This window comes from Micromonospora sp. NBC_01405 (assembly GCF_045040155.1).
Lineage (GTDB): Bacteria > Actinomycetota > Actinomycetes > Mycobacteriales > Micromonosporaceae > Micromonospora.
The window spans coordinates 1325965-1437996 of record NZ_CP109532.1 but is presented as its reverse complement, the minus strand read 5'-3'; the positions used below and the strand labels follow the sequence as shown (position 1 = coordinate 1437996).

At 74.1% G+C, this 112032-nt stretch carries 108 protein-coding genes, 1 tRNA gene and 1 pseudogene (1 of these 110 only partly in view); 60 read left to right on the top strand and 50 right to left on the bottom strand.

Going from position 1 to position 112032, the window contains the following annotated elements; genetic code table 11:
- Positions 1-44: 44 nt before the first annotated feature.
- A complete protein-coding gene (locus tag OG559_RS05625; protein ID WP_405113141.1) occupies positions 45-2207 on the bottom strand; it encodes a choice-of-anchor J domain-containing protein in 2163 nt (720 codons plus the stop codon).
- Between the two features lie 309 nt (positions 2208-2516).
- Here OG559_RS05625 and OG559_RS05620 point away from each other — a divergent pair, with 309 nt between their 5' ends.
- The gene (locus OG559_RS05620; RefSeq protein WP_405113139.1) at positions 2517-3869 is read left to right on the top strand and encodes an AAA domain-containing protein; all 1353 of its coding nucleotides are present in this window, start codon (positions 2517-2519) and stop codon (positions 3867-3869) included.
- Between the two features lie 9 nt (positions 3870-3878).
- On the opposite strand, the gene OG559_RS05615 is transcribed toward OG559_RS05620, so the two are convergent.
- Both OG559_RS05615 and OG559_RS05610 read right to left on the bottom strand, forming a co-directional pair.
- A complete protein-coding gene (locus OG559_RS05615) occupies positions 3879-4787 on the bottom strand; it encodes an aminoglycoside phosphotransferase family protein (protein WP_405113137.1) in 909 nt (302 codons plus the stop codon).
- Between the two features lie 2 nt (positions 4788-4789).
- The gene (locus OG559_RS05610) at positions 4790-6145 is read right to left on the bottom strand and encodes a helix-turn-helix domain-containing protein (protein WP_405113135.1); all 1356 of its coding nucleotides are present in this window, start codon (positions 6143-6145) and stop codon (positions 4790-4792) included.
- 324 nt (positions 6146-6469) lie between these two features.
- Here OG559_RS05610 and OG559_RS05605 point away from each other — a divergent pair, with 324 nt between their 5' ends.
- The 6 genes from OG559_RS05605 (at position 6470) to OG559_RS05580 (ending at position 11568) form a co-directional block, all read left to right on the top strand.
- On the top strand, positions 6470-6946 hold the full coding sequence (locus OG559_RS05605) for a glycine-rich domain-containing protein (protein ID WP_405113133.1): 477 nt from the start codon (positions 6470-6472) through the stop codon (positions 6944-6946).
- Between the two features lie 65 nt (positions 6947-7011).
- A complete protein-coding gene (locus OG559_RS05600) occupies positions 7012-7926 on the top strand; it encodes a hypothetical protein (protein ID WP_405113131.1) in 915 nt (304 codons plus the stop codon).
- Positions 7927-8292: 366 nt separating this feature from the next.
- On the top strand, positions 8293-8670 hold the full coding sequence (locus OG559_RS05595) for a globin (RefSeq protein WP_405113129.1): 378 nt from the start codon (positions 8293-8295) through the stop codon (positions 8668-8670).
- Positions 8667-9776: an FAD-binding oxidoreductase gene (locus tag OG559_RS05590; RefSeq protein ID WP_405113127.1), complete on the top strand. Its 1110-nt coding sequence runs from the start codon at positions 8667-8669 to the stop codon at positions 9774-9776. Before OG559_RS05595 ends, OG559_RS05590 begins: the two co-directional genes overlap by 4 nt.
- 151 nt (positions 9777-9927) lie before the next feature.
- Positions 9928-10785 carry an SAM-dependent methyltransferase gene (locus tag OG559_RS05585; RefSeq protein WP_405113125.1) on the top strand — a complete coding sequence of 286 codons (858 nt, stop codon included), beginning with the start codon at positions 9928-9930 and terminating at the stop codon, positions 10783-10785.
- A gap of 150 nt (positions 10786-10935) precedes the next feature.
- The gene (locus OG559_RS05580; RefSeq protein WP_405113123.1) at positions 10936-11568 is read left to right on the top strand and encodes a hypothetical protein; all 633 of its coding nucleotides are present in this window, start codon (positions 10936-10938) and stop codon (positions 11566-11568) included.
- 171 nt (positions 11569-11739) lie between these two features.
- Here the strand turns inward: OG559_RS05580 and OG559_RS05575 are convergent, their stop codons facing one another.
- Complete coding sequence (locus OG559_RS05575; RefSeq protein WP_405113121.1) at positions 11740-12642, bottom strand: cellulose binding domain-containing protein; 903 nt, start codon at positions 12640-12642, stop codon at positions 11740-11742.
- 201 nt (positions 12643-12843) lie between these two features.
- Here OG559_RS05575 and OG559_RS05570 point away from each other — a divergent pair, with 201 nt between their 5' ends.
- Genes OG559_RS05570 through OG559_RS05560 form a run of 3 tightly spaced genes read left to right on the top strand, consistent with a single transcriptional unit; the run spans position 12844 to position 14230 of the window.
- Positions 12844-13554 carry a hypothetical protein gene (locus OG559_RS05570; RefSeq protein WP_405113119.1) on the top strand — a complete coding sequence of 237 codons (711 nt, stop codon included), beginning with the start codon at positions 12844-12846 and terminating at the stop codon, positions 13552-13554.
- A 14-nt stretch (positions 13555-13568) separates the two neighbouring features.
- Positions 13569-13829, top strand: coding sequence for a hypothetical protein (locus OG559_RS05565; RefSeq protein WP_161687487.1), 261 nt, complete (start codon positions 13569-13571; stop codon positions 13827-13829).
- Positions 13826-14230: a hypothetical protein gene (locus OG559_RS05560; protein ID WP_405113117.1), complete on the top strand. Its 405-nt coding sequence runs from the start codon at positions 13826-13828 to the stop codon at positions 14228-14230. The genes OG559_RS05565 and OG559_RS05560 overlap by 4 nt, the downstream gene beginning before the upstream one ends.
- Positions 14231-14298: 68 nt before the next feature.
- Here the strand turns inward: OG559_RS05560 and OG559_RS05555 are convergent, their stop codons facing one another.
- Positions 14299-14985 carry an SMI1/KNR4 family protein gene (locus tag OG559_RS05555; protein ID WP_405113115.1) on the bottom strand — a complete coding sequence of 229 codons (687 nt, stop codon included), beginning with the start codon at positions 14983-14985 and terminating at the stop codon, positions 14299-14301.
- Positions 14986-15071: 86 nt separating this feature from the next.
- On the opposite strand from OG559_RS05555, the gene OG559_RS05550 reads away from it, so the two are divergent.
- Positions 15072-15584 (top strand): GNAT family N-acetyltransferase, encoded by a 513-nt coding sequence (locus OG559_RS05550; protein WP_405113113.1) that lies wholly within the window; start codon positions 15072-15074, stop codon positions 15582-15584.
- A 258-nt stretch (positions 15585-15842) separates the two neighbouring features.
- On the opposite strand, the gene OG559_RS05545 is transcribed toward OG559_RS05550, so the two are convergent.
- The 3 genes from OG559_RS05545 to OG559_RS05535 all read right to left on the bottom strand — a co-directional run bounded on the left by OG559_RS05545 (position 15843) and on the right by OG559_RS05535 (position 19127).
- Complete coding sequence (locus OG559_RS05545) at positions 15843-16694, bottom strand: aldo/keto reductase (RefSeq protein WP_405113111.1); 852 nt, start codon at positions 16692-16694, stop codon at positions 15843-15845.
- A 184-nt stretch (positions 16695-16878) separates the two neighbouring features.
- Positions 16879-18099, bottom strand: a complete 1221-nt coding sequence (locus OG559_RS05540) for an endonuclease (protein WP_405113109.1) — start codon at positions 18097-18099, stop codon at positions 16879-16881.
- A 53-nt stretch (positions 18100-18152) separates the two neighbouring features.
- Positions 18153-19127: a LysR family transcriptional regulator gene (locus OG559_RS05535; protein ID WP_405113107.1), complete on the bottom strand. Its 975-nt coding sequence runs from the start codon at positions 19125-19127 to the stop codon at positions 18153-18155.
- Between the two features lie 154 nt (positions 19128-19281).
- Here OG559_RS05535 and OG559_RS05530 point away from each other — a divergent pair, with 154 nt between their 5' ends.
- From OG559_RS05530 to OG559_RS05500, 7 genes are all read left to right on the top strand, one after another.
- Complete coding sequence (locus tag OG559_RS05530) at positions 19282-20241, top strand: serine hydrolase (protein WP_405113105.1); 960 nt, start codon at positions 19282-19284, stop codon at positions 20239-20241.
- A gap of 153 nt (positions 20242-20394) precedes the next feature.
- On the top strand, positions 20395-21375 hold the full coding sequence (locus OG559_RS05525; RefSeq protein ID WP_405113103.1) for an MBL fold metallo-hydrolase: 981 nt from the start codon (positions 20395-20397) through the stop codon (positions 21373-21375).
- Between the two features lie 148 nt (positions 21376-21523).
- On the top strand, positions 21524-23152 hold the full coding sequence (locus OG559_RS05520; protein WP_405113101.1) for an AAA family ATPase: 1629 nt from the start codon (positions 21524-21526) through the stop codon (positions 23150-23152).
- Between the two features lie 46 nt (positions 23153-23198).
- Positions 23199-23654, top strand: a complete 456-nt coding sequence (locus OG559_RS05515; RefSeq protein ID WP_405113099.1) for a hypothetical protein — start codon at positions 23199-23201, stop codon at positions 23652-23654.
- Positions 23651-23863, top strand: a complete 213-nt coding sequence (locus tag OG559_RS05510) for a DUF2997 domain-containing protein (RefSeq protein WP_405113097.1) — start codon at positions 23651-23653, stop codon at positions 23861-23863. Before OG559_RS05515 ends, OG559_RS05510 begins: the two co-directional genes overlap by 4 nt.
- Positions 23847-24899, top strand: coding sequence for a ComEA family DNA-binding protein (locus OG559_RS05505; protein WP_405113095.1), 1053 nt, complete (start codon positions 23847-23849; stop codon positions 24897-24899). Before OG559_RS05510 ends, OG559_RS05505 begins: the two co-directional genes overlap by 17 nt.
- The gene (locus OG559_RS05500; RefSeq protein ID WP_405113093.1) at positions 24877-25572 is read left to right on the top strand and encodes a 4Fe-4S single cluster domain-containing protein; all 696 of its coding nucleotides are present in this window, start codon (positions 24877-24879) and stop codon (positions 25570-25572) included. The genes OG559_RS05505 and OG559_RS05500 overlap by 23 nt, the downstream gene beginning before the upstream one ends.
- A 2-nt stretch (positions 25573-25574) precedes the next feature.
- On the opposite strand, the gene OG559_RS05495 is transcribed toward OG559_RS05500, so the two are convergent.
- From OG559_RS05495 to OG559_RS05485, 3 genes are read right to left on the bottom strand one after another with little or no spacing between them, the layout of a single operon-like run.
- Positions 25575-26273 carry a hypothetical protein gene (locus tag OG559_RS05495; protein ID WP_405113091.1) on the bottom strand — a complete coding sequence of 233 codons (699 nt, stop codon included), beginning with the start codon at positions 26271-26273 and terminating at the stop codon, positions 25575-25577.
- Between the two features lie 2 nt (positions 26274-26275).
- Positions 26276-27070, bottom strand: coding sequence for an ABC transporter permease (locus tag OG559_RS05490; protein WP_405113089.1), 795 nt, complete (start codon positions 27068-27070; stop codon positions 26276-26278).
- Entirely contained in the window at positions 27067-27984 is a 918-nt protein-coding gene (locus tag OG559_RS05485; protein WP_405113087.1) for an ABC transporter ATP-binding protein, read from the bottom strand. The genes OG559_RS05490 and OG559_RS05485 overlap by 4 nt, the downstream gene beginning before the upstream one ends.
- A gap of 130 nt (positions 27985-28114) precedes the next feature.
- Here OG559_RS05485 and OG559_RS05480 point away from each other — a divergent pair, with 130 nt between their 5' ends.
- Positions 28115-29452, top strand: a complete 1338-nt coding sequence (locus OG559_RS05480) for a sensor histidine kinase (protein WP_405113085.1) — start codon at positions 28115-28117, stop codon at positions 29450-29452.
- Positions 29449-30156, top strand: a complete 708-nt coding sequence (locus OG559_RS05475; RefSeq protein ID WP_405113083.1) for a response regulator — start codon at positions 29449-29451, stop codon at positions 30154-30156. The genes OG559_RS05480 and OG559_RS05475 overlap by 4 nt, the downstream gene beginning before the upstream one ends.
- Positions 30157-30612: 456 nt before the next feature.
- Here the strand turns inward: OG559_RS05475 and OG559_RS05470 are convergent, their stop codons facing one another.
- The 6 genes from OG559_RS05470 to OG559_RS05445 form a co-directional block, all read right to left on the bottom strand.
- Complete coding sequence (locus OG559_RS05470) at positions 30613-30891, bottom strand: hypothetical protein (protein ID WP_405113081.1); 279 nt, start codon at positions 30889-30891, stop codon at positions 30613-30615.
- Positions 30888-32099 (bottom strand): hypothetical protein, encoded by a 1212-nt coding sequence (locus OG559_RS05465; protein WP_405113079.1) that lies wholly within the window; start codon positions 32097-32099, stop codon positions 30888-30890. The genes OG559_RS05470 and OG559_RS05465 overlap by 4 nt, the downstream gene beginning before the upstream one ends.
- Before the next feature lie 79 nt (positions 32100-32178).
- Positions 32179-32520: a type VII secretion target gene (locus OG559_RS05460; protein ID WP_405113077.1), complete on the bottom strand. Its 342-nt coding sequence runs from the start codon at positions 32518-32520 to the stop codon at positions 32179-32181.
- A complete protein-coding gene (locus OG559_RS05455) occupies positions 32517-32696 on the bottom strand; it encodes a hypothetical protein (protein WP_405113075.1) in 180 nt (59 codons plus the stop codon). Before OG559_RS05455 ends, OG559_RS05460 begins: the two co-directional genes overlap by 4 nt.
- Complete coding sequence (locus OG559_RS05450) at positions 32693-32932, bottom strand: hypothetical protein (RefSeq protein WP_405113073.1); 240 nt, start codon at positions 32930-32932, stop codon at positions 32693-32695. The genes OG559_RS05455 and OG559_RS05450 overlap by 4 nt, the downstream gene beginning before the upstream one ends.
- Positions 32933-33136: 204 nt before the next feature.
- Positions 33137-33925 (bottom strand): D-Ala-D-Ala carboxypeptidase family metallohydrolase, encoded by a 789-nt coding sequence (locus OG559_RS05445; RefSeq protein ID WP_405113071.1) that lies wholly within the window; start codon positions 33923-33925, stop codon positions 33137-33139.
- Between the two features lie 318 nt (positions 33926-34243).
- Here OG559_RS05445 and OG559_RS05440 point away from each other — a divergent pair, with 318 nt between their 5' ends.
- The gene (locus OG559_RS05440) at positions 34244-34906 is read left to right on the top strand and encodes a DUF6642 family protein (protein WP_405116398.1); all 663 of its coding nucleotides are present in this window, start codon (positions 34244-34246) and stop codon (positions 34904-34906) included.
- Between the two features lie 78 nt (positions 34907-34984).
- Here the strand turns inward: OG559_RS05440 and OG559_RS05435 are convergent, their stop codons facing one another.
- Positions 34985-35626, bottom strand: coding sequence for an NAD(P)-dependent oxidoreductase (locus OG559_RS05435; RefSeq protein WP_405113069.1), 642 nt, complete (start codon positions 35624-35626; stop codon positions 34985-34987).
- A 135-nt stretch (positions 35627-35761) separates the two neighbouring features.
- Positions 35762-36994 carry a serine hydrolase domain-containing protein gene (locus OG559_RS05430; RefSeq protein WP_405113067.1) on the bottom strand — a complete coding sequence of 411 codons (1233 nt, stop codon included), beginning with the start codon at positions 36992-36994 and terminating at the stop codon, positions 35762-35764.
- A 65-nt stretch (positions 36995-37059) separates the two neighbouring features.
- Here OG559_RS05430 and OG559_RS05425 point away from each other — a divergent pair, with 65 nt between their 5' ends.
- Both OG559_RS05425 and OG559_RS05420 read left to right on the top strand, forming a co-directional pair.
- Complete coding sequence (locus OG559_RS05425) at positions 37060-37653, top strand: pentapeptide repeat-containing protein (RefSeq protein ID WP_405113065.1); 594 nt, start codon at positions 37060-37062, stop codon at positions 37651-37653.
- Between the two features lie 158 nt (positions 37654-37811).
- On the top strand, positions 37812-38141 hold the full coding sequence (locus tag OG559_RS05420) for a hypothetical protein (protein WP_405113063.1): 330 nt from the start codon (positions 37812-37814) through the stop codon (positions 38139-38141).
- 102 nt (positions 38142-38243) lie between these two features.
- Here OG559_RS05420 and dacB read toward each other — a convergent pair whose 3' ends face one another.
- On the bottom strand, positions 38244-39827 hold the full coding sequence (gene dacB / locus OG559_RS05415; RefSeq protein WP_405113061.1) for a D-alanyl-D-alanine carboxypeptidase/D-alanyl-D-alanine-endopeptidase: 1584 nt from the start codon (positions 39825-39827) through the stop codon (positions 38244-38246).
- A 394-nt stretch (positions 39828-40221) separates the two neighbouring features.
- Between dacB and OG559_RS05410 the strand changes: the two genes are divergently transcribed.
- Positions 40222-40503: a HesB/IscA family protein gene (locus tag OG559_RS05410; protein ID WP_387016834.1), complete on the top strand. Its 282-nt coding sequence runs from the start codon at positions 40222-40224 to the stop codon at positions 40501-40503.
- Positions 40504-40560: 57 nt separating this feature from the next.
- On the opposite strand, the gene OG559_RS05405 is transcribed toward OG559_RS05410, so the two are convergent.
- Positions 40561-41724 carry a beta family protein gene (locus OG559_RS05405; protein ID WP_405113060.1) on the bottom strand — a complete coding sequence of 388 codons (1164 nt, stop codon included), beginning with the start codon at positions 41722-41724 and terminating at the stop codon, positions 40561-40563.
- A gap of 86 nt (positions 41725-41810) precedes the next feature.
- Here OG559_RS05405 and OG559_RS05400 point away from each other — a divergent pair, with 86 nt between their 5' ends.
- The 4 genes from OG559_RS05400 (at position 41811) to OG559_RS05385 (ending at position 46145) form a co-directional block, all read left to right on the top strand.
- On the top strand, positions 41811-42704 hold the full coding sequence (locus OG559_RS05400; protein ID WP_405113058.1) for a sulfotransferase domain-containing protein: 894 nt from the start codon (positions 41811-41813) through the stop codon (positions 42702-42704).
- Between the two features lie 342 nt (positions 42705-43046).
- Positions 43047-43439 (top strand): cupin domain-containing protein, encoded by a 393-nt coding sequence (locus OG559_RS05395; protein ID WP_350886376.1) that lies wholly within the window; start codon positions 43047-43049, stop codon positions 43437-43439.
- Between the two features lie 75 nt (positions 43440-43514).
- Positions 43515-45299, top strand: coding sequence for a glycoside hydrolase family 15 protein (locus OG559_RS05390; protein ID WP_405113056.1), 1785 nt, complete (start codon positions 43515-43517; stop codon positions 45297-45299).
- 60 nt (positions 45300-45359) lie between these two features.
- Positions 45360-46145, top strand: coding sequence for an aldo/keto reductase (locus tag OG559_RS05385; RefSeq protein ID WP_405113054.1), 786 nt, complete (start codon positions 45360-45362; stop codon positions 46143-46145).
- A gap of 175 nt (positions 46146-46320) precedes the next feature.
- Here the strand turns inward: OG559_RS05385 and OG559_RS05380 are convergent, their stop codons facing one another.
- Positions 46321-47448 carry a GH12 family glycosyl hydrolase domain-containing protein gene (locus tag OG559_RS05380; RefSeq protein ID WP_405113052.1) on the bottom strand — a complete coding sequence of 376 codons (1128 nt, stop codon included), beginning with the start codon at positions 47446-47448 and terminating at the stop codon, positions 46321-46323.
- 303 nt (positions 47449-47751) lie between these two features.
- Between OG559_RS05380 and OG559_RS05375 the strand changes: the two genes are divergently transcribed.
- Together OG559_RS05375 and ctaD are read left to right on the top strand one after the other, a co-directional pair.
- Positions 47752-48858 carry an FAD-dependent monooxygenase gene (locus OG559_RS05375; protein WP_405116396.1) on the top strand — a complete coding sequence of 369 codons (1107 nt, stop codon included), beginning with the start codon at positions 47752-47754 and terminating at the stop codon, positions 48856-48858.
- A gap of 141 nt (positions 48859-48999) precedes the next feature.
- Positions 49000-50757: a cytochrome c oxidase subunit I gene (gene ctaD / locus OG559_RS05370; protein ID WP_405113050.1), complete on the top strand. Its 1758-nt coding sequence runs from the start codon at positions 49000-49002 to the stop codon at positions 50755-50757.
- A gap of 76 nt (positions 50758-50833) precedes the next feature.
- Here the strand turns inward: ctaD and OG559_RS05365 are convergent, their stop codons facing one another.
- The 4 genes from OG559_RS05365 to OG559_RS05350 all read right to left on the bottom strand — a co-directional run bounded on the left by OG559_RS05365 (position 50834) and on the right by OG559_RS05350 (position 56796).
- Entirely contained in the window at positions 50834-52114 is a 1281-nt protein-coding gene (locus tag OG559_RS05365; RefSeq protein WP_405113048.1) for an MFS transporter, read from the bottom strand.
- Between the two features lie 40 nt (positions 52115-52154).
- A complete protein-coding gene (locus tag OG559_RS05360) occupies positions 52155-52736 on the bottom strand; it encodes an isochorismatase family protein (RefSeq protein ID WP_405113046.1) in 582 nt (193 codons plus the stop codon).
- Between the two features lie 81 nt (positions 52737-52817).
- Complete coding sequence (locus tag OG559_RS05355) at positions 52818-54104, bottom strand: nicotinate phosphoribosyltransferase (RefSeq protein ID WP_405113044.1); 1287 nt, start codon at positions 54102-54104, stop codon at positions 52818-52820.
- A gap of 16 nt (positions 54105-54120) precedes the next feature.
- Complete coding sequence (locus OG559_RS05350; protein WP_405113042.1) at positions 54121-56796, bottom strand: LuxR C-terminal-related transcriptional regulator; 2676 nt, start codon at positions 56794-56796, stop codon at positions 54121-54123.
- A gap of 201 nt (positions 56797-56997) precedes the next feature.
- Here OG559_RS05350 and OG559_RS05345 point away from each other — a divergent pair, with 201 nt between their 5' ends.
- The 9 genes from OG559_RS05345 to rdgB all read left to right on the top strand — a co-directional run bounded on the left by OG559_RS05345 (position 56998) and on the right by rdgB (position 64106).
- Positions 56998-58836 carry a hypothetical protein gene (locus tag OG559_RS05345; protein ID WP_405113040.1) on the top strand — a complete coding sequence of 613 codons (1839 nt, stop codon included), beginning with the start codon at positions 56998-57000 and terminating at the stop codon, positions 58834-58836.
- 148 nt (positions 58837-58984) lie between these two features.
- A complete protein-coding gene (gene clpS / locus OG559_RS05340; protein ID WP_350886347.1) occupies positions 58985-59275 on the top strand; it encodes an ATP-dependent Clp protease adapter ClpS in 291 nt (96 codons plus the stop codon).
- A gap of 2 nt (positions 59276-59277) precedes the next feature.
- The gene (locus OG559_RS05335) at positions 59278-59772 is read left to right on the top strand and encodes a DUF2017 domain-containing protein (protein ID WP_396669901.1); all 495 of its coding nucleotides are present in this window, start codon (positions 59278-59280) and stop codon (positions 59770-59772) included.
- Positions 59773-59825: 53 nt separating this feature from the next.
- Positions 59826-60314 carry a Mov34/MPN/PAD-1 family protein gene (locus OG559_RS05330; protein WP_405113038.1) on the top strand — a complete coding sequence of 163 codons (489 nt, stop codon included), beginning with the start codon at positions 59826-59828 and terminating at the stop codon, positions 60312-60314.
- Positions 60315-60387: 73 nt separating this feature from the next.
- Positions 60388-60732: a MoaD/ThiS family protein gene (locus tag OG559_RS05325; RefSeq protein ID WP_387016810.1), complete on the top strand. Its 345-nt coding sequence runs from the start codon at positions 60388-60390 to the stop codon at positions 60730-60732.
- Positions 60733-60744: 12 nt separating this feature from the next.
- On the top strand, positions 60745-61710 hold the full coding sequence (locus tag OG559_RS05320; RefSeq protein WP_387016809.1) for a PLP-dependent cysteine synthase family protein: 966 nt from the start codon (positions 60745-60747) through the stop codon (positions 61708-61710).
- Between the two features lie 231 nt (positions 61711-61941).
- The gene (locus OG559_RS05315; RefSeq protein WP_405113035.1) at positions 61942-62688 is read left to right on the top strand and encodes an MBL fold metallo-hydrolase; all 747 of its coding nucleotides are present in this window, start codon (positions 61942-61944) and stop codon (positions 62686-62688) included.
- A gap of 78 nt (positions 62689-62766) precedes the next feature.
- A complete protein-coding gene (rph, locus tag OG559_RS05310) occupies positions 62767-63492 on the top strand; it encodes a ribonuclease PH (protein ID WP_405113033.1) in 726 nt (241 codons plus the stop codon).
- The gene (gene rdgB / locus OG559_RS05305; RefSeq protein WP_405113031.1) at positions 63489-64106 is read left to right on the top strand and encodes an RdgB/HAM1 family non-canonical purine NTP pyrophosphatase; all 618 of its coding nucleotides are present in this window, start codon (positions 63489-63491) and stop codon (positions 64104-64106) included. The genes rph and rdgB overlap by 4 nt, the downstream gene beginning before the upstream one ends.
- Before the next feature lie 62 nt (positions 64107-64168).
- Here the strand turns inward: rdgB and hutH are convergent, their stop codons facing one another.
- From hutH to OG559_RS05275, 6 genes are all read right to left on the bottom strand, one after another.
- Positions 64169-65707: a histidine ammonia-lyase gene (gene hutH / locus OG559_RS05300; RefSeq protein WP_405113029.1), complete on the bottom strand. Its 1539-nt coding sequence runs from the start codon at positions 65705-65707 to the stop codon at positions 64169-64171.
- The gene (hutI, locus tag OG559_RS05295; RefSeq protein ID WP_405113027.1) at positions 65695-66897 is read right to left on the bottom strand and encodes an imidazolonepropionase; all 1203 of its coding nucleotides are present in this window, start codon (positions 66895-66897) and stop codon (positions 65695-65697) included. Before hutI ends, hutH begins: the two co-directional genes overlap by 13 nt.
- On the bottom strand, positions 66894-68252 hold the full coding sequence (locus tag OG559_RS05290) for a formimidoylglutamate deiminase (RefSeq protein ID WP_405113025.1): 1359 nt from the start codon (positions 68250-68252) through the stop codon (positions 66894-66896). The genes hutI and OG559_RS05290 overlap by 4 nt, the downstream gene beginning before the upstream one ends.
- A 289-nt stretch (positions 68253-68541) precedes the next feature.
- Complete coding sequence (locus OG559_RS05285; RefSeq protein WP_405113023.1) at positions 68542-69807, bottom strand: allantoate amidohydrolase; 1266 nt, start codon at positions 69805-69807, stop codon at positions 68542-68544.
- On the bottom strand, positions 69804-71459 hold the full coding sequence (gene hutU, locus OG559_RS05280; protein WP_405113021.1) for a urocanate hydratase: 1656 nt from the start codon (positions 71457-71459) through the stop codon (positions 69804-69806). Before hutU ends, OG559_RS05285 begins: the two co-directional genes overlap by 4 nt.
- 13 nt (positions 71460-71472) lie before the next feature.
- Positions 71473-72327, bottom strand: a complete 855-nt coding sequence (locus OG559_RS05275) for a MurR/RpiR family transcriptional regulator (RefSeq protein WP_405113019.1) — start codon at positions 72325-72327, stop codon at positions 71473-71475.
- Positions 72328-72431: 104 nt separating this feature from the next.
- On the opposite strand from OG559_RS05275, the gene OG559_RS05270 reads away from it, so the two are divergent.
- From OG559_RS05270 to OG559_RS05245, 6 genes are all read left to right on the top strand, one after another.
- Positions 72432-73691 carry a hypothetical protein gene (locus OG559_RS05270; protein ID WP_405113017.1) on the top strand — a complete coding sequence of 420 codons (1260 nt, stop codon included), beginning with the start codon at positions 72432-72434 and terminating at the stop codon, positions 73689-73691.
- A 157-nt stretch (positions 73692-73848) separates the two neighbouring features.
- Positions 73849-74994, top strand: coding sequence for a glycosyltransferase (locus tag OG559_RS05265; protein WP_405113015.1), 1146 nt, complete (start codon positions 73849-73851; stop codon positions 74992-74994).
- Positions 74981-76096 carry a glycosyltransferase gene (locus OG559_RS05260; protein WP_405113013.1) on the top strand — a complete coding sequence of 372 codons (1116 nt, stop codon included), beginning with the start codon at positions 74981-74983 and terminating at the stop codon, positions 76094-76096. The genes OG559_RS05265 and OG559_RS05260 overlap by 14 nt, the downstream gene beginning before the upstream one ends.
- A 5-nt stretch (positions 76097-76101) precedes the next feature.
- Positions 76102-77253 carry a glycosyltransferase family 4 protein gene (locus tag OG559_RS05255; protein WP_405113011.1) on the top strand — a complete coding sequence of 384 codons (1152 nt, stop codon included), beginning with the start codon at positions 76102-76104 and terminating at the stop codon, positions 77251-77253.
- Positions 77254-77270: 17 nt separating this feature from the next.
- A complete protein-coding gene (locus OG559_RS05250; RefSeq protein WP_405113009.1) occupies positions 77271-78824 on the top strand; it encodes a hypothetical protein in 1554 nt (517 codons plus the stop codon).
- 3 nt (positions 78825-78827) lie between these two features.
- Positions 78828-80063: a hypothetical protein gene (locus OG559_RS05245; RefSeq protein WP_405113007.1), complete on the top strand. Its 1236-nt coding sequence runs from the start codon at positions 78828-78830 to the stop codon at positions 80061-80063.
- Positions 80064-80126: 63 nt separating this feature from the next.
- Here OG559_RS05245 and OG559_RS05240 read toward each other — a convergent pair whose 3' ends face one another.
- From OG559_RS05240 to OG559_RS05230, 3 genes are all read right to left on the bottom strand, one after another.
- The gene (locus tag OG559_RS05240; RefSeq protein WP_405113005.1) at positions 80127-81518 is read right to left on the bottom strand and encodes a glycosyl hydrolase family 28-related protein; all 1392 of its coding nucleotides are present in this window, start codon (positions 81516-81518) and stop codon (positions 80127-80129) included.
- 98 nt (positions 81519-81616) lie between these two features.
- The gene (locus OG559_RS05235; RefSeq protein WP_405116394.1) at positions 81617-82921 is read right to left on the bottom strand and encodes a sugar transferase; all 1305 of its coding nucleotides are present in this window, start codon (positions 82919-82921) and stop codon (positions 81617-81619) included.
- 360 nt (positions 82922-83281) lie between these two features.
- Positions 83282-84361, bottom strand: coding sequence for an LCP family protein (locus OG559_RS05230; RefSeq protein ID WP_405113003.1), 1080 nt, complete (start codon positions 84359-84361; stop codon positions 83282-83284).
- A 141-nt stretch (positions 84362-84502) separates the two neighbouring features.
- Between OG559_RS05230 and OG559_RS05225 the strand changes: the two genes are divergently transcribed.
- Both OG559_RS05225 and OG559_RS05220 read left to right on the top strand, forming a co-directional pair.
- Positions 84503-85336, top strand: coding sequence for a class I SAM-dependent methyltransferase (locus tag OG559_RS05225; RefSeq protein WP_405113001.1), 834 nt, complete (start codon positions 84503-84505; stop codon positions 85334-85336).
- Positions 85333-86148, top strand: coding sequence for an MOSC domain-containing protein (locus OG559_RS05220; protein WP_405112999.1), 816 nt, complete (start codon positions 85333-85335; stop codon positions 86146-86148). Before OG559_RS05225 ends, OG559_RS05220 begins: the two co-directional genes overlap by 4 nt.
- A 45-nt stretch (positions 86149-86193) precedes the next feature.
- On the opposite strand, the gene OG559_RS05215 is transcribed toward OG559_RS05220, so the two are convergent.
- Positions 86194-87297 (bottom strand): winged helix DNA-binding domain-containing protein, encoded by a 1104-nt coding sequence (locus tag OG559_RS05215; RefSeq protein ID WP_405112997.1) that lies wholly within the window; start codon positions 87295-87297, stop codon positions 86194-86196.
- Between the two features lie 63 nt (positions 87298-87360).
- The gene (locus OG559_RS05210; RefSeq protein ID WP_405112995.1) at positions 87361-87786 is read right to left on the bottom strand and encodes a VOC family protein; all 426 of its coding nucleotides are present in this window, start codon (positions 87784-87786) and stop codon (positions 87361-87363) included.
- Between the two features lie 134 nt (positions 87787-87920).
- Between OG559_RS05210 and OG559_RS05205 the strand changes: the two genes are divergently transcribed.
- Positions 87921-88934 (top strand): helix-turn-helix transcriptional regulator, encoded by a 1014-nt coding sequence (locus OG559_RS05205; RefSeq protein WP_405112993.1) that lies wholly within the window; start codon positions 87921-87923, stop codon positions 88932-88934.
- 35 nt (positions 88935-88969) lie between these two features.
- Here OG559_RS05205 and OG559_RS05200 read toward each other — a convergent pair whose 3' ends face one another.
- The 3 genes from OG559_RS05200 to bcp all read right to left on the bottom strand — a co-directional run bounded on the left by OG559_RS05200 (position 88970) and on the right by bcp (position 91115).
- Positions 88970-89521 (bottom strand): GNAT family N-acetyltransferase, encoded by a 552-nt coding sequence (locus OG559_RS05200; RefSeq protein ID WP_405112991.1) that lies wholly within the window; start codon positions 89519-89521, stop codon positions 88970-88972.
- 102 nt (positions 89522-89623) lie between these two features.
- A tRNA-Leu gene (locus OG559_RS05195) sits at positions 89624-89710 on the bottom strand.
- 928 nt (positions 89711-90638) lie between these two features.
- Complete coding sequence (gene bcp / locus OG559_RS05190; RefSeq protein WP_350886294.1) at positions 90639-91115, bottom strand: thioredoxin-dependent thiol peroxidase; 477 nt, start codon at positions 91113-91115, stop codon at positions 90639-90641.
- A gap of 161 nt (positions 91116-91276) precedes the next feature.
- Between bcp and OG559_RS05185 the strand changes: the two genes are divergently transcribed.
- The 4 genes from OG559_RS05185 to OG559_RS05170 are packed head-to-tail and all read left to right on the top strand — an operon-like array spanning position 91277 to position 93976.
- Complete coding sequence (locus tag OG559_RS05185; protein ID WP_405112989.1) at positions 91277-91996, top strand: energy-coupling factor ABC transporter permease; 720 nt, start codon at positions 91277-91279, stop codon at positions 91994-91996.
- Complete coding sequence (locus OG559_RS05180) at positions 91993-92433, top strand: PDGLE domain-containing protein (RefSeq protein ID WP_405112987.1); 441 nt, start codon at positions 91993-91995, stop codon at positions 92431-92433. Before OG559_RS05185 ends, OG559_RS05180 begins: the two co-directional genes overlap by 4 nt.
- A gap of 11 nt (positions 92434-92444) precedes the next feature.
- Positions 92445-93215, top strand: a complete 771-nt coding sequence (gene cbiQ, locus OG559_RS05175; protein ID WP_405112985.1) for a cobalt ECF transporter T component CbiQ — start codon at positions 92445-92447, stop codon at positions 93213-93215.
- Positions 93212-93976 (top strand): energy-coupling factor ABC transporter ATP-binding protein, encoded by a 765-nt coding sequence (locus tag OG559_RS05170; protein ID WP_405112983.1) that lies wholly within the window; start codon positions 93212-93214, stop codon positions 93974-93976. Before cbiQ ends, OG559_RS05170 begins: the two co-directional genes overlap by 4 nt.
- A 41-nt stretch (positions 93977-94017) precedes the next feature.
- Here OG559_RS05170 and OG559_RS05165 read toward each other — a convergent pair whose 3' ends face one another.
- The 4 genes from OG559_RS05165 to OG559_RS05150 are packed head-to-tail and all read right to left on the bottom strand — an operon-like array spanning position 94018 to position 97027.
- A complete protein-coding gene (locus OG559_RS05165; protein ID WP_405112981.1) occupies positions 94018-95154 on the bottom strand; it encodes a hypothetical protein in 1137 nt (378 codons plus the stop codon).
- Positions 95151-95867, bottom strand: a complete 717-nt coding sequence (locus tag OG559_RS05160) for a DsbA family protein (protein WP_405112979.1) — start codon at positions 95865-95867, stop codon at positions 95151-95153. Before OG559_RS05160 ends, OG559_RS05165 begins: the two co-directional genes overlap by 4 nt.
- Complete coding sequence (locus tag OG559_RS05155) at positions 95860-96381, bottom strand: MauE/DoxX family redox-associated membrane protein (RefSeq protein ID WP_405112977.1); 522 nt, start codon at positions 96379-96381, stop codon at positions 95860-95862. Before OG559_RS05155 ends, OG559_RS05160 begins: the two co-directional genes overlap by 8 nt.
- Before the next feature lie 31 nt (positions 96382-96412).
- Complete coding sequence (locus tag OG559_RS05150; protein ID WP_405112975.1) at positions 96413-97027, bottom strand: sigma-70 family RNA polymerase sigma factor; 615 nt, start codon at positions 97025-97027, stop codon at positions 96413-96415.
- A gap of 253 nt (positions 97028-97280) precedes the next feature.
- Between OG559_RS05150 and OG559_RS05145 the strand changes: the two genes are divergently transcribed.
- From OG559_RS05145 to OG559_RS05135, 3 genes are all read left to right on the top strand, one after another.
- Entirely contained in the window at positions 97281-98948 is a 1668-nt protein-coding gene (locus OG559_RS05145) for a copper resistance CopC/CopD family protein (protein WP_405112973.1), read from the top strand.
- A 16-nt stretch (positions 98949-98964) separates the two neighbouring features.
- Complete coding sequence (locus tag OG559_RS05140; RefSeq protein WP_405112971.1) at positions 98965-99693, top strand: YcnI family protein; 729 nt, start codon at positions 98965-98967, stop codon at positions 99691-99693.
- A gap of 154 nt (positions 99694-99847) precedes the next feature.
- Positions 99848-100447, top strand: a complete 600-nt coding sequence (locus OG559_RS05135) for a hypothetical protein (RefSeq protein ID WP_405112969.1) — start codon at positions 99848-99850, stop codon at positions 100445-100447.
- 65 nt (positions 100448-100512) lie between these two features.
- On the opposite strand, the gene tnpA is transcribed toward OG559_RS05135, so the two are convergent.
- Positions 100513-100929 (bottom strand): IS200/IS605 family transposase, encoded by a 417-nt coding sequence (tnpA, locus tag OG559_RS05130; RefSeq protein WP_405112967.1) that lies wholly within the window; start codon positions 100927-100929, stop codon positions 100513-100515.
- A 22-nt stretch (positions 100930-100951) separates the two neighbouring features.
- Between tnpA and OG559_RS05125 the strand changes: the two are divergent.
- Positions 100952-102037: pseudogene (locus OG559_RS05125) on the top strand (RNA-guided endonuclease InsQ/TnpB family protein); the annotation flags it as partial.
- A 159-nt stretch (positions 102038-102196) separates the two neighbouring features.
- On the opposite strand, the gene OG559_RS05120 reads toward OG559_RS05125, so the two are convergent.
- Positions 102197-103486: a glycosyltransferase family 87 protein gene (locus OG559_RS05120; RefSeq protein WP_405112965.1), complete on the bottom strand. Its 1290-nt coding sequence runs from the start codon at positions 103484-103486 to the stop codon at positions 102197-102199.
- A 67-nt stretch (positions 103487-103553) separates the two neighbouring features.
- Between OG559_RS05120 and orn the strand changes: the two genes are divergently transcribed.
- Positions 103554-104150: an oligoribonuclease gene (gene orn / locus OG559_RS05115; RefSeq protein ID WP_405112963.1), complete on the top strand. Its 597-nt coding sequence runs from the start codon at positions 103554-103556 to the stop codon at positions 104148-104150.
- A 25-nt stretch (positions 104151-104175) separates the two neighbouring features.
- On the opposite strand, the gene OG559_RS05110 is transcribed toward orn, so the two are convergent.
- A complete protein-coding gene (locus tag OG559_RS05110; protein ID WP_405112961.1) occupies positions 104176-104373 on the bottom strand; it encodes a DNA repair protein in 198 nt (65 codons plus the stop codon).
- Positions 104374-104766: 393 nt separating this feature from the next.
- Here OG559_RS05110 and OG559_RS05105 point away from each other — a divergent pair, with 393 nt between their 5' ends.
- Positions 104767-105429 (top strand): GNAT family N-acetyltransferase, encoded by a 663-nt coding sequence (locus OG559_RS05105; RefSeq protein ID WP_405112959.1) that lies wholly within the window; start codon positions 104767-104769, stop codon positions 105427-105429.
- Positions 105430-105524: 95 nt separating this feature from the next.
- Positions 105525-107078, top strand: coding sequence for a cation:dicarboxylate symporter family transporter (locus OG559_RS05100; RefSeq protein ID WP_405112957.1), 1554 nt, complete (start codon positions 105525-105527; stop codon positions 107076-107078).
- Between the two features lie 330 nt (positions 107079-107408).
- Here the strand turns inward: OG559_RS05100 and OG559_RS05095 are convergent, their stop codons facing one another.
- On the bottom strand, positions 107409-108860 hold the full coding sequence (locus tag OG559_RS05095; RefSeq protein WP_405112955.1) for a glycoside hydrolase family 3 N-terminal domain-containing protein: 1452 nt from the start codon (positions 108858-108860) through the stop codon (positions 107409-107411).
- A 175-nt stretch (positions 108861-109035) separates the two neighbouring features.
- On the opposite strand from OG559_RS05095, the gene OG559_RS05090 reads away from it, so the two are divergent.
- Complete coding sequence (locus OG559_RS05090; protein ID WP_405112953.1) at positions 109036-110205, top strand: ROK family protein; 1170 nt, start codon at positions 109036-109038, stop codon at positions 110203-110205.
- A 77-nt stretch (positions 110206-110282) separates the two neighbouring features.
- On the opposite strand, the gene OG559_RS05085 is transcribed toward OG559_RS05090, so the two are convergent.
- Both OG559_RS05085 and OG559_RS05080 read right to left on the bottom strand, forming a co-directional pair.
- Positions 110283-111290 (bottom strand): ABC transporter permease subunit, encoded by a 1008-nt coding sequence (locus tag OG559_RS05085; protein ID WP_405112951.1) that lies wholly within the window; start codon positions 111288-111290, stop codon positions 110283-110285.
- A protein-coding gene (locus OG559_RS05080) for an ABC transporter ATP-binding protein (protein ID WP_405112949.1) crosses the window boundary here: on the bottom strand, positions 111287-112032 show its 3' portion. The gene runs 280 nt beyond the window's last position; 746 of the gene's 1026 nt are visible here — the last part of the coding sequence; its start codon lies beyond the right edge, outside the window; the stop codon is at positions 111287-111289. The genes OG559_RS05085 and OG559_RS05080 overlap by 4 nt, the downstream gene beginning before the upstream one ends.

Genomic DNA, 112032 nt, shown 5'->3' with positions numbered 1-112032 from the left:
CCTCCAGAAACGGCGACAGGTGCCCGGGGTTGTGCGGGGTCAGGTCAGGCGGTGCCGCCCGGCTGGACCACTCCGTTGACCTTCAGCGTGTACGGCGCGTACTGGTTGACCTGCTCGGTCGGCTCGTCGTAGGCGACCACGGCGACGACCTTCGGGAACAGGCTGAGCAGGGCCAGCTGCGCCCGGTTCAGCGTCAGGCTCGACTTGCCGTCGAACTCGAACTGCGCGGCGATCGAGTGCTTTTCGTCGATGCCGATGAGCCGCAGGTTCCAGTTGTTGACGGTGATCGGCTTGATCTCCGTCGGCGAGTCGAACGGGGCGAGGCTGGTGCCGTCGCTGACCGCCGTGCCGCCGACGGTGATGTCGTCGACCAGCAGACCGCCCTCGTTGACGCCGCCGTCGCTGACGTAGCGGAAGCCGAGCAGGATCGTCTTGCCGGCGTACGCGGACAGGTCGTACGAGTGCGCCTCGAACCCGTTGGTCGTTCCGTTGAGCGCCGGACCGAACGGCCCGTCGATCGTCTTGTCGCCCGGGATGGCGGTGTAGCTCGCGCCGCCGTCGGTGGAGACGGTGACGTAGCCGTAGTCGAAGCCGAACTCCGCACCGTACTTGGCGGCGAAGCGCAGCGTCGGGTCGGCGGTCGGCACGGCGACCGACGTGACCGCCGCGGCGTCGATGTTGTTGCCGTTTCCGGACCACAGGACCGGGTTGCCGGGGCGGTCCGGGTCGTTCGGCACGACGGTCCACGACAGCGGCAGCGGCGGCAGGGTCTTGGTGCCCGCGAACGACAGCGACCGCAGGTCACGGCCGCGCAGGATCTGCCCGTCGGCCTTCTGCAGCGGTACGAAGTCGGCCCCGTTCGGCGCCGCCCCTGGGGTGGCGTTGGCGGCCGGGTTGGCCAGGTTGACCGTGGAGCGCAGGCTCGGCGTGGTCACCCGGCTCTTCGGTACGCCGAGCATGATCCCGCGCCGCGAGTCCCCGACGATCTTGTCGACCAGCGTCATCGTCTGGTAGTCGTGGATGACCTGGTACATCTTGCTGATGCCCTTGGCCTTCAGCGCCGCGTCCAGGCTGGCCAGCCCCTGCCGTTCACCGTCCTTGTGCAGCCGGGACATGATGTCCGTGCCGTACCGGTCGTACAGGAACTGCATGAACGAGTACGCGTTGCCGTAGTCGGCGAGCACCGCGTTCGGGTTCGGGCTCTCGCCCCACAGGGTGAGCGAGTTCTCCGGGCCGCCGCAGTCCCGCGGGTTGACGTTGTACGGCGTCTGCACCGTGCCGAAGCCCTGGTAGCAGTAGATGTGGCTGTCGGCTCCCCGGTCGAAGACGGTCGTCGTGGTGTCGACGTAGCCGGTCAGCGTCTGGGCGAAGTCGGCCAGGCCCTCGTTGATCCAGTTCCCCTCGAAGGGGTCGGTGTAGTAGTGCGCCAGGTGCTGCCACTCGTGGGCGAAGGTGCCCTCGTAGTTGGAGGGGCGGGCCGGGCGGCTGGTGCACAGGTCGTCGGTGGGCTCGTTCGGCGGGTTCGCCCCGGTGCGGTGGGCCCAGTCGAACGCGTCGATGGTCATCACGTTGCGGTCGAACAGCTCGTTGAACTGGGCCGAGAAGAAGCCGGCGATGTAGGTCGGGTTGGCCGGGAACTCGTAGTAGTTGTCGTCCCGGACGTTGTCGATCAGGGTGACCGTCTTGTTGCCGCCGCCGGTGTAGTCGCCGCCGTTGCCGTTGGCGTCCGGGCCGAGCAGGGCGTTGGTGCCGTCACGGTCCGGCGGCGTGCTGAACGCGGCCGTCTCCTTCGGGTACATGTTGGTGTCGAACTCGTGGACGAAGCTCGCCACCTGCGCGTCGGTGATCTGCGTCGACGAGGGGATCTGGATTCGGCAGTCGCCGGCCGGGAAGGCGATGTCGTTGGCGACCCACACCTCGACGTTGTTGCCCGAGCCCCGCAGCGTGTAGTCCTTGCGGTAGATCTGGCCCTGGAGGTCGTCCATCCCGAGCCACTGCCGCACCGTGCCGACCGGCGGCGTCGTCGCGGCGGACGTGGTCTTCGAACGCTCCTGCGCGCGCGGCTGGTACCGGGCCGGCGTCTCGACCTTGCGGCCGTCCAGCGTGAGGTCCTTGCGGGTCAGCTCCCGGGTGTCGCTGGGCTGAGCCTGCTTCGCCACGGGCTTCGCGGGCGCGGCCGTCGCGGTGGACGCGGGAAGGACGCCCATGAGTGGTAGGACGAGTGTGATGGCTGCTGCACCGGCGATGCGGCTGCGTGCCATGGGCCCCCCTTTGGGGATGATGTGAATCCGGTTGACGGGGTCGCCGTCACAATCCACCGGGATGACATCCATGTTTGTATTGGCATTGATTGCCTTTGGCAATCGTCCTACCGCGTGATCTGTCTTCACCGAGTCGGCTCTCCTGCCCCGTGGACGCCGCGTGCTCCCCGCCGCAGCCGGGTGGCGGCAAGCCGTAGGTACGGCCGTGTCGGTGCCTGCGGGTAGGGTCGCAGCACCTGGTGGGAGGGGAGATCGATGCTCGGGCTGGAGGTGCCGCCCGCCGTCGAGGCGGAGCGCGTCATCACGGCAGTGCTGGCCGACCTGCGCTCCGGCGATCACCGGGGCGTGGTTGTCGACTCGCCGCCCGGGGCCGGTAAGTCGACGCTCGTGGTCCGCGCCGCCGCCGAGCTGGCCGCCGCCGGTGAGCCGCTGATCATCATCGCGCAGACCAACGAGCAGGTCGACGACCTCATCGACCGGCTCGCCCGCAAGGCCCCCGAGCTGCGGATCGGCCGCCTCTCGGCGGCCGACTACAAGCCGACCGAGCGGGTGAAGGGCCACGACACGGTCAAGGTCGCCGCGAAGGTCGCCGACCTCGGCGGGCCGGCCGTCATCATCGGTACGGCCGCCAAGTGGGCCATGATCACCGAAGGCTCCTGGCCGTGGGCGATCGTCGACGAGGCGTACCAGATGCGGTCGGACGCCCTGTTGCGGGTGGCCGGCAGGTTCGAGCGGGCGCTGTTCGTGGGCGATCCTGGGCAGCTCGACCCGTTCTCCACGGTCGAGACCGCGCGGTGGACGGGCCTGACCTGGGATCCGATGCAGTCCGCGGTGGCGGTGCTGCTGCGGCACAACCCGCAGTTGCCGGTGCACCGGCTGCCGGTGTCGTGGCGGCTGCCCGCGTCGGCGGCGCCGGTGGTCGCGGCGGCGTTCTACCCGTTCACCGGGTTCCGCGCCGGCACCGGGCGCGACGACCGGGCGCTGACGCTCACCGAGGCCGGGCCGGGGGACGCGGTCGACGCGGCGGTGGAGCTGGCGGTGTCGTCGGGATGGGCGCTGTACGAGCTGCCGGAGCGGCACACCCTGCGTACCGATGGGGAGGCGGCTGCGGCGTGCGCGGCGCTGGCGCTGCGGGTACTGGCGCGGGGCGCGGTCGCCGTCTCCGAGCACGCGCCGGCCGGCACGCCGGTCACCGCCAACCGGATCGCCGTTGGGGCCGCGCACCGCGACCAGGTCGCGGCCATCCGCGCGCACCTCGGCGAGGCCGGCGCGGGCATCACGGTGGACACCGCCAACCGGCTCCAGGGCCGCGAGTACGACGTGACGATCGTGCTGCACCCGTTGTCGGGGCGGCGGGACGCGACGGCGTTCCACCTGGAGTCGGGGCGGTTGTGCGTACTGACGTCCCGGCACCGGCACGCGTGCGTGGTGGTGGCGCGGGCGGGCATCGCGGAGCTGCTGGACGCCCACCCGTCGACCGAACCGATCCACCTCGACGTGCCGGTGAAGTTCCCGGACGGCTGGGCAGCAAATCAGTCGGTTCTGCTTGCGCTTGAGAAATCAACGCTACGAGGACGGCTGCACAATCTTTCCGGCGCGCACCGGTGACGGCGGTTCTCAACTGATCAGGTCGGCGAACGGCGTCCAGCGTGCCTGGTGGTCGCCTTCCACCACGGACTGGAGCCGGGTGGTGAACTCCCGGACGATGTTGGCGGAACTCGCCAGGAGCGGAACGGCTGCCGCGATCATCTTCAGCTCGCGCGCCTCCCGCAGCAGGGGCCAGTTCGGGTCGGTGGTGACGTCGTATCCATAGGTGTCAGCCAACGATCGGTACGACCCGGTGCCGCCGAACCGGGCTTCGCCGACGGCGACTGCCACCAGGTCTACCTGCCAAGGTCCGACGCATGTCGCGTCGAAGTCACACAGCACGGCCCGGCCTGACGGCTCGCGGAGCAGGTTCCCGACATGGGCGTCCCCGTGGATCAGTTGTCCCTCCGTGTCCCGGCGCAGCGTATCCAGCCGAGGCTCGAGACGGTTGCACCAGTCCACCAGGAAGTCGCGATCGCGATCGCTGAGTCCTTCGGCATCGTCCAGTCTCCGGCGCGCGTCGCCGACCGGATCCCACGCCGGCAGGGGAAAGGGTGGAACGCCAGACGTGTGGAACTCCCGCAGGGCCCGGCCGAGGTCTTCGGCTGTTGGTGCCGGCGAGGTCGGCGGGACGTACTCCCAGACGGAGGCCAGCAGGCGGCCGACCTGAACTGGCTGCTCGACATCCACCGCCAGCCGGATGGCCGGCGCGTCGACGTAAGCAAACCATCGCGCGAGCCGGACAACCTTGCCCACCCGGTCGTAGAGCTGGTGGGTGCGGGCGATCCGGATGACGATCGCGGCGCTGGGCAGCGCGAAGACGGCGTTGTTGGTCAGGCGCAACAGCTGCGCATCCCGGGTGGGCGCTCCCAGATTGGCGGCAACCTGGTGCATGGCCTCTGTCATTGCCTTCTCGGCAAACCGTCCTGCTTCAGCCATGCTCAGCCTGCTGTCGGGTGGATCGTCGCCAGGCTCAGGCTGTGCTCGAACTCAGCGATCGCAGGTAGCTTGCGGTGCCGCGCCAGATCACGTCGCAGGTTGCCAACCCGGTCGATCACCCGCCTTGAACTCATGGCTCGGGCCTGGTTCAGGACGCGCGTGCCGACCGTCAGCGCCTGCTCGGGCTGATCAGCCAGGAACAGCGCACTGCACAGGCCGACCTCGTTGAGCAGCGTGCTGCGAACGTTCGCCGGACCGAAGGCGGCAATGGCGCCTTCCACCCAGCGCACCGCCTCAGGGGCGCGCTTCTCGTCCCGGCGTGCCAGGTCTCGGTAGACGCGGCCGTACTGGGCGAGCAACTCGCCACGGTCGTAGAAGCTCATCCACTCCGGTTCGTGGACACCGCCGATGCGGTCGAACTCGTCACTGGCCTTGCCGAGTGTGGTCACCGCCTCCCCGTGCGCGCCGAGCGCGGCGAGTGAGGCGGCCTCCGCGCCCAGGAGCAGAGCGTTGACCGCAGGTGTGGCCTGCGCTGCGACGTGGGCGCGGGCAAGCTGCAACGTCGCAAGCGCGTCCTGGTTGTGGCGGAGATGCTGTAGCTGCTTGGCCTGGGAATAGCGGATCATCGCAGCCAGAGGAGCATCGTCCGCAGCGAGTGCGGCTCGTTCGGCTGCGACGAAATGACGGTGGGCGTCGCTGTGCTTGCCCGCGTCGAGAGCCGTCCAACCGGCCAACTGCCGAGCTGCCGCCACCGAGGCCACGAGGCTGGAGGTCAACGCCTGCGTGTGTGACCAGTCGAGCATCCCGTACACCGACTCCGCGAAGTGAGCCACCTCTCGATACAGGAGGCAGCCTCCGCTCTCGTAGTCCACTGACCGGTACAGCTCCAGAACCGCGTTGAGGCGAGCGACATCCCTGGCGCCGATGCGACGAGGCTGGGTGGCATCCGTCGTCGCAATCAGCCCGGCCCCCGCAGCCACGGCTGCGATACCGGCCAGCAACGCCCGTCGGCCCTCATTGGGAGGCTCCACGGAAGGTCGATCCTGAGCAGGTGCAGGCGGCAGACCCCTTCCTGCCCTGCCGTTCGTCTCGGGAAGTGCGAACCACAGGTGCGTGCTGGGGACGCGGAGCACCTGTGCCCAGTGGGTGAGTCGGTCCAGGTGAACGATCGGTGAGCCGTTCTCGACTCGGCTGAGCTGCGCCTGGGTGATCCCGAGCCACCCGGCGACCGCGCTCTGTGGCAGCGGATTCCGCCCGTGGTACGGGTGGCAGCGGAACGCCCGGATCACCCGTCCGAGGTGCCGGTCGGCCAGAGCCCGCCGTACCGGCTCGTGTTCCCAGAAGTTGGCCGGCACCATCGGTGGTCGGCTCAGTCGGTCCCGTTCGGCGGACTGGCACGGGGTGCACCGTCCACTGTCGTTGTCACGGGCCAGCCGGCCGCCACACCGGGGGCAGTTCGCGTGTGTCACGGGAAACCTCGCCATTCGCGGGTGGCTCCGTCCGTAGCGCCTCGTCGAGCCTATCCATTCAAATCCGTTCCGTGGAGGACCGGTATACGTACCGCGTATATCGACGACGCTCGCGGTGGCATGTCGCACCGGCACGGCCGCCCTGAACCTGGAACCCGGCTCGCGTGGCCCTCGCGATCGGGCCGTGTACTCCGCTACCCCGGAAGGAGCACCATGCTGCTGACCGTCGACCGGACCCGTACCGGCCGGACCCTCGTACCGGATGAGCTTTTCACCGTGCTGACCGCCCGTATCGCCCGCGACCACCCGGAACTGGCGGCGGACCTACCCGTCAGGATCCTGGACCAGGCGCTCGCCTTCCTCGGCGCCTGCGCCGTCACCGCCGAGCCGATCGGCCCGAGCCGCCTGGTCGACATCGGCTGGCATACCTTCATCCTGCACACCCACGAGTACGCCGCCTTCTGCCAGCGCGTCGCCGGCAGGTTCATCCACCACGAGCCGGAGCCCTCGCCGGACGAAGATCGCCCGTCCGTGCCGGAGCCGATCGGCGCGCCGATCTCCCGGACGGTCGCCGCGATCACCGCCTCCGGCTTCGCCGTTGACCCGCCGCTCTGGCTCGGAGCGTGGCCGGACTGCACGTCGAAGTGCCACCAGTGCCACGCCGGCTGCCACAACAGCCCGACCGGATAGCCCTGCTCGCCGGGGGTCCCGGGCATAGACTGCCCGGGACCGCTCGCCCGCCGGGAGAACACCGCATGCCGCGTCGCCAGCACTGGGAAGACCTCCCCGATGGGGTACGTCGGGAGATCGAGCGGCATACCGGACGGGTCGTCTCGGCATACTCGATTCCCACCGGAGCCTCCTGCGACCTGGCCGCCAAGCTTGACGCGACCGGCGGTCGGGTGTTCTGCAAGGGTGGCCCTGTGGACGGCCCGCTTGCGTGGCTCTACCGCAAGGAGGCGCGGGTCAACCCTTGGCTGCCGGACACCGCGCCCCGCCTGTGCTGGACCGTCGAGCGGGACGGCTGGCTCCTGCTCGGCTTCGAGTACGCCGCCGGACGCCATCCGGAACTGGTACCGGGCTCGCCGGACCTCGGCCCTCTCGCCGAGTCACTAGCCTCTCTGGCGCGCGCGCTGACGCCCTGCCCGCCGGTGCCGGTGCAGCGGTTCGCCGACCGTTGGCGTGGGCTGATCGCCCCCGAACTGGTCGACGGGGACACCCTGCTGCACACCGACATGACGCCGCGAAACTTCCTGATCGGTGACCGGCTGCGGCTCGTCGACTGGTCCGCGCCCTGCCGAGGCGCGGCCTGGGTCGACACCGCCTTCCTGCTGGTACGCCTCATTCGGGCAGGTCACCAGCCCGCCGAGGCGGAGGCGTGGGCGGCCCGCGTTCTGGCGTTTGCGGGCGCTCCGGCGGAGGCGGTCACCGCGTTTGCCGACGGGCTGGTGTGCCTGTGGGACCGCATGTATCGGTCCTCGTCCGCGCCGCATCATGGGCCGCTGCTGGAGGCGGCCCGGCGCTGGTCGGAGTACCGGCAGGACGGGGACGTGGGGAGCAGTCGGACAGCGGTCATTGGCCGCGGCCTGACCGACGCCAACACCGGTCGCGTCCCCGAAGGAAGCAGTGTCAAGGGTGACGAAAGAGCCGTGGTCGTCCCCCTAGCATGATCGTGGCGGAGAAGCCAGACATCCCGGATGCGTGACCTGCTCCGCTCGGCGACCCTGGCGTCGTGCTCGGCGCCGCCGCCTTCGCCGGCCATCGCATCGCCGCCCGGCTTTCCCGCCACCGTTCCTGAGTAGTTCGCCGGCATACGCACTGTTCATGCCGCCGAGTTGATCGCCGTCATGGCGTGACCGGCCGCGCCCGGCAGGCTGCTTCACATGGCCCGGGGCGGGTGCTGGCTCCGGGGATACGTCCTCCCCCGACGCGTCCCTGCCCCCGCCCGCCCCGGCGCCATTCCACCGATCAACCGGGGCACTCCCTCCACCGAATCCGTCGACGAGGGGCCCCTCCTTCCAGCAGGGAGCGTGAGCGTGGCGTACTCGGACGAGGTCGTGCGGGAGGCCGTGTGGCAATGGCTGCGGCTCGTCGCGGCGGACGCGGAGCTGGAGCCGTACCTGGTCGGGGTCGATCTGGGCCGGTTCGCCGACCACCTGGCGGCGACCCTCGGCGCGGCGCTCGACGGGCGTGCGACGGCGGATGCCTGGCCGGGTTTCGGGCTGGGGGAGGAGCAGCACCGGCGGCTGGTCGACTACCTCGCCGGGGTGCTCTGGGCACTCGACGTGTCGCAGGCCGCGATCGCCGCCGCCCGCGCCGCCTTCGCCGGGGAGACACGCCCAACCGGGTCCGCCGGGGAGTCACGCCCAGCCAGGGCCGTCGGGAAGGCACGTCCGTCCGGGGTCGGCCGGTGAGGGGCGTCGACCTCGCCGCCTCCTGGGCGGTCACCGTCGCCGGCATCGACCGGGCCGCCGACCACTTCTGGTGCACACTCGCCGACCGGATGCCCACCCTGCTGCCCGAACGCGACGCGCCGCTGTTCCTGGCGGCCCTCGGCCAGCTCGCGGCCGGCGACGACGACCGGGCCGGGCGGGCCGCGCTGCTGACCGTCCTCGGCCGGGCCTGGCGCGACTGCCATCTCGGCCCGCACCACCAGGCGATGGTCGGCGAGGCCCTGGTCGCCACGGTGGCCCGCAACGCTCACCCACAGTGGACGGCCGCGCTGGCCGGTGCCTGGGAGCAGGCCGCCCGCCGCACGCTGACCGCCGTCCGGCTTGCAGCCGACCGGGTCGGCGACGGCCCGGCCTGGTGGGCGGTCGAGGTGCTCGACCACGACCGGCCCGCCGAGGGCGTCGCCATTCTCACCGTACGTCCCTGGCGGCGGCTGCCGTTCCGCCCCGGCCAGGCCGTCCCGGTCAGCGTGCCCGGACTGCCCGGCCGATGGCGCTGGTACTCACCCGCCAACGCGCCCCGCCCCGACGGCACGATCGAGCTGCACGTCCGCGCGGCCGGCGTCGTCTCCCGCGTCCTCGTCGACCGGGTACGCCCCGGCGAGCCGCTCTGGCTCGGCCCGCCCCGGGGCGCCGGCCTCACGCTCGCCACCGACTCGACCCCCGACCTGCTTCTCGTCGCCGGGGGCACCGGCCTCGCCCCGCTGCGCGCCCTGGTCGAGCAGGTCGCCGCCGAGCAGGTAGCCCCGGGGCAGGCGACCAGGGCCGGCCGGCGGGTGACCCTGGTCGTCGGCGTCCGCGCCTTCGCCGACCTGTACGACCCGATCAGCCTCGACAAGCTCCAGACCGCCCACGACTGGCTGACCGTCGTGCCCGCGTTCTCCCACGATGAGCACGCCGAGCCCGACGAGCGGGGCGACGCCCTGACCGTCGCACTGCGGCACCATCGTCCGGGCCAGGAGGTGTACGCCTGCGGCCCGCCGGCGATGGTGGCCGGCGCGCGGCTGCGGCTGCTCGCCGCCGGGGTGCCTGCCGCCCGCATCCACCTGCCCGACGGCTGCGAGCGCTGACCGCGCCCCGATCCGCCACGGGAAGCCACGAGGGGTCCACACGCGATGATCGACGGGTCAGCGGTCCGGCGATCCGACGCCTACGCTGTGTGGGGGCACCGGCCGTCCGGGAACCTTCGGCTGGCCGGGGCCTCTCCTGGCCGCACGAACGATGAGGATTCCCGTGGGTTCCGCAACCCCTCAGGACGACCACACCGCTCGGCTCTCCGACCGATTCGACACCAGCGTGCCCCACCCCGCCCGGCGCTACAACTACTGGCTCGGCGGCAAGGACAACTTCGCCGTGGACCGGGAGTCCGGCGACCGGATCGCAGCCGCGTACCCGGCGATCCGCACCCTCGCCCGGGAGAACCGGGCCTTCCTCCAGCGGGCGGTGCGGTACCTGGCCGGCGAGGCCGGCGTCCGGCAGTTCCTCGACATCGGCACCGGCATCCCGACGGCCGACAACACCCACGAGGTGGCCCAGGCCGTGGCCCCCGAGGCGCGGGTCCTGTACGCCGACAACGATCCGATGGTGCTGGCCCACGCGCGGGCGCTGCTGACCAGTTCCCCCGCGGGCACGACGGCGTACCTGGACGCCGACCTGCGCGACCCCGAGCGCATCCTGGCCGCCGACGGGCTGCACCGCACGCTGGACCTGTCCCGGCCGGTGGCGCTGCTCCTGGTCGCGGTCGCGCACTTCCTGACCGACGCCGACCGGCCGTACGAGGTGGTCGGCCGGCTGGTCGAGGCGCTGCCGTCGGGCAGCTACCTGGTGCTGAGCCACGTCACCATCGACCTCATGCCCGCCGAGGTCGTCGCGCGGATGCACGTCGAGCTGGCGGCGCGCACGGTCGAACGGGAAGCCGTCCCCCGGTCCCGGGCGGAGTTCGCCCGGTTCTTCGACGGCCTTGACCTGGTCGAGCCGGGCGTCGTCCCGGTGACGCAGTGGCGTGCCGAGGTGCCCGAGTCCGAGCGCCCGCCGCTGGCCGAGGCGTCGATCTACGGCGCGGTCGCCCGCAAGCCCTGACCTCGGCGTGCCCCGCCGTGCGCCCGCCGTGCCGCTGCCATCCGCCGCCCGCGGTTCCGGCGGGCGTGGTCGCGCTGCTTTCGCATGCATCGATCGGTGTGAGATCGTCGGTGTCGATGCGTGGCCATCTCGGCACAGGGGGTGATCGGCGTGGGGATCGCTGGCGGGCCGTCCGAGTGGTCGGTGCGGAAGTTCGGGCCCACCCTCGCGGTGGCCCTGCGCCGGGAGATCCCGGCTGCCCTGCACCGTGCGGTCGAGCTGGCCCGAGGCGCTCGGGAGGCGTCCGAACTGGACACCGACCACGCCTTCGGGCCGGTGCGCTGGAAGCAGCAGTACGAGGTGCTGCACGAGCACCTGCGCGAGCTGCCCGACGTGACGGACGTTCATCCTCCGGGCGCGCAGGTGCGGGTGACCATCTGCCGCGACCAACTCCTGCTGCCGTGGCGGTACGCCAAGCGCGCCGACGTGGACATTCGGGACGCCCGGCCCGGCCGTGACCTCAGCCGGCTGATCCGGGACCTGTTGGTGCTCTTCGGGCCGGAGCCCAGCCACGAGGAGGTGCCCCTGCCGATGATGCCGCGCAGCCCCGAGGAAGCCCGCGACCGTGAGCCCCTGCGGGAGATCGTGGCGCAGTTCGCCGCCCGGCCCGAGGTGGTACTCGTCGGGTTCGCCTGCAACTCCGACGCGGGCCTGCTCCGCGTGTCCTGGGGTGAGGCGGCACTGGTCCGCGACAACGAGCTGGAATGGGGCCACGTCGAGGACCTGCCACTGCCCGCCCGCTGATCGACGGCGGGGCCCGGTGCCGGACTGGTTCTTCCGGCGCCCCCACGCCATGGACCGGCTCGACTTCCAGACGGCGATGGCGAGCCTGGTCGAGACGCCGGAGGTACGGCCGCCGGCCCGCCGAACCGGCTGACCGGTACCGGCGGTTTCCGCCGGGCTGCGGGTGGCGGCTCAGCTGGCGTACTGGTCGCCGAACTCGCGGACGCCGTCGACGTCGAGGGTGATCCGGCTGTTGTCGGTCCGCGCCCCGGTCGCGGCCCGCCAGCTCGGGTCGTCGCGCTCGTCGATGTTGCTCCAGTCGGGCCGGTGGAGGCGGAGCTGGATCGGCCCGGTCGACGCGCCGGGGGCGAGCACCCCGTCGGTGAAGGTCAGCTCCACCCAGCCGGGGGCCGGCGTGCCCGGCAGCGGGTAGCGGGTCGGCGTTGGCACTGGCGTCGGGCCGGGCGAACTGCCCGGGGGCGTGGGCGGGATGAAGAAGAAGAGTTGGTGCCGGATCCGGCCGCAGCCCAGCTCCGCCCAGTCGCACTCGGTCACCAGCGAGGTGTTGCCGCCCTCGAAGAGCAGGTGGTACCGCACCCGCACGGTGGTGAGGTTCAGCGGCTGCGTACCGGTGTTGGTGACCAGCAGGTCGAACTGGGCCTGGTTGTCCGTCGGCGACCAGTCGCGGTTGAGGTAGCTGACCTTCGCCTTCCCGTAGGCGGTGCGCAGGCCGGTGACGGCCGAGGGGACGGAGTAGCCGCCGATCGCGTACGCCTGGATCGCGATCCGGTAATCGGTGCCCGGTGCCAGGTCGGTCAGCGTGATGCCGGACGTGCCCACGTCACCCAGGCCCCGGTACGTGTGGGGGCCCAGCGGCATCATCACCTGGTATCTGATCGGACCCGCGCCCTCCGGCTCATCCACCCAGGTCGAGGGCGTCCACGACAGGGTGAGCCGGTGGGCCTCGTCGACGACCACGACGGGCGCGCCCGGGGTGGTCAGCGCCGGGACGTCGTCCGCCTGGGCGGCGGTGACGGCGAGCAGGCTCAGCAGCGCGGCGACGGCGGCCGCGGCGATGACACGACGGACACGCATGGTGTCGATGCTAGGGATTTGATGAGTCAACATCAATGTGTGTTCGGCTGGATCTCCGGTTCCGTGGGCATACACGGATCCGCGATTTCCGCCGCCAGCGAATCCCGTGATTACTGTCGTCGTCCCGATAGAACGACCGCTCTGGTGATCTACCCAGGTCGATAGAGTCCCCGGGCAAAGGCCGTCACCGAAAGGCGGGCCATGAAAGCCCTTCCTCCTTCTTCCCTTTCCCGTCGGCGTCTCCTCGTCGGCGCGGCCGCCGCCTCGGCGCTCACCGCCGTCGCCGGGACCGCCGCCGAGGCCGCCCCGTCCACCGCGTCCACCGGGCTCGCCGGTGCGCCCGTCGCCCGTGACCGGATCGCCGCCGCCCGCCTCCTGGTGACCGGCGTCGGCCCCGCCACGGCCAACTTCCAGGCCGACCTCCACGACCGGCTCAGCGCCTGGCTGGCCTTCTGGTCGGCCAACTCACCCCCGTCGTGGAGCGCCCCGGTGGAGGTGGCCGGCGAGCCGACCGCCACCGGCGACGCCTTCACCCTGCACACCCTGCGCGTACGGCGGGGCGAGTACCTCGCCGACGGCTTCACCGCCGGCCGGCGGGACGCCGCCCACCTGGCCACCGAGGCCAGCCTGCACCACCACTTCCCCTCCGTCCGGCGGCTGCCCGGCGGCGGGCTGCGGGTGACCGACGGGGCCGCCGCGTTCACCGGCTCACCCGAGCAGGTCGCCTTCGCCGCGGTGGCGTGCCGCGAGCTGTGGGGCTTCGCGGCGGCGGGCACCACCGACTGGCGGGACCACGCCAACCGGGCGCTGGCCCGGGCCGGCCATCGCGCAGACGTTGCCTCCCGCGCCGGGTGGGCGGCCTTCACCAGGGCGAGCCTGCGGCTCGGCCTGGGCACCGAGTCCTACCAGTAGAGAAGAGAAAGCAGATGGCACGCAGCGAGTTCCGGTTCGTCGTCGACGGGGTCGACCTCACCGCCGATCAGCAGAGCCTCATCTCCCGGGAGATCCAGAAGGCCGGCCTCAACGCCCTGAGCGTGGCCGGCAGCAAGCTCACCAACCCGCTCACCGTCGGGCACGGCAACATCAAGCTCCGGCCCGAGTGGTACGGGCTGTGGGTGATCAACGGCCCGTTCGCCGACGAGATCGGCCAGAAGATCAACGACCTAGGGTTCTGGATCCAGAAGTGACCCAGCCCCACCACCGTCCGGACCCGCCGGAGCGGATGTGCCCGAGTACGCCGGCGGCCAACGCCACCGTCTTCCTCGGCATGATCACTCCGGCGGGGCGGGTCGCCTACGTAACGCCGCAGCTCCCGGCCGAGGTGGCACTCGCCACGGCCGCCGGGTCGCCGGAGCCGGTCGAGTCCCGGTACCGGCTCGCCGGCCCCTGCGTCACCTCGTCCTGCGGCTTCTGGACGGGCGACCACTGCGGCCTCGGCGCCCGCGTCGCCGACTCGTACCGCGAGGTCACCGGGCCGACCGAGGAGGAGTTGCCGCGCTGCGCGATCCGGCGCTCCTGCCGGTGGTACGCCGAGCAGGGCGCCGCCGCCTGCGCCGCCTGCTCCCACGTGGTCACCGACGCCCGCTGAGAGGCTGCCTGCTCACCGCCGCGCGCCGGCCCGCCATCGGGCGACCGCCCGCCGACCGCCCGCCGGAGTCAGGGGCGGGCCGTTCCCGCCCCCGCGACGCGCTCGGCGGCCTCGTCCAGCCAGCGGCGGTACCACCCGGCGAAGCCCAGCGGCGTGCCGTCGTCGTCCAGCAGCGGCTCCAACCCGCCCTGCTCGGCGGTGCCGTCGGCCCACATCGTGCCCCGGGCCGGCCCGGTCACCACCAGGACGTCCCGCAGCGCACAGCCCCTGTGGCACAGGTACAGCAGGCCGACGAAGTGCGCCTCGTCGTACATGATCGCGTCGTGCCGCTCCCACCAGGACTCCTCGGCCGCGTCGTATTCCTCGGCCGAGGCGAAGTCGTCCTCCTCGGGCTGCTCGGGCAGGTCGTCCGCCTGGTTGAACGCCTCGGTGTGCGGGAACGGCCGGACCAGGGAATCCGGGGTCGTCATGTCGGCGCCGTCGCCCTCCCACTGCCACCGGCCGTCGACCCGGCTCGGCGGGAACAGCCCGTACGCCGGGCCCGCGCCGCCCCGGCCCGCCTGGAGCAGGAACGACCGGTACTCCGTCGGCAGCTGCACCTGGAACTGGCCCTCCAGCTCGGCCAGCTCCGCCGGGGTCAGCGGCGGCTCCAGCTCCCAGCCGTGCCCGCCCGCCCCGAACACCTCGTCGACCGCCGGGGCGGCGGCCAGGAGGCCGAGCCTCTGTCGTACGTCGGACCAGTCGTGTCCCGTCACGCCCGAGACCGTACCGACACCCGCCGACGCTCCGGGTCGTCGGTGCTGTGAGGTTGACTGTGCGCACCGAGCACGGAGGAGGCCGCATGGGCGGGACGTCGGCGGGGGTGCGGGTCGAGCGGTGGGCCGAGGACGACCTCGACCTGTTGCGCCAGCTCAACATCCACGAGGTCCGGGAGCACACCGGGGGCCCGGAGACCGAGGAGCAGGTCGTCGCCCGGCACGCCCGCTACGTGGCCGGCCCCGGCCCCGGCAGCGGGAACATGTTCACCGTCGTGCTGCCCGAGCGGGTCAAGGTCGGCAGCGTCGGCTACTGGGAACGGGTCTGGCACGACGAGCCGGTGTACGAGATGGGCTGGGCGATCCTGCCCGCGTACCAGGGGCGCGGGCTGGCCACCGCGGCGGTGCGCGAGGCGCTGGCCCTGGCCCGCGCCGAGCGGACCCACCGGCACGCCCACGCGTACCCCTCGGTGGGCAACCCGCCGTCGAACGCCGTCTGCCGCAAGGCCGGCTTCGAACTGCTCGGCGAGACCGACTTCGAGTACCCGCCGGGCCGGTGGATGCGCTGCAACGACTGGCGCATCGCGCTCACCGACTGACCACCGCCGGCCGGAGCCGCCCCCACGCCGCAGCCCGGTGCCGCTACCAGGGCACGACGCCGTACCCGCCGTCGCCGTTGTCGCCGCTCCGGGCTCGCCGACCGAGGCCGCGTTCCACGGCTCGCCGACCGGGTCGGTTCCTGAGCGGCTGTCCCCACCGCGATGAACCCGCCGGGGCGGACACGTAGGGCCCGGCCGGCTGCGGAAGCGGGCCCTCGCCGGCCGTGGAGGCGGTGACGAGGGCCCCGACGCGTCCGCTCAGTCGGGGAGGTAGTCGAAGGTGTCCGGGTTCGGCCCCTGCCGGCCCGCCTCGCCCCTGTCCAGGCCGCTGATCCGGGCCATCGTCGCGTCGTCCAGCTCGAAGTCGAAGATCCGGAAGTTCTCCTCGATCCGGCTCGGGGTGGTCGACTTGGGGAAGACGATGTCGCCGCGCTGCACATGCCAGCGCAGCACGACCTGGGCCACGGTCCGGCCGACCTGCCCGGCGATGTCGAGCAGGGTCGGGTCGTCGAGCACCTTGCCCTGCGCGATCGGGGACCACGCCTCGGTGCGGATGTCGTGCGCGTTGCCGTACGCGCGCACGTCCTCGTTGCCGAAGTACGGGTGCACCTCGATCTGGTTGACCGCCGGCGCCACGTCCGCCTCGGCGGCGAGCCGCTCCAGGTGCGGCACCTGGAAGTTCGACACCCCGATGGAGCGGGCCCGGCCGTCGCGCCGGAACTCCTCCAGGACCTTCCAGGTGGAGAGGAAGTCGCCGTCGTAGCGGGTGGGCAGCGGCCAGTGGATCAGGAACAGGTCGATGTGGTCCATCTTCAGCGCCGCCAGTGTGGAGTCGAACGCGCGGCGGGCGTCGTCCGGGCGGTGGAAGCCGTTGCTCAGCTTGCTGGTGACGAAGACCTCGCCCCGGTCCAGGCCGGAGGCGCGGACCGCCTGGCCCACCTCGGCCTCGTTGCCGTACATCTCGGCGGTGTCGATGTGCCGGTAGCCGATCTCCAGGGCCCGGCCGACCGCCTCGGCGGTGTCCTTCGGCTCGATCTGGAACACCCCGAAGCCGAGCTGCGGGATGGTATTGCCGTCGTTGAGCGTGATGTCGGGAATCGTGTTCGCCATTCGGCCGCCTCTTCCATTCGTCCGGGGCCGGCCGGTGCGGGAGCGCTTTCCCGCCCGCCGACCGGTCCGGCCGTGCCACCCGGTTCTCGTACCCCTTCCGGCCGCTTCCTCACGGTCCGGGGCGGGTGATGTGCGACAACCGGGCGGCTCCGGCGGCCCGACGGGCGGGTGGCGCCGGCGGGGGTCAGCCCCAGATCGCGGCGGCCCACTCCGGGTGGTCGATGAACGGGTTGCGGTTGCCCTGCCAGCGGTCGTAGATGACCTGGTTGCGGCGCTTCTCGAAGGCGTCCGGCGGGTCGAGCTGGTTCCAGGAGAGCAGCACCGACAGCTTGCCCAGGTACGGCGCGCTGCCGTTGGACACGGAGTTGTTCATCTCCAGGTTCGCCCAGCCGTCGCCGCCCTCGTACCGGATCGCCATGTACATGATCATGCGAGCCACGTCGCCCTTGACGGCGTTGCGCGGCTCGAACGAGTCGGAGTCGGTGTAACAGCCGGCGGCCTCCGAGACGGCGCTGCCGCCGTTGTCGAAGTCCTTGTTGCCGCGCGTCGAGTTGACCGAGACGTCCTCGGGGCGCAGGTGGTGCACGTCGGTGCCCGGCCCGGTGGCGGTGCCGAAGTTCCCGTGCGACTTGGCCCAGACGTGCTCACGGTTCCAGTCGTTGACCCCGCCGCCGTTGGTGGTTTTGCTCTGCGACCGGCCGGTGTAGAGCAGCAGCACGTTGTTGGCGTTCGCCGGGTCCTGGTCGGTGTCCTTCAACGCGTCCCACACCTGGTCGTAGCTGAGCTTCGTCTGCGGGCTGATGATGGTGTGCAGCGAGTTGCGCAGCGCGGTGCCCGTCTTGCCGATGGCGGTGGCGTAGTACGTCGAGTCGTACGGGCCGGAGCCGCCCGTCGGGCTGGGTGTCGGGGTGGGCGTGGCGGTGGGGGTGGCGGTCGGCGTCGGGGTGGGCGTCGGGCCGGGGGTGTCGCCGCCGAGGCTCATCGCGGTCGGGTTCTTCAGCCCGCCGTGGCTGAAGTACGCGGTCAGCGCCCCGGTGGTGGTGATCTGCCTGCCCCGCAGCCCCGGGTTGGTCAGCAGCCCGAAGCCGCTGCGGTACGCGGCGGTCACCTGGACGTAGAGCATCCTGCTCGTGCTGGTCTCGGCGGCGGTGTCGGCGATGGCGATCGCCGTGTCCGCCGTGTAGCCGGACGTGATCACCGTGGACGTCGCGGTCGGCTGGCCGATGACGTACCCGGTGACGGTGGCCGCGCGGCCGTCCTGGGCGGCCAGCGCCTGAGCGACGGTCAGCGAGGCCGCCGCGGACGCGGAGGTGCTCGCCACGACGGGTGTCACCAGGGCCACGGCCAGTGCGAACGCCGTGATCAGCCGCCCGGGTAGCGGGCGGGTGACGCTCTTTGTATTCATGGTCAGCGATGTTAGTGGCGGAAGCCTGAACACCGGGAGAGCGCCGGGGAACTTTACGGGGGTGAATCCGCCGATCGGGGTTCGAACAGCACCGGCCAGGGGCGCAGGGCAGGGGTGAGCGGATCGGTCGGCAGCGTCGGCTCCGCGCCGGCCAGCACCCCGGCGGCCAGCTCCCCGAACACCGGCGCGGCGGGGTGGCCGGCGCGCTGCGGCCAGGCCGCCGAGGTGCGCTTCACCAGCGGCGACCCCGCGACCGGCCGCCAGGCGATGCGCGGCTCCCGGCGGACCGTCGCCGCCGGCTCGACGGCCACCGCCCCGCCGGCCAGCACCAACCCGAACAGGAACTCCGGGTTCCGGGCCGGCCGCACCCGCCGGGGCGTGAAGCCGTGCCGCCGGCACACGTCCAGGACGTGGTCGTGCCACTGGGGCGCCGTCGTCCGGGGCGCGGCGATCAGGTCCAGGCCGGCCAGCGCCGCCAGCTCGACCTCCCGGGGCCGCGCCAGCGGCGACGCGCGGGGCAGCACCACCCCCAGCGGTACGGCCACCGCCGGCCCGAACCGCAGCCCGTCGGCGCTGACCGGGTGGTGCAGCAGCCCCACGTCCAGCCGCCGCTGCGCGAGCATCCGGACCTGCTCGGCGCTGGTCAGCTCGTGCAGGTCGACGTCCAGGCCGGGAGCCCGCGCGGCGAGCCGGTCCAGCAGCTCGCGCAGCGTCACCGCCGGGGTCTCCGGCGGCACCCCGGCCCGCAGCACCCCGAGCGTCCCGGCCCGGACCTGGCGCATCAGGTTGCGCACCCGCTGCTCGGCGGCGAGCAGCTCGTCGGCCTCGCCGAGCAGGAGTTGACCGGCGGTGGTCAGCCGCACCTGCCGGCGGGACCGGTCGAACAGCTCGACCGTCAGCTCCCGCTCCAGCCGCTGGATCGACTGGCTCAGCGGCGGCTGCGCCATGCCCAGCGTCTCGGCCGCCCGGCCGAAGTGCAGCTCGCGGGCGACCACCACGAAGTGCCGCAGGTGCCGGAGCAGGTCCACGGCCGCCGACCCTACGCCAGCGACCAGGCAGGGAGGGCGGGGCGGGGAACGGGGCGGCGACACCCGGGACGGCCCGCCCGCGCGACGGCGGTCCGTCCGCGCGCCGCAGGCGGTGGGCCGACGCCCGGGCCTCGCCCGCCGGTACGGTGCCGGGGTGACGGTGGGGGAGCGGATCGCGGACGTCTTCGGCCGGGCCGGGGTGGCCGCCAGCCTGCACGTGGTCGACGTCGACGACGACCCGGAACGGGCCCTCGTCGACGCGGGCCCGGGGCGGGTGGGCGGCAACACGGATCCGGGGCGGGCGGGCGGACCGGCCCGCGAGGTGGCGGTGCGCGCCGACGAGCAGGTGGTCATCGCGTCGGTCTTCAAGATCCTTCTGGTGCTGGAGTTCGCCCGGCAGGCCAGCGTCGAGCAGCTCGACCCGACCGAGCGGGTGCTGGTCCGGGCGGCGGACCGGCTCGGCGGCTGGGGGGTGGCCGGCTGCGCCGACGACGCCGAGGTGTCGCTGCGCGACCTGGCGTACTTCGCCATGTCGGTCAGCGACAACACGGCCGCCGATCTGCTGCTGCGCCGGGTCGGCCGGGACGTGCTGCCGATGCTCGCCGCCGAGCTGGGGCTGCCGCGCACCCGGATCGTCGGCGGGCCCCGCGAGCTGGTGGAGACGATGCTCGCCGACGTGGGGGCCCGCACCGAGGCGGAGTTCGCCCGGATCTTCCCCACCCTCTCCGACGAGCGGGTCCGGGCCATGCGGGTGCTCGACCCCGCGCACACCACGTCGAGCACCGCCCGGGAGATGACCCGGCTGCTCGGCCTGATCTGGCGCGACGAGGCCGGCCCGGCGCCGGCCTGCGCGACGGTCCGGGAGCTGATGGACCGGCAGCTCTTCTGGACCCGGCTCGCCTCCGGCTTTCCGCCCGGCGTGCGGGTCCGCGCCAAGACCGGCACCCTGCCCGGCCTGCACCTGGAGGCCGGGGTCGCCGAGTACCCCGACGGACGCCGGTACGCGATGGCGGTGTTCGCCCGCACCGAACGGCTGGCGACCCGCCGCATCGACGTGGACCTGGCCATGGGCGAGGCGGCGCGGATCGCCGTCGAGGCCCTGCGCGACGGCTGATTTCCCGGCCCGTCGCCGCCGGACAGGGGTGCTGGGCTGGTCCGATACCCGATCGCGTATCGGCCGTGCGTGCCGTCGATCTTGGACGCGGCCGGGGCCGCAGTGGTGAGGTCGAGGGGTCCCACCCGCACGACCTGACGGGGAGAATTCACCATGCCCGAGAACCACCTCGACCGCCGCCGCCTGCTGCGCGACGCCGCCGCCGGAGCCGCCATGGTCACCGTCGGCGGCCTCGCCGCCACCGGACCGGCAGCCCCGGCCCGGGCCGCCGCGCCCGCCCCGGCCCCCGCCCCCCGCCGCACCGGAGCCGTCAGCTTCCGCTGGTGGGGCACCTCGGGCTGGCGGATCGACATCGGCGGCCGGACGGTGCTGGTCGACCCGTACCTGAGCCGGTACGACACCGGGCTGTTCACCGGGAAGTTCAACCAGGAGACGGCGCTCACCGTCGCCGAGGACGTCCTCGACCGGTACGTCGACCGGGCCAGCACGATCCTGGTCACCCACACCCACTGGGACCACTTCAACGACGTGCCCCGGATCGCCCAGCGCACCGGCGCCCGGGTGTTCGGCACGCTCACCGCGTACCACCTCGGGCTGGCGTACGGGCTGCCGGTCGGGCAGCTCAGCCCGGTCAAGGGCGGCGAGGTGCTCCAGTTCGGCGACCACACCGTCGAGGTGGTCGGCTCGCTGCACAGCCGCAACGCGTCGTACTCGATGGCCTTCCCCGGAGTGCGGGTGACCCCGCCGGCCCGGCCTGAGACGATCGCCGACCTGCCGGAGGGCGACACCCTCGCCTACCAGGTGCGGATCGCCGGCGGCCCGGCGGTGTTCTTCATGGGTGCCAGCGACTTCGTGGAGCGCGACCTCGCCGGGCTGGCCCCGGACGTGGCGATGGTCGCCCTCCAGTCCAGCACCGCCACCGCCGACTACGTGGCCCGGCTGATGGCCGCCCTCGACCACCCGAAGATCGTGGTGCCGGTGCACTGGGACAACTTCGAGACGCCGCTGGTCAACCCGCCGACGGTCGCGCCGGCCGACCGCGAACGGCTCGACGCGCTGATCGCGGCGGTGCGCGCCGTGTCCCCCCGTACCCGGGTGCTGGTGCCGGAGTACGGCACGGCGTACCGCTTCTGAGCCCGGTCCTTAGTTGGCCCGGCGGGGGTCGGGGTCCGTGCGGCCCCGGCCCCCGCCGCAGGTCGTGCCGCCGGCGGCACCCGCCGCCCGTCGATCTCTCCGGTGCTAGAGTCTGCGCGGTCCGGCGACGCTTCGGGGAGGATCGGCGATGGCGACGGCCTTCCGCGACGCCCTGTCCCAGTTGCTCAAGGCCCGCGTGCCGGTGCTCCAAATCTGCTCGTACGAGGAGCAACGGGCGCTCGCCGAGATCGCCGCGGTCGCCCACGACGCCGCCCGGGTACGCACTCCGCGCGGGGTGTGGACCTGGTCGGCCACCCGCGGCCTGATCCCGCCCGACGGCAACCGGCGGCAGGGGACGGCCGACCCGGTGGCAGCCCTCGACGCGGCCTGGCGGATCGACGAGCCGGCCCTGGTCGTCCTCGCCGACCTGCACCCCGCGCTCGGCGCCGGTGGCCGCCCGGCCGACCCCGGGGTGGTGCGCCGGCTGCGCGAGCTGGCCGTCGCCTACCGCAGCGGCCCCGTGCCACGCACCCTGGTGCTGTTGTCCCCGGTGCCGGACCTCCCGGTCGAGCTGACCAAGGACGTCACGGTGGTCGACTTCCCGCTGCCCACCGAGCCGGAGATCCGCACGGTGCTGGAGGGGATCATCGCCGCCAACGCGGCGGGCGGGCGCATCCGCATCGACCTGGACGAGCGGGGCCGGGAACGGCTGGCCAAGGCGGCCCTCGGGCTGACCCTGCACGAGGCGGAGAACGCGTTCGCCCGCGCCATGGTGGACGACGGCGTGCTCGACGCCCGCGACCTGCGGCTCGTGCACGAGGAGAAGCGGCAGGCCGTCCGGCGCAGCGGGCTGCTGGAGTTCCTCGACGCCCCGGTGCCGCTCGCCGACGTCGGCGGCCTGGAGAACCTCAAGCGCTGGCTGGCCAAGCGGGACGGCTCCTGGCTCGCCGAGGCCGCCGGGTACGGGCTGCCGGCCCCACGCGGCGTCCTGATCACCGGCGTCCCCGGCTGCGGAAAGTCGCTGACCGCGAAGGCGGTCGCCGCAGCCTGGGGGCTGCCGCTGCTGCGGCTGGACATCGGCAAGGTCTTCGCCGGGCTGGTCGGCTCCAGCGAGCAGAACATGCGCGAGGCGATCCGGGTCGCCGAGGCGACCGCGCCCTGCGTGCTCTGGCTGGACGAGATCGAGAAGGGCTTCGCCGGCGGCGCGGGCGGCGACTCGGGCACCTCCGCCCGGGTCTTCGGCTCGTTCCTGACCTGGATGCAGGAGAAGACCCGTCCGGTCTTCGTCATCGCCACCGCCAACGACTTCGCCGCCCTCCCGCCGGAGCTGCTGCGCAAGGGACGCTTCGACGAGATCTTCTTCGTCGACCTGCCGACCCGGGCCGAACGCGCCTCGATCTGGAGCCTGCACGTCGCCCGCCGGCTGCGGCACCCGGCCGTGGCCGGGGAGCTGACCGTCGACTCGGGACTGCTGGCCGAGCTGTCCGGGCTCAGCGACGGCTACTCCGGCGCGGAGATCGAGCAGGCGGTCGTCGCCGGGCTCGTCGACGCGTACGCGGAGCGCCGGCCGCTGCGCCGCGACGACCTGTTGCGCGCACTCGTCAACATGGTTCCGTTGAGTGTCACCCAGGCCGAGCGGATCACCGCCGTACGGAACTGGGCGGAACACCGGGCGGTCGCCGCGACCGCCGCCGAGGACTGGGACCTCGACCCGCGTCCGTCGGGTGGCCCGGGGCTGCCGGGCGGCGGGCACGGGGGCCGGGCGGTGGAGTTCTGATGCCGGTCCCCGCCCCCATCACCACGACGACGACAGGAGAGCGCCGGTGAGCATCTCGCTGATACTCGTACCCCTGGCGGTGGCCGCCGTGGCCGCCGCGCACGCCGCCACCGCCGACCGCGACGGCGACGGCCGGATGGTCTGCCAGGTGCAGACCCGGATGCGTGACGAGACGCTGCTCGCCGCCGCGCTGCGGGACACCGGCGCGGCGGTGACCGCCGCCACCGACGAGATCACCGCCGACTGGGCCGGGGTACGGGCCGACTTCCGCCGCGGCCCGGACGGCATCTGGACCGCGCACCTCAGCGGCAAGGTCGACGAGGCGCGGGCGGTGGAGATCGTCCGGTCGGTCGACGCCGCGTACGGGCGGCAGGTGCAGGGCGCGGTGCTGGAAAGGCTGCGGGCCCAGGCCCCGGCCGCCGGGCTGCGACTGGAATCGGAGCAGGTCACCGAGGACGCCTCGGTCCGGCTGGTCTTCGCCGTGCAGGAGCGGGACCGGTGACCGGCCAGCCCCGCGTCGTCGTCACCGTCAACCCGGACGGCTCGGTCAGCGCCGAGACCCAGGGCCTGCTCGGCGAGAGCTGCCTCGACTACGTGGCCGTGCTGGAGGACCTGCTCGACGCGCGGACGGTGCGCAGCGCGTACACGGCCGACCGCGACCGGGTGGCCGCCGTCGTCGCCGACGAGCAGCACGATGTCGACCGCGCCTGACGGTTGGCCGCCGGGCTGGCCGCCCGCGTCGGGCCCGCCGGCGTACCCGCCGCCGCCCGGCCCGCCGGCGTACCCGCCGCCGCCCGGCCCGCCCGGGTATCCGCTCCCGCCCGCTGCCGGCCCGAAGGGGTACCCGCCGCCGGCCGGTTCGCCCACCTGGGCCGGCGCGCCGCCGGTGCGCTCGCCCAGGGTCAGCGTCTGGTGGCGGCTGCTGCACAGCTCGTGGGTGCTGTTGCCGATCCTCGGGTTCAGCTGCTTCGGCGGGATCGGCTTCCTCTACGTCGGCATCCGGGCCCGGCGCGCGGCGTGGTGGATCTCCGGCATCGTCTACCTGCTCGCCGGCTGGGGCGGCCTCATCGGGTCTGGCGCCGCCGGGAAGGACAGCGCCGCCAGCGACTGGTGCTTAGGCCTGTGGTTCGCGGCCTGGGTCGTCAGCGTCATGCAGGCCCTCGTGGTCAACGTGTACTGGTTGGAGTGGCGGGCTGGCCACCGGCCCGGGTACGCCCGGCCCGCGCCGGGCTGGCCCGGGTCCGCGTACCCGCCCGGGGTCCTCGCCCCGCCGCCCGGCCCGCCGGTGGGCGTCGGGTTCGGCAGCCCCGTCTCCGGCCCGCCCGTCGTCGGGCAGCCGGGCGGGTACTGGGCCGCCGGCCCGGCCGCGACCAAGGTCCCGGGCGACCCGACCGCCGGCCCGCCGCTGCCCATGGCCGACCCGACCGCCGCGCCGCTGAGCTTCGGCACGCCGGTCTTCGGCCCGCCCACCAGCCCGCCGCCGGACGCCGCGCCGTCCCCGGTGGACGTCAACGCCGCCGGGGCGGAGCAGCTCGCCGCGCTCCCCGGCTTCGACGCCGCCCGCGCCGGGCGGGTGCTCGCCGCCCGGGAGGCCCGCCGGGGGTTCGGCAGCGTCGCCGAGTTCGCCGCCGCCGCCGAGCTGGCCCCGCACGAGTACGCCCGCCTGCGCGACCTGCTGGTCTGCGGGCCGCCCGTCGGCCCGCCCGCCCACCCGGGGACGTCCGGTGGACGCGTACTCGATTTCTGAGACCGGCCCGGTGCGGCGCTCCGCCGCCGGGCCGGAACTGGTGGCGCTGGCCCGGTTCCTCGCGTCGACCCGGGCCGAGGGGCCCGGCGAGCGGACCGCGCTGTGGGTGCAGGGCTGCGCGATCCGCTGCCCGGGCTGCTTCAACCCCCAGCTCTGGACGTTCCGGGGCGGGGAACTCGTCGCGCCGGCCGAACTGGTCGAGCGGGTCCTCGCCGCCGGCACCGAGGGGGTGACCCTGCTCGGCGGAGAGCCGTTCGACCAGGCCGGCGCGCTGGCCGAGGTGGCCGCCGGGGTGCGCCGGGCCGGCCGGTCGGTGATGACCTTCACCGGCTACACCCGCGACGGCCTGCGCCGCGCCGTCGACAGCGGACGCGAGGACGTGGCAGCCCTGCTGGCCGAGACCGACCTGCTGGTCGCCGGGCCGTTCCGGGCCGACCTGGTCGACACCGACCGGCCCTGGGTGGGCTCCACCAACCAGGAGTTCGCGCTGCTCAACGACCGCTTCCCGGGGCTTCTCGACGAGCTGCCCCGCACGCCGGACCGGGTCGAGGTGACCGTCGACGCCACCGGCCGGGTCTCGGTCAACGGCTGGGCCGAGGTCGACGCGCTGGACGAGCTGCTGGCCTCGGTGGGCCGCCCCCAGCGCCGGTCGGCCAACGCCGAGCGCCGGTAGCCTCACCCCGGGGCCGCCCGGCGGGTCAGCCGCCAGTACTGCCGCTTCTCCTCGTCCCGCACCACCACCCCGATCCGGGCCAACTCCCGCCGCAGGTCGTCGGCGTCCCCGCGCCGGCCCCGATCCACCGCCCGCTGCCGCGCCCGCAGCAGGGCGTCCGCCCCCGCCGGCAGCCCCGGCAGCCCGTCCACCCACCGCCGGTACGCGTCCCGGTGCGGGTCCGCGTCCGCCCAGGGCCAGCCGTGCCCCCGGAACGCGGCGGCCAGCCGCCCGGCGCTCACGTCGCCGTGCTCCCGGGCCAGTTCCTCCTCCCCGTCGCCCAGCAGCACCAGGTCCCGCCGGTCGACGAACACCACCCGCACGGCCCGGCGGGAAAACTCCCGGTCCTGCCCGTCGCGGCGCAGCCGGACCCGGTCCGCGGTCACCTCGACCCGCAGCCGCTCCCGGGTGCCGATCCCGGCGACGACGAGCCCGGCCAGCGCGCCGAGCGTCAGCGCCCCGGCCGTGGCCCAGGGCTGGGGCAGCCCGGCCAGCGCCTCGAACCAGCCCGGAACGGGCACCCACGGCAGGCCGGCGACCGGGCCGGCGACGGCGGCGAGTAGCCAGCCGGCACCGGCCCCGACCAGCGGGAAGCCGCCCCACATGACCGCCAGCTCGCCCGTTCCGCCGTCGACCCGCGTCGGCGCGTCCCCGATTGCCACGGTCAGGACACCTCCCGGCGCAGCGTGCGGGCCAGCCCGGCCGCCAGCGGCAGCACCGTCCAGGCCAGCACCGACACGGCCATCCGCCCCCACTGGCCGGCCGTCACCTCCGGGCCGAAGAGCGGCTCCATGGTGACGCTGGTGTCCAGCCAGCGGGCCGGCTCCCGTAGCGCCGCGACCATGCCGGCCAGCACCGCCCAGACCGTCGGCAGCAGCAGGTAGGTGACCACCGCCAGCGGGGTGTTCAGCAGCAGCAGGCCGAATGCCGCACCCATCAGCACCCCCAGCACCTGTAGGACCACCGCGTGCAACAGCCGGGCGGCCTCGAACGACCAGTCGCCCGACCCGCCCGTCGCCTTCGCGACCAGCGTGCCGAGCGCGGCGACGGCCAGGGTGACCAGCACCGACGCCAGCGCGGCCAGCACCACCGCGGCGAGCTTCGCGACGATCACCCGCTCCCGGCGGGGCACCAGCGCGTACGTGGTCAGCGCGGTGCGCTGGGACCACTCCCCGGTGATCGACAGGATGCCCAGCACCGGCAGGAGCAGGCCGGCGGGGAGCAGCTGCGGGACGAAGAACGCGGTGAACGTCTGTTCATCGTCGGCCAGCACCCACAGCTGCACCACGACGATCGCGACGGAGATCAGGCCGATGCTGGCCAGCAGCCACCGCCCGGCCCGGGTGTCGACGAGCTTGCGCAGCTCGACGGCGGTCAGCCGGGGCAGCGACGGTCCGCGTACCCCCGGGTGAGCCGGCGGGGCGACGGCGGGTGCGGTGGGGGCGGTGCTCGCGCTCATGTGGTGGTCTCCTTCGTCGACGTGCCGCCGGTGAGGGTGAGGAAGAGCTGTTCCAGGCCACCGCCGCCGGCCGGGCGCAGCTCGGTGAGGACGACCCCCGCGTCCGCCGCTGCCTGCCCGACCACGCCGGGTTCGGCCTGGACCAACAGGCCGCCGCCGGGCGACGCGGCCGGGCCGGCGGCGATTGTCGCGGCGAGGCCGGCGTGGGCCAGCGCCCGCCTCAGGGCCTCCCCGTCGCGGGCCCGGACCAGCGTGCCGGCGTCGGCCAGCAGCTCGTCCGTGCCGCCGGAGGCGACCACCCGACCACCCCCGATCACCACCAGCTGGTCGGCCACCGCCTCCACCTCCCTCAGCAGGTGGGAGGAGAGCAGCACGGTGCCGCCCCGGTCGGCGAAGTCGCGCAGCAGGCCGCGCATCCAGAAGATGCCCTCCGGGTCCAGGCCGTTCGCCGGCTCGTCCAGGATCAGCACCCGGGGGTCGCCCAGCAGCGCGTGCGCCAGGCCGAGCCGCTGCCGCATCCCCAACGAGTACGCCCCGACGCGCCGCCGCGCGGCACCCGCGCCCAGCCCGACATGGTCGAGCTTCACGTCGACCTCCCGCCGGGGCACGCCCATCGTGGCGGCGGCCAGCGTCAGCACCTCCCGCCCGGTCCGCCCGGAGTGCTGCGCCGAGGCGTCCAGCAGCACCCCGACCACCCGGCCCGGGTTCGCGAGCCGTCGGTACGGCACTCCGCAGACGGTGGCGGTGCCCGCGCTCGGCGGGGCCAGCCCGCAGATCATCCGCATCGTGGTGGACTTGCCGGCCCCGTTCGGGCCGAGGAAGCCGGTGACGCTGCCCGGCGCGCAGGTGAAGCTGACGTCGTCGACGGCGGCGCGACCGCCGTACCGCTTGGTCAGGTGCTCAACTTCGATCATGGGTCGAGCCTGCCCGCGCCACCCGGCCGGGCGCTGCGGTCACCGGTCGAGAACCACAGCGACCTCCGGCCACGGCCGGCGTCGACTTTGGTAGCTGTCGGCGGGGCCGCGGCCTTCCTAGCATGGGGTGGTGACCAGCGCCGTCGTACCGGATCATCCCTGGCTGCTGCCGGGTGCCCTCGCCGACGTGGCGTCGTCCGGGGCGCGACCCCGACGGACCACCCGCGACTGGCTGGTGGACGCCCACCTCTTCCTGTTCGCCCTCGGCTGGGCCGTCGCCGCCGCCTGGGACGCCGGCCAGCCCGTTCCGGAGCTGGCCGGGCGGCTGCCGTACGAGTGGTTGCAGGGCCTCGACACGGTGCTCGGGCTGCTGGCCTGCGCGGCGCTGTGGCTCCGCCGCCGCTGGCCCCTCGGCCTGGCGGTGGCCACCCTGCCGCTCGGGCTGTTCTCGGCGACCGCCGCGGTGGCCCTCGTGGTCATCATGTTCACGGTCGTGGTGCACCGACCGCTGGCGCAGGCCGCGCTGGTGTTCGGCGGCAGCGCGCTGGCCAGCGTCAGCTACGCGTTGCTCCGCCCCGACCCGGCGATCGGATTCCGGGGCGAGCTGGCCTGGGCGGCCGTCTTCACCGGCTCGGTGCTCGCCTGGGGGATGTTCGTCCGGGCCCGGCGGCAGCTCATCCTGTCCCTGCGCGACCGGGCCGAGCGGGCCGAGGCGGAGCAGCAGCTCCGGGTGGCACAGGCCCGGCAGCTGGAGCGCACCCGGATCGCCCGGGAGATGCACGACGTGCTGGCGCACCGGATCTCGCTGCTCAGCCTGCACGCAGGCGCGCTGGAGTTCCGGCCGGACGCGCCGCCGCAGGAGGTCGCCCGGGCGGCCGGCGTGATCCGGGAGAGCGCCCACGCCGCCCTCCAGGACCTGCGCGAGGTCATCGGCGTCCTCCGCGCCGACGACCCGCCCCCACCCGGCCCGGCGTACTCGGGCCAGGTGCCGACCGGGTCGGCCCGCCCCGGACCCGCCCCCACCCCGGCGGCCCGGTCGGCGCCGCAGCCGGCCGCGGTGGAACGTCCGCAGCCCACCCTGGCCGACGTTCCCACGCTGGTCGCGGAGTCCCGGGCCGCCGGCATGCGGGTGGAGGTGGTCGACACCGTCGAGGCGGCCGGGACCGCGCCCGCCGCGCTCGGTCGCGGCGCGTACCGGATCGTCCAGGAGGGGCTGACCAACGCCCGCAAGCACGCGCCCGGCGCGGCCGTCACCGTCCGGCTCTCCGGGGCACCCGGCGAGGGGCTGACCGTCGACGTCCGCAACCGCTGGCCGGTGGGGGCCGAGTCGCAGCCCGCCATCCCCGGCACCGGCACCGGCCTGGTCGGCGTCGCCGAACGGGTCAGCCTTGCCGGCGGGCGCCTGGAGCACGGGCGGGACGGGTCCGGCGACTTCCGGCTGGCCGCCTGGCTACCCTGGCCGGCATGACCGGGCGGGAACACGACACGGATGCCGGGCCGGCTCGTCCGGACCCCGTGCGGGTGCTGATCGTCGACGACGACGCCCTGGTCCGGGCCGGCCTGTCGATGATCCTCGGCGGCGTGCCCGACCTGCGGGTGGTCGGCGAGGCCGCCGACGGCGACCAGGTGCCGGCCGCCGTCGCCGCCTGCGCGCCCGACGTGGTGCTGATGGACATCCGGATGCCCCGGGTGGACGGGCTCGCCGCCACCGAGGCGCTGCGCGCCCAGCCCCGTCCGCCCGAGGTCCTCGTCCTGACCACCTTCGACGCCGACGACCAGGTGCTGCGGGCGCTACGCGCCGGGGCGGCCGGGTTCCTGCTCAAGGACACTCCGCCCGCCGAGATCGTCCGGGCGGTGTGCCGGGTCGCAGCCGGGGAGGCCACCCTCTCACCGACGGTCACCCGGCAACTGATCCGGCACGTCACCGCGTCCGGGCCGGTCGGCGTCGACCCCCGCCGCGAACGGGCCCTACGGATGCTGGCCGGGCTCAGCGAGCGGGAACGGGAGGTCGCGGTGGCGCTGGGTCAGGGCCGGACCAACGCCGAGATCTCCGTCGAGCTGTTCATGAGCGTGGCCACGGTCAAGGCGTACGTATCGCGCCTGCTCACCAAGCTGGACCTGAACAACCGCGTCCAGGTCGCCATCCTGGTCCACGACGCCGGCCTCGCCTGACCCGGCCACCGCCGCAGCTCCCTACGCCCCGCGTGTTTCCTCGTGGGCCGTCCCTTGATCCGAGATCCTGGCCAGGGCCTCGGTCACGGTTCTGCCGGTCCTGCACTGTCTCTGTTTCCGCTCCCGCGAATGCCCCGGAAGGTCGCCGCGGCGCCGTCCCATGCCGCCCCCTGCATCGGGCAGTCGGGTGGCGGCCGGACGATTGCCTCCCGCATCCGGTCGGGGACCTGTCTGTCGGCTCCTTTGGAGCTGCCCCGTTTGTGCTACCGATGGAGCGGGAGCGTAAACGGGGCAGCTCCAAAGGAGCCGACAGAGGGTGGACTGACCCGGCGGCGCGCACCCCGGCCGCGCACGCCATCCTCGACCGGCTCGTCGACGGCGTCGGCCCGGCAAAGACCGACTCGGCAGGGGCTCGGTAGCGCGCGTATCCCCTGGGACCTACCACGCCGGAGACCCTCACGGCTTTGCCGAGGCCCTGGGGGATACCCAGGTTCGCCCGGCAGTGACGAGTTCGGAGTCTTCGCGCGACACGACGAGAAGGTACTGCCCGGTGCGGCGGGTTCTTGGCGTCGGGAAGTCGACGCCGAGAACATGGACCGGCCGCCCGGTCACCTCGTCGACGAAGGCCGGAATTCCGATCAGCTCCTCGCCGCCGAGGAGTGTCCCGCAGGCGACGAGACCCGATCGGACGGGAAGGTCGAAAACCTCGTCGACCCGAAACCTGAGCCGCCTCATCTGTTACCTCGGAATCGCTCCAACGCATCGGGCTCGACTGCGTACGCCTCGTCTTCGAGCTCTCTCCACGTGCGGCGGAAGTGGTCCCCTGCGTGCAGTTGCCGGACGTGGCAGTACTCGTGGGCGATGGTAGCTGCCAGCGTCTCTTCGTCAGCGAAGCTGGCGGGGCCCATCCGGATCTCGCGGCCTTCGAGTTCGCTGGGTGTGTAGGCGCACGCGTCCATCGAGTCGAGGTATCGCACCTCATCAGGCTCTTCAACGAGATGGATGGCAATGCCGTTGAGATCGATGCCCAGCCTCTCGGCCACTACGTGGACATTCTCGGTGGTGCGAGGGGTGCCCGGGCCGTTCTCAAGGACGTCCCAATTGCTGCGTGCGCTGTTGCTTGAGTGGAGGTTCGTGGGGCGCGGCGGCGGCGGGGTGGTGGTGGGGTCATGGCGGGCGAGGCGGCGGAGTTGGGCTTCCAGCCGTTCCAGGACGCCGTCCAGCCGGCGCAGGATCGGGGCGACCCGGCGGAGGCTGCCGATCAGCCCCGTGAGCAGCCGGGCGATCTTCGCGGCCCACCTCGCGGCCAGCGTGGACACCTGCGCGACCACCCAGGGCGTTCCCACGCCGAGCGTGCCGCCGGTGATGGCGAGCCACTCCCACAGCCGTACGGCGAGCACCGAGACGAAGTCGGCGATCAGGTCCCGGACGAGCTCCCGGACCAGGGCGACCACCAGCCCGGTCCCGGTGGTGATGATGGCCATCGCCTCGGCGCCGGCACCCATGGTGGACAGCGCCTCGCGGTGCCGCCCGGCGTGGGTCCGGTACGCCGTGCCGGCCTCGCCCCACCAGCCGGTCAGTTCCGTGGCGACGGCCGCGTCCAGGTCGACTGCCGAGGAGCGCAGCGCCGTCGCGACGTTGGACCAGGTGGCGGCGTACGCGGTGAGTTGGTCGGGGTCGCCGGCCAGCCAGTCGAGCGCGTCGGAGAGCGGCTTGAGGTGCTCGATGAGCCAGGCCACGCCCCAGGAGACGAGCTGACCCAGCGGGTCGACGACGACGGCGAGGGTGTCCAGGCCGGCGGCGAAGCCGCCGATCGTCCCGTCGATCCAGGAGCCGCTGCGGAACGCCTCGACGAGCAGGTCGACGTCCTCGGCCAGGCCGATGCCCGACCAGCCGGTGGTGCTGTCCACCCGCCCGGCGACCAGCGGATTCGGCGCGCTCATCCGGGCCGCCCCACCGTCGGGCGGCGGGCCCGGACGGCGGCCCCGGCGGGTGGAACGACAGGCCGGGCCGGGGGCACGGTCACCGGGGCGGGCCGAGGCGTTCGGCGGCGCGTTGGTCGCCGTCCCGGTACCGGGACGCCGCCGCGCGTACCCCGTGGGCGGTCTCGTCCAGCGCGTCGTGCGACTCGCGGAGCACCCGCTCGGCCAGGTCGTGCAGCGGCTCCAGCATCGCCGGGAAGGCCGCGCACAGCCGCCCGTACGCGTGGCCACCGAGCCGGATGCCACCGGCCGCGCCGATCGCCTGCCGGACCGTCGCGCTGATCCGGTCAAGGCCGGCCGCGTGCGCGGTCAGCGCTTCGGGGGTGACCTCCAGGGCCGGCGGACCGCCCGTACCGCCGGCCGGGGCGCGGTCACCGGTCACGGCGCGACCCCGGGACGCCGCCGGCCGGGAGGGTCGTCGGGCGGTGGGGCGGGGAAGCGGCGGTCGTACCCGTCGAGGACGGCCCGGCCGGTCTCGGTGTCGGCGCCGACGGTGTCGGCGACCGCTTCGGCGACCCGGCCGGTCAGGGCGGCCTGGGCCCGGCGCAGCGCGGTCATGATCCGCGTTCGAGCCGGGCCGCCGGCCAGCCGGTGAGCCGGTCGTCGAGGTGCAGCGCGACCAGGCCGCCGGAGCTGTCGACCCGTGCCTCGACCAGCCCGCCGGCGGCCTCGGCGCTGCCGGTGAGCCCGGCGACACGCGCGGCGAGCCGCTGCGCCCGTTCGGCGCGCTCGGAGATCGAGGCCGACCAGTCGGCCACCCACCGCTCGGCGTCGTCCAGGTCCCGACCGAACACCGCCGCCCCCCGTCGCCCGAAGCCGACCCAGACTAGCGGCGTTCCCCGCCCGGCGCGGCCCCGCGCTGCGGCCCGGGTACGCCGCGCCGCGCCGGCCGCAGCCGGCTGATCGGGTGCCGTGCCCGCCCGGCACGCCGACGCGCCGGCCCGGCCGCGGGTCAGTCCTCGCGGTCGGGCCGGCGGCGTCCGCCTGGCGGCCCCCGGTCAGTCGCCGCTGGTGCCGATCCCGCAGTTCGGCGCGGACCAGACGGTCGTGTTCGACGTCTGGTCGCTGTTGTTCTCCCGGCGGGAGTCCACGTGGACGTGGTCGCCGTGGTCCGGGTACCCGGGGCCGTAGATGCCGCTGAAGCCGTGGTCGCGGGCTGCGCGGGCGGCATCGCACAACGACGAGTCGCGGGGTACGAGGTCGGCGGCGGTGCCGTAGAGGTGCTGGCTGTCCGACGCCCCACCGACCTGCTGGTTGCAATCCTTGCTGCGGAAGCCGCTGGTGACGAGCAACGGCTTGTCCCCGAGGTCGCGCCGCAGCGCCTCCAGCTTCCACATGGTGCGCAGCGCGTTGGCCTTCGTCTTCGTCGCCGACAGCGGGCCCCCGCTCCAGCCGCCCCGGCCACAGCCGGCGTCCAACTCCTGGTAGCTGAAGTGACGCGGGGTGCAGTCGTTGTCCTGGAGCGCGTACAGCTTGGTGTACGTCTGCGGTCCGGCGACCCCGTCGGCCTTCAGCCCGTACGCCGACTGGAAGCGCTTGACCGCGGCGGCGGTCTTCGGGCCGTACCGGCCGTCGTTCTCCACGATGTCCCGGGTGCCGGCCCACCCGGCGACCCGGATCTGGAGTTGGCGGACGTCGTCGCCGGAGCGCCCCTGGTACAGGTTGCGTTTCCAGGTGTAGCAGCCGTCGGCGTGGGCCGGCGGGGCGGCCACCACCGTGGCGATCGCGACGCCCGGCAACGCCAGGGCGAACGCGACCACGGCCCGCTTCAAGGTTTTGGCACGCACGGAAGTCCTCCCGTAAGGAGAGCGAATGGGGTGAGCCGGGTCCGTCGACCGGGACGTCCCGTCCGTTCCACCCTCGCATCGTGGCGTCCTTCTGGAGGCAAATAGCCGGAATTGTTCTCGCTTTGGCTCGCGCCTGGGAATCTCCGGGAAAAGGAGGGCGAAATGGGTACACCCCATTGCAGGCCGCCGATGCGCAGAGCGGGCGAAACGGTACGCGGGGCGCGGCGTGACGGAAACGTGATTCGGATCCGACGGAGGGTGACTGCCGGGGTGCGGGTGGCCGGCGGTAACGTCACCGAGGGCTGGGGGAGGTGGCTGTTGGCACGCGGTGGCGTCTTCTGTGTCGAGGGGCAGTGGCACCGCGACCTCAACGAGCGCGGATCGGTCCTGCCGACCCTGGAACTGCTCGAACGGCTCGGCAAGATCCGGTTCATCCACAAGGACGCGGCCACCCGGGACGAGCTCTTCTACTTCCTCGACCGCTGGCTGCTCAAGCAGTACGCCGACTACCGGGTGGGCTTCTTCGCCATGCACGGCGAGCCGAGCCGGCTCTGCCTCACCGACTGGGACTCCGTCGACCTCGCCGACGTGGCCGAGCGGATGGCCGGCCGGTGCGACGGCCGGCGGCTCTACTTCGGCAGCTGCTCGGTGCTGCGGGCGTCCGACGCCGTGCTGCGCGACTTCCTCGACGTCACCGGCGCCGCGTTGATCTGCGGCTTCACCCGCGAGGTCGACTGGGTGGAGTCCGCCGCGTTCGAGACCGTGCTGCTCGACGTGCTCGCCAACGGGCACCGGCACAACGCGGCCGAGCTGCGGATGGGCTCCGCCCACTGGGCACCCCTGGCGGCGTACCTGGGCTTCCGGGTGATCTACGCCAACGGCCGGGCGTGGCGGCCCACCGTACGTCCCCGGGTGCCGGCCCAGCCCACGGGCCGGACCGCCGCCCGGTCCCGCTCGGCGGGCACGGGTAGAAGCGACTGACGGCACGTGGCATCGCGAGCAGTGCCCGCCGGCTTAGGCCCCCGCAGCTCAGTGCCCTGCGGCTCAGTACCCGCCGGCTCAGTATCCGGCGGTGAAGCGCATGTTCTCGAAGCGCGGGTGCTCGATCTCGTCCACGACGGCGACGGCCAGGTCCTCGTAGCTCAGCACCGCGCGGCCCCGCTCGTCGGTGACCGGCTCGTCCGTGCCGGTCCGGTAGTGGCCCGTGCGCTCGCCGGGGTGGAACTCCAGCGGCGGTGGGGAGACGTACGTCCAGGTCACCCCTTCGGCCGAGGACCGGTACCAGGCCAAGGCGTCGGCCTGGCCCAGCGCCGAGTCCCGGTACTCCTCGGGGAAGTCCGGCTCCTCGAGGAACGGGACGCCCCTCGGGTTGAGTAGGGTCGCCCCGCCGCCGACGTGGATCACCCGGGGCGGGTTGGGCAGGTCCCGCAGCACCGTGATCAGGTTCTCCGCCGCGTCCCGCCACAGCGCCCGCTCCCCGCCGCCGACCGCCACCACGATCGCGTCCGCGCCCGGGGCCAGCTCCCGCACGCTGTGCGTCGAGGTGGCGTCGCCGGTGACCAGGTCGACCCCGGCCGGCAGGTAGCTGACCGCCTCCGGCCGGCGCACCGCCGCGGTCACCCGGTGACCCCGGTTCACCGCCTCGGCGGTGATCCGCGAACCCGCCGTGCCGCCGGCCCCGAACACCACGATGTCGCTCATCGCCTGACCGCCTCCCGCGCCGCACCCGTCCGAGCGGCCGTCGTCGTCGTCCCCAGGCTATGGAGCCGAGCGCCCCGGCGGTGCCGTTCCGGCGATCCCGGGCGGGGAGGCCGCGACCGGCGGGCCCGGCCGGGCTCAGTCGACGAGGGCGGAGTAGACGAGCTGACGGAGCTGCGTTCGCAGCGGGTAGGTGCTCGACGGCAGAAGCTGGGTGAACAGCAGCGCGGTGACCTCCTCCACCGGGTCCACCCAGAATGCGGTGCTGGCCATCCCGCCCCAGTAGTACTCGCCGACGCTGCTCGGCACCCGGGCCGGGACCGGGTCCTGCACCACGGCGAAGCCGAGGCCGAACCCGACGCCCTCCAGCACCGTCTCGGCGAACCCGGACGGGGAGAACGAGGCCAGGTCCCGACCGCCGGGCAGGTGGTTGCGGGTCATGAAGCGCACCGTCCGGGGCCCGAGCAGGCGTACGCCGTCCAACTCGCCGCCGCGCAGCAGCATCTGGGTGAAGCGGTGGTAGTCGGCGGCCGTCGAGACCAGCCCGCCGCCGCCGGACAGCCACGTCGGCTCGGTCAGCGCGGCCCGGCCGATCGAGTCGGCGCGGAACATCTGGCCGGTCGCCGGGTTCGGGGCGTACAGGGCGGCCAGCCGCTTGGCGTCCGGCTCGTCGACCCACCAGCGGGTGTCGGTCATGCCCAGCGGGCGCAGGATCAGGTCGGCGATGAACTGGTCCAGCCGCCGGCCGGAGACGACCTCGACGAGCCGGCCGAGCACGTCGGTGGAGACCCCGTAGTTCCAGCTGCTGCCCGGCTGGAAGAGCAGCGGCAGCCGGGCCAGCGTCCGCGTGGCGGCGGTCAGGTCGGCCCCGGCGGGCACGCTGAGGTCGAAGCCGGCGGCCCGGTACAGGCCGTCGACCACCGAGACCTGGGCGAACCCGTACGTCAGCCCGGCGGTGTGGGTGAGCAGGTGCCAGATCCGGATCGGCTCGACCGTCGGCACCGTGTGCGGGCTGGTCACCGGGCCCCTGTCGTAGACCCGGGCGTCGGCGAACTCCGGCAGCCAGCGGCTGATCGGGTCGGTCAGCTCGAACCGGCCCTCCTCCCACAGCATCATCGCCGCGACTGAGGTGATCGGCTTGGTCATCGAGTAGATGCGCCAGAGGGTGTCCGGCTCGACCGGGGAGCCCGCCTCCCGGTCCCGCAGGCCGTAGGTCGAGGAGTGGGCGATCTCGCCCCGGCGGGTGACGACGATCTGCCAGCCGGCGAGCCGCCCCTCGTCGACGTACCTGCCGAAGTGTTCGTCGATCCGCGCCAGCCGGGCGGGATCGAAGCCGAGCCGGTCGGGGTCGGTGCTGCGCGCCACACTCACCCGCCGAACCTACAAGTCGGTACGGGCTGTGCGGAAGATGCAGGCTTGCCCAGTAGGCTGACCAGGTGTTGGAGCCGACCGAGGACGTCACCTTCCGCCACGACGACTGGTACGGCGAGGAGCTGGTCGACCGGCACTTCGTGCGCTGCGAGTTCTTCCACGTGGACCTGACCGAGGTGGTCAGCCGGGGTGCCGTCTTCACCGGCTGCACCTTCGGCAACGTGGCGTTCAACGCCTCCCGGCACACCGACTCGGCCTTCACCCGCTGCGTCTTCAAACGGTGCAACCTCTTCGACGCCGAGTTCACCGGCTGCAAGCTGGTCGGCAGCAGCTTCGAGCAGTGCGACCTGCGTCCGCTGCGAATCGACGGCGGGGACTGGTCGTTCGTGGCCCTGCCGGGGGCCGACCTGCGCGGGGCGCGCCTGACCGACGTGCGGATGCGCGAGGTGGACCTGACCGGCGCCGACCTGACCGGCGCCACGGTCACCGGCGTCGACCTGTCCGGGGCCCAGCTGCACGGCTCCCGCCTCTCCCGTGCCGACCTGCGTGGCAGCGACCTGTCCGCGCTCGACCCGACCGTGGTGGAGCGGACCGACGCGCTGATCGACGTCGATCAGGCGCTGGTGCTGGCCCGGGCGCTCGGCTTCCGGCTCGGCTGACCCCGGCCGGTTCCGAGCCGCCCCGGCGTCCCCGGTAGCCGGGCCGGTCGGGGCGGAGACGCCCCCCCCGGGGGGACAGTTTGTCCGTCGCGCCGCCGCGGAGCGGCCGTACGTTTTCTGCTGTCCCGGTCCGTCCATCCACTGTGGAGGCTTCACCGATGAGCAGCACCGCCACCCGTACCGTCCGTCCCGCGGCTTCCCTCGGCGTCGAGGAGTCGGGGGAGACGCTCCGGGAGATCCCGCTGCCGCCGTACGTCACGGGGGAGGACGCCCAGTTCGCGGTGCGGGCGGTGGTGGTGCACGCGCCCCGGCGCTGGTCGGGCGGGACGGTCTGCCGCAACGACGCGAGCCCGCACCCGTGCCGGCTGCACCGCTGGGGCCGGCGGGTGCTCACGCTGCGCGGTCTGCGGTCCGCCGAGATCGACGCGCTGATCGAGCGGGGCGACCCCACCGTGACGGTCCGCCCGCCCGACCGCCCCGGCGCCTGAGTGCCGCGGCGGGCCCGCCTCCCGTCCCGGCGGGCCCGCCGCCACGTCCCGTGGCCTGCGACCCGGGCCCCTTCCTCCGCACCTGGAAGGGGTCCGGGTCGGTCAACAGGCGATCGGCTTCACCCAGGAGCACTCCCGGCCCTCGGGGGTCCGCGGCGTGTCGGGCGCAGCAGGCGGCGCCGGCCGCGCCGCCCCCGGATCCCTGTCGGTGTACGACGCCAGCACGATCGCGATCTGGTCCTCCAGCCCCTTGACCGACGAGGCGAGGTAGTTGTTCAGCACGATGGAGAAGGCCAGCAGCTGCCCGTCGGCGTCGGTGACGTAGCCGGAGAGGCCGGACGCGCCGGTCAGGCTGCCGGTCTTGGCGTGCACGTTGTCCGCCGCAGCGGTGCCGCGCATCCGGCTGCGCAGGGTGCCGCCCACGAAACGGTCGGCGTTGCCGGCGACCGGCAGCGCGGCGTACCAGGCGTCGAACCACGGCTCGGCGCGGACCGTGGCGAGCAGGGCGGCGAGCTGGGCCGGCGGGATCATGTTCCGCCGGGACAGCCCGGAGCCGTCCCGCTGGCGCAGCGTCCCGGTGTCCATCCCGGTGTCGGCGACGTACTCGCTGATCGCGGTGAGCCCGGCCGGCCAGGTCCCGGAGCCGGTGAGGACGCGGCCGATCTCCTTGGTCAGCACCTCGGCGTGACCGTTGTTGGACAGCTTGAGGAACGGCACCATCAGTTCGGCCAGGGCCATCGAGTCGTGCCCGGCGATCGGGGTGGCGTCGGCCGGGGTGGCCCGTCCGGGCACCGTCCGGCCGAGCACCCGGACGCCGTGCCGGCGCAGGGCGGCGCGGAACACGTCGGCGGCGTACCCGGTCGGCTCCCAGACGGTCACCCACTCGCTGGCCTGGTCCGCGCCCACGGCGATCTGGCCGGTGACGACGACGGTGTTGCTCCCGTGCGCGCGCTCGAAGGAAAGGGTGGTCTCCCCGGCGGACACGGTCTCGGCGCGGTTGTCGATCCGCAGGTACCCGTTCGGCGGGGTCATGGTGACCGCCGGCTTCCCCCCGGCCGTGGTGGCCGGGGCGGCGTGCACGATCGCGGTGCCCGCGTCGTAGTCCGTGTCCGGCGCGACGGTCAGCGCCGAGACCTGCGCGGCGTAGTAGTAGGGCTCGTCGTCCCAGGTCCAGTCCGAGCCGAGCCGGGTGTCGTCGTAGCGGGTGTCGTCGGCGACCAGGTCCCCGGTCACCACCCGGATGCCGGTTGCGGCGACCTGGGTGGCCAGCTCGTCGTAGTCGGCGGCGAGCATGGTGGGATCGCCGCCGCCGCGTAGGTAGAGATTCCCGGAGACCAGCCCGGCCCGCCGCCGCCCGTCCGCGCTCACCGTGGTGCTGAACCGGTGGCCCGGGCCGAGCAGCGCCAGCGCCGCCGTCGAGGTCAACAGCTTGGTGTTGGAGGCCGGGACCAGCCGACGGCCGCCGTTGCGGTCGTAGAGCGTCTCGCCCGTCGCGGTGTCCACCACGACGACCCCGGCCTGCGCGCCGGCGAGCCGGGAGTCGGCCAGGATCGCGTCGATGGTCGCGGTGAGCCGCGTCCGCGCGGGGGTGGGCGCCTCGGCGGTGGCGGTGGGGGCGCCGGCCGTGGCCGCGACGGCGACCAGCGCCGCCAGCGCGAGCGCCCGGGGGAAGAGGCGACGGTGCATGCGTTGATGCTGCCATGCAGCTTTCTGCCGGGAAACCCCATCAGGTGAAGGTTATTGCCAAACCGGGGAGGTCGGGGGTTCGCACCGTGCCGTCCGAGAAGACCGGCAGCAGGGTGCCGGGGAACTCGGACACATACCGCCTCGCGTCGTCCATGGGCCCAGCGTAGGGAGTGTCTGGGCAGCTGGGAGCCGGTTTTCATGGAAGGGGCCGGTCGAGCATGGTCTATTTGACGGATGCCCCGTCAGGAGGCAACGTAGGCAGGGAGGGGTATGCGACCTGCCCCGTTTCGTATGGCGACGGGCCTTTCGTCGCCCAGCTCCCCCGCGTGCTCGTCCGCGGGTTGAGCCCGGCCTGCGCCGATCCGCGACCGGAAGAACCCACGAGGAGTCCACCATGCTGACCATGACCGACAACGCCGTGCTCGTGATCCGCGACCTCGCCGCCCAGGAGGACGTCTCCCCGGACGGCGGCCTGCGCATCGCCGCCGACGCCGACGCCGGCTCGCTCACCATCGAGCTGGTGCCCGAGCCGGCGCAGGGCGACCAGGTGGTGGACACCGAGGGGGCCCGGATCTTCCTCGACTCCGACGCCGCCGAGCTGCTCAGCGACACCTCGGTCGACGCCAGCGTCGACGACGAGGGGATCGTCCAGTTCGGCTTCACCGACAAGGAGTAGTCGCTCCGGCTTCACCGCGAGGAGGGGCCGCCACCCGCGAGGAGGGGCTGCCGCGACTCAGTCGGACCGTCCGGCCTCGCCGCCCCGGTGCGGTCGGCCGGGGCGGCCACGCTCCGGGCCGCCGCGCCACCCGCCGGTCCGGCGCTCACCACCCGACCACGCGCGGTCCTCCCCGCCGGGCCGCGTCCCGGGTCGCCGGTCGTCCGCCGGCCGCGCCCCCTCCGGTCGGCTGAGGTCGAACAGCACCCGTGCCAGGTGGTGCGAGGTGCTCCAGGCCGCCCAGTTCGTCGTCGACCCGGCCCCGGCCATGCCCCGGGACCGGCGCAGGATCTCGTGGTCGCCCCAGGAGAAGCCCGCCCCGCCCGCCGGCCAGTGCGGTGCCGACACCAGCGTCCGGCACAGGTCCGCCACCCGCTCGTCGCCCCGGCCGCCGCGCCGCGACCAGCGGTACACCCACCACGCCCCGTCGGTCGTGTAGCGGACGGTGGGCAGCCGGTCCCCGGCGGCGTCCGCCCCGGGCACCGCGCAGTCGACCCCGTAGTCGCCGTACCCGACGCCGAGGTCGGCCAGCCGCCGCCAGAGCAGCCAGTCCCAGCGGTCCAGGCGTACCGGCTCGTCGGTGGGGAGCCGGGACAACGCCGGCGGCACCCCGCCGGCCGCCACGGTCACCGCCTGCCAGGCGTGCCGCCGCGCCCAGTCCACCAGCCGGCGGATCCGAGGCTCCGCCGACCGGACGTCGGCGGGGCAGCAGACGTCCCCGGCGTCCACGAGGAGTTCGCACTGTTCCGGGGCCAGCCCGGTGAGCCGCCAGATCCGCTCCACCGCGGCCGTCGTCGCGTCCGGGCCCGACCGGTCGAGGCCGGCCCGTAGCCGCACCACCAGCCGGTCGGCGTACGCCCGGGCCGCCAGGCCGTGCGCCGTCAGCCGTGCGTCGCTCTCCGTGAGCCCCGCCACCGGAACCAGCGGTACGCCCCAGCGGACCAGTTCGCCGCCCACCCCGTCGGGCAGGGCGGTCACGTCGACCGCCGGCAGCAGCCCCGGCGGCAGCCGGGTGAGGCTGTCCGGAAGGGATGGGTCCATCGTGGACACGTCGAGCACCGGGGCGAGCAGGGCGGCCGTGACGCCGTCGAGGTGCCGGAGCGCCTCCAGCGTGCTCCGTCGACCGGTGAGGACGGGGCGGTAGACCGGCTCCGCCGCCCGACCCCAGTGCGCGGGCACCATAGTTCAATGTAGCGACACATCGGCGCTCGTCACAGGGCTTCCGGCAAATGCGGGCGCGCGGACGCACCGGTCGCTACCATCCTCGGGTGCCCGGCACCCCCATTCGCTACCGCTCGTCCGACGAGGACAGCGCCCGGTGGCACGGTTTCCCCTTTCGCGACGGCGACATCGTCATCAGCACCCGGTCCAAGAACGGCACCACCTGGATGCAGATGATCTGCGCCCTGCTGGTGTTCGGCACACCCGACCTGCCGGCGCCGCTGCCGGAGCTGTCGCCCTGGCTGGACTGGCTGGTCGAGCCCCGCGACGAGGTGTACGCCCGGCTCGCCGCCCAGCCGCACCGCCGGTTCGTCAAGACCCACACCCCGCTCGACGGGATCCCGCTGGACGACCGGGCGCACTACGTCGTGGTGGCCCGGCACCCGCTGGACATGGCGGTCTCCCTCTGGCACCAGAGCGGCAACCTCGACCGGGAGCGGCTGGCCGAGCTGACCGGCCAGCCGGCGCCGCAGGGACCGCCCGCCCCGCGTACCCCGTTGGTGGAGGCACTGGAGCGCTGGGTGGACCGGGAGGCCGACCCGCGCGAGGAGATGGACTCCCTCCAGGGGGTGATGTGGCATCTCGGCGACGCCTGGGCCCGCCGGGACCGGCCCAACGTGACTCTGGTGCACTACGACGACCTGGTGGCCGACCTGGACGGGCAGATGCGCGCGCTGGCCGGCCGGTTCGGCATCGAGGTGCCCACGGCGCGCTGGCCTGAGCTGGTCGAGGCCGCCACCTTCGATCGGATGCGCCGGCGGGCCGACCGGCTCGTCCCCGACCCGGCGGGCGTGCTGAAGGACCGGTCGGTCTTCTTCCGGCGCGGGCGCTCCGGGCAGGGCCGGGAGCTGCTCGACGAGGCGACGCTGGCCCGGTACCGGGCCCGGACCGCCGCCCTCGCCCCGCCGGACCTGCTCGCCTGGCTGCACCGCGACGGCTGACCCGCCGGCCCGCCTGGCTGCACCCCGCTGCGGCGATGTGTGTGCAGCTCGAAATCAGGTCCCCGTCATGTGCGGTGGCGGGGTCCGGTCGGGTATCGGGCCCGGACAGGGGCGCACGGCGCCGCCGCGACCCGGGGGTCGTAACGTCGCCGCGCTCCGGCCGTCTCCCACCACCGCAGCCGTACGGCGGTACGCCGGCGGGGACCTGGCTCGACCGGCCCGGTTGCGCCGGCTGATGCTCTCGATGCCCGCTCCGGGCGGCCCCAAACCCCGGATCAGTGAGGATTTCCATCATCTGTCGTTCCCGGCGTGACGGGGGCCGCCACCGGGTATGTGCCCGGCATGGAGCATTTCACGATCGCGACCGTCGCCGAGAAGAGCCCAGATTTCCGGCGGGTGCTGTGGACCGGTGAGCACACCCAGCTGGTGATCATGACCATCCCGCCGGGCGGCGAGATCGGCGAGGAGGTCCACGAGGACACCGACCAGATTCTCACCTTCGTCAGTGGCACCGGCGAGGCCCGGGTGGCCGGGGAGAAGAAGGAGGTCGCCCAGGGCGACCTGGTGGTCGTACCGGCCGGGACGAAGCACAACTTCGTCAACACCGGCCCCAACCCGCTGGTCCTCTACACCGTCTACGGCCCGCCCGAGCACGCCGACCAGGCCGTGCACCGGACCAAGGAGGAGGCCGACGCGGCGGAGGCGGCCGGCAAGGACGAGCCGCCGACCTCCTGACCGGCCCGGCCCGGCCGGCGAGGGCCCCCGCGCCCTCGCCGGCCTGATCCGGGCGGGCGCGGGTACCCGGCGCGGGTGGACCAGCCGCCGATCTCCGACTACGGGTTTCTCTCCGACTGCCGCTCCGGCGCGCTGGTCGGCCGGGACGGCTCGGTCGACTGGTGGTGCCCGGACCGGTTCGACGGCGCCTCGGTCTTCGGCCGGCTGCTGGACCCACGGGGCGGACACTGGCGGCTCGCGCCGATCGAGCCGGCCCGGGTGGAGCGGGCGTACCGGCCGGACACGCTGGTGCTGCGCACGGTCCACCACACGCCTTCCGGCAGCGTCGCGGTCACCGACGCCCTCTCCGCTCAGATCGGCGCGCGCGGCCACGAGGTGGGGATGGCCTCCCCGGCCGTGCTGCTGCGGGTGGTCGAGGGGCTCACCGGCCGGGTCCGGATGGGCCTGGACTTCGTTCCGCGCCCCGAGTACGGCCTGCTCACCCCGTACCTGCACGAGCAGGACGACGGCGCTGTGCTGGCCGCCGCCGGGCCGGTCACGCTGGTGCTGCGCGGCACCGGACCGGCCCTGCGCGCCGACCAGGACCGGGTCCGGCAGGAGTTCGAGGTCGCCGCCGGGCAGCGCGTCGGCTTCGACCTGGCGTACGCGCCGGCGTACCGCGACCGGCCGGCCCGGCTGGACCCGGTCGTCGCGCTCGCCGAGACGGTGCGGGCCTGGGAGGGGTTCCGGGAGACGCACCGCTACGACGGCGCGTACGCCCCGCAGGTGCGACACGGCGCGACCGTGCTCACCGGCCTGACGTACGCCCGCAGCGGCGCGGTCGCCGCAGCCCTGACCACGTCATTGCCGGAGCGGATCGGCGGCGACCGCAACTACGACTACCGCTTCTCCTGGTTGCGCGACTTCTCGATGACCATGCGCGCCCTCTGGGTGGCCGCCTGCCCGACCGAGGCCTCCCGGCTCTTCGCCTGGGCGGCCCGCTCGATCGGCCGGGTCGGCGGGACGCCGGTGCCCGTGCTGTTCGGGCTGGAGGGGGAGCGGGACCTCACCGAGCACGACTGCACCCACCTGCGGGGGTACGCCGGCAGCCGGCCGGTCCGGATCGGCAACGACGCGTGGCGGCAGCGCCAGCTCGACGTGCCGGGCGAGGTCATCTCGGCGGTCTGGCGGCTGCACGAGCAACTCGGCGAACCGTTCGCGGAAGAGCTGCGGGAGATGGTGGTGGGGCTCGCCGAGCAGGTCGCCGCGACCTGGCGGCTGCCCGACCGGGGGATGTGGGAGACCCGGGACACCGACCGGCACTACCTGTCGTCCAAGGTGCTCTGCTGGACGGCGCTGGACCGGGCGGTCGTGCTGGCCCCGCAGCTCGGCGACCGCGCCGACCCGCGCCGCTGGGCGGCCATCCGGGACGAGATCCGCGCGACCGTGCTCCGCGAGGGCTGGAACGACCGGGTCGGCGCGTACACCGGGGCATTCGGCTCGACGGAGCTGGACGCCTCGGCCCTCTTCCTGCCGGTGGTGCACTTCCTGGAGGCGTCCGACCCGCGGATGCGCGCCACCATCGCGGTGGTCGAACGCGAGCTGGGCACCGACGACGGGCTGGTGCGACGCTGGAACACCGACCCGGCCGGCTTCCTGCTCTGCTCGTTCTGGCTGGTGGAGTGCCTGGTGATGGCCGGTGAGCCGGAGCGGGCCCGGCGGCTGTTCGAGCGGATCCTCGGGCACGCCAACGACGTGGGGCTGTTCGCCGAACAGATCGACCCGCGCACGGGGGCCCAGCTGGGCAACTTCCCGCAGGCGCTGTCCCACATCGGGCTGATCAACGCCGCCTGGCGGCTCACCGACCCCGCGACGGCCTGAGCCGGCCGCGCGCGTGCCCCGGTGGGCATGGGCGGCGGGATCGCGGGTAGAACAGCCGCCATGGACAGCCTCGACGAGCCCACCGCCCTGCTCCCCGGCGACGTGCGGATGCCGCTGCTCGGCTTCGGCACCTGGCAGGCCACGGGCCAGGCCGGGTACGACGCCGTGCTCGCCGCCCTCGACGCCGGCTACCGGCACCTCGACACCGCCACCATGTACGGCAACGAGGAGGAGGTGGGCCGGGCGGTCCGGGAGAGCGGGCTGCGTCGGGAGGACATCTTCATCACCACCAAGCTGCCGCCGGACCGGGTGGGGCGGGAGCGGGAGACGATCGAGGCCAGCCTCCGCGCGCTGGGCACCGACCACGTCGACCTGTGGCTGATCCACTGGCCGCCGTCCTCGCCGGCCGACAACATTCCGGTCTGGCGGGAACTGCTCGCCGCCCGGGACGAGAACCTGACCCGGGCGGTCGGGGTGAGCAACTACGGCACCGCGCAGATCGACGAGCTGATCCAGGCCACCGAGGAGAACCCGGCGGTCAACCAGATCCGGTGGAGCCCGTCGCTGTACGACCGGCAGCGGCACCTGGAGCACCGGGACCGGGGCGTGGTGCTGGAGGGGTACAGCCCGTTCAAGTCCAGCGACCTGGCGGACCCGGTGCTGACCCGGATCGCCGCCGCGCACGACGTGTCGCCGGCCCAGGTGGTGCTGCGCTGGCACATCGACCACGAGATCGTGGTGATCCCGAAGTCGGTCACCCCGGAGCGGATCCGCGCCAACGCCGACATCTGGGGCTTCTCGCTGACCGCCGAGGAGATGCGCGACATCGACGCCCTCGGCACCTGAGTGGGGCCTGACGTTTGCGCCCCACACCCGGCGGGACCTGCCCTTCGGCCCCTATGGAGCTGCCCCGTCCACGCTCCCGCTCCATCGACAGCACGAACGGGGCAGCTCCATAGGGGCCAACGGAGGGTAGGCCGACCCGGGCCGGCCGGCCGCCACCCTCCATGGCGTTACCGGGTCAGAGTCGGGTGCAGGCCTGGCCGTTCAGGGTGAAGTTGGTCGGCGAGGAGTACGCGCCGTTCAGCGTCCCCTGGTAGCCGAAGCCGGCGGTGCCGCCCGGGGCGAGCGTGCCGTTGTGGCCGATGTTCCGCGCGGTCACCGCGGACCCGCTATGGGTCACGGTGGCGTTCCACGAGCCGGTGATCTGCTGCCCGGCGGGCAGGCTGTACGCCAGCGTCCAGCCGTTGATCGTCGACGAGCCGGTGTTGGTGATCTGCACGTCGGCGGTGAAGCCGTTGTTCCACGAGTTCGGCGTGTACTTCACCGCGCAGCCGCCCCCGGCCGGGGGAGTGGTCGGCGGGGGCGTGGTCGGCGGCGGGGTGCCGCCGGTGTTCACCGACTGCGAGAACGAGTTGACCGCCAGCCCCGCGCCGCCCTGCCACGGCTCGAAGCCGGCCTGGATGCTGGTGAGGTACCACGAGCTGGTGATCGCGCCCCGGTTGCGGGTGTCGTTGATGAAGTCCAGGACGTCGAAGCTCATGGCGGGGATCGCCGACGGCGCCAGGTACGAGATGACGTTGTTGCCGCCGTTGTTGCCCCGCCAGACCTCCCAGGTGCGTCCGGCGACGGTGGCGCTGCCCACCGGTGAGCCGATCGGCTGGATCGAGCCCTGCCGGTTGAGCCAGATCATGATCTCCATCTGGTTCACCCCGTCCCGCTTCGGCGACGGGTCCAGCCAGATGTCGTACGAGGCGTTGTAGGTCGCCCCGCCGACGTAGTGGTAGCCGATGCTGCTGGGCGCGCTGCTGATCTGGCTCACCTGGACCGGCAGGTTCGTGCCGGGGGAGCAGTTGGTGTAGTGGCAGCCCACGAAGATCGACGGGTACGACACCGGCGCGCCGTTGGTCGGGGCGGAGCCCTGCTGGCTGGTGATGCCGAACCCGCTGCCGGTGACGTTGATGCACTGTTGCGCGCTGGTGCCCCAGCGGTTGTTCTGCACGACGTACTTCCCGCCGATGACCGTCGAGCCGTACTGCTCGCAGATCTGGGTGTCGGCGGAGGCGGTGCTGCCGCCGAGGGCGACGGCGACGAGCGAGCCGGCGGCGAGCAGGCCGGCGGCCGCGAGGGCGCGGATTGGACGCTTCATGATGCTCCTAGGCTTCGGCCGGACGGGTCCGGAGGTGCGGCGGGAGCGCTCCCATGCGCTGCGGACACATTCACATGCCTGAAATCTTCGCGCAACCGGGACCGGCTCGTTTTCGCCCCGGAGTGCATTTATCGGCGTGAATCACGCACGAGTGCTCGCCTGGCCGGCTGGGCCTCCGCGATCGACGCCGTCCCGTCGAGGGGTGACCCGGCCCGGACGAACGGCCCTGGCGTGCACCGATCGCACCGAGTAGTGTCTTGCCTCCAACGCGTGCCGAACTCCCCTCCGGAGGCGTACACCACGATGGGTGGCTCCCCCCTGCGCATTCTCGTCGTCGGCGCGGGCATCGCCGGTCTGGCTGTGGCCCGGGCGCTGCGGATGGCGGGTTTCCGGCCCGACGTCACCGAGAAGCTGCCCCCGTCGGACCTCGTCGACACCGGCCTCTACCTGCCCGGCAACGCGGCGCGGGTGCTGCGCCGGCTGGACCTCGACGGCCCGGTGCGCCCGCTCGGGCAGGTCGTCCACCGGCAGTGCTTCCTCGACGCCTCCGGCGGCCCGCTGTGCGAGGTCGACCTGGACGCCCTCTGGGCCGACGTCGGCGAGTGCCGGGCACTGCCCTGGTCCGAGCTGTACCGGGTGCTGCTCACCGGGGCCGGCGGCGCGGTCCGGCACGGTGCCGAGGTGTGCGGGATCGAGCTGCTGCCCGCCGCCGTCGGCGTCACCTTCGCCGACAACACCGCCGCCGAGTACGACCTCGTGGTCGGCGCGGACGGCCCACGCTCGGCGGTGCGTTCCCTGGCCGCGCTGGGCGGGCCGTCCCGGCCGGCGGGTCAGGTGGTCTACCGGGCCGTGGTGCGGGGCGGCCCCCGGGTCGACGAGTGGACCGCGCTCCTCGGCCAGCGGGCCGGCTTCCTCGTCGTGCCGCTCGGTGCCGGGCGGCTCTACTGCTACGCCGACGAGGCGGGCACGGTGCCACCGGCCGATCCGCCGGCCCGGCTCCGCGAGTTGTTCGGCGGGTACGGCGGCCCGGTGCCGGAGGTGCTGGAGGTGCTGGAACGGGTGCACGTCGGCACCACCGAGGAGGTCGAGCTGGGGCGCTGGTCCCGGGGGCGGGTGCTGCTCGTCGGCGACGCCGCCCACGCCACCGCACCGACCCTGTCCCAGGGGGCGGCCATGGCGCTGGAGGACGCCGTGGTGCTGGCCGATTCGCTGAAGGGTGCCGACACCGTCGAGGCGGCCCTGACGGCGTACGAGAGTCGCCGCCGTCCGCGTACCCGGTGGGTGCGGGACCGGACCCGGGACCGCAACCGCACCCGCGACGTGTCGCCGGCGCTGCGCGACCCGCTGCTGCGCGGGCGCGGCGGGCGGATCTTCGGCGAGCACTACCGGTTGCTGGTCGATCCGCTGTGAGGGGTTCGTCCGCGGGGCGGTCATCGTAGCCGCCCACCCCACGCGGCACCCCCACCTGCTGGGGACTATCCTCCCTACGGATGACGGCCCGCAGATAATCACGCGTGCCGAGCGGCACAAACCCAGAACCGGAGGCCACTCGTGACCACCGTCGCACCCAAGCCGGTCGTGACCCGGCCCTGGCCGGTACGAGAGCCGGTGAAGGGGTCGGCATTCTCGCGGCTGCTGCGCACCACGGACGCGAAGCAGATCGGGATCATGTACATGATCACCGCGTTCGTGTTCTTCATGATCGGCGGCCTGATGGCGCTGATCATGCGGGCCGAGCTGGCTCGCCCCGGGCTGCAGTTCCTGTCGCCGGAGCAGTACAACCAGCTGTTCACGATGCACGGCACGATCATGTTGCTGTTCTTCGCGACGCCGGTCGTGTTCGCCTTCGCGAACTACGTGGTGCCGCTCCAGATCGGCGCCCCGGACGTGTCGTTCCCGCGGCTGAACGCCTTCGCCTACTGGCTCTACCTGTTCGGCGGCCTGCTGGCGACCGGCGGCTTCCTCACCCCGGGCGGCGCGGCGGACTTCGGCTGGACGGCGTACACCCCGCTGAGCACGGTCGAGCACTCGCCGGGCGTCGGCGCCAACATGTGGGTCGTCGGCCTGGCCATCTCCGGTCTGGGCACGATCCTCGGCGCGGTGAACCTGATCACCACGATCCTGACCCTGCGCGCGCCCGGAATGACCATGTTCCGGATGCCGATCTTCACCTGGAACATGCTGGTCACCAGCCTGCTGGCGATCCTGATCTTCCCGCTGCTGGCCGCCGCGCTCTTCGCGCTCGCCGCGGACCGGCTGCTCGGCGCGCACGTGTACGACCCGGCCACCGGCGGGCCGATGCTGTGGCAGCACCTCTTCTGGTTCTTCGGGCACCCCGAGGTCTACATCATCGCGTTGCCGTTCTTCGGCATCATCACCGAGGTCATCCCGGTCTTCTCCCGCAAGCCGATCTTCGGCTACAAGGGTCTGGTCGCCGCGACCATCGCCATCGCCGCCCTGTCGATGAGCGTGTGGGCGCACCACATGTTCTCCACCGGCCAGGTTCTGCTGCCGTTCTTCAGCTTCCTGAGCTACCTGATCGCCGTCCCGACCGGTATGAAGTTCTTCAACTGGATCGGCACCATGTGGCGGGGCCAGATCACCTTCGAGACGCCGATGCTCTTCGCCATCGGCTTCCTGGTGACCTTCCTCTTCGGTGGCCTGACCGGTGTGCTGCTGGCCAGCCCGCCGCTGGACTTCCACGTGCACGACTCGTACTTCGTGGTGGCGCACTTCCACTACGTGCTCTTCGGCACGATCGTGTTCGCCGTCTTCGCCGGGGTCTACTTCTGGTTCCCGAAGATGTTCGGCCGGATGCTCGACGAGCGGCTGGGCAAGATTCACTTCTGGCTGACGATGATCGGCTTCCACACCACCTTCCTGGTGCAGCACTGGCTCGGCGCCGAGGGCATGCCGCGCCGGTACGCCGACTACGCGCCTCAGGACGGCTTCACCACGCTGAACATGATCTCCACGATCGGCGCCTTCATCACCGGCATCTCGACCCTGCCGTTCCTCTGGAACTGCTGGAAGTCGTACAAGACCGGCCCGGTGGTCGAGGTCGACGACCCGTGGGGTCACGGCAACTCGCTGGAGTGGGCGACCAGTTCGCCGCCCCCGCTGCGCAACTTCGACCGGATGCCGCGGATCCGCTCCGAGCGCCCGGCGTTCGACGCGAAGTTCCCGGAGCTGGCGGCCGGTCAGAGTCTGGCCGGCCCGCCCGAGGGCGGCGCGAAGCCGCTGACCAGCGAGTCCAACGGTGGCGCCAGCTACCAGGAGGACACCGCCGGGAACCTCGACCAGCGCTGACCCACACCGCACCGTACGACGGGCGCCGCACCCCCACCGGGGTACGGCGCCCGTCGTCTCTTCCCGTGGTGGGTCGTCACCCCCGTGCTGTCCGGCCAGGTGACGCCGTCGCGGCCAGCACGTCGCGGCCCGCGGCGGTCGGGGCCGGGGCCGGGGTCGGGACGGGGGCGCGGCGGTGGCGCAGCTCGGCGGGGAGCACGGCGGCGGCGATCAGCAGGCCGATCGCGCCGGTCACCACGAACCCCCACCAGGGCGCGGAGGCGTCGATCACCGCACCGGACAGCGGGGCGCCCAGCGCGATGCCCACGGTAACCGCGGAGCCGTGCAGGCCCATCGCCTCACCGCGCACGGCGGCCGGGACCAGCCGGCTGACCGCGTCGGCGGTGGCGGCGAGGGTCGGCGCGCAGAGCATGCCGGCCGGGACCAGCGCCAGGCTGAGCAGCCACCAGTGCCCACCGCCCAGCCCGACCGGGAGGGTGCACAGGCTGAGCGCGGCCACCAGCGCCAGCGGGGACACCTGCCGGCTGACCGCGCCGTACGCGAATCCGCCGACCAGCGAGGCGACCGCCCACGCGGCGAGCACCGCGCCCGTCCAGCCGACCTCGCCGCCGGCCCGCAGCACGGCGACCACCGCGACGTCGGTGCCGCCCAGCACCAGCGTGGCGGCGAGGCTGGCCACCAGCAGGGCGACCAGCCGGGCCGTCAGCCATTCCCGACGGGGCACCCGGCGGTGCTCGCGGGGCGGCTCGTCGGTGGCGCGGGTGGGCGGGTTCAGCAGCCAGAGGGCGATGCCGGCGGCGACGACGCCGGCGCCGACCGCGTAGAGGGTGAACCGGGCGGACACGGCGGTGGACAGCGCCACGGCGAGGGCCGGGCCGACCATGAACGACAGCTCCATCGACATCGAGTCCAGCGCGTACGCCGGGCGACGCCGCTGCGGCGGCACCAGCGCCGCGATCGACTGCCGGATCACCGAGAAGATGGGCAGGGCGAGCAGCCCGGCGACGAACGCGGCCGGCAGCAGCACCGGATAGGGCAGCGCCGGCGCGGTGGACCAGAAGATCCCCTCGGCGACGGTGGTCAGGGCGAGCACCGGGCGCAGGCCGTGCCGGTCCACCAGTCGGCCGAGCAGCGGGCCGCCCAGCGCCGCGCCCACGGTGGTGGCCGCCCCGACCAGGCCGGCCGCCCCGTACCCCCGGCCGAGGTCGAACACCACGTGGAAGGTGATGGTCACCCCGGTCGCGGTGAGCGGGACGCGGGCGAGCACCGACACCACCAGCAACGACCGGAGACCGGGCAGGGCGAGCACCTGCCGGTAAGGCTTCATGTTCACGACGGTCGGTACCTCCGGCGACATCCTCGTCCCCGGGTACGACACCCGCCAGCGGTATACCGCCTCAGGCGGCCCGGATCACCGGCCCGCCGTGCATGGCCACTCCGGCGCCCTCCATCGCGCGCAGCGCGACGTCCAGCGTCTCCGGTGCCACGGCGGCGGTCAGGTCGAGCAGCACGGTGGTGACGAACCCCTCCCGCGCGGCGTCCAGCGCGGTGGCCCGTACGCAGTGGTCGGTGGCGATGCCGACCAGGTCGACGCGGTCCACGCCCCGGGCGCGCAGCCAGTCGGCCAGGCACTCGCCGTCGTCGGCGTGCCCCTCGAAGCCGGAGTACGCAGCCGCACGCTCGCCCTTGTGGAAGATCGCCTCGACCGGGCCGGTGGTCAGCTCCGGGTGGAACTCCGACCCGGCCGTGCCGACGACGCAGTGCACCGGCCAGGAGTCGATGTAGTCCGGCGGGTCGCCGAAGTGCGCGCCCGGGTCCACGTGGTAGTCCTTCGTCGCCACCACGTGGTCCCAGCGGTCGGGTTCGGCGGCGAGCAGCCGGGAGATCCCGGCGGCGACGCCCGCCCCGCCCGCCACCGCGAGGGAGCCGCCCTCGCAGAAGTCGTTCTGCACGTCGACGATGATCAGCGCGTTGGCCATGTCAGGGGTGCTCCTTCGCGGTGCGGTTGAGCCGGGAGGCGGTTGAGCCGGGAGGCGGTTGAGCGGGGTAGTGGGCGCGGGTCAGCCGGCGGGGACGACGGTCACCGGGATCGCCGGGTCGCCGGCGGAGAGCTTCAGGCCCTCCCACGGGATCGAGATCAGGCACTGCCGCAGGTGCTCCCGCGACTCGTCCAGCGTCGGCAGGTCGACCGGCTCGCCGCCGGCCACGTACGACCGCTGGAGCAGCCGGTCGTGCGACTGCCGGTCCGGCACGCCCTGCGGGACGACGATTTCCTCGGTCGCGGTGCCGGTCGGCTTGTGCCGGCGGACGGCCACCTTCCGGCCGCCGATGGTGGCCTTGTGCTCCGAGCGCTTCACCACCGGCCGCCCCGCCACCTCGACCAGCTTGTAGACCAGGCCGGCGGTGGGCGCCCCGGAGCCGGTGACCACGGCCGTGCCCGCGCCGTACATGTCGACCGGCTCGGCGGCGAGCGTGGCGATGGCGTACTCGTCGAGGTCGCCGGAGACGATGATCTTCGTCTCGGTGGCGCCGAGGGAGTCGAGCAACTCGCGGGACTGCTGGGCGATCACCGTCAGGTCGCCGGAGTCGATCCGGATCGCGCGCAGTTCCGGCCCGGCGACCTCGATCGCGTTGCGGATGCCCTGGCTGATGTCGTACGTGTCGACCAGCAGCGTGGTGTCCTTGCCCAGCGTGGCGACCTGGGAGGCGAACGCGGCCCGCTCGTCGCCGTGCAGCAGGGTGAACGCGTGCGCGGCGGTGCCGGCGGTGGGGATGCCGTACCGTTCGCCGGCGGCCAGGTTCGAGGTGAACCGGAACCCGGCCAGGTACGCGGACCGCGCCGCGGCGACCGCCGCCTCCTCGTGGGCCCGCCGGGAGCCCATCTCGATCAGAGTCCGGCCCCGGGCCGCGGTGACCATCCGGGCGGCCGCCGCGGCCACCGCGCAGTCGTGGTTGAGCACCGACAGCACCAGCGTCTCCAGCACCACGCACTCGGCGAAGCCCCCGGAGACGGTGAGGATGGGGGAGCCGGGGAAGAACAGCTCGCCCTCGGCGTACCCGTCGATGTCGCCGGTGAAGCGGTAACCGGCCAGCCACTCGGCGCCGGCGTCGTCGACCACCCCACGGCGGCGCAGGAAGTCGACCTCGTCGGCCGAGAAGCGGAAGTCGCGGATCATGTCGATCAGCCGGGTGGTGCCGGCGACCACTCCGTACCGGCGCCCGGTGGGCAGCCGGCGGCTGAAGACCTCGAAGACACACGGGCGGTCGGCGGTGCCGTCCCGTAGGGCGGCGCTGACCATGGTCAGCTCGTAGTGGTCGGTCAACAGCGCGGGGCGAAAGGTGCTCACCTGACCAGCCTAGAGTTCACTGCGCAGGCTCGCCCTCCTGGCCCGGGTACGACCGCAGTGCGGAGCGCAGCTCGGCGCGACCGGTCACCCCGAGCTTGCTGTAGACGTGTTGCAGGTGGTTGTCCACGGTCCGGCTGGACAGGAAGAGCCGCTCGGCGATCGCGCGGCTGGTCGCGCCCTGCGCGGCGAGCCGGGCGACCTCCCACTCCCGGTCGCTGAGGGCCGGCTGCCCGAGCCGCAGCGCCAGGGTGTCGACCTGGTCGCACCGGCCGAGGAGCTCGCCGAGGCGCGCGTGGGCGGCGGAGGCCGAGCTGGACCGGCGCCGCCGCAGCCGGCGGGTCGCCGCCGCGGTGGCCTCTGCGGCGTACAACCGCAGGTCCAGCCCGGCGAAGCCGTCGGCCACCGCGAGCAGCTCGTCGGCCGAGTTGCCGGCGGCGGCCCGGGCGCACCGGGCCAGCAGCGACGGCAGCGGGCCGTCGACCCGCTCGGACAGCTCGGCCAGCCGCTGAGCCACCGTCCGCCGGCTGCCGTCGCCGCAGGTCGGCCCGACCAGGGCGGTCGCCTGGCCCAACCGGACCAGGTCGTGCAGGACGAGCACCTCGTGCCCGGCGAACCCGTCGTCGCGGAGCCGGTCAGCCAGGGCTGCGAGGTGCTTGGCGGCGCCGGCCGGGTCGCCGGCGGTGGCGAGCACCGCTCCGCGGGCCTGCTCCAGCCAGGGGTAGAGCACCGCCATCCCCGGGGCGTGGGTGCGGTCCGCCTCGGCCATCGCCTCGACGGCGTGCGCGGCGTCGCCCCGCAGCGCCGCCGCCTGGGCCCGCTCGGCGTGCGCCAGGCCCGCGTACACCCGGCTGGTGGCCAGCACCGCGCACGCGCCGAGGCTCGTCCTCAGCGCCGTGCCGCTCTGGCCGCGCAGCCGCGCCGCGTACGCCTGGAGGATGGCCAGGTAACCGGTGCCGAGCCGGAAGTCGCCCGCGCCGGCGAGGTCGGCGAACTCGTCGGCCACGATCGCGTCGATGCCGGCAAGGTCGCCGGCGAGGGCGAGCCGGGTCCCCCGGGCCAGCTCCAGGGCGAGTTGCAGGTACGGCATGTCGCCGCGCCAACGGGCCATCTCGGCCTGCACCTGGTCGATCGCCGCGCCGCTGAGGGTGAGCTGTCCCTGGGCGGCCTGGAGATGCGCCAGGGTGCACCGGGCGAGCTCGCGGGCGGCCACCCCGGCGGCCGGGCGGTCCAGCACCGCCCGGGCCAGCCGCACCGCCGGGCCGGTGTCCAGCCGATGCAGCCGCATGATCGCCTCGAAGGCGTTCACCCGGGCCTGGTCGGCGGCGTCGGGCAGCTCCCCGGCCCGCGCCGCGATCTCATCCACGGTGGACTCCTCGCTGAGACCCCAGTAGCTGACCATCCCCCGCACGGTGAGCCACCGGCTGCGCCGCGCTGCCCCCGCCGCGTCGTCGGCGACCGCGTCGAGCATCACGATCGCCTCCTCCGGCCGGTCGGCGAACATCAGGAGGGTGGCCAGCAGTTCTGCGGCGTCGAAGCCCCCGTCGGCGTCCAGCGCCGCCCGGGCCAGCCGGGTCGCCAGCGGCACGTCGTACCGGGCGAACGCCTGGACGGCCGCGTCCAGCAGCAACGCCGGGTCCTGCGCGGTGCCGGAGTCCAGCCGCCACACCGCCACCCGCAGCAGGTCGTCGCGGCGCCGTGTGCCCACCGTCTCCACCAGCTCGGCCAGTCGGGCCTGCAACCGTCGGGTGCGGGTGACCGGGCAGTGCCGCCGCATCACCTCGCCGTAGAGCGGGTGCGCCAGCCGGACGTCGGTGCGGCGGTCGTTGCGTTCCACCGCGATCAGGCCGCGCTCCTCGGCGGTCTCCACGTCGGTCGGCTCCACCGCCTGCCCGAGCAGGTGCAGCCCGAGCGGCTCGCCGAAGGCGACCAGCTCCAGCACCGCCCGGACCCCGGGGGTGAGCTGCCCGATCCGGGTGTCGATCAGCTCGGTGAGGGTGGGCGCCAGCGTCAGCCGGCCGGTCCACTGCCACATCCCGTACGTGCGGGTCAGCTCGCCGGGCGGAGCGGCCATGACCAGCTCGCGCAGGAGCAGCGCGTTGCCGCCGGAGAGCCGCCACAGCCGGTCGGCGGAGCACGGGTCGACCGGACCCGTGAGGATGGCGGCGAGCAGGTCGGTGGTGTCCGCCAGCCCCAGCGGGGCCAGCTCCACGTGGTCGACCAGGCCGTCCGTCCACAGTGCCCGGATCGGCAGTGGCAACTGTTCGCCGTCACGCAGCGTCCCGATCACGGTGGCATTCTCCGCGCGGCCGATCAGGTGCACGAGCGCGGCCGACGGCGGGTCGAGCAGGTGCGCGTCGTCGACCGCCAGCACGATGTGCCGCCCGGCGGCCTGCTGCTGCAACTGCTGCACCGCCCAGCGCAGCACGCCCGCCGGTGAGAGCCCCTGCGGCTGTTCGGCCGGGAGCAACTGGACCAGCCCGCCGAACGGCAGCGCCGCCGTGGTGGCGCTGGCCGAGACGGTCCAGACGGCGTACCCGTCGGTGGGGACCCCGGCCAGCGCCTCGCGCAGCAGCCGGCTCTTGCCGACGCCGGCCGACCCGCTGTAGAAGAGCCCACGCCCGTCGGCGCCGGTCGCCGCGGCCAGCAGGCGGTCGAGTTCATCCCTGCGGCCGACGAACTCCCACCGACTCATCGGGGCAGCATATCGACCGCAGCCGGTACGCGTGCGCGCCGTGACGCTCCGAAGTTGAGTAATCTGTCGATCAGCGCTGAGTATTCGCTCTACGGGGTTCATGTTCCCGCCGGCCGTACTCTTCCCGCATCCGAAGTGTCCCCACCGGACAGACCACGCGGCCGGATCCGAGCACGGCCGCCCTCACCGGGAGGCAGCCTGATGCAGCCGGGTCCACTCCCCTCGACCGACGTGTCCGACGAGCCGAGCGGGCCGGCCGGCCCGCTGCGGTGCGGCCCGACGCCCACCCGGCTCGGGGTGACCGAGACCCGGCCGGACGACCCGCTCGCCGTGGTCGCCGCCGGGCCGGCCGGCGCCGCCCGGCGTGACGTACTCGCCTCCCTGCTGGGGCTCGCCCCGGGGATGCTCGCCGTCCCGCCCGGGAGTTGGCTGCTGGTCGACCACGCCCGGGTGCCGACCCGGGCCGCCTACGTGCCCGGCTACCGCCAGCCGCACGCGTACGCGCCGGACCAGTCGGCGGCGGGCCCGGCGCTGGCCCGGCCGCCGCGCCGGGTCGAGCTGACCGTCGCCGAGCCGCTGCTGCGGCACTTCACCGTGGTCGACACGCCCGACACCGACACGCTGGGCCTCGCCGGCGGGCGGGTGCTGCTCGACGCGGTCGGCCGGGCCGGGGCGTTGCTGTTCGTGATCGCGGCGGACCAGGCGTTCACGGCCGCCGAGCTGCACCTGCTGGCCGAGGCCGCCCACGCCGCGGCCGAGGTCTTCTTCGTGGTGACGCCCGGCGTCTCGGGCTGGGTCCCGCCCCCAACCGGGCGGCCGGGGGCCGGGTCGGGTCGACCGGACGGGCCCGGGGCGCGCGGGCGGGTGACGAGCAGCCGCCGGGACCCGGCGTGGACGGATGGCACGGGGGCTTCCGTCCCGGCGGGTTCCGGCGGCCAGGTCGGCCGGCCGCCGACGCGGTCCACGCAGCCGGGTGGGCCGGTGGATCCGTGGCCGGCCCGGCTGCCGACCGAGCCGCACCCGGGCGACGCGGCGGACCCGGGCGGCGCGGCGGACCCGGGCGGCGCGGCGGACCCGGGCGGTGCGGCGGACCCGGGCGGTGCGGCGGACCCGGGCGGTGCGGCGGACCCGGGCGGTGCGGCGGACCCGGGCGGTGCGGCGGACCCGGGCGAGGTGGTGCTGGCCGCGCACCGTGCGGTGCTGCTCGCCGCCGTGCCGGCCCTGGCCGTGGCCCACTGGTACCCGGCCCGGCCGGACGACGTCGGCGCGCTGCGGCGGGCCCTGGTGGGCTGGGCCGCCGACGAGGGGCTGCGCCGGGCCAGCGCCCGGTCGCCGGTGCTGCCCGGGACGCACGGCCGGGTTCCGGTGTCGCCCGGCGCGGAGGCGACCGGGTGGGCCGAGCGGCTGGACCGGCAGGCCCGCTCCCGCGCCCAGCGCATCCGTCAGCACGTCGCCCTGGAGCTGGCCAACACCCACCTGCGGGTGGTGCAGGAGATCGTTTTCGGGGTCGGCTGCGCCGGCCTGCCGCAGCTGCTCGACCGCGAACTGGAGGCGCTTTCCCTGCTCGCCACCGCCCAGTGCGACGAGGCGGTGCGGGCCCTGCTCGACGATGCCGCCGGGCGGGTCCTGGGCGCCCCGGTGCCCGAGGGGGTCCGGCGGCGGATCGGCAACGCCGTCCGCTGGGGGCTCGGCGACCACCCGGTCGGCCGGGACCTCGACCGGGTGCTGCTGGTCACCAGCACCGCCGGGGTGGCCGAGATGGCCGGCGCCGGTGCGGTGGACGCGGTCTCCGGCTACCCGGGCGGGGAACGTGTCGAGGTGCTCCCGCCGGTCGCCGTGGCGCTCTCCGGCGGCTGCTGGCAGCACTGGCGCAGCCTCGGCAACGACGACCCGGGCGGCGCCCGGTCCTGGGCCCAACGGGCGCTGCGCGAGGTCGAGCTGGAGCTGACCCGGGACATCTCCCGACGCTTCGAAGCCGTCCGCCGCTCGCTCGGCGCGGTGCTCTCCGAGGCGGTCGACCACGGCATCCTGCTCGCCTGACGCCGGCCCGGACCGGCCGGTGGGGCCCCGACGGGGTCCTGCCGGGCCGGTCCGCGCGCCGGTCGTCGGGGAAGCTCCGGCTGATGATCCGGATCCGTCCGGCGTTCCGGTTCATCGCTTCCCGGCAACCGGTGGCACGATGGGGGGCATGGCGGCTCCGCAGGTTGCACCGGTCGAGACGCCGGCCACCGAAGAGGTGCCGGCTTCCGACCGGCCGTGGGTGACGATTGTGTGGGACGACCCGGTGAATCTGATGTCGTACGTGACCTGGGTCCTCCAGAAGTTGTTCGGGTACAGCCGGGAGAAGGCGGAGAAGCTGATGCTGGACGTGCACCATAAGGGCCGGGCGGTGGTCTCCAGCGGTGCCCGGGAACGGATGGAGCACGACGCGGCGCAGCTGCACGCGTACGGGCTGTGGGCCACGGTGGAGCGGTCGTGAGCATGTTCCGGCGCCGGGGCGACCGGTACGTCGCCACCCTCGCCGTCGACGAGGTCCGGGTCCTGCGCAAGGTGGCCTCCGAGGTGGTGGGGCTGCTCACCGACGGCTTCGACCACTCCGACCCGGTGCTGGGCCGGCTCTTCCCCGAGGTCTACCCGGACGACTCGGCCGGGACGGCGGAGTTCCGCCGGTACACCGAGGGCGACCTGAAGACCGGCAAGATCGACCAGGCCGGGGCGATCCTCGCCGCCCTGCCGGACTCCTCGGGCGGCGAGGTCCAGCTCGACGCCGAGGCGGCCGAGGCGTGGCTGCGGGCGCTCAACGACGCCCGCCTGGCGATGGGCGTCCGGCTGGAGGTCAAGGACGGCACGGACCTCGGTGCGGAGCTGGACGAGGCGGTCGCCGCCGACCCGTCGTCGAGCCGGGTGTTCCAACTGTCGGTCTACGCGTACCTCGGGTATCTCCAGGAGTCCCTGCTCAACGCCATGATCGACTGAGCGTGACGGTCGCCACCCTCGGGTGGGCAGGTGGAGGGGCTAGGCTGGACGGCGTGCTGAGCATCGACCGGTCGATCATCGACGCGATCGTCGCCCACGCCCGCCGGGACCACCCGGACGAGGCGTGCGGCGTGGTCGCCGGTCCCGCCGGCAGTGACACCCCGATCCGACACGTCCCCATGGAGAACGCGGCCCGCTCCATGACGTTCTACGAGTTCGACTCGATGGAGCACCTGCGGCTGTGGCGGGAGATGGACGACCGCGACGAGGAACCGATCGTCATCTACCACTCGCACACCGCGACCGAGGCGTACCCGTCGCGTACCGACGTCTCCCTCGCCGGCGAGCCTGGCGCGCACTACCTGCTCGTCTCCACCCGCGAGCCCGACACCGAGGAGATCCGCTCCTACCGGATCGTCGACGGCGTGGTGACGGAGGAGCCGGTCCGGATCGTGGACGCCGCCGTGGACCCGAACGCCGTCCAGTCCTACATGTTCGGGCAGAGCCCGGCGACGGTCGACTACGAGTGTTCCGACCGCTGATTCCAGCGGCATCGCGACATTCATTCCTTCCCGTCACCGAGCAACCGCACATCCGGACAAGGAGCACGACACCATGGCCATCGAGGTTCGCATCCCCACCATCCTGCGCAGCTACACCGGCGGCGCGAAGGTCGTCGAGGGCACCGGCGACACGCTCACCGACCTGCTCGCCGACCTGGACTCCCGGCACGCCGGCCTGCGCGGCCGGCTGGTCACCGAAGCCGGCGTGCTGCACCGCTTCGTCAACGTCTACGTCAACGACGAGGACGTCCGCTTCCTCGGCGCGCTCGACGCCAAGCTCAACGACGGCGACAGCGTCACCATCCTGCCGGCCGTGGCCGGCGGCGCGTTCGGCTTCGCCGCAGCGGCGGCGATCGCCTCGCACACGGTAGCCACGCGCGCCGCCGCCGTCCGCTGAGGCGGGGCGGCGATGGCGCGGTACGACAGCCTGTTGGACGCCTGCGGCGGCACGCCACTGGTCGGGCTGCCCCGGCTCTCGCCGACGGTGCCCGAGGGGGCACCGCCGGTGCGGCTCTGGGCCAAGCTGGAGGACCGGAATCCGACCGGCAGCATCAAGGACCGGGCGGCCCTGTTCATGGTCCGCCGGGCCGAGTCCGACGGCCGGCTCCGCCCGGGCGACACCATCCTGGAGCCGACCAGCGGCAACACCGGCATCTCGCTGGCCATGGTGGCAAAGTTGCGGGGCTACCGGGTGGTCTGCGTGATGCCGGAGAACGTCTCGACCGAGCGGGTCCAACTGCTCCGGATGTACGGCGCGGAAATCATCTTCTCGCCGGCCGCCGGCGGCTCCAACCAGGCAGTCGCCACTGCCAAGCAGATCGCGGCCGAACACCCCGACTGGGTGATGCTCTACCAGTACGGCAACGAGGCGAACGCCCGGGCGCACTACGAGACCACGGGCCCGGAGCTGCTCCAGGACCTGCCCACGATCACCCACTTCGTGGCCGGGCTCGGCACCACCGGCACCCTCATGGGCACCGGGCGCTACCTGCGCGAGAAGGTCGAGGGCATCCAGGTCGTGGCCGCCGAGCCCCGCTACGGGGAACTGGTCTACGGGCTGCGCAACATCGACGAGGGGTACGTCCCGGAGCTCTACGACGCCACCGTGCTGTCCCGGCGGTTCTCCGTCGGCACCAGGGACGCCGTGCTGCGTACCCGGCAGCTCGTGGAGGTGGAGGGGATCTTCGCCGGCTTCTCCACGGGGGCCATCCTGCACGCCGCCCTGGCGGTGGCGCACGAGGCGGTCCGGGACGGCCGCCGGGCCGACGTCGCGTTCGTGGTCTGCGACGGCGGCTGGAAGTACCTCAGCACCGGCGCGTACGGCGGCACCCTCGCCGACGCCGAGGAGGCCCTGGAGGGGCAGCTCTGGGCCTGAGGACGAGCCTGACGGCGCCGACGGGCCGTGACCGGGTGACCGGTCCGGCCCGTCCGTCGTCTCCGGCCGGCGGCGGCTGCGGGTGTCACGTTGATGACAACTTCCATTAGATGATTCTTGCCCCGGCGCGCGTCAGCGTAGGCTGCGCAGCGTGTCGTACACGTCGATGAAGATCATGGACGGGACGGCGGCCGACGTGACGACTACGGTTCGTGACAGCGGGACAACCACATGCGACTGACCGTCCTCGGCTGTGCCGGGAGCTTCCCTGGCCCCGACTCCCCGTGCTCGGCCTATCTTGTCGAGGCCGACGGTTTCCGGCTCCTCGTCGACTTCGGCCCCGGCGCGCTGTCCACCCTCCAGCGCTACGCCGGGCTGCACGCCCCGGACGCCATCCTCCTCACCCACCTGCACTGCGACCACATGCTCGACGCGGTGTCGTACGTGGTGGTGCGCCGGTACGCCCCGGACGGCCCGTGTCCGCCCCTGCCGGTGTACGCCCCCTCCGGTGCCCCGGACCGGCTGGCGCTGGCCTACGGGCAGGAGGACAGCACCGTCGAGGACGTCTACCAGTTCTACGGCCTCGAACCGGGCACGTTCCCGATCGGCCCGTTCACCGTCACCGTCGACCGGATGAACCACCCCGTCGAGACGTACGGGGTGCGGCTTGAGCACGACGGCCGGGTGCTCTGCTACTCGTCCGACACCGCGCCGTGCGAGGCGCTGCTGCGGCTGGCCCAGGGCGCGGACGTCTTCCTCTGCGAGGCCAGCTACCTCGACGGGGTGGACAACCCGCCGGACCTGCACCTGACCGGCCGGGAGGCCGGCGAGGCGGCCACCAAGGCGGGGGCGGGCCGGCTGCTGCTGACCCACCTGGTCGCCGCGTGGGGCAGCGAGGCGCTCACCATCGAGGCGGCCGGCACCGCGTACGACGGGCCGCTGGAAGTGGTCCGCTCGGGCGCCTGCTACGATATCTGACCGACCTCGGCCGGCGGCGGGCGCGGAGAGCGGGACACCCCGGGGCGGTTCGATCACCGCACCGCATAGGGTGCAGGCATGGCGCGACCTGACGGGCGGCGGCCCGACCAACTCCGACCGGTGACCCTGACCCGGGGCTGGAGCACCCACCCGGAGGGCTCCGTGCTCGTCGAGTTCGGCGAGACCCGGGTGCTGTGCACGGCCAGCGTCACCGAGGGGGTGCCCCGGTGGCGCAAGGGCTCCGGGCTCGGCTGGGTGACCGCCGAGTACGCGATGCTGCCCCGGGCCACGAACACCCGCTCGGACCGGGAGAGCATCAAGGGCCGCGTCGGCGGGCGGACCCACGAGATATCCCGGCTGATCGGCCGAAGCCTGCGGGCCGGCATCGACCTCAAGGCGCTCGGCGAGAACTCGATCGTGCTGGACTGCGACGTCCTTCAGGCCGACGGCGGCACCCGCACCGCGGCGATCACCGGCGCTTACGTGGCGCTGCACGACGCGGTGAACTGGCTGGCCGACCGCAAGTCGCTGGCCGGCAAGCCGGAGAAGGTGATGCACCGCTCCGTCGCCGCGGTGAGCGTCGGCGTGATTGCGGGCGAGGCCCGGCTGGACCTCTGCTATGAAGAGGACGTGGCGGCCGAGGTCGACATGAACGTGGTCTGCACCGGCACCGGCGAGTTCGTCGAGGTACAGGGGACGGGGGAGTCCGGGGTCTTCGCCCGCGACCAGCTCGACGCCCTGCTCGACCTGGCCGTCGCCGGCTGCGCGGAACTGGCCGAGGCCCAGCGGAAGGCTCTCTCATGAACAAGGTGCTGCTCGCCACCCGTAACCGGAAGAAGCTGATCGAGCTCCAGCGGATCCTCGACGGCGCGCTCGGCGCGCACCGGGTCGCACTGCTCGGCCTCGACGACGTCGAGGATTACCCGGAACTGCCGGAGACCGGCCTGACCTTCGGCGAGAACGCGCTCATCAAGGCGCGGGAGGGCTGCCGGCGCACCGGCCTGCTCACCATCGCCGACGACTCCGGCCTCGCCGTCGACGCCCTCAACGGGATGCCGGGGGTGTTCAGCGCCCGCTGGGCCGGCCGGCACGGCGACGACCGGGCCAACTTCCAGCTCGTGCTGGACCAGATCGCCGACCTGCCCGACGACAACCGGGGCGCGTCGTTCGTCTGCACGGTGGCGCTGGTGCTGCCCGGCGGCAAGGAGCACCTGGTCGACGGCCGGCAGGCCGGCCGGCTGCTGCGCGCGCCGCGCGGCGAGGGCGGCTTCGGGTACGACCCGATCTTCCTCGGCGACGGCCAGGACCGCACCAACGCGGAGCTGACCCCGCCGGAGAAGGACGCGATCAGCCACCGGGGCAAGGCGCTGCGTGAGCTGGCCAAGCTGATCGCCAAGGTCCTCCCGCCGGCGGCCTGACGGCGGGCGGCGGATCGCCGGGGAGCGGCGTGCCGGGTGCCCGGCTTCCGCCACCCCCGGCGTCAGCCGAGCGGGCCGATCTCCCGCTCGATCGCGGCCCGCAGCTCCGGGCCGGCCACCACGGCCCGGGCCGCCTCCATCAGCGGGGCGAGGAACACGTCGGGCCCCGGCTCCCCGGCCGCCTCGCCGAGCGCGGCCAGGGCGGCCCGTCCGGCCGGCGACGGCGTCAGCGGGGCGCGTAGCTGGAGCCCGCGTACGGCGGCCAGCAGCTCCACCGCGAGCAGGCTGGTCAGGTTGTCCAGCACGGTGAGCAGCTTCTTCGTCGCCGCCCAGCCCATCGAGACGTGGTCCTCCTGCATCCCGCTGGTCGGCAGCGAGTCCACCGAGGCGGGGGCGGCCAGCCGGCGGTTCTCCGCGACGATCCCGGCGGCCGTGTACTGGGCGATCATCAGCCCGGAGTTGACCCCGGCGTCGGGGGAGAGGAACGCCGGCAGCTCCCGGGACCGGGTCACGTCGAGCAGCCGGTCCACCCGTCGCTCGGAGATCGCCCCCACCTCGGCGGCGGCGATGGCCAGGAAGTCGGCGGCGAAGCCGAGCGGGGCGCCGTGGAAGTTCCCCGTGGACTCGACCCGGCCGTCCGGCAGCACCACCGGGTTGTCCACCACGGACACCAGTTCCCGATTGGCCACGGTCCGGACGAAATCCAGGGTGTCCCGGGCCGCGCCGGCGACCTGCGGCGCGCAGCGCATCGAGTACGCGTCCTGCACGGCGTGCGCCAGGTCGTCGCGGTGCGAGTCCATCACCGCCGACTTCTGGAGCAGCCGGTGGATGTTCGCCGCCGACGCCGACTGGCCGGGGTGCGGGCGGATCGCGTGCAGCTCCGGCAGGAACGGCCGCTCCGAGCCGAGCATCGCCTCGATGGCCAGGGCGGCCGTCACGTCGGCCATGGCGAACAGGTGGGCCGCGTCGTTGATGGCCAGCAGCAGCATGCCGAGCATGCCGTCGGTGCCGTTGATCAGGGCCAGCCCCTCCTTGGCGGCCAGCTCCACCGGGGTCAGCCCGGCCCCGCGCAGCGCGTCGGCGGCGTCGATCCGCTCACCGGCCGGGCCGAGCACCCAGCCCTCGCCGAGCAGCACCAGCGCGCAGTGCGCCAGCGGGGCCAGGTCGCCGGACGCGCCGAGCGAGCCGTGCTCCGGCACCCAGGGGGTGACGTCGTGGTTGAGCAGGTCGACCAGTGCCTCGGCGACCAGCGGGCGGACCCCGGAGCGGCCCAGCGCCAGCGAGCGGACCCGCAGCAGCATCATCGCCCGGACCACCTCGCGCGGCATCGGAGCGCCCACCCCGGCGGCGTGCGAGCGGATCAGCGCGTGTTGCAGCTCCGCTCGCCGCTCCGGCGCGACGAAGGTGTTCGCGAGGGCCCCGAAGCCGGTGGAGACGCCGTACACGGGCCGGCCGGCGGCCTCGATCCGGTCCACGATGGATCGGCTGGCCGCCATCGCGTCCACGGTGGACGGGGCGAGGACGACCCGGGCGCTGCCTCGGGCCACGGCGAGCACGTCGGCGGGGTGGATCCCGGTGGGCTGGACGGTCACGATCGACATTGCGGCACTCCGTTGTGCAGAACCTGGCGGATCAGGGGAACACCGGGCCGGTAGGCCAGGTGCAGGTGCGACGGCGCGTCGAGGATGGTCAGGTCGGCCCGGGAGCCGGGCCGCAGCACCCCGATGTCGGTGCGGCGCAGCGCCCGCGCTCCCCCGGCGGTCGCGGCCCAGACCGCCTCCGCCGGGGTCATCCGCATCTCGCGTACGGCGAGGGCGACGCAGAACGGCATCGACGAGGTGTACGACGAGCCGGGGTTGCAGTCCGTCGCCAGGGCCACGGTGACGCCGGCGTCGAGCAGCCGGCGCGCGTCCGGGTACGGCGAGCGCGTGGAGAACTCCGCCCCGGGCAGCAGTGTGGCGACGGTGGTCGTCCCCGACCCGTCGGGCGCGGTCGAGTCGGCGAGCGCGGCCACGTCCGCGTCGTCGAGGTGGGTGCAGTGGTCGACGCTGGCCGCCCCCAGCTCCACCCCGAGCCGCACGCCCGGCCCGGGGCCGAGCTGGTTGGCGTGCAGCCGCCCCCCGAGCCCGGCCGCCTGCCCTACGGTGAGGATGGCCCGGGCCTGGTCGGCGTCGAACGCGCCCCGCTCGCAGAACACGTCCACCCAGCGGGCGTACGGGGCGGCGGCGGCGAGCATCGGCCCGCACACCAGCCCCACGTAGTCGTCGGGGCGGTCGGCGTACTCGGCGGGGACGACGTGCGCGCCGAGGAACGTCGTCTCGTCGCTCACTTCGGCGGCGATCCGCAGCGACCGGGCCTCGTCGGCGACGGTCAACCCGTACCCGCTCTTGATCTCGATCGTGGTGGTGCCCTGCCGCATCGCCTCGCCGACCAGCCGGCGCACGGTGGCCCGCAGCGTGTCGTCGGAGGCCGCCCGGGTGGCGCCGACCGTGGTCCGGATGCCCCCGCCGGTGTACGGCTGGCCGGCCATCCGGGCGGCGAACTCGACGGACCGGTCCCCGGCGAACACCAGGTGGGCGTGGCTGTCCACGAACCCGGGCAGCGCCGCCGCCCCCTCGGCGTCGATCCGCCGGTCGGCGGCGGGCGCGTACCGGGCCGGGCCGACCCAGGCGACGCGCCCGTCCTCGACCAGCACGGCCGAGTCGCGGCGCAGCCCGAGCGGGCTGCCGTCGCCGGTGCCGGCGACGTTGGTCACCAGCTCACCGATGTTGTCGACCAGCAGGCTGCTCACCGGGTCACCGCCCCGATCGCGGTACGCAGCTCACGCGGCACGTCCACCTTCAGGTGCCGCCCGTCGGCGACCACCTGCCGGCCGTCCACCACGACCGAGGCGACGTCGGCGGCGGTCGCCGCGAAGAACGCCCCAACCGGCGGCACCCCGGCCGTGCGGGCACTGTCCAGCCGTACGGTGACCAGGTCGGCGCGGTCGCCGACGGCGATCCGGCCGGCGTCGCGCCAGCCGAGCGCGGCGTGCCCGGCGACGGTCGCGGCGGCCAGCAGCTCTGCCGGGGCGAAGTGACCGCGCCGCCGGGTACGCAGCCGCTCGTCCAGCTCCACCGCGCGGGCCTCCTCGAACAGGTCGACCACGGCGTGGCTGTCGCTGCCCAGGCTCAGCGCGACGCCCGCCTCGGCCAGCCGGCGGGCCGGCCCGATCCCGTCGGCGAGGTCCCGCTCGGTGGTGGGGCAGAGGCAGACCCCGGTGCCGGTGTCGCCGAGCAGAGTCACGTCGGCGCTGGTGGGGTGGGTGGCGTGCACGGCGACGGTGCCCGGGCCGAGCACCCCGTGGTCTGCCAGCAGCCGGGCCGGCGTGCGGCCGTGCGCGGCCCGGCAGGCGTCGTTCTCGGCGGGCTGCTCGGACAGGTGCAGGTGCAGCGGTGCCCCGCGCCGGTCGGCCCAGCCGGCCACGGTGGCGAGCTGTTCCGCCGGCACGGCGCGGACCGAGTGCACGGCCGCCCCGACCAGCGCGTGGGCCCCGTCGGGGGTGAACGCCGAGGCCCGGTCGGCCCAGCGCAGGGCGTCGCCGTCGCCGAACCGCCGCTGCGGCCCGGTCAGCGGCTCCCCGTCCACCGTGGCGGTCAGGTAGCAGGCGTCCAGCAGGGTGAGCCGGATCCCGGCCTGCGCGGCGGCCTCGACCAGGGCGGCCCCCATCGCGTTCGGGTCGGCGTACGGGGTGCCGTCGGGGCCGTGGTGCAGGTAGTGGAACTCGCCGACGCAGGTGATCCCGGCCAGCGCCATCTCGGCGTACGCGGCCCGGGCCAGGGCCAGGTAGCTGTCCGGGTCGAGCCGGGCCGCCACCTCGTACATGACATCCCGCCAGGTCCAGAAGTCGCCCCGGCCGCCGTGGGTGCGTCCGCGCAGCGCCCGGTGGAACGCGTGCGAGTGGGCGTTGGCCAGCCCGGGCAGGGTCAGCCCGGGCAGCCGGGTGGCATCGCCGAGCACCTCCACCCCGGCTGTGGGCGTGCCCGCGCCGCCGAGCGGGGTGACGGCGGTGATCCGGCCGTCCTCGGCCTCGATCAGTACGTCGGCGGTGGGCTCGGCCTGGTCGGGCAGCCACGCGTACTCGGCGAGCCAGCGGGTCGGGGTCACCTCTTCCGCCCCCTTTGGAGCTGCCCCGTCTGCGCTACCGCGCCCAGCGACCGCGACGGCGAGGGCGCCAGCGACGGCGAGGGGCGAGGTGTCGTACCCGGCCGCTGCCCCGTCTGTGCGGGCAGCTCCATAGGGCCCGGGGTGTGTGGGCCGCCTCGGGTGGGGTTCCCGTCGGCTGGCGTGCGGGGGCCGCCCGCGGCGTCCCCGCCGGCCGGCGTGTGTCGGGCCGGCCCTGGGTTCGTGACCGGCCCGGCCGCCGGAAGCCCTGGCCCGGCCGCCGGAAGCTGGATCAGACGCATGTCAGCTCCTCCAGGACCCGGGCCAGGGCGGCGACCCCGGCGGCGCAGTCGGCGTCGGTGGCCGCCTCGGCGGGGGAGTGCGACACCCCGGTCGGGTTGCGCACGAACAGCATGGCGGTGGGCAGGTGCCCGGCCAGCACCCCGGCGTCGTGACCCGCCCCGGTGGGCAGGACCGGCGCGCCCAGCAGCGCCGCCAGCCGCCCGCCGAGGCCGCCGTCGAAGGCGACCAGCGGGGTCGCCGACTCCTCGGTGAGGGTGACCTCCGTGCCGTCCCGGCCGGCCCGGTCGGTGGCCTTGGCGCGAACCGCGTCGACCAGGCCGGTCAGCGTGTCCGGCTCGGCCGCGCGGGCGTCCAGCCAGCCGGTCACCTTCGAGGGGATCGCGTTGGTGGCGTTCGGCTCGACCCGGACCCGACCGACCGTGGCGTGCGCGCCGCGCAGCCGGGCCTCCTTGTTCGCCGCGAGCACGGTGAACGCGTACGTGAGCATGGGGTCGCGGCGGTCGGCCATCCGGGTCGTACCGGCGTGGTTGCCCTCGCCGTGGAAGTCGAAGCGCCAGCGGCCGTGCGGCCAGATGGCGCTGGCGACCGCGACCGGCGCATCGCGCTCGGCCAGCGCGCGGCCCTGCTCGACGTGCAGCTCCACGAAGCACGAGAACCCGCCCAGCAGGTCGGGCCGGGCGCCCGCGGGTTGGTCGCCCAGCGCCTCGGCCAGGCTGACCCCGTCGGCGTCGCGCAGGCCGGCCGCGCGATCCGGGTCGAGCGCGCCGGTGAGCAGCCGCGATCCCAGGCACGGTACGCCGAACCGGGCGCCCTCCTCCTCGACGAACGCGGCCACCACGAGGGGACGGACCGGGGTCGCCCCGGCGGCGCGCAGCTCGTCCACGGCGAGGAACGCGCTGACGATGCCGAGCGGCCCGTCGTACGCGCCGCCGTGCGGCACCGAGTCGAAGTGGCTGCCGGTCAGCACCGCGTCCCCGGCGGCAGGGTCGCCCCAGCGGGCGAAGAGGTTGCCGTTGCCGTCGGCGGTGACCGGCATGCCCCGGCTGGCGGCCTGCGCCCGGAACCAGTCGCGCAGCGCCAGCTCCGGCTCCGTGAACGAATACCGCAGGTAACCGCTGCTGCCAGGGTCCCGGCCGACCGGGGCGATGGAGTCCCAGAGCAGCCGGAACCGGCCGGCCAGGTCCGCCAGGTCCGCGAGGTCCGCGAGGTCTGCGGGGTCTGCGGGGTCCACGTGGTCCGCGGAGTCCGCCGTCATGCCCGGCCCTCGGCCATCGGCACCCGCACGCCGGTGTGGTCGGCGACCTCGCGGGCGGCGTCGTAGCCGGCGTCGACGTGCCGGATGACGCCCATCGCCGGGTCGTTGGTGAGCACCCGCTCGATCTTCTGCCCGGCCAGCGCGGTGCCGTCGGCGACGCAGACCTGGCCGGCGTGGATGGACCGGCCGATGCCGACCCCGCCGCCGTGGTGGATGGACACCCAGGACGCCCCGCTGGCGGTGTTGACCAGCGCGTTGAGCAGCGGCCAGTCGGCGATCGCGTCGGAGCCGTCGGCCATCGCCTCGGTCTCCCGGTAGGGGCTGGCCACGCTGCCGCAGTCCAGGTGGTCCCTGCCGATGACGACCGGCGCGCTCAGCTCGCCGGAGGCGACCATCTCGTTGAACCGCACTCCGGCCTTGTCCCGCTCGCCGTAGCCGAGCCAGCAGATCCGGGCCGGTAGGCCCTGGAAGGCGACCCGCTCGCCGGCCAGCCGCATCCACCGGGCCAGCGACTCGTTCTCCGGGAACAGGTCCAGGATCGCCCGGTCGGTGGCGGCGATGTCGGCCGGGTCGCCGGAGAGCGCCGCCCACCGGAACGGGCCCTTGCCCTCGCAGAACAGCGGACGGATGTACGCCGGCACGAAACCGGGGAAGTCGAACGCCCGCTCGTACCCGCCGAGTTGAGCCTCGCCGCGGATCGAGTTGCCGTAGTCGAAGACCTCGGCCCCCGCGTCGAGGAAGCCGACCATCGCCTCGACGTGCCTCGCCATCGAGGCCCGCGCGCGATCGGTGAACTCGGCCGGCTTCGCCCTCGAGTAGTCCCCGGCGTCGGCCGGCTCCACCCCCTCCGGCAGGTACGACAGCGGGTCGTGCGCGCTGGTCTGGTCGGTGACGATGTCGATCTCCACGCCCCGGCGCAGCAGCTCGGGGAAGACGGTGGCGGCGTTGCCCACCACGCCGACGCTGAGCGCGCGGCGGTCCCGCTTCGCGGCGAGCGCCCGCTCCACCGCGTCGTCCAGGGAGTCGGCGACCTCGTCGAGGTAGCGGTCGTGGACCCGGCGGTCCAACCGGGTGCGGTCCACGTCGACGATGAGACACGCGCCGCCGTTCATGGTGACCGCGAGGGGCTGGGCCCCGCCCATCCCGCCGCATCCGGCGGTCAGCGTCAGCGTCCCGGCCAGCGTCCCGGCGAACCTTTTCGCGGCGACGGCGGCGAACGTCTCGTACGTGCCCTGGAGGATGCCCTGGGTGCCGATGTAGATCCAGGACCCGGCGGTCATCTGCCCGTACATGGTCAGACCGAGCTGCTCCAGGCGGCGGAACTCCGGCCAGGTGGCCCAGTCGCCGACCAGGTTGGAGTTGGCCAGCAGCACCCGGGGTGCCCACTCGTGGGTGCGCAGCACCCCGACCGGGCGGCCGGACTGCACCAGCATCGTCTCGTCCTCGCGCAGGTCGGTCAGCGTGCGCACCAGCGCGTGGTACGACGGCCAGTCCCGTGCGGCCTTTCCGGTGCCGCCGTAGACGACCAGGTCGTCGGGGCGCTCGGCCACCTCCGGGTCGAGGTTGTTCATCAGCATCCGCAGGGCGGCCTCCTGCGGCCACCCTCGGGCGGTCAGCGCGGTGCCGCGGGCGGCGTGGACGGGCTGGGGCATCTCGGTTCTCCTCTCAGCCGAGGAACAACTGGCGACGGGCGGCGGAGGACTCGAACGCCTCCAGCCGGCGCTGGGTCTCGGCGGGCGCGGCGTCGCAGATGGCCTGGAGGACCACCATCGCCAGGGTCATCGGGGCGGTGTGCAGGTCGAACACCAGATCGGCGCCGACGGCGGCGGGGAGTACCACGTCGGCGTGGTCGGTGGCCGGGCTGACCGGCGAGTCGGTGATGGCCACCACGGTCAGCCCGGCGGCCCGCGCCTCGCGCAGCGCGTCCAGGGTCTCCCGGGGGTAGCGGGGCAGCACGAACGCCAGCAGGGCGGTCGCCCCGGCGGCGGCGGCCTGTTCGAGGCGGTCGGTGAGCAGGCTGCCGCCGTCGTCGAGCACCCGCACGTCCGGGTGCACCTTGGCGGCGAAGTACGCGAAATACGCGGCCAGTGGCGCGGCGGCCCGCAGCCCGAGCACCGGCAGCGGGCGGCTCGCGGCGAGCAGTTCGCCCGTCTCGGCGATCCGGTCCAGGTCGGCGAGCTGCCCGGCCAGCCGCTCCAGGTTGCCCACCTCGGTGCGGACGGCGCGTTGCAGCTCGTTGTCGCCCCCGGAGGGCCCGCCGGTGGCCGCGCCGGTCAGCTCGCGCAGCCGGCGGCGCAGCGCCGGGTAGCCGTCGTGGCCGAGCGCCACGGCGAACCGGGTCACCGACGGCTGGCTCACCCCGGACAGCTCGGCCACCTCGGCGGCGGAGAGGTATGCCGCCGTGGCGGCGTGCTGCACCAGGCTGTGCGCGATCCGGCGCTGCGTGGGCGTGAGCCGCACGCCCTGGAAGAGGTCGAGCACCCGGTCGGCGGACGCCGCGACGGTGGCTTCCTCATTCATGCGGCGACTCTATGCATGGAAACTTTCAGAGGCAACCCTTGAGCAGAGTAGTTGTCGCGCCGTCTCTGTACTATCCGCACGGCGGGTGAGCAGAGGAGTGGGGCATGCAGCCGGAGGGTCCGTACAGGTTCACCGAGGCGGTGGGGGCGTGCCAGGTCGGCCGGGCATGGTCCGCCGTGGACGGTCAGGGGCGGCCGGCGCTCGTGGTGGTGCTGGACGGCGCCGCGGCGGCGGACCAGCGCTGGCGGGAGGCCTTCGCGAACGTGGTGAACACGCTCGCCCAGACCGCAGGCGGCCACCGCTACCTCGCCGCAGACTTCTCCGCCGCCCATCCCTGGGCGGCGTACCCGCCGGCGGAGATCGGCGCGCCGCAGCGGCTGTTCCAGACCCTCGGCATGGACTACCGGCCCGTGGCGGGCGGGTCACCGACGCTGCCTCCGCCGCCCCAACCGATCTCGGCCCAACCGATCTCGGCCCAACCGATCTCGGCCCAACCGCAGCCGGTCGCGGCGGCGATGCAGCCCACATCGGCACCGCCCCAGCCGGTGTCGGTGCCCCCGCAGCCGACGTCGGGCCCGCCCCAGCCACCCTGGGTGCCCCAGCCGTGGGCGGTGACGCCGCAGCCGGTCTCCGGAGCGCCGCTCTCGCCGGCCGCCGAGCCGACGCCCGGCAGCTCCCCGCCGTACGACACGTTCTCCGCGCCCGGCCGGCGGATCGCGCCGGTGGAACCGCCCCGGCGTAGCCGCACCGGCCTCTGGATCGCCATGGTGGTGCTGACGGCGGTCGTCGCCGGCGGCGCCGGGGTGTTCGCCGGCCTCACCCTCGACGACGACGGGGCCGCTCCCGGCCCGGCCCCCTCGGCCAGCCCCACCGTGGCGCCGTTCGAGGCGAACCAGTTCTCCCTCAACAAGCCCAAGTTCGAAGGCGACCTCGCACCGCTGGCCGAGCCGTGGCTGGCCCGGATGGGTGGCTGCGCGGCCGACACCGAGGCCGGCGGGCCCAAGCGGCCGGCGGACGAGAAGCGGCACGTGTTCTGCCGCTACGGCGGGCTGTCCCTGCACTTCGGCCTCTACGAGGCCAGGTCCACCAAGGACGCCGCGCGGGCCTACCGGCAGCAGCTCAACCTGGCCGGCGGCTCCCTCGCCCCCGGGCTGCGGGAGGCCACCCGGGCCACCGGCGGCGTCAGCGGGGCCGCCGGCAGCTACGTCGAGTACGCCTTCAAGGGCGACGACGGCCGGACGATCTGCGGGGTGTGGTGGGACCGCGACGACGGGCTCGGCGCGCTCTACCTGGAGACCCTCTGCGAGGCCGGCGTCGGCGGGAACTGGGACGCGCTGCGGGACCTGTGGCGGCGCACCAGCTGACGGTCGTCGCGGGAGTTGACAACGGCTGCGGCGGCGTCATTAATGGACACGGCCGTCGGGGGACCGGTGTGACACCGCCCGCCCAGGCGGGTTCGTGGGCGCCCGGTCCGGGGCGGCGTCCCGTGTCCCTGGGGAGCATCGGGTTGGGCGACAAGTCATGACGTCGGTCGAGGACGCCGGTCTCGTGCCGGCCCAGCGCGTCGGCCCGCGGCTGTTGGCCGGGCGTTCCGTCGCGCTCGTCCACGAGTGGTTCAGCGCGGCCGGCGGCTCCGAGAACGTCTTCCTCGCCATCGCCGACCTGGTCCCGCACGCCGACCGGTTCGTGCTGTGGGCCGAGTCCGACGTCCCCCGGGACCGCCTGCGCCTCCGGGAGTCCTGGCTGGCCCGGACGCCACTGCGCCGCAGCAAGGCCCTCGCGCTGCCGTTCCTGCCGCTGGCCTGGCGTGCCGCCGCCCGTCCCGCCGGATACGACGTGGTGATCTCCTCCAGCCACGCCTTCGGCCACACGGCCCGGTTCGGTCCGCCCGAGCGGACGCGGCACCTGAGCTACGTCCACTCTCCTGCCCGATACGTCTGGAGCCCCGACTTCGACGGGCGCGGCGCGGGGCGGCTGCTGAGCGGGCCACGACGGGCGTTGCAGGCGGTAGATGTCCGACTCAGCCGGCACGTGCACGCCTACGCCGCGAACTCCCGCGAGGTCCAGGCCCGCATCCGCCGGTACTGGGGGCGCGACGCGGTGGTCATCCACCCGCCCGTCGACGTCGACTTCTTCGCCGCCCCGCCGGCCGCCGAGCGGAACCAGGCCCGTGAGTACCTGCTCGGGGTCGGACGGTGGATCCCGTACAAGAACTTCGACCTGATGATCGCGACCGCCACCGAGGCGGGCCTGCCGCTCGTCCTCGCCGGGGGTGGCCCGGAGGAAGCCCGGTTGCGCCGGCTGGCCGCGCGGGCGCCCGTCCCGGTGACGTTCGAGTCGCGGCCCGGCCGGGAGCGGCTCCGGGAACTGTACTGGGGTGCCCGAGCCCTGCTGTTCCCCGCGCACGAGGACTTCGGCATCATCCCGGTCGAGGCCCAGGCGTGCGGCACCCCGGTCGTCGGGCTGCGCGCCGGGGGGCTGCTGGAGACCGTCGTGGAGGGCGAGACGGGCTTCCTCGTCGCATCGCGGGAACCGACCCGCCACGCGGCGGCCCTGCGACGGCTCGACGGGCTCAACCCCGACCGGGCCCGCCGGCACGCGGCCGGGTTCGGGCGGGACAGCTTCGCGGCCCGGATGGCCGAGTGGGTCGCGCATGAGTCCGGCTGAGCGGGTCGACACGACCGTCGTCGAGTGCAGCGGCGTCGGGGACGGCGGGATCACCAGGGTGCTCACCGAGGTCGTCCGGCACTGGCCCGGCCCGCAGCGGCTCCGGGTCGTCGCCGCGCCACCCGACTGGGTCGTCCCCCCGACCGACCCGGCCGTCCAGGTCGAGGTGGTCAGCCGGCAGCCGGCCGACCGGGCCCGGGCGATCGCGTCCGCGGTCACCGCCCTGCGCGGCGTCACCGGCCGCGCCGACCGGGGCGCCGCCCCCGTCACCAGGGTGCTGTCGCTGAGCCCGTCGCTCGCCGTGCGGGGCAGCCGGCTGCCCGTCACCACCGTCGTGCACGACCTCGCGTTCCGGCTCTGGCCGCACGGGCTGTCGAGCGCCGTCCGGCAGTACCGGCGGGTCAGCTACGGCACCGCGATCGGCCGGTCCGCGCGGCTGCTCTGCGTCAGCGCCCGCACCCGGCACGATCTTCTCGGCCTGTACGGCGTCTGCGACGACCGCACTGCGGTCTGGCACCCGGGCAGCAGCCTCGACACCGCCCCCGGCCCGCTGCCCGGCCCGCTGGCCGCGCGGGTCGCGGGCGGTGAGCGCTACCTGGCGGTGACCGGGCACGCCGCGCACAAGGGGGTCGAGATCGCCGTCGACGCCCTGCCCGACCTGCCCGGGTACGTGCTCGTGGTGCTCACCGGCGGGCAGCGGGTGCCGGAGTTCGAGGCCGCCGTCGCCCGCTGCACCGCGACCGACCGGGTGCTGTTCCTGGACCGCCTCCCCGAGGACGGGTACGCCGCCACGGTCGCCGGCGCCGCCGCGTTCCTGATGCCCAGCCACTTCGAGGGCTACGGGCTGCCAGCGGCCGAGGCGCTGCGGCTCGGCACGCCGGTGGTCGTCTCCCCGGATCCGGCCCTGCACGAGGCCACCGGCGGGCGGGCGGCCCGGATGACGAGCTGGACGCCGCGCGCCCTCGTCGACGCCGTGACCGAGGCGACGACCGCGCCCCGGCCGCCGGTGGGGGAGTCCGGCCGGTCCTGGCGCACCGCGACGACCCACCTCGCCGACCTGCTCGCCGGAGCGCCGACGGCCACCCGCCCGGCCGGGCGGTGACGGCCGTGCGGATCGCCATGGTGCACTCCGGCTTCGCCGTCCGGGGCGGCGCGGAGCGATACGTCCGGGACCTGTCCCGGGCGCTCGTCGACCGTGGCCACGAGGTCCGCGTCTACAGCCGGACGCCCGACGGGGAGCATCCGGAGGACCGGCCGGTCGGCGAGCGGATCTCGGCCCGCCTGGCCCGGCTCGCCCCTCGGCTGGCCAAGCTCTGCACCCATCTGGGCGACCTGGTCGACCCGACCGGACTGGGCCCGGACGACGTGCGTGACTTCGACCCCGACGTGGTGCACCTGCACAACTGGCAGGGGCTCGGCGTCCGGCCGGTGGCCCGGCTGTCGAGGCGGTGGGCCACCTGCCACTCTGTGCACGACCATGCCGTCCGCGACCCCAACAACGCCCTGGGCAACCTGGGCCGCTCGGCCGCCCTGGACGCGCTGCTGCGGCTGCGCTCCCGGTGGGTGCTGCGGCAGTTCGGCCGCTGCACCCTGCTGTTCCCGTCCGAACGCACCCGCCAGCGGGTGCTGGCCGGCGCTGCGGGGGCGCGACCGGCCAGCCGGCTCCTGCCGCTCGCCGTGCCGCTGCCGCCCGGGCCGGGCGACTGGCCGCCCGGCGATCGTGGCGTCTTCCTCTACCTCGGCGTCCTGGACCGGCACAAGGGCGTGGACCTGCTGCTCGACGCCTGGGCGGACGCCGCCGACGCGGTCGGTGGCACGCTGCTCGTCGGCGGCGACGGCCCGCTGCGCGCCGAGGTCGAGCGGGCGGCCGAGCGGTCCCGCTCCGTGCGGTACCTCGGCTACCTCGACGCCGAGGGCAAGCGCGCCGCGTTCCTGCGGGCTGGCTGGCTCGTCTTCCCCAGCCAGTGCGCCGAGACGTTCGGCCTGGTCTGCGCGGAGGCGCTGACGGCGGCGCGGCCCATCATCGCCAGCGACGTGGCCCGGCCGCCGATGGCCGAGGACGCCTCGCTCCTGATCTTCCGCACCCGGGACGAGCTGGCACAACTGCTGCGCCGCGCCGCCCGGACGCCCGACGACGAGTACGCGGCGATGTCCGCGTCGGCCACCGCCGACGGGGCGCGCCTCGACTGGGACCGGCACGTCGACGCCGTCGTCGAGACCTACCGGACGGTCGGTGCCCGATCCGGTGCCCGCCAGTGACCCGAGGTGACCCGCCGATGATCCCCGACACCGGACGCCGGCCCGCCGCGACGGCACCCGGAACCGCCCCGGCCCGCCGCCGGCCGCCCACCCCCTGGCTGGTCGGCGGCGCGCTGCTCCTGCTGGCCGTCGTCGGCTGTGTGCTGGCCGGCGTCTCCCCGGTGGCACCCCTCTTCCTGGCCGGCCTCGGCGTCGTCGCGGCCCGCCCGGTGCCCGGCCTGGTGTACGTGCTGATCGTGCTCAACGCCCCGCTGGGGCTGTGGATGACCGGCGTCCAGTGGCTCGTCGGCGACGCGTTCGGTGGCCGCGAGTACGTGCTCAGCGTCTCCGCCGCCGCGGTGGTCGGCGTCCTCTTCGCGCGCACCGCGCTGCTCGGTCGGTGGACCCGGGCCCGGGTCCTCGCCAACGCGGCGGTGCTGCTGGTCGTGGCGGTGTGGAGCCTGATCGGCGTCGCCCACCACGGGGCGGCCCAGACCCTCGTCGGCGTCCGGCTGACCCTGGTCCCGCTGCTGCTGCTCGTGGTGCTCGCCGCGCTGACCCGGCCCCAGGTGCGCACGGTGCTGACCGCCCTGTCCTGGCTGCTCGTGGCCAACGCCGTGGCGGCGGTCGGGGAGCTGGCGGTCGGCCCGGCCCGGCTGGTGCGGTGGGGCTTCGAGGAGGACCGGGCGGTCCGCTACATCGGCGACACCTTCCGGGTGCCCGGCCTCACCGAGTTCAACGGCGAGCTGGGCATCCTGGCCGGCGCGTACCTGCTCGGCTACGTGACCCTGTGGCTGATCCGGCGGGCCCGGCGCGCCCCGTGGCCCTGGCACGCCGGAGGGCTCGCCGCCGTCGTCTGCCTGGCCCTGAGCACCAGCCGGTCGGGGGCGCTGCTGGTGGTGGTGGGGGTGCTCGCGGCCGTGCTGCTCGACCGTTCCGGCGGGGCCGCCGGGCGACGCCGCGCGCGGCTGGTGGGCCTGGGCGTGGTCGCCTGCGTGGCCGTGGGCTTCGCGGCCGTCGGCGCCACCGGCGCCCGCAGCCTCTTCGAACGGTTCGACGTCTGGGCCGGGCTGCTCGGCGGTGACCTGCCGCCCTGGGGGCTCGGGATCGGCGGGGTCGGCGCGGCCACCACGTCCCGGGTGACGGCCGGCCCGCAGGTCTTCGTCGACAACTACTTCGTCAGCGTCGGCCTCCAGTACGGCCTGTGGGCGATGGTCGCCCTGGTCGCCGGCATCGGGTACGGGCTGGTGCGGCTGTGGCGGCGCACCGCCGAGCACCCGGCGTCCGTGCTGCACGTCGCGGTGCTGGCCGGTCTGGCCGCCGCGTTCCTGGTGATCGAGGCGTGGGAGTACCCGGGCGCGATGATGTGCCTGGCCGCGTTCGTGGCGTACGGCCTGCGCCTGGCCGACCCGCCCTCGCCCGCCCCCTGGCCCGCCGCCTGGCCCGTCGCCTGGCTCGCCCCCGCCACCGCCCCCACCCCCGCCACCGCTCCCGCCCCCGCCCCCGCCGACGTGCCCAGCGACGCCGACGCCGACGGCCCGACCGTTCACTCCGAGCCGGACACCTCGGGTACCGACGCGCGGCGGGCCTGAGTCGTGCGACCGCTGCTCGCCCTCGGGGCGCGGTTGCAGGGCTCGCAACTGTCGGTGCAGGCGCTCACCCGATTGTGCAGCGTCTACGTCTTCCTGTTGGCGTCCTGGGTGGACACCGACCGGCTGCCGGCGGTGGCGTTGCAGGGCGCGCTGCTCGCCATCCCGTACACGCTGCTGGAGGCCCTGATCGGCCGGCCCCTCTCCGCCGGTCTGGTCCCGGCGGACTGGCACGTGGAGAGCTGGGCGGGCCGCGTCGCCGCCGCGACGCTCGCGCCGGTCGCCGTGGTGGGCTACCTGTGCGCCACGGTGGCGCTGCCGGACACCGGCGCCGCCGACCGGTTGATCCTGCTCGCCCCGGTGCTCCTGCAACTGCCGCTCGAGGCGTTCTTCTGGGCCACCGCGGGCACCCGCACGCCCCGACGGGCGAACCTCGTCCCGCAGTTGACCGCGGTCGGGACTCTGCTCGGCGGCGCCGTGTTCGTGGCCCTCGACCTGCGGGTCGACGTCGTCGCGGTGCCCGCCCAGATCGCCGTCCTGGCCTGGGTGCTGCTGCGCCGCCCCGCCGCCGCGCCCGCGGCGGTCCGCCCGGGCCTGCGGCGCGGGTTGAGGGTGGGGTCGGTGTACTGCGTCGCCGCGGCCGTCGACCTGTCGTACACCGTCACGCTGCCCTCGGTGGCCGGTGCCGTGGCGGGACCGGCCGCTGTCGTCGTCCTGCGGGCGATGGATCTGGTCTTCGGCCCGTTCCACGTCGTGCTGTCGGCCAGCGTCCGGGAGGACGTCGTCGCCGGACGGCGCGGCCGGTGGCGGACCGGCACCCGGGCGCTGACCGTGGCGGCGCTGGTGGCGGTGTCGGCGGTGGTGCTCGCCAGCGGGCCGCTGCGGGCCCTCGTCGCCCCCGACCTGGCCACCGTCGGTGTCGGCGTGATCGCCCTGTACTGCGGCTACAAGGCGCTGCTCACGGCGGCGACCTGGCTGTCCACCCGGCACATGGTCTGGGCGGCGCCGCGCCGCTACCTCGTCTCGGCCGTCGGGTCGCGGGTCCTCGCGTTCGGCGGGCTCGCGGCGTCCGCCCTCTGGGTCACCGGGGTCACCGGTCTGGTCGGCCAGCTGCTGGTCGCCGAGGCGCTGGTGGTCTGCTGGTTCCTCGGCCGGATGCGGCCGTGGGCCGCCGAGGGGCCCGTCGCGGAGCCGGCCCGGGACCGGGACGCGGTGCCGACCGGGAGCGGTGCCGGGCCCTGACCCGCTCCCCGGCCCGGCCGTCCCGCCGCGCGGCCCACCGGCCGTCCCCGGTCCGACCCGGGGTCAGGGCTCCGTCGCGAGCACCTGCACCGCGCCGCTGGGGAACAGCGCGCACAACTGCGTCCGTCCGCCGACGTCCCGCGCGAAGACGCGCACCGAGCCGTCGCCCGGGCGGGCGGGCTCGGCCTCGGCGCGCAGGTCGAACGCGGGCCGCACCACGAGGTTCTTGTCCGGGTGCCCGAGGCCCTGGGTGATCTCGACCAGCGTGGTCGGTGCCGGCGTGCCGATCCAGCCGCGGCCGGTGCCGGGGATACGCCGACCGTCGGCGTCCACGGCACCCGGCTGGGACAGGCTCACCCGCACGCTGGACAGCCCCCGCTCCGCGCCGAAGTCCACGGCCGCCGTGCCACAGTTCACCACCTTGCTCTCCACCAGGCAGCCGGAGGGCTCCTCGGGCTGGACGCCGGGCACGAACTGGATCCCGATCTCCGGGTGCGGGTCGGTGTGGTTGTAGCCCAGCACCAGCCCGCCGATCCAGCGGATGTCGTTGCGGGAGATCCGGACGCCGACCCCGCCGTTGAGGTCGGCGTAGCAGTTGGAGCAGCTGATCCCGGTGGCGGCCAGGTCGAACGAGATGTTCTGCTTGATCCCCCAGGCGTGGCAGTTGACCATGGACGTGCCCATCGAGTCGCCGGCCAGCCGGAACCCGCTCGCCCCGTTCTCGAACGTCAGGCAGTTGATGAACATCGAGTCGTGCGGGCCGTGGAAGTTGATTCCGTGCCCGTCGTTGCCGTGCGTGCGCACCGCCGACAGCCGGGCCTCCATCTGGTGCGAGGGCGCCGGCAGCGCCCCGGCCGGCCCCCACTCGCTGACGACGCCGTCGTTGCGGCAGTTGAAGACGATGACCTCGGAGATCTCGTAGCCGTAGCCGTAGACCCGCAGCCCGTACCCGGCGGAGGGGTTCTGCTCCTTGTTGCCGTCCAGGGTCAGGTCGCGCACGCTGAACAGCGTGATCCCCTGGTCGGACCGGGTGCCGGCGAGCCTGGAGAACCCGTCCGACTCGAGGATGGCCGAGTTCGCCCCGGCGCGCAGCCGCAGGATGGTCGCGTCGCCGCCCGAACCGCGCAGGTGCACCCGGGAGCGGAGGGTCAGCCGCCCCGTGAGGTACGTCCCCGGCGGGAAGAAGACGATGCCCCCGGCCCGGCCTGCGGCGTCGATGGCCCGTTGCAGGGGTGCCGTGTCGTCACTGCGGCCGTCACCCCGCGCGCCGTGCTCGCGGACGTCGACCACGCCCTGGCCGCCGGAGCCGTCCGACGACCAGGGGCCCACCGTGGCGACGCCCACCGCCGTGGTGCCCAGGCCGGCGGCGACGGCCCCGCCGCGCAGCAGCGCGTTCCGCCGGCTGACGCCCGATGTCCCTGTCCCCGACGCGCCGTCGAGGTTTCCGTGGGCCATCTGGTCCCCTCCCGTGAACCGGCCTGGTCAGCGGTGTGGACCGGCCCGGATCGATGATCCCACGACCCCGGCGGGCCCCGGACGGGCGGCACCGGCCGTCAGTGCCGGCCGCCGCGGAACACCTCCGCCACCGTACGGAGGATCACCTTGACGTCCAGCCACAGTGACCAGTTCTCGATGTAGTAGTTGTCGAAGCGCGCCCGGTCGGAGATCGGGGTGTCCCCCCGCAGGCCGCTCACCTGCGCCAGCCCGGTCAACCCGACCGGGACCCGGTGGCGCATCGCGTACTGCGGGTACTGCGCCGAGAACTGCTCGACGAAGTGCGGCCGTTCGGGGCGCGGCCCGACCACGCTCATGTCCCCCCGGAGGATGTTCCACAGCTGGGGCAGCTCGTCCAGGGACGTCCGGCGGAGGAACCGCCCGACCGGGCCGACCCGCCGGTCGTGGGCGATCGACCAGGTGGTGCGCGACTCGTTCTCGTCGACCGGGCGCATGGAGCGGAACTTGACGACCCGGAAGAGCCGCCCGTGCCGGCCCACCCGCTCCTGGAGGAAGAAGATCCCGCGCCGGTCCTCCAGGTACGTGGCGAGGGCGCAGAGCAGCAGGACGGGGCTCAGCACCACCAGCGCGACCGAGGCGATCACCACGTCGGAGGCCCGCTTGACCGCCCACTTCGGACCCGAGAACGTGGTGTCGCCGACCTTGACGATCGGGATGGCCCCGATGTGGTCCGGGTTCCCGTCGTGGGTGCGGGACCCCCACAGCCGGGGCACCGCCCACAGGTCGCACCCGGCGCTGGCCGGGCGGCGGAGCAGCTCCATCAGGGCCGGCTCCGGGCAGGACGGGTCGGCGATGATCAGTACCTCGCACTCGACCAGCTCGACCAGCCGCTCCAGGTCGTCCAGCGTGCCGATCGCCGGCAGCCGCCCCGGCGCGTGTGCCTCGGCGGCGTCGACGCAGCCGACGAAGCGCAGGCCGTACCGCGGGTAGCGGCGCAGCATCCGGGCCAGTTCGGCGGCGACCGGCCCGCTGCCGATGACGAGCGCGTTGTGCTCGACCCAGCGACGCCTGCGGGCCATGTCGGCGAGGGCCCGGGTGACCGCCCGGCTGACGATGACCAGGGCGGCGGAGACCGCCACCCCACGCATGAAACCGGCTGCGTCGTCCGCCGGGTCGTGTCGCATCGCCGCGATGATGGCGACGATCGCTCCGCAGGCCAGCAGCCGCCCGGTGAGGCTGGGCAGCTCGTCCAGGAGGCTGGTGTGCCGGCGGGCCCGGTAGAGCCCGCCCACCGCGAAGACGGTCACCGTCAGGGCGGCCATGACCAGGGTGCCGCGCCAGAACCGCGTGGTCAGCAGCAGCGGGGCCAGGAGCGCGGCCAGGTCGGCCGGGGCGATGATCATCCAGGCTCGCAGCCCTCGGGTGCGCCGCGACGCCCGCGAACCCGCGTACGGCAGCACCGCCGTGGTGTCCAGGCCCGGCCGGCCCGGGGCGGCGTCCGACGGTCGGGACGCGCCCGACCGGTCGCCCGGCGGCGGGGGCTCGGCGTCGTTGCCCTCGCCGGCGACGGGCGGCACCCCGGGACGCCGTGGCCCGCCGTCGGACTGGGCGGCGACCACGGCGTCCCGGCTCACCGCAGGCTGGCTGGACATGGTTGCGTGACCTCCCCCGTCACGGCCCCGGCGGCGACGGGGATCCGCCAGGCCGAAGGCAGGATACGGCCGGTCACCACCGGTCGCCATACCCGGACGGGCGTCCGATCGCTACGCTCCGGCCTTGCGGATGTCCGGCACCGAGTCCCGGCGGACCGCGTCGAAGAAGGACCGGGCCCTGGCCGTGTCGACGAACACCACGCTCTCGCTGCCGACCCGGCCGGTGCCCCGGGTCGGGCAGGTGAAGAAACCGAGGTTGCCGCTGCGCAGGTGCCGCATCTCGGTGGCCAGGTCCACCAGGGACAGTGATCTGTCGACGGCGACCGCGTCGGTGGTGGCCCGCACGAACGTGTTGAGCCGGGCCGGGTTCGTCAGCAGCCCGCCCGAGGCCGCCTTGTCCAGGATGGCCTTGATGACCTGCTGCTGGTGGCGGATGCGGGCGAAGTCGCCGTCGGGGAAGGCGTAGCGCTCCCGCGCGTAGTCCAGCGCGGCCGCGCCGTCGAGGGTCTGCCGGCCCTGCGCGAAGGTGCGCCGGCTGTCCGGGTTGAGGGAGTGGGTCGAGGTGAAGCCACGCTCGATGTCGACCTCGATGCCGTCCAGCGCGTCGACGATTTCCTTGAAGCCGGCGAAGTCGACCATCGCCACGTGGTCGATCCGCACCCCGGTGAACTTCTCGACCGTCTGCACCATCAGCGGCACCCCACCCCAGGCGAACGCGGCGTTGATCTTCGCCTCCCGGCCGCCGTGCCGGCCGTCCTTCGAGCGGGGGACCGGGACCCAGGTGTCCCGGGGAATGGAGATGAGCTGAGCGCTCGACCGGTCCTTCGGCAGGTGCGCCAGGATGATCGTGTCGGTTCGCGAGCCGGAGCTGCTCTCCGGGTCCCGGGAGTCGCTGCCCAGGATCATGATGTTCAGCGCACCCCGGACCACGGGCTCGGGCCGGGCCTCCTCCGGCACGTCGGTGAACGCGTCGACCCGGTCGATGCCCTGCTCGACCGACCGCAGCCACAGCACGCCGGCGACCGTGCCGCCCGCGCCGAGCAGCGCCACCACCAGCACGGTCACGAGCGCGATCCGCCGCCACCGGCGCCGCTTCGCCGGCCGCGCGGCCGGGTCTGCGCCGGCACCGGCCCGCGTCGAACCGACCGGGCTCTCCTCGGCCGGCTCCGCGACCTGCTGGGGACGAGACATGGCGGCGATGCTACTGATTCCGGACGCCGCCCATGTGCCCGGTCCGGCCGGCGTGCCGGCCCGGTGGCGCGACGGCGACGGCCGGCGGGTGAATGGAAACTTTCATCCCCCGCGTCTTCCTGAACCTGGTAAAACCCTCACGTGGACGCGACGAAGCTGCGCCGAGCCATTGCCCGCACCAGACTCGCCCCGGTCGCCGCCTTTCCCAAGCGGCTCGCCCGGGTGGCCCGACATGACGCCAAGGTGCTGCGCGCCTCCGCCCGGTGGCTGGTCACCTCCCGCGAGCACCACAACTACACGTACGAGCTGACCAAGCTGAGCCGGCAGCACCTGGCCTGGTTCGTCAGCGTCGCGTGCGACGTGCCGGTGGCCCGGGTCCGGGGCTGGTTCGCCGAGATCGAGGGCGACGAGGAACTGCGCGGGCACATCGAGCGGGCCACCGCCGAGGCGTCCCGCCGGGGCCTGGCCGACCGGCAGGTCCGCTACGCCCGCCGGATCGGCTGGTACGCCATGGTCCGCGCCACCCGCCCCGCGCACGTCGTGGAGACCGGTGTCGACAAGGGGCTGGGCAGCTGCGTGCTGGGCGCCGCCTTGCTGCGCAACGCCGCCGAGGGGCACCCTGGCCGGGTCACCTCGCTGGACATCAACCCCGAGGCCGGTTACCTGGCCCGCACCGCGCCCTGGTCGGAGGTGGTCGACCTGGTCGTCGGCGACTCCATCGCCTCGATCGAGGCCCTCGACCGCCCCGTCGACCTCTTCCTGCACGACAGCGACCACAGCCGGGCGCACGAGAAGCGCGAGTTCGACGCCGTCGAGCCGAAGCTCGCCCCCGGCGCGCTGCTGCTCACCGACAACGTCACCACCACCAACGTTCTCGCCGAACACGCCGAACGCACCGGCCGCCGCTTCCTCGCGTACCGGGAGACACCGGCCCGGCACTGGTACCCGGGCGACGGGATCGGGGCGGCCTGGTGAGGCTGGCGGCCGTGCACACGTACCCGGTCAAGGGCTGCCACCGGCTGGACCACGACGGCGCCCGGGTGGAACCGTGGGGCCTGGCCGGCGACCGGCGTTGGCTGGTGGTCGACGCCGACGGCCTCGGCATCACCCAGCGGGAGGCCACCGCGCTGGTCGGGCTGCGGGCCGCTCCCCGCGACGGCGGCCTGGTGCTGCGGGCCGCCGGCCGCCCCGACCTGGACGTCGCCGAGCCGACCGGGGTGGAGCCACTGCCCGTGCGGGTGTTCCGCAACCGGCTGCTGGTCCCCGCGCTCCCCGCCGGGCCGGCCGCCGACGACTGGCTCACCGCCCTGCTCGGCCGCCCGGCCCGCCTGGTCCACCTGGCCCGGCCCACCCGGCACCTGGCGCCCGGCGCCCGCGCCTACGACACCGGCGACCGGGTCAGCTTCGCCGACCAGTACCCCCTGCTGCTGGCCACCACCGGCTCCCTCGACGCGCTCAACGGCTGGCTGGCCGAGGCCGGCGAGGCGCCCGTGCCGATCAGCCGGTTCCGGCCCAACCTGGTCGTCGAGGGCGCCCCCGCCTGGGCCGAGGACGACTGGGCCGGCCGACCCGTGTGGATCGGCTCCGCCCGGTTCCGCGCCGCCGGCACGTGCGGCCGCTGCGTGGTCACCACCACCGACCAGGAGACGGGGGTACGCGGAAAGGAGCCGCTGCGCACCCTCGGGCGGCACCGCACCATCGACGGGAAGCTCCCCTTCGGCCTGCACCTGGTCCCCGACGGCCCGGGCCTGGTGCGGGTCGGCGACCCGGTGACGGTGGCGGACTGACCGGCCGCGGCCGGTGACGGCCGACGCGCAGCGATCGGCCGTGGGTCACGGCCGCCCGCGTGCGGTGTCCGACAGGAATGCCGCGAGGCGCTCGGCTTCCTGGGCGACCGCGGTGTGTTCGGCGCGGGTGAAGTCACGCAGTGGTGCGACGGTGATGGTTCCGGCGGTACCGGTCCAGGTGGCGGCCACCCGGCCGTCGACGAGGACAAGGCGCTCCCCGGCCACGGACAGGCCCCGGTGGCTGTCGTCGATGATGCGGCTGCGGTCGTGGTAGCCGAGGATGACGTTGTCGAAGGCCGGTAGAAAACGGACGGGCGCGGGCGTGTCGGGCTCGGGCCGTGGGGCGTCGGGGAGGTCGAGTAGTTCGCGGCCGCGGTGGTCGCGGAAGCTGATCAGCTCGTCGCGGACCGCCTTCACGGCGTGGGGCAGACCGGCCAGCCCGCACCAGGCGCGCAGGTCGGCGCTGGCGGCGGGGCCGAACGCCCGCAGATATCGGCGCACCAGGTCCTCGCCGACGGGGTCGGCGTGACCGGCCGCCAGCGAGACCTCCGGCGTGGCACCGGGCGGGGCGGGACGGCCGAGCCAGGTGGACAGGGGCAGGTACAGCGCCCCGGCGGTGCTGCGCCAGGTGCCGCGCGGCGGGAGCTGGACCGTCGGCACGAGCGCGGCGACGACGGCTTCGCCCAGTACGCGAGGCGCTGGCCCCGGCCAGTGCTCGGCCAGGGCGCGTCCGACGTCGCCGAGTGAGCGGGCCCGGCCGTCGGCCATGAGCGCCTGCGCCCGGGCCGCGAGGTCGTCCGGGTCGAGCCCGGTGAGCTCGCGACGGTAGGTGCCGAGGGTCCGTTGCCGGAGCAGGGTGTGGTGACGTGGCCGCCAGTTCCATGCGTCGTCGGCGGAAACGAGGTGCACGGTGCGGCGCATGAGGTGCAGCCGTACCAGGATCCGCTGCTCGATGAGCCGGCTGAGTTCTTCGGGATCGAAGCCGTTCACGCGGGACCAGAGGCCGATGAAGGGTTCCTGTGGTTCTTGGGCCTGCAGTCCGCCCAGCCGGGCGACCGTGCTGAGCACGGTCGCCCCGGTGCGTTCGAGCAGGAATTGGCGTGCCAGGGTCGCTCGATTGAGCGCGCGGGCGTCGAGGCGCGTGGTCACAACTGCTCCGTCGTGGTCAGGTCGGGCGGCCCAAGGGCGTGTGCGTGTGCACCAGGCGGCGGGTCAGCCGGCGTGGTGCTCGACCGCGACGTCGAGAACCCAGGTGACGCCGAAGCGGTCCTTGAGCATGCCGTAGAGCGGGGCCCAGCCCGCGGGGCCGAGGTCCTGGATGACGGTCGCGCCTTCGGACAGGCCCTTCCAGCAGGTGGTGATCTCGTCCTCGTCCTGGCCTCGGACGGAGACGAAGACCGGCTTGTCACCGGGGCTGTAGGACTGGTTGCCGGGCACGTCGTAGGCCATCACGTGGAATCCGTTATCGGCCTGGACCTGGCCCCACATGATCTGGTCGGCCTCGGCCGGGGCCGAGACGTTGTGGGCGTCGGAGTAGGTCACCAGGGCGATCTGGCCGCCGAACACGGACTGGTAGAACTCCAGCGCCTCTCGGGCGTCGCCGCGGAAATTCAGGTGGGTGGTGGTGACGATGCCCATGGTGGCTCCTGTCGAGAGATGTCAAAGGGGGAGGTGGCCGGCTTCGCCGGATCGTCGTGGCCGGCCCGCGTGAGAGAAAGGCTCGCAGCAGTAGGTGCCAGGATGTGGCACCTACTGCGGGCAGGATCGAACTCATGCCGAAAACCTCCGCCCGACTGCTGGCCCTGCTGTCACTTCTGCAGGCCCGCCGGGACTGGCCCGGCACGCTGCTCGCCGAACGCCTGGACATCAGCCTGCGCACCGTGCGCCGCGACGTCGACCGGCTACGCGAACTCGGCTACCCCATCGCCGCAGTCAAAGGCCCCGACGGCGGCTACCGGCTCAGCGCCGGCACCGAACTACCCCCGCTGCTGTTCGACGACGAACAGGCCGTCGCCCTCATCATCGCCCTGCAGATCGCGGCCACCACCCCCGGCGACGGCCTCGCCGAAGCCGCCGCGCGGGCACTGGACACCATCCGGCAGGTCCTGCCCGCCCGGCTACGACACCGCGTCAACGCCCTGCGAGTCACCGCCGTCGAACCGCCCACCACCCGGCCGGTCGCACCGGTCGACGGCGACGTGCTCCTGGCGATCAGCGCGGCCGTCCACGCCCACGAGGTGCTGCGCTTCGACTACGCCTCCGAGGGCGCGGACAAGCACCCGCGCCGCGTCGAGCCACACCACGTCATCACCTGGGACGGACGCTGGTACCTCGTCGCGTGGGACCTCGACCGCGACGAGTGGCGCATCTTCCGCGTCGACCGGATCATCCTGCGTACCCCGAACGGGCCCCGGTTCACCCCACGCGCGCTGCCCGGAGGAGACGTCGCCACCTACGTCATCGGCAGGTTCCGCGGCTCCGACGACGCCTCCGGTGGCTGGCCCTGCCGAGGCACGGTGATCCTCGACCTGCCCGCGGCCACCGCAGCCCTCTACACCCGCGACGGCGTCGTCGAGGAGTTCGGCCCCGACCGCTGCCGGCTCACCCTCGGATCATGGTCATGGCCCAGCCTCGCCGCCGCCGTCGCCCGGTTCGACGCCGACATCGACGTCGTCGGCCCCGACGAACTGACCAACGCCTTCGCACACCTCGCCCGCCGGTTCACCAGAACCGCAGCCGGTTCCGGCACCGCAGCACCGGCATCCCGAGTCGAGCCGAACGGGTGAGCGGGTGAGCACCGAGCCCGGACGGGCGACGGGGATCAGGCGGTCGGGGCGGCGTCGGGGCACCCGCCGGCGGTCAGGTCGAGCCACATGAGGACCTCGTCCCGGTCGTCGCCCGGGGCGACCCGCAGCGCGCCCGGCAGCCGGCCCACCTCCCGGTAGCCGAGCCGCGCGTAGAACCGTTCCAGCCCCAGCCCACCCCGCACCGTGATGTGCAGCGCCTCCCAGCCCAGACTGCGGCCGAGCCGCTCCGCCTCGCGCATCAGCGCCAGCCCGTGTCCCCGGCCCTGGGTGTCGGGGTGCACCATCACCCGCTTCAGGGTGCACCAGTGCGCCTTGAGGTGGAACCGGTTGTCGGCGAAGATCAGCACGGCCACGGCACGCGCGCCGTCGTACCCGACGAGCAGCCGGTCCGGGCCGTCGACGAGGTCGACGAAGGTCGCCTCCGCGACGGGACGGACGTCGGCGGCGGTGACCGGCGCCACGAAGCCGACCGCGCCGCCGGCGTTGGTGACGTCGACCCAGAGGCGGACGATCTGCTCGCGCAGTTCGGGGGTCAGCTCGGGGTCGAGGACGAAGCGCAGACTCACGCCGCCATCCTGCCGCCGGGCGGCCCCGCCCGGCATGTGATCGTGACGCGCCCGACAGCCGACGGCACGGGGGCCGACCCGTGCCGCCGGCGGTCAGTTCGTTGGTGCGGGAGAGGGGACTTGAACCCCCACGTCCTCACGGACACAGGAACCTAAATCCTGCGCGTCTGCCGATTCCGCCACTCCCGCCGACGCGGAAAGTCTAGAGCGTCGGGCCGCCACCGTGTTGAGCGCCGCCGCCCGCAGGATGGCGGAGATGGTGCCGTGGCTGACCGCGCAGCCGCCCTCGGGCAACTCCCGTAGCAGACATGCCAGCTTTTTCGGCCCGAGCGTGGGGTTGTCCAGCGCGTGGTGGAGCACGGTTTCGCGGACCGCGGCTGCCCGCCACCGTCGCCCACCCTGCCTCCGCGACACCGAGCCCTGCTCCTCCAGACGCTTGCGGAGGCGGTGAAGGTAGCTCGGGTGGCAGCCGGCCCGACGTGCCGCTTCCCCCGCGTCCAGTTCCCGGCGGTCGACGAGACGGAACAACTCGACCAGTTCCTCGGTCGTGACCGCCCGCGTCGCGGCGGACCCGTTCGCTTCGTCAGCGGACGCCGTCTCCGGTGTGGTCACCCCGAACCGGCGGCGGTTCCGGCCGGCGTAGGTGGGGGTCTGGCTGTGGCAGTTCGGGCAGAGCAGGCGGAGGTTCTCGCGCCGGCAGTCCCAGAAGCGACCGTTGCGATGATCGACCTGGAGTGTGAGGGGGCGGCCGTTCCAGCGCGAACCCACACCGCAGTCGGCGCACAGCAGGGGCACTCCGGTCGACGCCAGGGCCCGGCGAAGCACGTCCGGATGTGCCCGGCGGCGGCTCGGATCCCGTGACACGAGCAGGTCGTCCGGGGACCGGGCGGGTGGCCCCGACGCTCGCCGGAGGCCGGTGCGCCGAAAGTGGGAGGTGTCGATGCCGTGCGCGTCGATCCGCCGCCTCAGATGCGCGTGGGAGCCGCCGTTCTGGGCCAGGCCCAGGTGTCTCATGACGTCCGCGATGCTGTTCGAGACTGCGACGACGTCCCGTAGCAGCGCCTCCGAGTACTTGTAACGGGCCACGTGCGAAGGGTAGTGGCCCGGTGTGACGGTCTCAGTCCAGCCCGAGGTCGCGGCGCAGCTTGGCGACGTGGCCGGTGGCCTTGACGTTGTAGAGCGCCCGCTCGATCTTCCCGTCCGGGTCGATGACGAAGGTGGACCGGATCACCCCGGTCACCGTCCGGCCGTACGACTGCTTCTCGCCGTACGCGCCGTATGCGGTGAGCACCGCCTTGTCGGCGTCGCCGACCAGCGGGAAGGTGATGGCGTCCCGGTCGCGGAACTTCGCCAGCTTCTCCGGCTTGTCGGGGGAGATGCCGACCACCTCGTAGCCGGCCGCCTGGAGCGAGGCGAGCGAGTCGCGGAAGTCGCACGCCTGCTTGGTGCAGCCGGGGGTCATCGCGGCGGGGTAGGCGTACAGGATGACCTTCCGGCCGCGCAGGTCGGCCAGGGAGAGGGTCTCGCCGGTGTCGGTCGGCAGGGTGAACTCGGGCGCGGGGTCACCGGGGTTGAGGCGGGCGGGCGCGGTCATGGCGGAAACCCTACCGCCGCCCCGGGGCGGGCCGGCGGGGGCGACGCGCCGACACTCGTGAGCAACTTCATGGCTTGTTGCAAGCTATTGGCAACAGTGGTTCCCTGGAAATAGGCTCACCCCGTCGGTGTGGGCCCGCCCACCGCGCTCCGGGAGGTCGAGTGGAAACCCTGGCGATGCACATCTCCAACGGGATCGTCAACGGTCCCGTCGCCGCCCTCTTCGCCGCCTTCGCGCTGGCGGTGCTGGCCCTGTGCGTGCTGCGTGGCCGGCGCGACCTGGACGACCGGCTCGCCCCGATGGCCGGCCTGGTCGCCGCGTTCATCTTCGCCGTCCAGATGCTCAACTTCCCGATCTTCACCGCCGGCGTGAGCGGTCACCTGCTCGGCGGAGCGCTCGCCGCGATGCTGGTCGGCCCGTGGGTCGGCGCGCTCTGCGTGGCGGTCGTGCTGGTCGTGCAGGCGCTGGTCTTCGGCGACGGCGGGGTGGCCATGCTCGGCCTGAACATCAGCAACATGGCCGTCCTCGGCACCGCCGCAGCGTATCTGCTGATCACCCTGCTGCTGCGGGTGCTGCCCCGCACTCCGGCCGGCCTCGGCGTGACCGCCTTCGTCTCGGCGCTGGTCAGCGTCGTCGTCGCGTCCCAGGGCTTCGTGCTGCAGTACTGGCTGGGTGGCACCACCGACCTGGGCGGCAACCTGGCCGGCCTGGCCGGCACCATGGCCGGCGCCCACCTGCTGATCGGCATCGGCGAGGGCCTGATCACCGCGACCACCGTGCTCACCGTCGCGAAGGTCCGCCCCGATCTCGTGTACGCGCTGCGCGCCCTGAAGCCGGCCGCGCCGGCTCCCGTCGTCCCGGTCGCCGGAGGTGCCCGATGAGCAAGCGTCCCTGGGGATTCGTCGTCGGCGGCCTGCTGGTCGCACTGCTGCTGGCCGGTGTGGTCAGCAACTACGCCTCGGCACACCCGGACGGGTTGGACTCGTCGCTGCTCAAGGGCTGCACGGTCAACGCCGAGGACGAGATCACCGGCGGCAGCTGCCCGGCGCAGCAGGCGCAGGACCACGAGCTGGCCGACAGCCCGCTGGCCGACTACGGCATCCGGGGCGTGGACAACGACTTCCTCTCCACCGGCCTCTCCGGCGTCCTCGGGGTGCTGCTCACCTTCGCCGTCGGTGGCGGCGTGTTCTGGTTGCTGCGCCGCCGGGGCGCCGGCCACGCCACCGCCGCCGGACCGACCGGCGGCGACCGGGCCGGGGGCGACCCGGTCGGCGGCGGGCGCGGCGACGACGCCTCGCGCGTGGCGAACAGCCGGTAGGCGGGACGGCGATGGGGGCCGGCCACGCCCACGTGCTCTACCGGGAGTCGAGCTCGCCGGTGCACCGCCTCCCGCCGGAGGTGAAGATCGCCGCGATGGTGCTGTTCACCGTCGCGGTGGTGGCCACCCCGCGCGCGGCGTTCTGGGCCTTCGGCGGGTACGCCCTGCTGGTCGCGGTGGTGGCCGCGCTGGCCCGGGTGGGGCCGGGCTGGCTGCTGCCCCGGGCGGCGATCGAGCTGCCGTTCGTGCTGTTCGCGTTCGCGCTGCCGTTCCTCGGGGCGGGCGAGCGGGTCGACGTGGCGGGGCTGAGTCTCTCCGTCGACGGGCTGCTCGGCGGGTGGAACATCATCGCCAAGGGCACCCTCGGCGTACTGGCGTCGCTGCTGCTCGCGGCGACCACGACGACCCGGGACCTGATCGTCGGCCTGGACCGGCTGCGCTGCCCGCAGATCCTCACCCAGATCGCCACCTTCATGCTGCGCTACCTGGACGTGCTGGTCGGCGAGGCCCGCCGGATGCGGGTGGCCCGGGTCTCCCGGGGGGACGACCCGCGGTTCCTGTGGCAGCTGCGCGGGTTCGCCGCCGGGATCGGGGCGCTGTTCCTGCGCGCGTTCGAGCGCGGCGAGCGGGTCTACCTGGCGATGGTGTCGCGCGGCTACTCCGGCCGGATGCCGGCGGTCTGGCAGGGGGCGGGCGCGGCGACCGCCGGGCAGTGGCTGGTCGGGTCGGCGGTGCCGCTGGTCGCGGCCACCATCGCCGGGGCCGCCGTCGTCCTGCAATGATCGGGTACGTGCAGACCCCGGCTCCTGTCTCCCTCGACGTGCGCGGCGTGCGATTCGCCTATCCGGACGGGCACGTCGCCCTGCACGGGGTGGACCTGACCGTGCCGCGCGGCGAACGGGTGGCGCTGCTCGGCCCCAACGGCGCCGGCAAGACCACCCTGGTGCTGCACCTCAACGGCATCCTCACCGCCACCGAGGGCTCGGTGCGCGTCGGCGGGCTGACCGTCAGCCGGGACCGGAGCACCCTCGCGGAGATCCGCCGCCGGGTGGGCATTGTCTTCCAGGACCCGGACGACCAGCTCTTCCTGCCCACCGTCGCCGAGGACGTGGCGTTCGGGCCGGCGAACCTGGGGCTGCGTGGGGCGGAGCTGACGGCCCGGGTGGACGAGGCCCTGGCGGCGGTGGGGATGGGCGAGCACCGGGACCGCACCCCGCACCACCTGTCGTTCGGGCAGCGCCGCCGGGTGGCGGTGGCCACAGTGCTGGCCATGCGGCCGGAGATCCTGGTGCTCGACGAGCCGTCGTCGAACCTCGACCCGGCGGCCCGCCGGGAGCTGGCCGGGATCCTGCGCGCCCTGCCGGTGACGCTGCTGATGGTCACCCACGACCTGCCGTACGCGCTGGAGCTGTGCGACCGATCGGTCATCCTCGACGAGGGACGCATCGTCGCCGACGCCCCCACCCGCACGCTCCTGGCGAACCAGGAGTTGCTGTCGACCCACCGCCTGGAACTTCCCTACGGCTTCACCCCCCACCCCTGACCCGAGGCGGTCAGGGCGCCCTGGTGCCCGGTGGATGGGCGCTAGGACGGTTCGTTCCCCAGCGCGAGCCCCTGATCGACGCTGGAGGGCGACGGGGCGGGGCGGGCCGCGGCGGCGGCGCGGAGGCGGAGGACTCCGGCGGCCGTGGCACCGGCTCCCGCGGCCAGGATCACGGTGACCAGGAGGCGGGCCAGGCCGCCGGGCCAGGGGGCCGGGGGAACCGAGCGGCCGAGGACGGCGAGGTTGGTGACGCCGACGAACAGGGCCAGGCAGGCCCCGGCCAGCGCCAGCGCGAAGTCGGCGGCGGGGCGGCGGGCCAGCGCGTACCCGCCCGCCGCGAGCGCGCCCAGGCCGGTGAGCACCGCCCAGACCTGCCCGGCGAGCAGGCCGGCCAGCACCCCGCCCACCCCGGACGCACCGGCGTCCAGCTCCCGGCCGACGGTGAGCACGATCGCGGCCACTCCGCCGAGGGCCAGCGCCGCGCCGACCCCGGCCAGCGCCCTGGCCGCCGCCGCGGTGCCGGCGGCCAGCAGCCCGGCGGCGCCCAGCGCGAGGAAGCCGAGGGTCGCCGCCACCCACCAGGGGTACGGGTCCGGCGGCGGCACCCAGTCGAGGGTGCCCCGGACCTCCACGGGCTCGGTGCCGTCGCGCAGTGGCACCGCCCAGTCCAGGACCCGCTGTTCCCGGGTCGGGTCGGCGCGCACCCGCGCGGGCGGGTCGGGCTCCTGCCACCGGATGCGCCGGTCGTGCCAGCGGGCCGCCGGCCCGTCGTCGATCCGCCGCCAGTCCGGGGCGGCGGCCGGGTCGGCCTGGGCGGGCAGGGTGGCGTCCCCCGACAGGGTCCGGTTCAGGTATGTCGCCGGGGAGCGGCTGTTCTCGAACACCCCGTCGGGCCCGACCCGCAGGTACGGCTCCCCGGAGTAGCCGATCACCTCGACCGGCCGCCCGGTGCGGTTGACCAGCTCCAGCCGGGCCCCCGCCTCCACCACCCGGACGGTCAGCCCCGGGCGGGCCGGGGCGACGCCGATCGCCTCGGCCCGGTAGTCGGTGCCGTCCGGGGCCTCCCCGCCGTGCGCGGCGGCCGGCGCGGCGGTGCCGAGGACGGCGACCAGCGCGGCGGCGGCGACCAGCCCGCCCCGGCGGAGCAGCCCGCCCCCGCGCAGCGGCGCGGGGGTCACTTGCCGGCCGCCGCCACCGCCGCCGTGATGCCCGCGGGGCTGCGGTCGGAGAGTTCCTTGCCGTTGACCTTGATCGTCGGCGTGCCGGTGATCCCGGCCTTGCTCGCGTCCTCGGTGACGCGCTCGGTCCACGCCCGGTACGTGCCGTCGGAGACGCAGGAGGAGAAGTCGTCCCGGTTGAGCCCGACGCCGGCGCCGATCTCGACCAGCTCGTCGTTGCTCAGCCCGGCGCCGCCCTCCGGCGGCTGCCGGTCGAACAGCGCGGCGGTGAACTCCCGGAATTTGCCGCCCTTCGCCGCGCACCCCGAGGCGGCCGAGGACCGGGTGGAGTACTCGGTGGTCGAGAACCGGTTGAGGTAGGCCACCGGGTGGAAGACGACCCGGGCCTTGCCCTCGTTGACCAACTGCTCGATCGTCGCGCCGCTGCTCTGCTGGAACTGCTTGCAGGCCGGGCAGAGGAAGTCCTCGTACAGGTCGATGGTGGCCGGCCCGTCCCCGTACGCGACTCCGGTGCCGTTCTCGGTCGCGCCGGGCGGGGCGGTGAAGGTGTCGGAGCGCTGGCTGGACCAGACGGCCCAGCCGATCCCGCCGGCGATCACCAGCACGGCGACCGCCGCAACCGAGGTCCAGAGGGTCCGCCGTCGGCGGCGTTCCCGGGCCAGTTGCTGCCGGACCAGCCGAGCGGTGTCCCGCTGTCCCTTGCGACTACTCATCCTCGTCCTCCACAGGTGCGTCCGCGAGCCAGCCGTCCACGGAGACGGGGGTGCGGGGCCAGCTCAGCAGGAATCCGGCCAGCGCCAGGAATCCCAGGTCCCGGAGGATTTCCGGGAGGTAGCTCGGGGCCTGTCCGGCGGCGAGCTCCCCGCCGCTGCCGAAGCAGCCGCAGTCGATGGCCAGGCCACGGGCCCAGGCCGAGGCGATGCCGGCGACGAAGACCACCAGGAGCGCGGCCGACACCCCGGCGGCCAGCCGGGTGGCCAGTCCCACCAGCAGCAGCAGCCCCAGGGCCAGCTCGACGAAGGGCAGCGCCGCGCCGATCACCGTCGCGACGTCGTACGGCAGCACCTGGTACGCGTTGACGGCGCGCCCGGAGGCGGCCAGGTCGCCGACCTTGGTCCCGCCGGCGACGAGCCAGACGGCGGCGAGGCCGAGCCGGGCGGCGACGCCCAGCCACGGGCGGACGGCGGGCCAGCGGACGGCCCCGATGCGTCGTGCGGTCATGGTCATTGGTCGCCCCGGCTCCGACGGAAGTTCCCGGTCATCCGGCGAGTGCGTCGCCGACCGCCTCGACCAGGTCGGCGCGGGCCCGGGCCACCCGGGAGCGGATGGTGCCGACGGGCACCCCCTCCACGGCGGCGGCCTCCGCGTACGACAGGCCGAGGAGTTGGGTGAGCACGAAGGCGCCGCGCCGCTCGGCGGGCAGCCGGCGTACCAGATCGGTGGCGCCGAGCTGCCCGGCGGGGTCCGGGTACGGGCGGTCGGCGTGCGCGTGGCCGACCAGCCGTTCGGCGAGCCGCCGCCGACGGACCACGGTGCGCAGGTGGTCGGCGCAGGCCCGGCGGGCGATGCCGAGCAGCCAGGTCCGGGCGCTGGAGCGCCCCTCGAAGCCGGGCAGCGCCCGGAACGCCCGCAGGTAGGTCTCCTGGGTGAGGTCGTCGGCGCTGTCCCGGTCGACCAGCGCGGCGGCGAACCGCCACACCTCGGCCTGGGTGGCCCGGACGAACGCCGCCTGGGCGACCGGGTCGCCGCCGCGCGCGGCGAGCGCCCAGTCGGTCGCCCCGTCCCGGGCCGCGTCGACCGCCGGACCCCGGGCACCGACGCCCGCGGCATCGGGCGGACCGACGGCGGCGGGGTCACGCGGGGCGGGGATCACGTCACATCAGGGTACGCGGCAGATCGGGGCCGGGCAGGGTCCTTCGGCCCTTACATGGCGTGGCCCACTCGGGGAACTTTCCCGGTGCCCGGCCCGACTACCCGCTCATGACATGCGACGACGTGCGCGCGGCGTTGTCGGCGCGGCTGGGCGGCGAGGATCCGCAGGCGCCGGCGGTGGGCAGCGGGTCCGGGCCGTCGCGGGTGCCGGCCCGGGTCGCCGATCGGCCCCCGCGTCGGCGAGCATGGCCCACATGACTGCTGCCAATCTCCGGCCTCCCCGCCGCCGGCTCGCGCGGGTGGGCGCGCTCGCCGGCCTGCTGGTCACCGTCGTCGCCCTGCTACTGGCCCCGGCCACCCCCGCAAGCGCCCATGCGGTGCTGGTGAGCAGCAGCCCGGCCGCGTCCGCCGTGGTGCCCGGCGGGCCGACCGAGGTGGTGCTGACGTTCAGCGAGCCGGTGCGCAAGGTGGCCGGGAAGATCCGGGTGATCGCCCCGGACGGCGCGCGGGCCGACCGGGGGGAGCCGGCCTTCAAGAGCACGGTGGTGACCGTGCCGGTGGACCCGTCCGCCGGGCGGGGCACCTACCTGGTCAGCTACCGGGTCATCTCGGCGGACAGTCACCCGGTGTCCGGCGCGTTCACCTACTCCGTGGGTGCCCCGTCGACGCCGCCGACGGACGCGGGGTCCGACAACCGGGCCGACCCGGTGGTGGAGCACGGGGTCAAGGTCGCCAAGTACCTCGGGTACGCGGGGCTGCTGCTGCTGGTCGGCCCGGCGCTGGTGCTCGGCGCGCTGTGGCCGCGTCGGCTCTCCCGCCGGGGCCCGGCCCGGCTGGCCTGGACGGGGCTGGGCCTGCTGGTGTTCGCCACGCTCGCCGAGCTGTGGTTGCAGGTGCCGTACACCGCCGGGGGCGGGCTGTTCGACGTGACCGGGGCGGGCCTCGGCGACGTGCTGGGCAGCACGTACGGCGCGACGCACCTGGTCCGGCTGGGCCTGCTCGCGGCGGCGGCGTTCCTGCTCCGCCCGCTCTTCGCCGGGCCGGTGGGCCGCACCGACGGGGTGATCCTGGCGATCCTCGGCGGCGCGGCGCTGCTCACCTGGCCGCTGGCCGGGCACCCGGCGGCCTCGCCCGCCCCGGCCGTGTCGGTGGTGGTCGACGCGGTGCACCTGGGCAGCATGGCGGTCTGGCTGGGCGGGTTGGTGATGCTCGGCGGGTTCCTGCTGCCTCGGGCCGACGAGCGGGAGTTGGGCGCGATCCTGCCGATCTGGTCGCGCTGGGCGGCGCTGGCCGTCGCGGCGCTGCTGCTCGCCGGCACGGTGCAGGCGCTGATCGAGGTGGCCACCCCGACCGCCCTGGTCGACACCACGTACGGGCGGCTGGTGCTGGCCAAGATCGTGCTGTTCGTCCTGGTGCTCGGCGTGGCCGCGTACTCCCGGGCGCTGGTGCGCCGGCGCACCGCCGCGGGGCGGCCGACGCCGGTGCGGCGGGCGGTGTGGGTGGAGTTGGCGATCACCGCGGTGGTGCTCGCGGTGTCGGCGACCCTGGTGCAGACGCCGCCGGCCCGCACCGCCGGCGCGGACGTGAACGGCTCGCAGGCCGGCCTGTTCACCACCACCCTGTCCAGCCCGCTCTATTCCCTCCAGGTCGAGATGGACCCGGCCGAACGGGGCAACAACTCACTGCACCTGTACGCGTACACGAAGGACAATCGACCGCAGCCGGTGGAGGAGTGGAAGGCCACCGCCGCGCTGCCGGCGGCCGGGATCGAGCCGATCGAGATCCTGCTGCTGCCGCTGACCGACAACCACGCGACCGGGGAGTTCAACCTGCCCGCCGTGGGGGAGTGGCAGTTCCGTTTCACGGTCCGGACCACGGACATCGACCAGGCCACGGTGAGCGCCACCGTGAGCATCCGCTAGAGAGAGGCAGTTCCCCATGCTCCGTCACCGGCGTTCCGCAACCGCCGCCGTCCTGGCCCTCGGCGTCGCCGCCGTGGTGCTCGGCGTGGCCGCGCCCGCCTCGGCGCACGTCTCGGTCAACCCGAAGGAGGCGACCCAGGGCGGCTACGGCCGGTTCGCGTTCCGGGTGCCGAACGAGAGCGACGAGGCGTCCACGACCAAGGTCGAGGTGGTGCTGCCGGAGAACGCCCCGGTCGGTTCGGTGTCCACGATGCCGCTGCCGGGCTGGACGGTGGCGGTGGAGAAGCGCAAGGTGGACCCGCCGGTGCAGGTGCACGGCAGCGAGGTCACCGAGGCCGTGTCGAAGATCACCTGGACGGCGGCCGGCGACGCGGCGGTCAAGCCGGGCCAGTTCCAGGAGTTCCCGGTCTCGATGGGGCCGCTGCCGGAGGTGGACACGATGGTGTTCAAGGCGCTTCAGACGTACTCGGACGGCAACGTGGTGCGCTGGATCGAGGAGCCCGCCGCCGGGGCCGAGGAGCCGGAGAAGCCCGCGCCGGTGCTGACCCTGACCGCGGCGGCCCCGTCGGCGGGGGCGTCGGCGCCGGCCGTGGCAGCCGCCGGCGCGGACGACGACGATGACGACTCCGAGGGTGGCGCGGGCACCGCGTTCGGGGTGGCGGGGCTGGTCGCCGGGTTGGCCGGCCTGGCCCTGGGCGGCCTCGCGTTCGCCCGTACCCGGCGGGAGCCGGCCGCGAGGTCCTGAGCCGTCCCGTACCGCCCGCTGGCCCGCCGGTCCCTACCGGCGGGCCAGCGCCTTTTCCGCGTCGCCGTACGCCGTTGCTGGTGATATCGGGTGATTGTGCGATTTGCATCGGTATGGTCGTCCGGGTACCCGGCCACGGAAGGAAACGACACGGATGCGATTCGCTCGCGCGCTCGTCGGCATGCTGCTGCTCACCATCGGGATCCCGGCGCTGCTGGCCGGTGCCGCCCTCGGCGTCGCCACCCGGCGCGTCGACCCCGACGGCGGCGTCACCGCCCGGATTGGCGCGGTGGACCTGCAGGCGGAACTCGCCGCCGGGTGGCTCCCCGCAGCCGTCTGGGCGCTGATCGTCCTGGGCGGCCTGCTGGTGGTGTCCGCCGCGCTCCTGCTGCGCCCGGTGCGCCCCCGCGAGGTGGTCTTCGTGGTCGAGCCCGACCAGGTGCCGGTGCTCGCCGGCCGGCTCGGGATGACCTCGCTCGACGCGCTCGGCGCCGGCCCCGCGCCGGCCCCGGCGGTCCCCGCCGAACGGCAACTGGTGGCGGTGGGTCCGCCCGCCGGCCAGCCCCGCCCGGCGCTGGGGCCGGCCCCGGCCCGCCGCCCGGCCACCCTGGCCGATCTCGCCCCGCCGTCCCCGCCGGCACCGCTGGCCTGGCCGCCGCTGAACCCGGAGGTCACGGCCCGTCCGGTGCGCATCGAGCCCCGCCGCATCCGCCCGGCCGCGCCCGGCCCGGCCCGCACCCGCCAACCCTCCTGACCGGTACGCCGCCCCGGCCGGCGGGGCGGGTGCGCCCCTCGCCGGCGGCGTTCCTGACCCCGCCGTCAGGCGGGCCGCCGTTGATCTTCGATGTACTGGCGCACCACGGACAGCGGCGCTCCGCCAACCGATCCGGCGTAGTAGGAACCGGACCACAGGCGTTGCGCCCGCCAATAGTGCTCGACCAGTTCGGGGAACTCCTGTCGCAGCCGACGGGACGATACTCCTTTGAGGGAGTTGACCAGCCGGGACACTGCGACGGTGGGCGGAAAGTTGACCATCAGGTGTACGTGGTCGCGTTCTCCGTTGAACTCGACCAGTTCGACGGAAAAGTTTTCGCACACCGCCCGCATGATTTCTTCCATTCGCGTGAGGTGTCGGTCAGTGAAGACTCCATGTCGGTACTTCGTGACGAAAACCAAGTGGGCGTGCAACGCGAAGACGCAGTGTCTACCAGTGCGAACGTCTTCCGTGTCGGCCATAAACCAATGATACAATCGATGGGTGCAGTTGCGTTGCAGCTACCGGCTTTACCCGACGCCCGGCCAGCGGCAAGCCTTGGCCAGGGCGTTCGGGTGCGCGCGGGTGGTGTTCAACGACGGGCTGCGCGTACGGCAAGGGGCCCGCGAACAGGGGTTGCCCTACATCACGGATGGGGACCTGTCCAAGAGGGTCATCACTGAGGCGAAGAGGACCCCCGGCCGGGGGTGGCTCGGCGAGGTGTCGGCGGTGGTGCTGCAGCAGGCCCTCGCCGACCTGAACACGGCCTACCGGAACTTTTTCGCCTCGGTCAGTGGCAAGCGGAAGGGCCGCAAGGTGGCCCCGCCACGTTTCCGGTCCCGCAAGGACAACCGGCAGGCTGTTCGGTTCACCGCGAACTCCCGGTTCAAGGTTCTCGACAACGGGCGGCTGCGGCTGCCGAAGGTCGGGGATGTGCCAGTCCGGTGGTCGCGGTCCTTGCCGTCGGAGCCGTCGTCGGTGACGGTGATCCGGGACGCGACCGGACGGTACTTCGCGTCGTTCGTCGTGCGGACCAGCACGGACGAGGCGCTGCCGGAGACGGACTCCGAGGTGGGCATCGACCTGGGTCTGACCCACTTCGCGGTCCTGTCCGATGGCACGAAGGTGTCTGCGCCGAAGTTCCTGCGCCGGGCGGCCCGCAAGCTGCGCCGGTTGCAGCAGGACTTGTCCCGCAAGCAGCGGGGCAGTCAGAACCGCAAGAAGGCCGTCGTGAAGGTTGCCCGCGCCCATGCGCGGGTGGCGGACACCCGGCGGGACTGGCAGCACAAACTGTCCACGGCGATCATCCGCGACAACCAAGCGGTGTACGTGGAAGACCTTGCTGTGGCTGGTCTCGGCCGGACCCGACTGGCCAAGAGTGTGCACGACGCTGGATGGGCTTCGTTCACCAGCATGTTGGAGTACAAGGCCGCCCGGTACGGGCGCACGTTCGGCCGGGTAGATCGGTGGTTCCCGTCGACCCGCATGTGCTCCGACTGCGGCCGGATCAACGACAGGATTGACCTGTCGATCCGAGCGTGGGACTGCCCGTGCGGCAGCCACCACGACCGGGACGTCAACGCCGCCAGGAACATCAGGGCCGCCGGACGGGCGGACCTCAACGACCGTGGAGCGCAGGTAAGACCGGCATCCGTGCCGGCACCACGCAGGGAAGCGGTAACCCACCGGGAGCTTGCCCTTCGGGGGTGTAACAGACCGGAATCCTCGCCATTTATGGCGAGGAGGACGTCAATCGGGAGTTCTGTCCAGTTGGTGCGATTTCTCGTCCCTGGCGGTGGTCGGCCCGGCCCGCCGGGCGACCGGCAGAGCCACCAGCAGCAGCAGGCTCAGCAGCACGTACGTGTTGCGGACCAGGAACTGCCCGGGTGAGTCCGTGCGCACCGGGGCCACCCCCCAGTCGTGGAACGAGACCACCCCGTAGACGATCACCGCGCCGGTGAACACGGCCAGCCCGGTCAGCCACCGGCGCCGCCGCGCCCCGTCGGGCGTGGCCGGGTCCGCGCCCAGCGCCGCGTCGGCCAGCACCACCACCGCCGGGACGAACCAGTAGATGTGGTGGGTCCAGGTGATCGGGCTGACCAGCGCGCCCACCAGCCCGGTCAGGGTCAGGCCGGTGAGCGCGTCCCCCGCCGAGGCTGCGCGGGCGGCCCGCCACAGCCCGTACCCGGCGACGAGCAGGGCCAGCGCGAGCCACAGCGCCCGGTTCGGCTCGGCCGGCGCGGTGAACCGGCTGAGCAGCCCGAACAACGACTGGTTCCCGGTGTAGTCGGTGCGCCCGACCCGGCTGGTCGCCCACAGCTCGTGGGTCCAGAACCGCCACGAGTCCGACGGGGCCACGGCCGCCACGAGCAGGGTGGCCCCGGCGGCGGTCGCCGACGCCACGGCCGCCTCCCGCCAGCGGCGGGTCGCCAGCAGGTAGACGATGAAGATGCCCGGGTAGAGCTTCAGGGCGGTGGCCAACCCGACGCCGACCCCCGCCCAGCGCCGCCCCTGCGGCACCCCGAAGAGCAGGTCGGCCAGGATCAGCACGACCAGCAGCATGTTGATCTGACCGAAGGTGATCGTCTCCCGGGTGCTCTCCACCGCGAAGACCAGCAGCACCGCGACGGTGAGGGTGAACGTCCGGGGCAGGCCGTGCCGGGCGACGACCGGGGCGAGCAGCCAGCGGGTGGTCACCACCACGGCGAGCGCGGTCAGGATCGTGAAGACCGCGATCGTGAGGCCCAGCGGCAGCAGCGCGAACGGGCGCAGCAGCAGCGCGCTCAGCGGGGGGTAGGTGAAGTACAGCTCGCCCTGGACCCGGTCCGGCTGCGCGTAGTCGTAGAGCGGGTGGCCGGCGGCCCACCAGTCCATCGCCCGCATGTAGATCTTCAGGTCGAAGAAGTCGTGCACCAGCCCGGGCAGGTACAACGCCGGGAGGACGGCGGCCAGGGCCAGCACCGTGACCAGCCGGCGGACCCTGCGGCCGCCCGGCTCGTCGGCGGTGACGGAGGGTGGCGCGATCGGTTCAGCTGGCACGGGGAAACCCTAGCGGTCCATCCGGCCGACAGGGCCGAGGCGCGAGGGCGTGGGCTGCGCGTAGGCTGTGGCCGTGGCTGACCTCCTCGTCTGGATCGACTGTGAGATGACCGGATTGGACCTCGGCAGGGACGCCCTGATCGAGGTCGCCGCGCTCGTCACCGACCCCGACCTCAACGTGCTCGGTGACGGTGTCGACGTGGTGATCCACGCCGACGAGGCGGCGCTGGAGGGGATGCCGGAGATCGTCCGGACCATGCACGGCAAGTCCGGCCTCACCGAGGAGGTCCGGCGTTCGGCCGTGACCCTGGCCGAGGCCGAGGACCTGGTGCTCGACTACGTCACCAGCCACGTCAAGGACCCGCGCACCGCGCCGCTGTGCGGCAACTCCATCGCCACCGACCGGGGCTTCATCGCCCGGGACATGCCGCGCCTGGACGCGCACCTGCACTACCGGATGATCGACGTCTCCTCCATCAAGGAACTGTGCCGGCGCTGGTACCCGCGGGTGTACTTCGGGCAGCCGCGGAAGGGGCTGGCCCACCGGGCGCTGGCCGACATCCGGGAGAGCATCCGCGAGCTGGAGTACTACCGGCGTACCCTCTTCGTCCCGCTGCCCGGCCCCGATGTGGACAGCGCCAAGGCCATCGCCGCCGAGCTCTGAGCTCCGGCCCCCCGTCCGCGCGGGTTCAGCGGGCGGTGAGGCCGCGCCGGGTGGAGACGCCGGCCGGCAGCCGGTTCAACTCCGCCCAGGACAGCGCCGGCTCCGCGCGGCGCGCGTTGCGTAGCTCGCGGTACGTCGGCTGCGCGGGGAACCGCCCGCTTCCGGCTTCCCGCCAGCCGCGCTCGGCGTCCTGTTGGTACCGGTCATAAGGCAGATTCGGCATGACCATACCGTCCCAGAGAAAGTTGTACATGGATGGAAATGGTTGTGACGTTTGATCGATGCGTCCGGTTCCCCCCGGCGGCAACCGGACTATGAACCGAAATTCATCGGTGATCTTCTGTACGTCTACCCGCCCGTCGGTCGCCTCAATCAGCCTGCGCGCGATCTTCAGAAGCGACCCGCTGGAGCTCTCGGCCGGAGGCGGGTCGGGGTCCTTCTCCGCCGGGTGGGGGTGATCCGGCGGGCGATGTCGCGTGACGCGTACCGGCCGGCCTGGATCAACAGGGTGGGGCGGGTGAGAGCGGTTGTGGGGTGGGGTGGGGGTGGCTGGCGTACCGTGATCATGTTGGCCTCGGGGTGGGGCGCGTTGCGGCGGTGCGGAGGAGGGTGACCGGTGCTCGACCGGCGGCTGTACCTGCACCTGGCGACCTGGCTCGGGCAGTGGCCGGCCGGACCCGGGCTGAACGTGGTCAGCTCGCGCCGGCGTGCCCTGCCCGCCTGGGACGGCCGGCTCCGCCCGGCGATCGCGGTCGGCGACGGCCGCGGCACGGTGCTCTCGGTGGCGCCCCGGCACGCCCCGGCGGTCCGGGCGCTGGCCGGTCAGTCGGAGCGGCGGCTGATTGCCGGCCTGCCGGCCGCCGTGGACCACCCCGGGTGGGTGTGCCACGAGGACGTCTTCCGGTGGACCCTGGCCCCGGCTCCGCTGCCGGACGTGGGGGATTGGGTCGCGCCGACCGAGCCAGGGCTGCCGCGGTGGCTGCGGCTGTTCGACCGCGAGGTGCTGGTGGTGCGGGGCGCCGACGGACGATACCTGGCCGGCGCGGCGATCAAGCGGCACGACGCCCACGGGCACGAGTTGGCCGTCGGCACCGTGCCGGAGGCCAGGGGGCGCGGGTTGGCGCGTAGCCTCGTCGCCCGGGCCGCCCGCCGGGTGCTCGACGGGGGTGCGGTGCCGACGTACCGGCACGACCCCGCCAACGTCGCGTCGGCGCGGGTCGCCGAGGCGGCCGGCTTCGCGGACCAGGGCTGGCGGTCGTACGGGGTGTACCCGCCGTGACTCCGGGCCCCGGCGACCCGTAGCTGCCCGGCGGCCCCGGCCGGCGCCCGTGGTCGCCGGTGTGACGACGGACACCGGTGGGTAGGGGTGGCCGCATGGCTGACAACCGCGCACCGACACCGGATCCGGAGCCCGAGTACGGGTCCGGGTCGCGCCCCACCGGCCCGTCCGGCCCGCAGGGCGGTGGCCGGCCCGCGGCCGTCGCCCCCGGCCAGGGCGTTCCCGGCCCGCGCGACGCCGCACCCGGTGCCGTCCCCGGTGCGGACACCGTCGCCAAGCCGTCCCGCCGCAAGGACCGCACCCGCTACCTTTACCTCGCGGTCATCGCCGCCGTCCTCGCGGGCATCGCGGTCGGGCTGGTCTTCCCCGCCTTCGGCAAGTCCCTCGCCCCGCTCGGCACCGGTTTCGTCAACCTGATCAAGATGATGATCGGTCCGGTGATCTTCTGCACCATCGTGCTCGGCGTGGGCTCGGTACGGAAGGCGGCGCAGGTCGGCAAGGTCGGCGGCCTCGCCCTCGGCTACTTCCTGCTGATGTCGACCGTCGCGCTGGCGATCGGCCTGGTGGTCGGCAACCTGATCCACCCGGGCTCGGGGCTGGCGCTCGACGGCGCGCTCGCCGGTGCCGGCCAGAAGGCTGCCGGTGGGGAGTCTGAGGGGACCGTCGAATTCGTTCTCGGCATCATTCCGACCACCCTGTTCTCCGCGCTGACCGAGGGCGACGTGCTCCAGGCGCTCCTCGTCGCGCTGCTGGTCGGGTTCGCGGTGCAGAGCCTCGGCCGGCGTGGCGAGCCGGTGATCAATGCGATCGCCGTACTCCAGCGGGTGGTCTTCAAGGTGCTTGCGATGATCATGTGGCTGGCGCCGATCGGCGCGTTCGGGGCGATCGCCGCCGTGGTCGGCGCGACCGGCGTGGACGCGCTGAAGAGCCTGGCCCAGATCATGCTCGGCTTCTACGCCACCTGCGCGATCTTCGTGTTCCTGGTGCTCGGCGCGCTGCTCTGGATCGTCGCCCGGATCTCGATCTTCAAACTGCTGCGCTACCTGGGCCGGGAGTTCCTGCTGATCCTGTCCACCTCGTCGTCGGAGTCGGCGCTGCCCAGGCTGATCGCCAAGATGGAACACGTCGGGGTGAGCAAGCCGGTGGTCGGCATCACCGTCCCCACCGGATACTCGTTCAATCTCGACGGTACCGCGATCTACCTGACCATGGCCGCGCTGTTCATCGCCGAGGCGATGGGCAAGCCGCTGTCGATCGGCGAGCAGATCTCGCTGCTGTTCTTCATGATCATCGCCTCGAAGGGGGCGGCCGGGGTGACCGGCGCCGGCCTGGCCACCCTGGCCGGCGGCCTCCAGTCGCACCGCCCGGACCTGGTCGACGGGGTGGGGCTGATCGTCGGGATCGACCGGTTCATGTCCGAGGCCCGGGCGCTGACCAACTTCGCCGGCAACGCTGTGGCCACCGTGCTGGTCGGCACCTGGACCCAGGGCTTCGACCGGGACCGGGCGAAGCGGGTGCTACGCGGCGACGACCCGTTCGACGAGGCGACCATGCTCGACGACCCGCACGGGGACGACGTGCCCCGCGACGGGACGGAGGCGGATGCGCGGGCAGCCGACCCGGCCCGCCCGGTGCCCGCCCTGCGCTGACGCCCGCCGGCCGGTGCCGCAGGCGGGGCGCGGACCGTGGATCCCGGGCCGGATCCACGGTCCGCAGCCTTTCCCCAGGCCCTCCTGCCGGCCGCCGTCCCGCCCATGACGCTACGTATCGATAATGGGTCGGGCAAGGGGTGATCGGCGGGTTGTCGGTGTCGTTTAGGGGACTTGACCTGTGATGCAGCGAGCTGGGTGGCTTCTGGGCCTAGTGACGCAGAGTGCGGATCAGGGTCGGTGTCTGGCGGTTGGCCGACCGGGGCACCCGTGCCGGGACAGCCCGGCGAGCGGACCAACCCCCGGTACGCGAACCAGCGCAGCTCGGGGTCAACCGGCCAGGCCGAGCACCTCCGCCGCCGCCCGCCCGTTTGCGTGGCTCGCCCCGTACGTGGTCACGTAGGCGCGAGTGCCCGTCGGCCGCCACCGGCCCGGCCAGCCCATCTCCACCACGGTCACCGGATGCGTGGCGGCCAGCGCGTCGACCAGGTCGGGGCCGCCGGGGAGCCGGTGCAGGTGCCGGCCCACCAGCACGATGGGCCGGGCCCCGGCGAGCCCGCGCAGGGACGCCACGTCGGTCTCGGCGGCCACCACCCGCACCTCCTCCAGCCCGGCCAGGTGCGGGCCGAGCCCCCACGGCACCCGCTCCTCGACGATCGTGGACGCGGTGTGCAACTGGACCACCAGCGGCCGGCCCAGCCCTGTGACGTCGCCCTCGACGCGGACGGCGCGCCGCGCGACGGCGTACCCGAGGTCGGTCGGGGCGGGGGGCGGCGTGCCGGCGGGCCGGGTCCAGGCGGCGAGCGCCGCGGTGCGGCCGGCGGCCTCCTCCACCCGGGCCCGGTCCAGCCGACCGTCGCCGAGCGCGTCGACGATCTCGGCGGCCACCCGCTCGACCAGCGCGGCGTCGACCGTGGCGCCGATGCAGAGCAGGTCCGCCCCGGCGGCGAGCGCGCGGACGGCGGCCGGGCCGACGCCCCCGGCGGCGAGCGCCGCGCCCTTCATCTCCAGCGCGTCGGTGATCACCGCCCCGGAGAAGCCGTACTCGCGGCGCAGCAGGTCGACCAGGACCGCCCGGCTGAAGGTGGCCGGGTCGTCCCCGGTCAGCGCGGGGACCCGGATGTGCGCCGTCATGATCGACCGCACCCCGGCCCCGATGGCGGCGGCGAACGGCGGAAGGTCCCGCTCGCGCAGTACGGCCGGCGGCACGTCCACGGTGGGCAGCTCGTAATGCGAGTCGGCGGTCGCCGCGCCGTGGCCGGGGAAGTGCTTCGCGCAGGCGGCCACGCCGGTCGACTGGATGCCGGCGACGGCGGCGGCCGAGTGGACGGCCACCCGGGCCGGGTCGGCGCCGAACGAGCGGGTGCCGATGACCGGGTTCTCGTCGGCGGTGTTCACGTCCACGGTCGGCGCGAGGTTGACGGTGATCCCGAGGGCGGCCAGCTCGGCCCCGATCGCCGCGTACACCCGCTCGGTCACCGCCGGATCGTCGACCGCGCCGAGCGCGGCGTTGCCCGGGTACGGGCTGCCGGTGGCGCGGGCGAGCCGGGTGACGTCGCCGCCCTCCTCGTCGATGGCGACCAGCACGTCGGGCCGGGCCGCGCGCAGCGCCGCCGTGCTCGCCGCGAGCTGGGCGAAGTCGTGCACGTTCGTGCCGAACAGGGTATGCCCGGCCAGGCCCTCGCCCACGAGGCCGACGGCCCAGTCCGGCGGGACGGGCCCCGGGTACGCGGCGAGTAGGGTGCCCAGCGCGAGCCGGCGCAGTCCTGGATCGGTCCCCACGAGTCTGTCCCCTTCCGGTGCCCGAGGGCACGAACGTCGTACCGGGTTCGCCGGCGGGACCACGGTCGCCGCCGGGTCGTCCGACCACCCGGTCCCGGGCGGCCGTTACGCTACGGACACCCGTCTGCAGGTCGGTAGTGGTGAGTAGAGCTTACGAATAGCTAGAGGACATGGCATGAGTGCGACCCGGCTGCCCGGCACCCCCCGCCTGTTACGAGCGCTCAACGACCGCGCGACGTTGGAGCTGTTACTCGAGCGCGGGCCGCTGACCCGGGCCCGGATCGGCGAGCTGACCGGCCTGTCCAAGGTCACCGCCAGCCAGCTGGTCGAGCGGCTGGAGGAACGCGGCCTGGTCGCCCGGGTCGGCGAGCAGGCCGGCGGGCGGGGCCCGAACGCCCAGCTCTACGCCGTCCGGCCCAGCAGCGCGTACGTGGTCGGGGTGGAGGTCGGCGCGGACCGGGTGGTCGCGGCCTGCGCCGACATCACGGGCGCGGTGACCGGCCGGGTGGAGCAGTCCACCCGGGACACCGACGACCCGGTCGGCGTGGTGCACAACGCCGTCGTCCAGGCCGCCAGCAGCGCCGGGGCCGAGTTGTCCGTCGTGCGTCGGGTGGTGCTGGGCACGCCCGGCCTGGTCGACCCGGGCACCGGCGACATCACCTTCGCGTTCAACCTGCCGCGCTGGCACCGTGGCCTGCTCGCCGCGTTGCGCGAGGACCTGGACACCCCGGTGGTCTTCGAGAACGACGTCAACCTGGCCGCCGTCGCCGAGGCGCAGTCGGGCGCGGCCCGGGAGTTGGCCGACTTCGTGCTGGTCTGGTTGGGCGCGGGCGTCGGTCTGGCGATCATGCTCGGCGGACGGCTGCACCACGGCAGCAGCGGCGCGGCCGGCGAGATCGGCTACCTGCCGGTGCCCGGGGCGCCGATCCCGCGCGACGTGTCCCGCCGGGCCAAGCCGGCCTTCCAGCAGCTCGCCGGCAGCGACGCGGTGCTGGCGGTGGCCCGGGAGCACGGCATCGTCGCCGACTGCGCCGCCGAGGCGGTACGCGCGGCGGTCGAGGCCGACGCCGCACCGGTGCTCGACGAGCTGGCCCGCCGGCTCGCCCTGGGCGTGGCGAGCACCTGCGTGGTGCTCGACCCACCGCTGGTGGTGCTCGCCGGCGAGGTCGGGCGGGCCGGCGGCGCGGCGCTGGCTGGGCGGGTGCAGCGGGAGGTGGCGGCGATCACCCTGGTCCGCCCCCGGGTGGTGCCGAGCGGACTGACCGAGGAGCCGGTCCTGCACGGCGCGCTGCGCACCGCTCTCGACGCCGTGCGGGACGAGGTGTTCGGCAGCACCGTGGGCTGACCACGCGTCCGTCACGTAGGAATTCTTCACCATCACCCGGGGCGCTGCAACAAGTTGTCGCGCCCCGGGTGCGCGGGTCAGATCAGGTCGCGGCGGCGGAACGCGGCGAACGCGGCCACCGTCAGCCCGCCGGTCAGCGCCAGCAGCACCGCCAGCCCGAGCCCCCAGCCGAGCTGGTAGGTGCCGTCGCAGTAGCCGGACACGCCCCCGCACATGGAGGCGTCGGAGAGCCGGGCCTCGCCGGTCAGCCAGGCGTCGAGGTAGGTGGAGAGCATCCAGTCCTCGCCCCGCGGTATGCCCACCACCTCCACCACCACCCGCAGGCCGAGCTCCCACACCACCGCGTACGCCATGACCGCGCCGAGCGCCGCCGCCGTCCGCCGGCCGAGGGTGGCGATGGCGAAGCCGGCCGTCGCGGCGAACAGCACCAGCACCACCCCACGGGCCCAGGTCAGCCACAGCCGCGGCCAGAAGTCCCCGTCGGTCGCCCCGGGCATCCCGGCGGTCTGCCCGATCAGCCAGAACGCGCCCCCGTACGCCGTCGACGCCAGCACCGACACCGCCGTCAGCGCGCCGAGCAGCGTGCCCAGCTTCGCGCCGAGCACGGCGAGCCGCCGGGGCCGCCAGATCAGCAGGTTGACCACCCCGCCGGTGGACAGGTCCGCCCCGATGTACGAGGCGCCGACCAGGAACCCGAACAGCACCAGGAAGAGGATCAGGAGGTACAGCAGCGGGCGGGCCTGGTTGGCGAAGTTGAACACCCCCTGGAGGTGGTCGGCGGCCACCGGCAGCCGCTCCCGCTGGGCAGGGTCGAACGCCGAGCAGTCGCTCGGGAAGCTTTCCGACTCCTCCGGCGGCAGGTTTCCCCGCGCGGCAGCCACGCACCGCTGGTACGTGGCCTCCAGGGCCTGCCGTTCCTCGGCCGCCGCCTGCTGGGCCTCGGCGACCTCGATCGACGACGGCCGGTGCGAGCCGACCAGGGTGGTCACCGCGGTCACCCCGAACGCCAGCACCAGCAGCACCAGCATGAGCTGAACGAAGCGGCGCGCGGCCAGCCGTTCCAGCTCGGCCCGTACCAGGCTCACGCCCTTACCTTTCTGTCGTCGCCGACGGTCACGTCGAGGTCGATGAGCCGGCCCTCGCCGGGGTCGACGGGTGCCGGCTCGTCGGCCAGCCCGGGCAGCTCGGGATGCTCCGCCCCGTCGTCGGTGAGCTCCAGGAAGACGCTCTCCAGGTCGGGTCGCAGCGGCACCAGCTCGCGGACCCAGAGCCCCTGCTCGCCCAGCAGCCGGCTGATCTCGCCGGCGTCCGGCACCCCGCCGACGACGAGGTGCTCGGCGTGCTCCTCCACCGGCAGTCCCTCCCGGCGCAGCAGCTCCGCAGCCTGCCCCTGCTCGGGCACCCCGACCCGCCACTCGTGCTGGTCGTGGCCGTCCAGCACGCCCTCCACCGGCCCGGCGGCCACCCGCCGCCCCCGGGAGATGATCGTCACGTGGTCGCAGATCAGCTGGATCTCGCCGAGGATGTGGCTGGACAGCAGCACGGTCACCCCGGCGGCGGCCAGCTCCCGCATCAGGTCCCGCATCTCCCGGATGCCCGCCGGGTCCAGCCCGTTCGCCGGCTCGTCCAGGATCAGCAGCTCCGGCTCCTTGAGCAGGGCCGAGGCCACCGCCAGCCGCTGCCGCATGCCCAGCGAGTAGCCCTTGACCTCGTCGTCGCCCCGGCCGCGCAGCCCCACCTGGTCCAGCACCTCGTCCACCCGCCGGGTCGGCACCCCGCCGGCCAGGGCGAGCAGCCGCAGCGTGCGGTGCCCGGTGAAGTTGCCGA

Bases quoted from the DNA above. Each gene is read 5' to 3' on its own strand.
- OG559_RS05350 (WP_405113042.1), bottom strand. From the start codon at position 56,796: ATGAGTCGGTGGGAGTTCGTCGGCCGCAGGGATGAACTCGACCGCCTG.
- OG559_RS05250 (WP_405113009.1), top strand. From the start codon at position 77,271: ATGATCCCCGACACCGGACGCCGGCCCGCCGCGACGGCACCCGGAACC.
- OG559_RS05565 (WP_161687487.1), top strand. From the start codon at position 13,569: ATGGCACGCAGCGAGTTCCGGTTCGTCGTCGACGGGGTCGACCTCACC.
- OG559_RS05420 (WP_405113063.1), top strand. From the start codon at position 37,812: ATGAGCAGCACCGCCACCCGTACCGTCCGTCCCGCGGCTTCCCTCGGC.
- clpS (WP_350886347.1), top strand. From the start codon at position 58,985: ATGGCGGCTCCGCAGGTTGCACCGGTCGAGACGCCGGCCACCGAAGAG.
- OG559_RS05385 (WP_405113054.1), top strand. From the start codon at position 45,360: ATGGACAGCCTCGACGAGCCCACCGCCCTGCTCCCCGGCGACGTGCGG.
- OG559_RS05570 (WP_405113119.1), top strand. From the start codon at position 12,844: ATGAAAGCCCTTCCTCCTTCTTCCCTTTCCCGTCGGCGTCTCCTCGTC.
- OG559_RS05620 (WP_405113139.1), top strand. From the start codon at position 2,517: ATGCTCGGGCTGGAGGTGCCGCCCGCCGTCGAGGCGGAGCGCGTCATC.
- OG559_RS05285 (WP_405113023.1), bottom strand. From the start codon at position 69,807: ATGACGGCGGACTCCGCGGACCACGTGGACCCCGCAGACCCCGCAGAC.
- OG559_RS05435 (WP_405113069.1), bottom strand. From the start codon at position 35,626: ATGAGCGACATCGTGGTGTTCGGGGCCGGCGGCACGGCGGGTTCGCGG.
- OG559_RS05320 (WP_387016809.1), top strand. From the start codon at position 60,745: ATGGCGCGGTACGACAGCCTGTTGGACGCCTGCGGCGGCACGCCACTG.
- OG559_RS05210 (WP_405112995.1), bottom strand. From the start codon at position 87,786: ATGGGCATCGTCACCACCACCCACCTGAATTTCCGCGGCGACGCCCGA.
- OG559_RS05475 (WP_405113083.1), top strand. From the start codon at position 29,449: ATGACCGGGCGGGAACACGACACGGATGCCGGGCCGGCTCGTCCGGAC.
- OG559_RS05545 (WP_405113111.1), bottom strand. From the start codon at position 16,694: ATGGCGAACACGATTCCCGACATCACGCTCAACGACGGCAATACCATC.
- OG559_RS05615 (WP_405113137.1), bottom strand. From the start codon at position 4,787: ATGGCTGAAGCAGGACGGTTTGCCGAGAAGGCAATGACAGAGGCCATG.
- OG559_RS05485 (WP_405113087.1), bottom strand. From the start codon at position 27,984: ATGATCGAAGTTGAGCACCTGACCAAGCGGTACGGCGGTCGCGCCGCC.
- OG559_RS05520 (WP_405113101.1), top strand. From the start codon at position 21,524: ATGGCGACGGCCTTCCGCGACGCCCTGTCCCAGTTGCTCAAGGCCCGC.
- OG559_RS05605 (WP_405113133.1), top strand. From the start codon at position 6,470: ATGCTGCTGACCGTCGACCGGACCCGTACCGGCCGGACCCTCGTACCG.
- OG559_RS05610 (WP_405113135.1), bottom strand. From the start codon at position 6,145: ATGGTGCCGGCCAACTTCTGGGAACACGAGCCGGTACGGCGGGCTCTG.
- cbiQ (WP_405112985.1), top strand. From the start codon at position 92,445: ATGGGGGCCGGCCACGCCCACGTGCTCTACCGGGAGTCGAGCTCGCCG.
- OG559_RS05540 (WP_405113109.1), bottom strand. From the start codon at position 18,099: ATGAATACAAAGAGCGTCACCCGCCCGCTACCCGGGCGGCTGATCACG.
- bcp (WP_350886294.1), bottom strand. From the start codon at position 91,115: ATGACCGCGCCCGCCCGCCTCAACCCCGGTGACCCCGCGCCCGAGTTC.
- OG559_RS05455 (WP_405113075.1), bottom strand. From the start codon at position 32,696: ATGACCGCGCTGCGCCGGGCCCAGGCCGCCCTGACCGGCCGGGTCGCC.
- OG559_RS05490 (WP_405113089.1), bottom strand. From the start codon at position 27,070: ATGAGCGCGAGCACCGCCCCCACCGCACCCGCCGTCGCCCCGCCGGCT.
- hutH (WP_405113029.1), bottom strand. From the start codon at position 65,707: ATGTCGATCGTGACCGTCCAGCCCACCGGGATCCACCCCGCCGACGTG.
- OG559_RS05100 (WP_405112957.1), top strand. From the start codon at position 105,525: ATGGCTGACAACCGCGCACCGACACCGGATCCGGAGCCCGAGTACGGG.
- OG559_RS05505 (WP_405113095.1), top strand. From the start codon at position 23,847: ATGTCGACCGCGCCTGACGGTTGGCCGCCGGGCTGGCCGCCCGCGTCG.
- OG559_RS05275 (WP_405113019.1), bottom strand. From the start codon at position 72,327: ATGAATGAGGAAGCCACCGTCGCGGCGTCCGCCGACCGGGTGCTCGAC.
- OG559_RS05315 (WP_405113035.1), top strand. From the start codon at position 61,942: ATGCGACTGACCGTCCTCGGCTGTGCCGGGAGCTTCCCTGGCCCCGAC.
- OG559_RS05160 (WP_405112979.1), bottom strand. From the start codon at position 95,867: ATGAGTAGTCGCAAGGGACAGCGGGACACCGCTCGGCTGGTCCGGCAG.
- OG559_RS05365 (WP_405113048.1), bottom strand. From the start codon at position 52,114: ATGTCGCCGGAGGTACCGACCGTCGTGAACATGAAGCCTTACCGGCAG.
- OG559_RS05145 (WP_405112973.1), top strand. From the start codon at position 97,281: ATGACTGCTGCCAATCTCCGGCCTCCCCGCCGCCGGCTCGCGCGGGTG.
- OG559_RS05170 (WP_405112983.1), top strand. From the start codon at position 93,212: ATGATCGGGTACGTGCAGACCCCGGCTCCTGTCTCCCTCGACGTGCGC.
- OG559_RS05135 (WP_405112969.1), top strand. From the start codon at position 99,848: ATGCGATTCGCTCGCGCGCTCGTCGGCATGCTGCTGCTCACCATCGGG.
- OG559_RS05090 (WP_405112953.1), top strand. From the start codon at position 109,036: ATGAGTGCGACCCGGCTGCCCGGCACCCCCCGCCTGTTACGAGCGCTC.
- OG559_RS05380 (WP_405113052.1), bottom strand. From the start codon at position 47,448: ATGAAGCGTCCAATCCGCGCCCTCGCGGCCGCCGGCCTGCTCGCCGCC.
- OG559_RS05110 (WP_405112961.1), bottom strand. From the start codon at position 104,373: ATGCCGAATCTGCCTTATGACCGGTACCAACAGGACGCCGAGCGCGGC.
- OG559_RS05140 (WP_405112971.1), top strand. From the start codon at position 98,965: ATGCTCCGTCACCGGCGTTCCGCAACCGCCGCCGTCCTGGCCCTCGGC.
- OG559_RS05155 (WP_405112977.1), bottom strand. From the start codon at position 96,381: ATGACCATGACCGCACGACGCATCGGGGCCGTCCGCTGGCCCGCCGTC.
- OG559_RS05345 (WP_405113040.1), top strand. From the start codon at position 56,998: ATGCAGCCGGGTCCACTCCCCTCGACCGACGTGTCCGACGAGCCGAGC.
- OG559_RS05585 (WP_405113125.1), top strand. From the start codon at position 9,928: ATGAGGATTCCCGTGGGTTCCGCAACCCCTCAGGACGACCACACCGCT.
- OG559_RS05525 (WP_405113103.1), top strand. From the start codon at position 20,395: ATGCCCGAGAACCACCTCGACCGCCGCCGCCTGCTGCGCGACGCCGCC.
- OG559_RS05375 (WP_405116396.1), top strand. From the start codon at position 47,752: ATGGGTGGCTCCCCCCTGCGCATTCTCGTCGTCGGCGCGGGCATCGCC.
- OG559_RS05265 (WP_405113015.1), top strand. From the start codon at position 73,849: ATGACGTCGGTCGAGGACGCCGGTCTCGTGCCGGCCCAGCGCGTCGGC.
- OG559_RS05470 (WP_405113081.1), bottom strand. From the start codon at position 30,891: ATGAGGCGGCTCAGGTTTCGGGTCGACGAGGTTTTCGACCTTCCCGTC.
- OG559_RS05260 (WP_405113013.1), top strand. From the start codon at position 74,981: ATGAGTCCGGCTGAGCGGGTCGACACGACCGTCGTCGAGTGCAGCGGC.
- OG559_RS05235 (WP_405116394.1), bottom strand. From the start codon at position 82,921: ATGATCATCGCCCCGGCCGACCTGGCCGCGCTCCTGGCCCCGCTGCTG.
- rph (WP_405113033.1), top strand. From the start codon at position 62,767: ATGGCGCGACCTGACGGGCGGCGGCCCGACCAACTCCGACCGGTGACC.
- hutU (WP_405113021.1), bottom strand. From the start codon at position 71,459: ATGCCCCAGCCCGTCCACGCCGCCCGCGGCACCGCGCTGACCGCCCGA.
- OG559_RS05465 (WP_405113079.1), bottom strand. From the start codon at position 32,099: ATGAGCGCGCCGAATCCGCTGGTCGCCGGGCGGGTGGACAGCACCACC.
- OG559_RS05360 (WP_405113046.1), bottom strand. From the start codon at position 52,736: ATGGCCAACGCGCTGATCATCGTCGACGTGCAGAACGACTTCTGCGAG.
- rdgB (WP_405113031.1), top strand. From the start codon at position 63,489: ATGAACAAGGTGCTGCTCGCCACCCGTAACCGGAAGAAGCTGATCGAG.
- OG559_RS05240 (WP_405113005.1), bottom strand. From the start codon at position 81,518: ATGGCCCACGGAAACCTCGACGGCGCGTCGGGGACAGGGACATCGGGC.
- OG559_RS05180 (WP_405112987.1), top strand. From the start codon at position 91,993: ATGAGCAAGCGTCCCTGGGGATTCGTCGTCGGCGGCCTGCTGGTCGCA.
- OG559_RS05550 (WP_405113113.1), top strand. From the start codon at position 15,072: ATGGGCGGGACGTCGGCGGGGGTGCGGGTCGAGCGGTGGGCCGAGGAC.
- OG559_RS05410 (WP_387016834.1), top strand. From the start codon at position 40,222: ATGCTGACCATGACCGACAACGCCGTGCTCGTGATCCGCGACCTCGCC.
- OG559_RS05205 (WP_405112993.1), top strand. From the start codon at position 87,921: ATGCCGAAAACCTCCGCCCGACTGCTGGCCCTGCTGTCACTTCTGCAG.
- OG559_RS05575 (WP_405113121.1), bottom strand. From the start codon at position 12,642: ATGCGTGTCCGTCGTGTCATCGCCGCGGCCGCCGTCGCCGCGCTGCTG.
- OG559_RS05270 (WP_405113017.1), top strand. From the start codon at position 72,432: ATGCAGCCGGAGGGTCCGTACAGGTTCACCGAGGCGGTGGGGGCGTGC.
- OG559_RS05405 (WP_405113060.1), bottom strand. From the start codon at position 41,724: ATGGTGCCCGCGCACTGGGGTCGGGCGGCGGAGCCGGTCTACCGCCCC.
- OG559_RS05625 (WP_405113141.1), bottom strand. From the start codon at position 2,207: ATGGGCGTCCTTCCCGCGTCCACCGCGACGGCCGCGCCCGCGAAGCCC.
- OG559_RS05230 (WP_405113003.1), bottom strand. From the start codon at position 84,361: ATGTCTCGTCCCCAGCAGGTCGCGGAGCCGGCCGAGGAGAGCCCGGTC.
- dacB (WP_405113061.1), bottom strand. From the start codon at position 39,827: ATGCACCGTCGCCTCTTCCCCCGGGCGCTCGCGCTGGCGGCGCTGGTC.
- OG559_RS05325 (WP_387016810.1), top strand. From the start codon at position 60,388: ATGGCCATCGAGGTTCGCATCCCCACCATCCTGCGCAGCTACACCGGC.
- OG559_RS05600 (WP_405113131.1), top strand. From the start codon at position 7,012: ATGCCGCGTCGCCAGCACTGGGAAGACCTCCCCGATGGGGTACGTCGG.
- OG559_RS05395 (WP_350886376.1), top strand. From the start codon at position 43,047: ATGGAGCATTTCACGATCGCGACCGTCGCCGAGAAGAGCCCAGATTTC.
- tnpA (WP_405112967.1), bottom strand. From the start codon at position 100,929: ATGGCCGACACGGAAGACGTTCGCACTGGTAGACACTGCGTCTTCGCG.
- OG559_RS05335 (WP_396669901.1), top strand. From the start codon at position 59,278: ATGTTCCGGCGCCGGGGCGACCGGTACGTCGCCACCCTCGCCGTCGAC.